Here is an 86,391-nt window from a genome sequence, read left to right on the forward strand (position 1 = left end):
TGGCCGGTATGAAAGACTCCAAAGTGATCGTTGCGATCAACAAGGACGAAGAAGCACCGATCTTCCAGGTGGCCGATTACGGCCTGGTCGCGGACTTGTTCGAAGCCGTACCGGCGCTGCAGCAATTTCTGTAAGAACTCATCGGCAGGCGAGCGCAGCGCTCGCCTGCCGCAGGTTCAGTCGTACGATCCTTTGCCTGGCATTTTGATGCCATGCAAGTTCACTTTGCGGTACAGCGTCGCACGGGAGATCCCCAGTTCTCGCGCGGCCAACAGGGGTTTCCAGCGGTTGCGCACAAGCGTGTCGATCAACGCCTGGCGTTCCGGGCTGCCGCTGACGTTCTCCTGGCCTTTCACTGGTGCACTTGCGCCGAGTGTCACTGGCAGATCATCTACGCCGATCACTTGGCTTTTACACACAGCGCAGGCGTATCGCAGCACGTGATGCAGTTGCCGCATGTTGCCCGGCCAGCTGTAATTCAACAGCATTTCCAGCGCAGATTCGCTCAGTTCCACACGCTCGCCCGAGCGCTCGCACTCGTCGTCCAGCAGTGAGTTGATCAACGCCAGCTTGTCTTTGCGTTCGCGTAGTGGCGGTATATCGAAGCGTGCGCCGCTCAGGCGAAAAAACAGATCTTCACGAAAGCTGCCGGCTTCCACCAGCGTGGCAATGTCGCGGTGGCTGGCACAAATCACCTGAATATCGATGGCCTGGGTGCGCGCGCCGCCCAGGGGGGCCACTTCACCTTCGCTGAGTACGCGCAACAAGCGCGTTTGCAAAGCCAGGGGCATGTCGCCGATTTCGTCGAGAAACAACGTGCCGCCGTCGGCCTGCTGCAACAGGCCTCGCATGCCTTTGGTTGAGGCGCCCGTAAAGGCGCCTGCGGCATAACCGAACAATTCACTCTCTATCAGGCTCTCGGGGATCGCCGCACAATTCACTGCGACAAAGGGCTTATCCCGACGTTCGCTGGCGGCATGCAATTGCAGCGCAAAAAACTCCTTGCCCGCACCGGTTTCACCATGGATCAGCACGGGGAGACCACGATCCTTGACCCGTACCGCCAGCTCCATTGCCTGTGCAACCTTGGGGTCCGGCGCTGATGCCGGGTGGCCGGCTACCGCGGCGCCGATGGGGCGACGGGGTGACTTGAGGCGCACATGCAACCCTATCGACGGCAGAAAGTGGAGGCTGTCATCCCCAGCGGCGGGCAACTTTGCTGAGGTGAAGGCTTCGTCAATATGCGCGGGGATTCGACCACAGCTCTGTAACAGCAGGCGCCGCGCGGCGGGGTTGAGCGCCTCTATGCGGCCATCCCGGTCCCAGGCGAACAGGCATTGCGGCTGGCTGTCGACATAGCCGGGCAGGGGGTGTGCCCGTAATACCCACAGGTCTTGGGTGCTGTACATGAAGTAGGCATTTTCGAGTTCCGTGGCGCTTTGAATGACCATTTGCCGAATCAGATGCTGGCTGCGGCGGTCATCCGGAGCACGCACTGAAGACACGTCCAGTACTGCCAGGATCTCGCCGCTGGGGGAAAAAATCGGCGCCGCAGAGCAGGTATTGCCGATAAACGCAGCACGAAAATGATCGAGTTTGTGCACGGTGACCGGCAGCTTGTCGATCAGCACCGCGCTGACGGCGGTCGTGCCTTCCTCCTTCTCCGACCAGCATGTGCCGACGTCCATGCCGGAGCGCCGGTACTCGCCACGCAGGGCTGAGTCGATCCGGTAATCGACGGTACATCCCAGGGTATCGGTGAGCATCACACAGTAGTCGGCGTCGCGTACGCGGCTGTGCAGACGTGACATTTCATCACCTGCCAGGTGCAGGAAATCGTCGACACGCTGGCGATGCTCATTGATCTGGTGAGCCTCCAGCACCCTCGGTCCCTGTAAGGACCCCGGGTCGAGCTTGTAGTGCTGTACCGAGCGACGCCAGGAATCGAGGATGGCATTCGGCACCGGCAGGGTCGGGGCATTCTGGGCAGTGCGCAATACGCGACTCACGTGTTCCACATGAGTCTTCGAAAAACCAGAGGACATGGTACCTCCGAAGGTTGGATCTTATTTTTCTGTTGATGGCCATTAAAGGCGGCTTGGCCAATCCCTTCAAGCTGAATCCGTCAGCCGGTGTCGGTGAGACATAACCGCTCAGTATTCGCAACGTCCCACGTGAGACTGGAGCGGTTATGTCTTACGACAGGCAGTGGGGCGATTGCGATTAATCAAGCATTGAGCCTTCTATTCCGGGCTTTGTGGCTGGATATAAAGGTGTTGGCATCCCACTTGCTCTGTCTGTCTCAGCAGACCGCATCGAACGGTCGCATCTCAACAACAATAATGACAGAGGCACTACATGAGTGAATTCAACGCTGTGAATTTCTCCCTGAACGGCAAGGTTGCCCTGGTGACCGGCGCTGGCCGTGGCATTGGCCAGGGTATTGCGCTGAGCCTTGCCCAGGCGGGCGCTGACCTGGTGCTGGCCGATTACGACTTGGGGATCGCGCAAGAGGCTGCCGCCTTGGTCCAGGCCCTGGGGCGTCGGGCTGTGGCCCTGCAAGTTGACGTCAGCAAACCCGAGAGTGTCGCCAGTTTGATTGAGCAGGTCAGGGTGCACTTTGGCCGCCTGGATGTGGCGATCAACAACGCGGGCGTTGTCAGCCTCGGTCGGGTCGATGAGTTGGCCGTCAGCGAGTGGGACCGCATCATGAACATCAACGCCCGTGGCGTATTCCTCTGCTGCCAGGCCGAACTCAAGCTGATGCGCGAGCATAACTTCGGACGCATCATCAATCTGGCCTCGATTGCCGGCAAAGTCGGTTTCCCGGACCTCTCCCATTACAGCGCCTCCAAGTTCGCTGTGATCGGTTTTACCAATGCCTTTGCCAAGGAAGTTGCCCGCGAAGGCATCACGGTTAACGCCCTCTGCCCAGGCGTGGTGGGCACCGGGATGTGGCGCGGTGATGAGGGGCTTTCCGCGCGCTGGGCGCAACCCGGCGAAACCGAAGTGCAATCCTGGGAGCGGCATCAGTCCAGCCTGCTGCCTCAAGGGCAAGCGCAAACAGTGGAAGACATGGGCCAATTGGCCGTTTACCTGGCGTGCGCGCCACACGTTACCGGGCAGGCGATTGCTGTTGATGGCGGCTTCTCGCTCTAACTGACCCCGTTCACTTATCAAGTTTACGTCCGCTGAATTCTTATTCAGGGGAGCGGATACGGCTTGCCTGCAACTTTGTTATTGCGTTGAAGCCTGCAGGCGCTCTGATCGAAACAGGAGAACATAATGACAACTACAGTTCTGGCCAAACGTTCCGTTGGAACCGACGTTATCAACTACGACGCTATTGTGATTGGTGCAGGTTTCGGCGGCATTTACATGCTCAAGAAATTGCGCGATGAACTTGGCTTAAAGGTGCGCGCCTTCGACAAGGCCGGTGGCATCGGAGGTACCTGGTTCTGGAACCGCTACCCCGGCGCGTTATCCGACAGTGAATCGTTCGTCTATTGCTTCTCCTGGGACCGCGAACTGTGCCAGGAATGGGACATCACCACGCGCTACCTGACCCAGCCACAGATCCTGTCCTACCTGAACCACGCCGTGGATCGCCACGACCTGCGCCGCGATATCCAGCTTGAAACAGGCATCACCGCCGCCGTGTTCGATGAGCAGAGCAGCCGCTGGCTGGTCACGGCCGATGATGGTCATCAATACAGCGCAAAATACCTGGTGACGGCGCTGGGCCTGTTGTCCGCGACGAATGTGCCCAAGATCAAAGGCCTCGATCAGTTCAAGGGGAGCATGTATCACACTGCCAACTGGCCGGCCGACGCTGTGCTGGAAGGCAAGCGCGTAGGTGTGATCGGCACGGGTTCGACAGGGTGCCAGGTCATCACCGCGATCGCACCGACGGTCGGCCACCTCACCGTGTTCCAGCGCTCTGCCCAGTACACCGTGCCGGTGGGCAACGGCCCGGTCAGTCGTGATTACGTCGACGACATTAAACGCAACTACGACGCGATCTGGCAGGAGGTGCGGTCCTCGCGCCTGGCGTTCGGCTTCCCCGAAAGCGACATTCCCACCATGAGTGTGGATGCTGCTGAACGCAAAGCCATCTTCCAGCGCGCCTGGGACGGCGGCGGCGGTTTCCGCTACATGTTCCAGACCTTTAACGATATCGCCACCAGTGAAGAGGCCAACATCGAGGCGCAAAACTTCGTTCGCGAGAAAATCGCCGAGATCGTCAAGGATCCGGAAACAGCCCGCAAGTTGATGCCCCGCGATCTCTACGCCAAGCGCCCGCTGTGTGACAGCGGTTACTACGCTACCTTCAACCGCGCCAACGTGTCGCTGGTGGACGTCAAGGCCAACCCGATCGAAGAAATCACTGCCAAGGGCATTCGTACGGCAGATGGGGTTGAGCACGAACTGGATGTGTTGGTGTTTGCCACCGGTTTTGATGCCGTGGACGGTAACTACAAGCGCATCGATATCCGTGGGCGCGACAACACCTCGATGAAAGATCACTGGGCGGACGGCCCGTCCAGCTACCTGTCGGTGGCCACCGCCAAATTCCCGAATATGTTCATGATCCTGGGGCCTAACGGTCCGTTTACCAATCTTCCGCCGACGATTGAGACCGAAGTGGAGTGGGTCTGCGACCTAGTTGGTTTCATGGAGCAGAACGAGCTCGCCTGTGTGGAGCCGTCTGCGCGAAGCGAGCAGGAATGGGGCAAGACTTGCCAGGACATTGCTGATCAAACGCTTTTTGCCAAGACTGATTCGTGGATCTTCGGTGCCAATATCCCCGGCAAAAGCAACAAGGTGTATTTCTACATGGGGGGATTGGGAGCCTTCAACGAACATTTGGCAGCGGTCAAGAACGATGACTACCGGGGCTTCAAGTTCAAGGCCGTCAGTCTCGAAGGCGCGACCAAGCGTCGCGTAACGGAGAACCTGCAATGAACTTGAACAACCCCGAACTCATGCGTCATCAAGCCTTTATCGACGGTGAATGGCTGGCGGCAGACAGCGAAGCCACGATCACGGTGAGCAACCCATCGACGGGCGCCACTATCGGCCAGGTGCCGCGCATGGGCAAGGCTGAGACACGCCGGGCCATCGAAGCGGCTGAGCACGCGTTGCCGGCCTGGCGTGAGCTGTCGGCCAAGGCGCGTGCCAATGCGCTGCGCCGTTGGTACGACTTGATTATCGAAAACCAGCATGACCTAGCGCACATCATGACGCTGGAGCAGGGTAAGCCGCTGCCTGAAGCGCTGGGTGAAATCGTCTTCGCCGCGTCCTATATCGAGTGGTATGCGGAGGAAGCGAAGCGGGTCTACGGCGATATCATCCCAGGCGCAACGAACAAGCGTCTGCTGGTCATCAAGCAGCCCGTGGGTGTTTGCGCCGCCATTACGCCGTGGAACTTTCCCAGCGCAATGATCACCCGCAAAGCCGGTCCGGCGCTGGCCGCGGGTTGCACAATGGTCATCAAGCCGGCCTCCCAGACGCCGTTCTCGGCACTGGCGCTGGTGTACCTCGCCGAACAGGCAGGCATTCCCAAAGGTGTGCTGTCGGTGGTCACGGGTGCTGCGGCAGAGATTGCCGAGGAGCTGACTAGCAACCCGGTCGTACGCAAGATTTCCTTCACGGGGTCCACTGAGATCGGGCGCCAGATCATGGGAAAATGCGCTGAAGACATCAAAAAAGTCTCTCTGGAACTGGGCGGCAACGCGCCCTTTATTGTATTCGACGATGCCGACCTGGACGCTGCCGTTGAGGGTGCGCTCGCTTCGAAGTTTCGCAATGCAGGGCAGACCTGCGTCTGCGCCAATCGCTTGTACGTGCATGACAAGGTGTATGACGCTTTCGTCGACAAACTGGCTTGCGCGGTGGGCGCTCTGAAGATTGGCGATGGTTTTAGCGAGGGCGTCACGCTTGGGCCGCTGATTGATGGCAAGGCCGTCGCCAAGGTACGCGAGCATATTGAGGATGCCTTGGCCAAAGGCGCCAAGGTAGTCCAGGGCGGTGGTGCACATACCCAGGGCGCCAATTTCTTTGAGCCCACGATCCTGGTGGATGTGCCGGACACCGCGCGCGTCGCCAAAGAGGAGACTTTCGGCCCGCTTGCACCGGTCTTTCGCTTCTTCGATGACGCCGAGGTCATCGCTAAAGCCAACGACACCGAGTTCGGCCTGGCGGCGTATTTCTACACCGCAAACCTGAGCCGGGTGTTTCGTTTGGGCGAGGCGCTGGAGTACGGAATCGTCGGAGTCAACACCGGCATTATCAGCTCCGAAGCCGCGCCGTTTGGTGGGGTCAAGGCGTCGGGTGTTGGCCGCGAAGGCTCCAAATACGGGCTGGAGGATTACCTGGAGATCAAATACCTGTGCCTGGCCGGCATTTGATCTGTAGCGCCCCATTTTTCAACTGATTGCTTTCTTGAATGACCGCCAGGGCGCTGCCCTGCGGTCCGGTCAACGCTGTGTCGTAAAACATAAAAACAATAGGATAAATCGACATGAACATCGCTTGGAAATTGCCGCTGGGGCTCGGGCTCCTGTCATGCATCGCTGTGCCGGCCTCGGCGGACGACGCCGCCTCGAGATGGGGGACCGGAGATTGGGGCGGGGTACGCAGTGAGCTACTGGAACAGGGCGTTGACGTGATCGTCGGTTACGTCGGCGAAGCTGCCACCAATGTCCACGGAGGCTATAACCATGACCGTACGGCGCGCTACACCGCGCAATGGGCACTGGGCACTCACCTGGACTTGCAAAAATTACTCGGCTGGAATGACGCAGAGTTCCAGTTGCTGGTGACGGAACGCAACGGTAACAACCTCTCCAACGAGCGCGTTTCTGATCCCCGCGCGCCACAACTCAGTTCGGTGCAGGAGGTGTGGGGCAGGGGACAGACCTGGCGCCTGACCCAGATGTGGTACCGCCAGAAATTTTTCAACAGCGCCCTGGATCTCAAGTTCGGCCGCGTGGGCGTCAACGAAGACTTCGCCAGTTTTCCCTGCGACTTCCAGAGTCTGTCGTTTTGCAGTGCCCCCATCGGCAACGTCGCCGGTGATGTCTGGTACAGCGGACCAGTGAGCCAGTGGGGCGGGCGCGTGCGCTATAACCTCGATGATCGCTGGGCGGTGCAGGTCGGGGTGTATGAGCAAAATCCGTCGTACCTGGAGACAGGCAACGGTTTCAAGCTCAGGGGCAGTGGCACCAAAGGCGCGTTGGTGCCGGTGGAGGTCATCTGGAAGCCAACCGTCGGTAAAGATGCCTTACCCGGTGAATACCGCTTGGGTTACTACCACAGCAGTGCCAGCGCCAACGATCTGTACGACGACGTCAACGGTAACCCGCAGGTGTTGACCGGCCAGGCGCCAAAGTCACGCAGTAGCAAACACGGCGCATGGATAATCGGCCAACAGCAGCTCACAACCCGTAACGGCGATGCTTCGCGCGGTCTGAGTGTTTTTGCCAGCCTGACCGTGCATGACAAAGCCACCAGCGGTATCGAAAGCTTCCAGAATATCGGCGCGGTCTACAAAGGCCCGTTTGATGCGCGGCCCCAAGATGACCTCGGCGTGGGTATCGCACGTCTCAAGGTGAATGACGACGTGACCAAGCGCCAGCGCCTTATCAACGACACCACGGGCATCAGTGATTACGACGACCCACAGTACGTTCCTGTGCAGCACAGCGAATACAACATCGAACTTAATTACGGCGTACACGTGACCAACTGGCTGACCGTGCGCCCGAACGTGCAGTACGTGCGCAATCCAGGTGGCGTATACGAGGTGGACAATGCCTGGGTCGCCGGTATGAAGCTGCAGGCAAGCTTCTGAGCTTGGGCAGGTGTGTGAGCAGTCTGTAACCCCCATCACGAATAAGAAGGAACACCAGCATGACTAAGTCCTTGGGAAAAGTCGCTTTTGTAACCGGTGCCGGTCAAGGGATCGGAGAGGCCATTGCCTTGCGCATGGCGGCCGATGGTTTCGCCGTAGCCTGTGCCGATATGAACCTTGAAACAGCCTGTCAGGTGGCCGAAAACATCAGGAGAACCGGCGGCAAAGCCCTGGCGATTAAGGTCGATGTGGCCGACCGCGAGGATGTTTTCAAGGCCGTGCAGGCAGCGGTGGATGGTTTGGGTGACCTGCATGTGGTCATCAATAACGCAGGCATTGCGCCCATTGCGCCCATCGAATCGATTACGCCAGAGATCTATCGCCGCACGTTCGACATCAACGTGGGCGGTGTGCTCTGGGGCATACAGGCAGCAGTAAAGGCGTTCAAGGCGTTAGGTCACGGCGGCAAAATCATCAGCGCTTCTTCGCAGGCGGGTCATATCGGCAACCCTGACCTGGCTGTGTACGGCGGGACCAAGTTTGCCGTGCGTGGTATCACCCAGACCGCAGCTCGGGAATTGGCTCATCTGGGTATTACGGTAAACGCCTACTGCCCTGGCATCGTAAATACACCGATGATGCGCAAGGTTGCCCAGGACGTGGCTGATAACGCCAATCAAAGCATTGAATGGGGGATGGAACAATTTGCCCAGCACATCACCTTGAAACGGCTTTCCCAGCCCGAGGACGTGGCAGCCTGTGTTTCGTTTCTGTCTGGCCCTGACTCTGACTACATGACAGGGCAGGCCGTGATCATTGATGGCGGAATGGTATTTAACTGATTCGTCATTCTTGCAGAGGAGCGCTCAAGCGTGCACCCGTTGAGCGTTTCACGCATGCGACGTGAGGGAAAGAGATGACTATCACCAAATGTATTGCATCGCCGGGCAAATTTCTGGTCCAGGCCGATGCGTTGGTAAATTTAGCGGTCCATGGTAAGGCCTTCGGGGCCAATGCGTATCTGATCTGCGATCAATTTATCGTTGGCCGGGTTCATGAGAAAGCGATGCCAGGGTTCAACAACGAACAACGCGCAGAGTTGGCGGTGTTTGGAGGGCAGTGTTGCGACAGTGAAATCAACCGGCACGTGGAAGCGGCGCGTGGTGCTGATTATGTCGTCGGGATAGGGGGCGGGAAAACACTGGATACCGCTAAGGCGGCGGCACACTTCCTGGAAAAACCCGTGCTGATCCTGCCTACCCTAGCCTCTACGGACGCGCCCTGTACTGCGATTTCGGTGATTTACAACGAAGACGATACGTTTAATCGCTATTTGTTTTTATCCAAAAACCCGGACGTTGTTTTAGCCGATACACGCATTCTGGCCGAGCAACCCCCGCGTTTTTTTGCTGCGGGCGTGGGTGACGGTCTGGCCACATATTTCGAGGCGCGGGCGTGTTTTTCCGCGCATCGCGACAATCTGATCCTGGGCAATGACGGCAAGATGCTCAAACCCACATTGATCGGGTTTGCGATTGCGCAAAAGTGCTACGAGACCATCAAAAAGTATTCGGCCCAAGCGGCATTCGCAGTGCAGAAGAAAGCCATTACCGCCGCCCTGGAGAATACGATTGAGGCCACCATCTACATGTCGGCGGTCGGGGCTGAGTCGGGTGGTTGCGCCGCTGCGCATGCGATCCATAACGGGATGACCAACGTGCATGATCTGCACGGCGCGCAGCACGGAGAAAAGGTTGTGTTCGGCCTGTTCACCCAGCTCGTGATGGAAGCTGCACCTATGGCGGAGATTGAGGAGGTGGTGGACATTGCCATGGCCGTGGGTTTGCCTCTGACGCTCGAAGACTTGGGGCTCAAACACTTCAAAGAAGCGGAGTGGAGAAAAGTCGCCGAGTTGGCCTGCGATAAAAACGACACGATGCACAACATGCCTTTCACGGTGACGCCGGACCTTGTGTATGACGCGATCGTGGCGACTGACGCATTGCTGCGTGGTTTCAAGCGACAAAAGGCTGTGCACTAGCCACTTGATTGGGTGCCCGTGTTGAGGCGTTTACAGCGCTCGAAAACGGTTTGGCGCCGTCAATTGTTCAAATCGATTGGAGGCGCCTTTTTTAGTGCAGAACTGACGGTTACCCGTATCAGTGAGTCTGCGCGATGCCTTTGAGCTTGGCGACTTGGGTTGCCAATACATCCATCAAGTCCGGGGATAGGCAGTCGTAGGTCTCCAGTCCGATTGAGCGCAGACGTGTACGGATGCCCTTCATCTGCTCAGGAGGGGTGCCGGTTTCAATGATCGAAGAAACGAACGCCGCGAACCCCGGTGCAGACCAGCCCGTTTGCGGGGACAATTCGGTATGAACGAAGTCCAGACCATAAAACGCGTGATCCTTGTTCTCGATACGTCCGTACAGGTGTGCATGACACGCCTTGCAGGCATGGCGCTGAATAACCGCCGTATCGTCAACGATAGCGAGCTTCTGCGCGTTTGCGGTGACGCTGACATTCGCCCGTGGCACGACCGCGATCACGGCGAATTTGGCACCCTCCGGTTTCCAGCATTTACTGCAACCACAAGCGTGGTTATGAAGTGTCTGAGCATCGATGGCAATTTCGACTTTATCGGTGGGGCACAGGCATTGCAGCGTGCCTCCGGCAAAGTTCGTGGCGGCAGGGGATAGACCGCTATCCAGGGAAGGATGAAGTTTTATCTCGGTCACAAGGTATCTCCAGATCGATAACGAGCGTGGGAAGGCGACAGGGCCTTGCGGCCCTGAGCCTAACTTCAGTACTTGATGACAGTGCGGATCGACTTGCCTTCATGCATCAGGTCGAACGCTTCATTGATGCGCTCCAATGGCATGGTGTGCGTCACGAAAGGCGCGAGCTCGATTTCACCTTTCATCGCGTCCTCAACCATTTTTGGCAGCTGAGTGCGACCTTTGACGCCGCCGAAAGCGGAGCCTTTCCAGGTACGCCCGGTGACGAGCTGGAACGGACGGGTCGAAATTTCCTGCCCGGCACCTGCTACACCGATGACGATCGATTGGCCCCAGCCACGGTGTGCACTTTCCAGCGCGGCGCGCATGACATGAACGTTACCGATGCATTCGAACGAGTGGTCGACACCCCATCCGGTCGCTTCGATGATGACTTGCTGGATAGGCTTATCATGATCCTTCGGGTTGATGCAGTCAGTGGCGCCGAAAGACCGGGCGAGCTCAAATTTGCCAGGGTTGGTGTCGACGGCAATAATGCGTCCGGCTTTGGCCTGACGCGCGCCTTGAATCACGGCGAGCCCGATACCACCGAGTCCGAATACCGCGACGGTGTCTCCCGGTTGCACCTTGGCCGTGTTGTGCACTGCACCAATGCCGGTGGTGACGCCGCAGCCAAGCAGGCATACATGCTCATGGTTGGCCTGCGGATTGATCTTTGCGACGGATACTTCAGCCACCACGGTGTACTCGCTGAACGTCGAGCAACCCATGTAGTGGTATAGCGGTTGACCATTGTAGGAAAACCGAGTGGTGCCATCCGGCATCACGCCTTTGCCTTGTGTTTCACGGACGGCGACGCACAGGTTGGTTTTGCCAGACTTGCAGAACAGGCACTCGCCACATTCGGCGGTATAAAGCGGAATGACATGATCACCGGGCTTGAGGCTGGTAACGCCTTCACCGACCTCAACGACCACGCCTGCACCTTCGTGCCCTAATACAACAGGAAACAGACCCTCGGGATCATCGCCCGACAGCGTGAAGGCATCGGTATGGCACACACCGGTGTCGGTAATCTTGATCAGCACCTCGCCAGCGCGTGGCGGCGCAACGTCGATCTCGACAATCTGAAGTGGCTTGCCGGGTTCAAATGCAACTGCAGCACGGGATTTCATAAAGCTTTATCTCCAAGTGGTAATACTTTCAGGCCGAGGCGTTGGTCTGGATCGAAGAGGCTTGCAGGCGATGGCATGAGCTCAGTACCCACCACTGACCCTATTCATCGATGAGTTTTTGCCAAGCGGGGCGAAAGCAGCCGGAACGTCTCCATCAGCACTATTTGTAGTGCAACGGAGTATCCGGACAAGGGCGTCAATCGCGGGAATCGGGTTACCGGAAAGCTTAGGCGTTCATCAGAAAAACAAACATGCCCGTTCTGTTTGGTGACTACGGTCGGTTTGTTTCTAATCAACTGAGCGCTAACGGCTCACGCAGGTAGACGCTCAATCGGTCTGGTGATTTGCCGCTCTCAGCGGGTGGGCCAACAGGTCAGCCAGTTGATGAGTAAAGCGCTGAAGCGTGACCTCGTTTCGCGTAAAAAAATGTACAGAACCGACTCTGTGTTCCTCGATCAATTCGGCCTTCTTGAGCAATGACAAGTGCTGGGACACCGTCGATTGTGCCAGCCCGCAACGCAGGGCAATCTGGCCAGCGCACACGCCGAATTCGCGACCGTAGGCTTGCTGAGGGAAATACCGAATCGCGTCTTTCAGCCAGCCAAGTATCTTTCGTCTCAGCGGGTGTGCGATCGCATGCAGGATCAATTGAGGGGAAGGCGAAGGCGAAGCGAGCATCGCTTGCTGATCAGTATTGGACATGTCTGATCCTCGATTTCATAGCGCTGGCAAGCCTCATGTCGAGGCCTGCACAGACAGTGCACACGACATCCGACTGGCATCAGTCGAGCAGGTCGGCAATGGATTCGGCGGCAATCTGATACGAGCGGCAACGTGCCGCGGGGTCATAAATCCTCGCATCGATGATCACTTCATCCACCTGAGTGGTAGCGATGAACTGGCGCAGCCAACTGCCGACATCGTCCACGTCACCCACTGCAGTGCAAGACATGGCTTGGGCCAGGCTCTGTCGATCATAGGCGGAGATCCGCTCCATATAGCCTTCTTCCGGACGCGGTAATGGGCCTGCCTTACCAGCGTACAAATGGCTGACCCACTGTCGATGTGAGCTGGCGATGTAGTCAGCCTCGGCCCGGGAAGGGGCCGCGAAGACATTTGCACCAGCGATAACATAGGGGCTGCTTAAAACGGTCGAGGGTCGGAACGTACTGCGGTAGTGGTTAATCGCTTCCATCAAAAAACGCGGGGCAAAATGCGAAGCGAATGCATAGGGCAATCCCATTTTTGCCGCAAGGTCAGCACTGTTGATACTGGAACCCAGCAACCAGAGCGGGATGTCGTGGTGCCCCGGGATTGCCCGCACCGGCTGTTTGCCGTTGTCCGTCAGATAGTCCTGCACTTGTCGCAGGTCTTGCGTGAAGTCGCGTTCGGAGGCGTCGCCGCGCAAGGCGCGGATTGCTGGCCCGGCTGATCCAGGCGCTCTGCCAATGCCCAGATCGATACGCCCCGCAAATAACGTTTCCAACGTTCCGAACTGCTCCGCGACTACGAGGGGCGAGTGGTTAGGCAGCATGATCCCGCCAGAGCCTACGCGCAGGGTGCGTGTTGCTGCCGCCAGATGCTGAATCAGCAGGGTGGTCGCCGAGGATGCGATACCCGGCAGGTCGTGATGCTCGGCGATCCAGTAGCGTTTATAACCGTGAGCTTCCACGTGTTGCGCCAGCGCAACCGCATCATCAAGGGTGTCAGCGAAGGTTTTGTCTTCGCCAATCATCATCAGATCCAGTACAGAGAGGGCTGTCATTACAGGCTCCATTTCAAATCGGGTTCACAAGGCAATGCGGTCTTACTTCAATGGGAAGTTCGCCCATTGCGGATGGGCTTCAAGGCGTCGATCAATATCGCGCAGCGTTGCGAGGCATCGCTGGAGTTTCAGGTAGATGTCGCCACCATAATCCCAGCCGAGCACGCCAATGCTGCCGGTGTAGCCAACGCGATTCAGCGCGGCAATCAACGCGAAGTTGTCCATCTCGCCACGATCAACCGGCTCCATCGTGGCCACGCCGCCCCAGCCCAGTTGCGAAAGCGCGCTACCGGACGTCACCACTTGCATCAGCCATGGCTTCATTGCCAAGAGGCGTGCTTCAAGCGCTCCTTCCTGGCTGGCGTACCAGTGATAACCATTGAACGAGGCACCCAGGCACGGGTGAGCAAACAGTTCGCAGATCTGCACGACTTGTTCGGTAGTCTGGGTCACATGATGCAGATGGGGATACAGCGCGATTCGCAGTCCACGCTGCTCGGCAATGGGCAGCAGCGACTCGATGAATCCAAGAATGGCTTGAGCACCATTGACGCTGGTTTGTATCGCCAGCTCGATAAGCTCGACACCTTCGACGGTTTCAACGATGCGTTGTATCAGACTGTCGTTACGCCCCTCGTGTAGCACCAGATAAAGCCCCTCGACGTGCAAGCCGTGGGTTTCCCTGACACGGGGCAATAAAGTGAGATCGGTCAGCGGTGTACCACCCCAGGCCGCGACAGTGATGCCGTCATAACCCAGTTCGGCCAACATTTCGCACTGCGTTTGAAAGGCGTAAACGCCCATCGATGAGTAGAAAAATGAATCGAGTGCATGGATACGATGAGCCATGATTTATCTCCTGGGCTCAGCGCGGTGAGTCGGTCAGAACGGACCATTCGGGATGAACCGCCAACCGGTGCTCCATGGAGCGAAACGCAGTGACCGAACGGCGCAGGTTGCCATAGACGTCACCGCCCATACTCTCCCAGCCAAGAACGCCAAAGCGTCCGTCGAAACCACGACGTTCGAGGGCGCCCAACAACACGAAGTTGTCCATTTCCCCTTCATCGAGCGGTTCGATTGTCGCCAGGCCGCCCCATCCCAGTGGCGAGCGCCGGGTGCCGGCGATATTGACCTGTTTCAGCCAGGGCCAAACCGCATCAAGACGCTGTTCAAGAGCCTGCTCCTGCATCGCATACCAGTGATAACCGTTGAAAACGATATTGAGTAGCGGGTGGTTGAACTCTTCGCACAGTGCCACGGCTTCGGCGGTTGTCTGCATGCCGTAGCGCGCGTGGGGATAAAGATTGATCTCAAGGCCTCGACGCTCGCAGATCGGCAGCAGGTGCTCAAGCATTCTGCGGTCAGCGTCGGTGACTTCGTCGCCTGAATGCAGGGCCAGCTCAATCGTGGTGCAGCCCTCAATGGTTTCGAAGATGTTGGTTACAAACGATTCCAGACCTTGGCGATAGATCAGGTAGACGGCACCTACGTCCAGGCCCCAAGTGGGTTTGACCTGGGCAATCGACTGCAAGTCTTTACTCCAGGCAGATATCGTCATCCCTTGGTAGCCGAGTTCGGCGAGCATTTCGCACTGTGCTGCCAACGGGTAAGTGCCCAATGCGGTCTGAAAGATGAAATCCATGTGATGAAGAGGGCGATTCATGAGCGGGCCTGCATGGGTGAGGGTTCGACCGGAAGTGATGCACTGGGGAAGTGTGGGAGGAGGTATTCGCCCAGCTCATCGATGACTTCCGAGGCGTGACGTCGCTGAGGTTTGAAGTGCAGGGCAACGTGACCGACGCCCTGATCCTGTTGACGCTTCCAATGCTCGATCAATGCGTTGCGACCGGCACGCAGCACCCGACCCGCCTGCAGTGGAAAGTTCGGGTCGCGGTCCAGATCAAACAGGGTGCCGTAGCCGTAGGGCTTGTAAATCCCCTGGCCATAGACCGTGCGCCAGCGTTCGATGATTTGCGGAATCAGGATCGGATTGGAGATATACGAGAGAATGCCGTCGGTGTTTTCGCCAATCCACTCCAGCGACTGGCCGGCCTGACCCACAATAATGGTCGGCAGGCGTGAACCCACAGGCTTGGGGATAAGGTCGATATCACCATTCAACTGGCCATAAAACTTAGAGGCATGCACTGGCCAGTGGGTTTCGGTTGCAGCGCGGATGATCGCCAGCGCATCACGGAAACGCTCGGCGCGATTATTGAAATCAAACCCGAAAGCAGGGTATTCCACCGGACGGTCGCCGGTGGCCAGCCCGAGGATAAATCGTCCCCCTAGCAACTGATCGATGCTCGCGGCCTGTTTGGCAACGATCAATGGATCGCGTAAAGGGAGAACGATGCCCGCGGTACCGATGGCGATATTACGGGTCACGCCAGCCAGAAATCCGGCGTACACCAGAGGGTCAAGAATCTGCCCCACATCACCGAAGTTCGGGTCATAGAACGGTACATCGCGAAGCCAGATGGCGGAAAAACCAGCCTCATCAACCCGGCGAGCCAACTGCGCATGATCCTGCAGAGTCGGACCCGGACTGTCGGGGTAACTTTCCAAGGGGGCGATGAAGCCAAACGTCAGATGACCGGGCTGAAAAACCCGCGCATAACCGCGGTGCTGTTGCAGTTCCGGCGCACTCGTATAGCGAGAGGACATGATTTTCGAGGGCTCTTCTGTAATCCAGGATGGCAGAGGCTTCGCGAGGCGATACGCCTTGGGGTGAAGCCACGATTTCGGTGACTATAGGTTGTATGATGTGAAAGAAAAACAGGATGCAGTTCCGAACATTTATGAATAAAACGCTCAAATAGATCGGAGTCGTCATGGACCATTTTGGAGCGCTCGGCGCGTTCGTTCAGGCCGCGCAAACGCGCAGCTTTACCGAGGCTGGACGAAGAACTGGCGTATCTTCATCGGCTGTCAGCAAGGCCGTGGCACGTTTGGAGGAAGAACTCGGCGTCAGGTTGTTTCACCGCTCCACACGCGCGATAACGCTGACCTCCGAGGGCAGTGTGTTCCTTGAGCGCTGTCACCGTATTTTTGCGGAGTATGAGGTCGCCAAACGGGAGATCACCGAGGCTGCTGGTAAACCCCAGGGCAAATTGCGTCTGGGCTTGCCCCAGTTGGGCATGCGTTTGATGCCTCACTTGATTGCGTTTCAGCAGGCCTATCCCGACGTGGAGCTGGAGCTTGAATTCAGTGATCGGCTGGTCAACGTCATCGAGGAGGGTTTTGATGCGGTGATGCGTATCGGTGAGGTCGAAGACTCGCGCCTGACAATGCGCAAGCTCAATGGCTACAGCCATCGGCTCGTTGCATCGCCTGACTACCTTGCAACCCGTGGTACGCCTGCACGGCCGTCAGATCTCGCCGGCCATTCCTGCCTCCGTTACCGGTATCCAACCAGTGGCAAACTCGACCCTTGGCCACTGCTGACAAAAAAGGGTCAGGACAGCTATGAACCCGGGCAGTCGGCAACCGCCAATGCGATAGAGCCGCTCATGGCGATGGCTGAGGCTGGATTGGGAATCGCGTGCCTGCCGGATTTTTTTGTCGAAGATGCCATCACCGATGGAAGATTGGTTGCGCTTCTGGATCGCTACATGAGCGATCACCGTACGTTCAGCATTCTTTGGCCATCCAGTCGCCACCCTTTGCCGAAAATAAAAGCGTTCGTCAGCTTCATGACTGAGCGACTGGCGTGATGTGCCACCGTTGACCACAACGCAAAACGCCGATGCACTGGATTGCTCCAGTGCATCGGCATTCAAGTACTACGCAGAGAGTTACGCTGTGCGGGATGCCTTCGCGGCAAAGGCGCCGTCACCCAGCAGTGCAACAACCAATGCCGTCACGGACAAATAGATCGGGTATTCCCAGCCGCCGTTGGCATTGGTGAAACTCCAGCCGTTGCCGAAGTGGACGGTTGCGGCGACGAACAGCTGAACCACCGCCAAGGCGGCCACCCAGCGTGCGTAAACACCCAATACCAACATCAAGCCGCCGATCACTTCAAATGCCATGACCGGGTAAGCGAGGAAGCCCGGAAAACCGATGGATTCAAAAAAACCTGCGGTACCTGCGGGCGTGAAAACAAACACTTTGGTCAGGCCGTGAGCGATAAACATGATGCCCAGGGCGAGGCGCATCACAAATGCAGCGTAGGGGGCGGTGCGAGAGTCAATCATGGTGTAGCTCCTTTTTGTTTAATGAGTCAGTGACAGCGTTTGGGTCAGCCATGTCGAGAAGTCAGCCAGTTCTTCAGCGATGATCTCGTGGGCCATTTCGTAGAAATGGGTTTCGTGGACGACGCCGATTCGATCCAGCCAAGCGTCCGCTTCCTTTGCCCAGTCCACTGGCAATACGCCGTCGTGGTGACCGTGAGCGATGAATGCCGACACTGACTTGAGACGCTCAGGCGAGGCGACCTTCGGAGCAATCTCGCGCAGCATTCGGCCGCTGAGAATCGCAAAACCTTGCACCAGTTCAGGCTCGGTCACGCCCAGACTCGCGCTCATGATGCCGCCCTGACTGAAGCCTGCGATGACCGTCGGCAACTGGGGCAGTGCGTCTATAAAGGTGTGCAGCAGATGCCGGCTGGCTTCTGCTTGTTCTTGATTGAACGAAGGGCCATTACTGGTGAAGTTCACCTGATACCAGGCGAAGCCCTGAGGCCCGACCTGCAGGGGAGCACGCAGCAAAATCACTTCCAGACCTTCGGGTAGCGATTGAGCCATAGACGCAAGGTTGGCTTCATTCGACCCCACGCCGTGCAGCAGAATCAGTCGGCCCTTGGGCGCTGCAACGCTGCAGCCCTTGCGGAAAAAGAGGCCCGATTGCGGCTCGCGGGCCGCTTCGGAAAAAGTCGTATCACGCATGGTTGGTAACGCCTTGATTGAGAGGAGTGGATTCAGATCCATCTTCGTTTTTCGAGGAAAACAGGTAACTGTCCATCGCCAGCACGCCGTAGGACACGCCGCCTTCCAGCACGCGGGTGTCATAACGTTCGCCGGCGGCACCCAGAGCGATCAGCAACGGCAAAAAGTGCTCATCTGTCGGGTGAGCGCGCTCGGCAGAGGGCGCCTGTTGCCGGTAATCCAGGAGTTGATCGGTTTGCCCGGCACGCAGTGTTTGCGCGGTCCAGGCCGCGAAGGCCTTCACGTAATCCGCACCCTCGCGGGTCGCTCCGCGAAACTCATACAAGTTATGAGTCAGGCTGCCGGACGCTACGATCAGCACGTTCATGTCACGCAGTGGTTTAAGCGCTTCACCGAGTTTCCAGGCCTGATGGGTATCGAGCCGCGCGGGCATCGACACCTGAACCACGGGTATGTCGGCTTCGGGCGCCAAGTACATCAGTGGCACCCACGCCCCATGGTCCAGCCCGCGCTGGTGATCGAGTCGGGATGTCCAGCCTGCTGCCTGCAGCAGTTTGACGATGTGGGCAGCCAGGATCGGGGCACCCGGTGCCGGGTAGCGCAATTGGTACAACTCGTCGGGAAAACCGCCGAAGTCGTGAATGGTTTGCGGGGCGGTGCTCGCCGTGACATTGACTTCACCACGGGTCATCCAGTGCGGAGACAGGATGACAATGGCATCAGGTCGCGGCAGTTCGCGACCGAGCTCGGCCAGACGCGGACCAGCCAGACCGGGCTCGATGGCAAACAGCGGAGCACCATGAGACACAAACAGCAGGGGGAACGAGGTGTTCATGGTGAAAGCTCCAATGTGATTACTTGTTCAGCCAGACCGGGGCGATCGAGGTGCCCAGACCGGCGCCGTAGCCGAGGTAGATATTCAGGCCGGCGAGTGGCTCCAGGTAACGTGCGTTGATCAGTCCACCGGTGTTCACCGCATTCCAGCCCAGGCTGTAGGCGAGGGTGATAGCGGTTTGTTTGGCACGCTCACTGTCGCTGGCGACGAACACACTGCCTTTCTGGTTATCCGCGAACGTCGGACCATCGGCGAGTACTTGAGCGAACAAGGTGTTAAAGGCTTTGACGACGTGCGCTTGAGGCACTGCTTTGGCGATTTCTTCGCCGGCGCTGGTCTCGTGACCGATGGTCAGCGACATGTAGTCGGCGCTCAGCGGGTTAGTGATGTCGATGATCACCTTGCCAATCAGATCGCCCAGGCTTTGCAGCGCAGCTACGGCATCGGGGTAGGCGGTGGCAATTACTACGACATCGCTGTCGCCCAGAGCCTCTGCTGCCGGGTAAGCCTGTGCATTTTCAAACTGAGCAGCCAGTGCCTTGGCCTTTTCCATGTCACGGCCAGTGACTCGAACGATGTGTCCGGCGGCGGACAATTGCTTGGTGAACGCCGAACCCATGTTGCCGGTACCCACGACTGTAATTTTCATAGTGACTTCATCTCCGTTGATGTTCGTTTCGATGGGCTCAGTTTATAGGTTGTAAAAATGAGATAAATAAGGCGAAATGTGATTAATAGTTCCACTTAGTGAGACAGTTATGGACAGGGCGTTAGAGATGCAGGTGTTCTGCACGGTGGTGGATAAAGGCAGCTTCGTCGGCGCAGCCGAGCCGTTGGAGATGTCGAAGGCGGCTATTTCGCGTTACGTCAGTGGGCTTGAAGAACGCCTGGGCGTGCGACTGCTGCATCGCACCACACGCAAGCTTTCAATGACGGAGGAAGGGCGTCAGTTCTATCACCAGGCACGCGATGTACTGACGCTCATGGATCAAGCGGAAGAGGCGGTTTCGTCGTCGGCGCCCGAGCCGAGCGGTGTACTGCGGATCAATGCGCCGGTCAGTTTCGGGGTGCTGCACTTGGCTCCGGTGTGGGCAGACTTCATGAAGGTGTACCCCAACGTTGAACTGGATATCAGCCTGAATGACCGGTTGGTGGATCTGGTGGAGGAGGGCTTTGATGCCGCCGTTCGCATTGCGCGGATGGAAAGTTCTTCTCTGGTGGGGCGACGTCTGGCGGGTACGCGAATGTGCTTGTGCGCCTCGCCCGAGTACCTGGCCAATCACCCTGAGATTCGCTCGCTGTCTGACCTGAATGAGCATGGCGTGATCGCCTACACCAACTTTGCCAGCGGCAACGAGTGGCAGTTCGAAGGGCCTCATGGAAGCGAGACTGTGCGTACCCGCTCGAGTGTGCGCTGCAACAATGGTGATACCTGTCGAAGCATCGTGCTGGCAGGTGGTGGCATTGCCTTGCAGCCCAGTTTCATGGTGGCCGAAGACCTGCGCAAAGGGGATCTGGTTGAGATTCTGCCAGCGTATCAATCGGTGGAATTGGGCATCTATGTGGTCTATCCCACGCGCAAGCATCTGGCAACCAAAGTCCGCGTGTTGATCAACTTTCTGGCTGAGCGTTTCGCTCTCCCGCAATGGGAGCGCTAGAACAGGTTCAGCAAAAAATCCCGGCTGACAACAAGGGGGAGCATTCAGCCGGGCAAAAGGAGCCTGTATCAATTACGACCGTTGCAAGAAGCTGTGCAAATCTGCCGCAAACTTTTCCGGGTGCTTGAATGCCAGGAAGTGATCGCCCTGTTCCGCCTTGCTGTAGACATGCAGAACCGAGTCCGGGATCACGGCGTGCATCCATCGCTGGCTTTCCAGCCAGTCACTGTATTCGCCGGTAAAGATCGCCGTAGGAACATCAATTTTGGTTTCAATGACATCGCGCCAATCGTTGGTAGCGTGATCGAAAAGCACCAGGCCAGTGAACGCCATGTCGTCCTTCACCACAACCTGTACCAGGCTAATCACATTGTGAAAATAAGGGGAGTCGAGCGCCATCGCCCGCTCGACAACCCGACTGCCAGAAATCAACTGGTTGGTGGGCGTCATGTTGACGTAGGACGCGATCATGCGTTCCGGCGATGTGGTGAATGCGCCGGCCTCCAGTCGCTGCTGTTCCGTCCAGTCAGCGTGGCAGTAGATTGAGGGGGCCTGGTCAATGATGCTAAGGGTGCGAATACCTTGTGTGCCGAAAAGATCAATATAAGCCCACATGATCGAGGCCCCCATCGACCAGCCACAATAGTGCGCTTGGGGCAGATCCAGATGCTGCGCAAATTCCTTCACGTCCATGGCGTAACGCGAGATGCGATTACCCTTTACGGTTTTCTCCGAAAGCCCCTGGTTGCGAACATCAAGCACGTAGACGTGATAGTGCTTGCTGAGGATTTGCATAAGGTGGAAATACATCGCGCCGTTCGCCGACCAGCCGGGAATGAAGATCAACGGCTGACCGCTACCAGCTTCCCAGTACGCCAGGCTCACGCCGTCGCCCGTAGTGAAGCTGCTGATTTTCAGCTCTTCAAAGTCCGAAGCGCGGAACGCCTGGCCAATGATTTCGTGCGGAAAGTAAAAGTCTTCGCCGAGCAATTCGGAGATCGATTGATTTTTCAGCGGGTATTTCACAGTCCTTCCCATGCCTTTAAAAGTCGTGTCTGAACAGGCGAATGCCTCGCCAGGTGCAGTGATTCGCTGCAACACCACGATAGGCCTTGGACAGTAGGGGAATAAATACTCAAAATGCCCGAACATTAGAAACGGATTGTTGGGAATGGATCGTCTGAGCAGCATGGCGGCATTTGTTAAAGCCGTGGAGATGGGGTCTTTCAGCGCCGCCGGTGACGCGTTGCAAATGTCGGCGCAACTGATTGGCAAACATGTCCATCATTTAGAGCAACACTTGGGCGTACGCTTGCTCAATCGCACGACTCGACGACAGAGCCTGACTGACTTCGGGCGTGAATTCTATGAGCGTTCCAAATTCATCCTTGCGGAAGTAGAGTCGGCTGAGAACCTGGCCGCGCACACTCAGGCTTTGCCCAGTGGGCGCTTGAGGATCAATGCTCCCGTCAGCTTCGGCATGCAGTCTCTTGCGCCGCGACTGCCTGAGTTCATGGAAGCCAATCCGTTGGTGAGCATCGAGCTGAGCCTCGCCAACCGTGCAATCGACCTCATCGATGAAGGTTTCGACGTGGTATTCAGGGTCGGGCAATTGGCTGACAGCGGCCTGGTTGCCCGAGAATTGGCGCCCTATAAACTCGTGCTCTGCGCTGCACCTTCCTATCTGCAAGGCAAGCCTGCGATCGAAACACCCTGGAACCTTCAGGACCATGAATGCTTGGGTTTCTCGCATACGGAATTGCGCACACACTGGACATTCAATGGCCCGGAAGGGACGGTGGTTGTTCCGGTTGGCAGCCGCTTCATGGCGGATCACGGCGAACCGCTGTTGTGTGCCGCATTGGCCGGCCAGGGCATATTGCTGCAGCCGGAGGAACTGGTTCGCCAATCACTTGAGAACGGTGAGCTGGTTTCTTTATTGCCCGACTATCCACCGCCTAGTCGCCCACTGCATGTCTTGTACGCGCCGGATCGCAGGCTGACGCCAAAATTGCGCAGTTTTCTCGACTTCGCTATAGCGGCGTTTGGAGCCGACTCGATCGCGCCCGAGCGCTTTTGAAACAAACTGTTGTAGATCCCCATTCCGAATCGATATTTATCCAGCCGAGGGCAGCCCATACAGTGGCAGCTTTGTTTTCTACGCTGACAGTAGAAACAGATGACGGGTAGAAATACCCGCTCATTCTTGACGGAGAAATGATGAATATTCAACTCGATAGCAAACACGCACTGGTCACCGCTTCTACCGGAGGTATTGGTTTCGCCATTGCCAAGGGGCTTGCACAGGCCGGCGCAGCGGTTGTTATAAACGGTCGCAGTGAACGCTCGGTCAACGACGCGATCGCTCGGTTGCACGCGGCAGTGCCCGGCGCGACCGTCAGTGGTGTGGCTGCGGATCTGAGTTCTGCCGAAGGCGTGGAGGTCTTGCTCGCTGGTGTCAGTGGCATCGACATCCTGGTGAACAATGCAGGCATTTATGAGCCACAGGATTTCTTTGAAACAGACGATGAGGTCTGGAACAACTACTGGCAAACCAACGTGATGTCCGGCGTTCGCCTCAGTCGTGCATTGCTGCCTGCCATGGTTGAGAACGGTTGGGGCCGGGTGGTGTTTGTCGCCTCCGAGTCGGCCCGAAATATTCCCGCGGACATGATCCATTACGGTGTGTCAAAAACGGCTCAGTTGGCTTTGGCTCGAGGCCTCGCAAAACGCGTGGCTGGCAGCGGTGTGACCGTCAACAGCGTCCTGCCTGGGCCGACGCTATCCGATGGTGTGGCAGACATGATGAAGGGTGAAGTCGAGCGCACCGGCAAATCGCTGGAGACGGTCGTCGCTGATTTTGTGATGCAGCATCGCCCGAGCTCGATCATCCAGCGTGCAGCCACTGTGGAGGAGGTGGCCAACATGATCGTTTATGTGTGCTCACCGCAAGCATCGGCCACCACGGGGGCTTCACTCAGAGTCGATGGTGGCGTAGTCGACGACATCGTCTGATTCGAAACAATCGGAGACCCATGCCGGCCTGCGTCATGGGTCTTTTTTGTTCTTAGCCTGGAGCCTTTGCGATGATGCTGCATTCAATCGCTGTCGCGGCGACTCTTTTAGTAGGAGTGGTGATGGCAAGTGATCAAAAGGCCCGCGCGTATACAGCGCCCGCTGAATATCAGCTTTCGGGCGTTTCGCTGGTCGAGACGCTTTATCAAGGGCAGCACACCTTAGCGCTGCAAATGCCCGGTTCTTCCTATCAGGACCCTACCCGGGAACGATTGCTCGATAGAAATTTCATGGCGTGGCTGCCCATGGATTTCGGCGATGGCTCCATCGAAGTCGACGTCGCCAGTGACTTGGCGAAAGACGCACCTGAATACGCGCGTGGATTTGTCGGTGTTGCCTTTCGAATAGACGGGGCAGGGCACTTCGAAAGCATTTACCTGCGACCGACCAACAGTTCGGCGGATGACCAGATACGACGCAATCATTCTGTGCAATACGCCGGTTATCCAGACTTCAGATTTGATCAGCTTCGCAAAGAATCGCCGGAAAAGTACGAGACCTACGCCGACCTCGAGTTGGGTCGATGGATTCATATGAAGTTGGTGATCAAAGGCTCAAACGTTGATCTGTTCCTGGATCACAACGAGAAACCAGCGTTTATCGTACGGGATCTGAAGTACGGGGCGGCGCAGCGCGGGGGAGTGGGTATCTGGATCGAGTCCGGGACAGTCGCGCACTTCAGAAATCTGCGGATTTCCAGCGACGACAAGGGTTGAACTTCAAAGGCTTGTAATGCCTTTGAATAGATCAATACCCCGGCGAAGTAAGGGATCAATCTGACTTCGCCGGGGGGCGTGTGCTTACACGAACTGCAGAACGTCGTTGACGGCCTTGCGTGGCTTCTGCGGCCAGTTGGTCGCACCCGGGTAGCCAACGGTGACCAGCATGACCGGAATTTCCAGGTCAGACAGACCAAACTCCTTGGCCACCGCCGACTGATCGAAGCCGATCATTGGCGTAGAAACCAAGCCTTGGCCCTTCGCGGCCAGCATCAGTGTCATGGCTGCCAGTGAGCCGGAACGAATCGCCTCATCACGCTGCAGTTGTGGGTTTTCCTTGTACATGCCTTCAGCTGCACCTACCCACATGTCGTAGATGGCCTGATCAATGATGCCGGCGTCCAAGGTAGGTTTAAGCGCCGATGGCAATGTCTCGTGCGGATTGAGTGTGCCGCAGACGATAAATGTCACGGCAGCGTCGACGATCTTCTGCTGCCCCCACGCCAGTGGCAGGAGACGAGCTTTTGCTTCGGCGCTGCGTACGGCGAGGAATTTCCAGTTTTGCAGATTGAACGCGGAAGGCGCGTGGGTAGCCAACTCGATCAGCTCGGCAACCTGTTGATCGCTCAGGCTGCGCTCATTGTCATAGCTGTTGGCGGAAATTCGCGATTTGATAATGTTTGCGATATCGGACATGAGGGTCTCTGTGCGGGAAGACAGTGCGCAGACCCAGTCATTGAAGTGGAGCCTGCGCCGTCTGAAAATTAGCGGCTGAAACCGTCGAATGGGGTCATGTACACAGCCCCGAACGGATCCAGACGTTTACGGATTTCGGCGTCAGGCGTGCCATACACAACCAGGCTGGTGACGGTGCACAGTTCTAGAAAACGCTGACCGAATGGTGCAAACGTGGTGTCGACGTGGCTGACCACAGCACCGACGTTGTAGCGCTCGAGAATGTGAACGACGCTGTTGTCTTCGTTGACACTGTATTCGTAAACCAGTGTGCCCGGCTCAGCGCTGGTGGCTTCGACAATGTTGGCGATCAGCGCTTTGAATTCGGGGAAGTCAGCGGGTTTGACCGCGAGGGAGAACAGGCAGGAGATATGTGGATGCATGGCGGGTTTTTCCTTAGACGCTAGTGAGAATGCATCGCTGACCTAGCCGATGCAGGCGTTAACGATCGGGTCAGGATTTCTCCGGTGCCTCTCCAAACAATTTGCCGGCACCGGCCCAGTCGGAGGCGGCGACGTCTTCAAAAATGACGTAGATGTAGTTCGCATCAGTACCGGTGTGCTTGACGATGCTCGCGGTGATGTCTGCGGCAACAGCGGCTTTCTGCTCGTGTTCTTTACCTTCAAACCAGCTGACTCGTACGACAGGCATGGCAAATTCCTCTTTAGACATTGATCTGGATAATCGGTGTGCTTGCACGCTTGAAGCGCGTTGCACCGATGTTTTTCGAGGCTCAATGCTAATGTCGAATCATCTGGCGATAAATAGCCTGAAACTATAATCTGGGTAGATCCAAACTCTACAATCAGTTGATTCGCATGATTCCTGTCGATTCGTTTCAGGGTGTTATCACCTTCGTGGTCGCCGCCCGATCAACCAGTTTCACTCAGGCCGCAGATCGCCTCGGACTATCCAAATCGGCCGTGGGCAAATCAATTGCGCGGCTTGAGGATCGACTGGGCACACAGCTGTTCCACCGCACCACACGACGAATCTCTCTGACGGCCGACGGCGAAGCGTATTTCACCGCGTGCTCCACAGCGCTCGAGGAAATCGGCGCAGCGGAAAGTGGCCTCGGGCCGGGGGCAGGGGAGCCATCCGGTCGCTTGCGAGTGGACATTCCTGTGGCGTTTGGACGCCGGGTCGTCGCGCCATTGCTGTTCGAGATCGCCAACAAATACCCCGCACTGCAACTGAACATGACGTTTTCCGACCACATTGTTGATCCGTTTGAGGAAGGCATTGATCTCTTGGTGCGCTTCGGTGAGCTGAAGGACACCAGCGGCTTGGTAGCACGCCGGCTTACTCGCCAACGCTGGGCGATTTGTGCGGCGCCCGGGTATCTGCAGCGCTTTGGAGTTCCACAAACACTGGAGGACTTAAGCCATCACCATTGCATCGTCGGGCATCGTCGCGGCCAGCCGTTGTCGTGGCGCGTCAGGCAAGGCGCGGAAACTGTCCGTTATGCGCCACCGTCCACGCATCAAATAGGCGACGGCGAAGCGATGATTCTTGCCGCCGTCGCCGGGACAGGCTTGTGCCAGATGCCGCGCTGCCTGTTCAGAGAAGACCTGGAGGCGGGGAGGCTGGTCGAAGTCCTGAAAGATTACGAGCCTGATCCGGTTGATGTACATGCTGTCTGGCCAAAGGTCTCGCATCTGCGGCCGAAAGTCAGGTACGTGGTCGATGAGTTGGTAAAACTTTGTGAGCATTGGCAGTGACCTGCTGCCATGGCGCCCTTAGCGTCTGAAACTCAATCGCTGAAGAGATCAAACATCAGTTGCCGGAACCATTTGTTGGCCGGATCGCGGTTGTATTTGGTGTGCCAGAACATATTGATCGCAATCTCCGGCAGCGGTAATGGCAACGGCAGGATGGTCAAACCGAACGGTCCGCTACAACTGCTGGCGAAGCGCTCAGGCACGGTCGCGACAAGATCGGTGTTCTGCAAGATATGCCCTACCGCCACAAAGTGCGGCACCTCCAGGCGTATCTGGCGTTGCAGGCCAGCCCGCTGCATGTGCGTGTCGATCTCACCATGTCCGGTACTGGCCGCAACGATTCTCACGTGCCCATATTCACAAAAACGTTCTCGCGTCATGGGTTGTTGTGTCAGCGGATGATCCTGGCGGCACAGGCACACGTATCGATGATGGAACAAACGCCGTTGATAGAAGCCTGCCTGCAAATCGGGCAGTAATCCGACCGCCAGATCCACTTCGCCGCTGGCAAGACTTTCAGACAGTCCCGCATTGCTGCGCAGCGTGCTGACCGAAATTCCGGGGGCCTGCTTGAGCAGGGCCTCAATCAATCGCGGCATGAAGTAAATCTCACCGATGTCGGTCATCGCTACGACAAAGCGTTTCTGGCTGGTGGCCGGATCGAACTCGTCTTGGCGATTGATCGCGCCGTGCAGTAGGTTGATTGCCTGAGACACCGGCTCGGCCATTTGCAACGCGTAGGGCGTTGGTTGCATGCCTTGATGGGTGCGTACAAACAATTCGTCATTGAGTGAGGTACGCAGACGCTTGAGTGCGTTGCTCACGGCCGGCTGAGTGAGGCCAAGCGTTTCAGCCGCACCGGAAACACTGTGGTCGATCAATAGTTGATGAAAGATCACCAGCAGGTTCAGGTCGAGTTCGCGTAGGTGCATTGCAGGCAGCTCGGGAGGAGTGACGAGGCTGCAAGCATACCAGTATTCAGGTTAGTGATAGGTAGTATGGGAGTGAGGCCATTTATCAATGTTTTGTGAATAGTCATGATCGAGCTATTCCAAAAACAACATAAAGGTTTCCCCATGAATAGCCCTAAATCTGTCTTGCAAGTCGCTATCGTTGGCGGTGGTATCGCAGGTGTCGCCCTCGCACTGGATCTGTGCCGTCATCAACATCTGGACGTTCAACTGTTTGAAGCTGCACCGGCATTCGGCGAAGTCGGTGCAGGTGTTTCATTTGGCGCGAACGCGGTAAGGGCCATCGAAGGTCTCGGCATCGGCAAGCCCTACGAGCAAATCGCCGACCGGACTGCTCAGCCCTGGCAGGACATCTGGTTTGAATGGCGTCGGGGTGTCGATGCCGGCTACCTCGGTGCAAGCATTGCTGAAGGTGTCGGTCAGTCTTCAGTACACCGCGCAGACTTTCTCGATGCGCTGGCCAGTCAATTGCCAGAGGGCATCGCCGTTTTCGGTAAACGCGCAGTCAGCGTAGATGAGACGGGTGATCGCGTCAGTGTCCAATTCACCGACGGTACGCACCATCAGTGCGATCTCTTGATTGCAGCAGATGGAATCAAATCCTCCATTCGTGATTACGTACTTCAGGGCTTGGGCCAGCCTTTGGTCGCCCCGCGCTTCAGTGGCACCTGCGCCTACCGCGGAATGATCGACAGCTCGCAACTGCGCGATGCCTATCGTGCGGCGGGCGTCGATGAGCATTTGATCAACGTTCCGCAAATGTATTTGGGCCTCGATGCCCACATCCTGACTTTCCCGGTCAAACAGGGCCGACTGATCAACGTCGTGGCATTTGTTTCGGATCGGACTGACGCCAACCCGGTATGGCCCGCCGACAAACCCTGGGTGAAAAACACCACCCAGGCCGAGATGCTCGAAGCCTTCAGCGAATGGGGAGATGCCGTTCGCGTATTGCTTGAATGCATTCCCAATCCCACCCTTTGGGCACTGCACGAACTGGACGAATTGTCGGGTTACGTCCACGGCCGTGTCGGGCTGATCGGCGACGCGGCGCACGCGATGCTGCCGCATCAAGGCGCCGGAGCCGGACAGGGGCTGGAAGATGCCTGGTTACTGGCACGCCTGCTGGCCGATCCGCGGGTTTTGCAACGTGACGCGAAGCAGGTGCTTGAGGTGTATGACGCCATACGCCGTCCGCGTGCTTGCCGTGTTCAACGCACATCCTGGGAAGCGGGCGAACTTTACGAGTTCCGCGACGCCAAGGTAGCGGACCAGGAGCCACTGCTCTCGACAACGCTGGCCAGTCGCTTTGACTGGTTGTGGAACCACGACATGCAAGCCGACCTGGCTGAGGCGCACACCCGGCTCGGATGGGCACAAGCCGTCTGACTCCCTGCCGGCCGCTCGCCAGTCCGTAGCGACTGGCGTCGTCCGCGTCCAAGAACAAAAGGTGAATCATCATGACCGTCAGCATTTCCCAAACCGCTGAAATCCGCGAATTTTTTCAAGACGCAGCCGGGATGAAAAACCAGGCTGGAGACCCGCGCAGCAAACAGATTGTGCTGCGAATTCTGCAGGAAACTGCGCGACTCATTGAGGAGCTTGAGATCAGCGAAGATGAGTTCTGGGCAGGGGTCGAGTACATCAATCGACTGGGTAAAAACAACGAGGCTGGGCTCTTGATGGCTGGGTTGGGGATCGAGCATTTCCTTGATCTTCTCAACGATGCCAAAGAGGCGGAAGCAGGGCGCAGCGGCGGAACACCGCGCACGATCGAGGGGCCGCTGTATGTGGCCGGCGCGCCGCTTTCTCAGGGATATGCGCGGATGGACGATGGCAGCGAAGACGCTATCGCCACACCGATGTTTCTAGACGGCCAGGTCCTGGACACTCTCGGACAACCGATTGCCGGTGCGCTGGTAGATCTTTGGCAAGCCGACAGTAAGGGCAACTACTCCCACTTCGACAAAAGCCAATCGCCGTTCAATCTGCGTCGGCGCATCGTGACCGACGCGCAAGGGCGTTATCGCGTCAAAAGCATCGTGCCGTCAGGTTATGGCTGTAACCCTCAAGGACCGACTCAAGAGTGCCTCAACCATCTGGGCCGGCATGGCCAGCGCCCGGCGCATATTCATTTCTTCGTCTCGGCTCCGGGTTATGAGCATTTGACCACCCAGATCAACCTTTCCAACGATAAGTATCTCTGGGACGACTTCGCCTATGCCACCCGGGATGGCTTGATTGGCGAGGTGCATTTCGTTGATGACGAAAACCAATCCATCGCTCACGAAGTGTCGGGGCGTTTTGCACAAATGACCTTTGATTTCCAGTTGCGTCACGCTGCCAGCGCTCAGGCGCAACAACGCAGCAATCGCCAGCGTGCTCTGCAAGACGCGTAGGTCGCTGCCGGATAACCCATTCATTATTCAAGAGGATAAGTTCATGTCCCACACCGCGCTCATGCCTATCGAAGTCAAAGTCGCCGTCTTGCGTGAGGCAGGCGGCAAACTTCAGTTTGAACGTGCCGAGTTGGCCGTTCCGCGTCCCGATGAAGTTCGTGTACGCATCGTTGCCACGGGGGTTTGCCACACCGATATGGTCGTACGCGACCAACTTTTTCCGACACCGCTGCCCATCGTTCTGGGCCACGAAGGTGCTGGGATTGTTGAGGCCGTAGGCAATGCTGTGACAACCATCGTTCCTGGCGATCACGTTGTCATGACGTACATGTCCTGCGGCCTTTGTCTGCCATGCGAGACCGGACATCCGGCGCATTGCTCCCATATGCACCCCCTGAATTTCGGTGGCGGTCGCCTCGACGGCAGCACCTCCACCTGCAGTTGCGACAACGCGGCCCCGATACACGATCACTTCTTCGGCCAGTCGTCCTTTTCTACTTACGTGATTGCCAGCGAACGCAACGTGGTCAAAGTATCGAAAAAAGCACCGCTGGAACTGCTTGGCCCTTTGGGGTGCGGCATACAAACAGGCGCTGGTTCTGTGCTCAAGGCCCTACGAGTTGAAGCGGGTAGCAGCTTCGTTGCATTCGGTGCCGGCGCAGTCGGTCTGGCAGCGGTGATGGCCGCCCGGGTTGCCGGCGCGACGACCATTATCGCCGTGGACGTGACGCCGAGTCGCTTGGAACTGGCGCTTGAGGTCGGCGCCACACACGTCATCAACAGCCGGGAAGAAGACCCGGTTGAGCGCATTCGCGAGATTACTGGAGGCGGGGCGAATTACAGCCTGGAATGCTCCGGACGCGCGGAAGTTCTACGTCAGGCCATCGATGCACTCACGACGCTGGGCACCTGTGGCATCGTCGGCGCGACCAAGATGGGCACCGAAGTCGCTTTCAACATCAACGACGTGATGATCCCGGGCAAACGCATCATGGGCATCGTCCAGGGTGACGTGGTCGCCAACGCCTTTATTCCCACGCTTGTCGATCTGCACCTGCAAGGGCGTTTCCCCTTTGACAAGTTGTGCCGGTTCTACACCTTTGAGCAGGTCAACGAAGCGATGGCCGATAGCGAGAGCGGTATCACCATCAAACCGATACTTCGTATGCCGGCAGCTGCCGACCGAGCCTGATTTTTTTTCAAACTCATCAAAGGATTTCAAGATGACTGTTCAACTCGTAATCGACAATATCGCGCAAGCCGCCTCGGACGGTAAAACCTACCAGCGCATCGATCCGGTCAGTGGCAACGTTGTCAGCACCGGCGCGGCGTGCAGTGTGGAAGATGCGCGACGCGTCGCTGCATCGTCCCAGCAAGCATTTAAAACGTGGTCGAAAGTGGGCCCGACCGAGCGTCGTCGGCTACTGCTGGCAGCGGCTGATGCGCTGGAAAGCAAGATGGAGCTTTTCTGCAGTGTCATGGCTGAAGAAATCGGCGCTTCTCGACTCTGGTCGCAGTTCAACGTCGGGGCTTCGGCCAACCTGCTTCGTGAAGCGGCATCGCTGACCACCCAAATCAAGGGTGAAACCCTTGCTACCGATAAGCCCGGAACGTTGTCAGTCACCTTGCGTCAACCCGCCGGCACGGTGTTGAGCATTGCACCTTGGAACGGTCCGGTCATTCTCGGTACGCGATCCATTGCTTACCCATTGGCCTGCGGTAACACGGTTATTTTCAAAGGTTCAGAAAACAGCCCGCGCACTCATGAGCTGCTGGCCCAGGCGTTCTATGACGCAGGGTTCCCGGCTGGCGTGGTGAACTTTATTATTTCGGCGCCAGAAGATGCCGGCGCTGTAACTGAAGTACTGATCGCTCACGATACGGTACGCCGGGTCAATTTCACCGGGTCGACCAACGTCGGCCGGATGATTGCCCAGACCAGCGCGAAGTACCTCAAGCGCTGTTTGCTCGAGCTGGGCGGGAAGGCACCGTTTATTGTGTTAGAGGACGCCGACCTCGAAGGCGCGGTCAACGCTGCCGTGTTTGGCGCATTTCTGTACCAAGGGCAAATCTGTATGTCGACCGAGCGCTTCGTGGTCGATGAGTCTGTCGCTGATGCTTTCGTGGCAAAGTTTGCTCAACGTATTCGAGACCTCGAACAGGGGAACCCGGTGCTTAATCCTGGCAGCGTAATCGGCCCGATGATTTCCCAAGGCTCGGTACAGCGCATCAATCAGTTGCTGGATGACGCCGTAGGGAAGGGGGCCACGATTGTGGTGGGAGGTCTGGCAGAGGAGGCGCAGATGGCGCCGACGCTGGTGGATCGAGTGTCATCGAAAATGGATATCTACGATGAAGAAACCTTTGGGCCCGTCACCACCGTGGTTCGGGTCAAAGGCGCGGAGCAGGCATTGGCAGTCGCTAACGATACGGCGTTCGGTCTGTCGTCAGCCATCTTCAGTCGCAATGTCAGCCTGGCCCTTGATCTGGCTGGCCGACTGGATGCCGGTTGCGTACACATCAACGGGGCAACGGTGCAAAACGAGCCTCAAGCCCCTTACGGTGGTATGAAGAACAGTGGCTACGGTCGATTCGACGGCAGCGCGGTGATAGAGGAATTCACTGAAGTGAAATGGGTCACGGTCGAACCTTCCGACCAGCCTTATCCATTCTGATATCCAGATACGGGAACCGGCTCTGAGGAGCCGGTCTACCCAGAGTATGGGTTAATGCCCTGCGGCCTCCGCAAATTTTTTCGGCGCTACAAACGCCGGCGCCAAGGTGGCTGACAGGCGATACTCGATGGTCGTCGCCAGCCACATTGAATAGGCCAACAACTCTACTCCTTCCTCGACCGTCGTCTTGGCCAAGCGCTCGTAACCTTCGCCCAACACAAGATGCCAAAAGCTCCCCATGCCGAAAACGCGTGAAAACAGCAGCACGCCAAAGCCTGTAGCGAATGCGCCAAATGCGCGGGATTGTGTGAACGCAGCGAGGTCGGCCAATGTCTGTTGGCGGTTGGCTTTGCCCAAGGCCACCGTTACGCAGACGGTCGCGATGGCCAGGAACGGCACGCACCAGGCGCTATGACTGATGGGGTCGAACAAGCCATCCAGCTCTCGCATCAACAGGCAGGCAAAGAAACCGCCGGCCAGTGATTTGAATCCCGCATGACCTTTGCTCGTCGGCAGCGTCCAGAACAGTACGGCAGTAATGAACAGCATCAACTCCTGGCTGATTTCGGTGAACGATATCTCGAGAATCTGAGTGTGAAAAACGGCGATGTCCAGCCAGAGCATCGCCAGTGAAAAGAAAACAAATCCGAATCTCAGCAACAATGAGAAAGATGCCAGTTTCAACTCATGAAGAATAGGGTGCAAAACAGCTCCAAAGGGTTATGTATTTGAAATGGAAAGGTATTTGACGACAAATCGACGTCCTGTATGTATGGCATTTATGGATGAAGATTATCGATATATTCGATTTAACAGCATTAAGAGCTGCCCGCGATGCCGACGCATTGAGCACCGCAGAGCCTGTATCACTTGAAGGTTTTCTGAATCACGGAAACACCCAGCGCGATGCTGGCGATCACGATAATCACCCAGAAATACTCCATGCACGCGACCAGAGTTGCCTGCTGATGCAGGTTTTGACCCAGCGCCATCACCGATAATTGATTGGCAGGACCAGCGCCCATAGCGGGCGTGAGCGACTGTGCCAGCAACTGCGTGTTGGCCTGGTAAATCGGATCAGATGAATTGAAGTGCCCGTTGAGGTTGCTGTATTGCAGCGTCGTGCGCCATTGCAGAAACAAGGTGGCAACAGTTGTGCCGAGCGCCATGGCGATCTGTCCGAGCATGCTTTTAATCTGATAGGCATGGGCAAACAAAGTGTCGTGATGCGTCACGTCGCGAAATGTCTGCATGGCGGCGGTCGCAAGCACCAACATCACAAAGCAGCCATTGAGTATCAGCGCGGGCAATATGTTCGCCCACATGTTTGCATCAGGGGTGAGCGATGACAAAAGCAGACCAAAGCTGATAAGCGCCGCAAACCCGGCCACAAAGAACTTTTTCGGCCCCGGATGCTTCGGTATGACAAAGGCCATTACGATCCAGGTCAACAATGCACCGGCGAGACCAAACGCCTGGAACGTCCCGATCGTGTCCCACGAGTAGCCGAGGGCGGTTTGCAGGAAGTACGGCAAAATGTAGTTATTACTGCCCAGAACGATATACGTGAAGCAGAACAAAGCAACGCCGAGGATGTAGCGCGACTGCATTAGGTCTCTGACTTTGAGAAACGGTGTGTGCTTGGCATGCTCGGCATGGAAGAAGATGTAAACACCCAAAGCCGCCAGCAAAGCGAATGCCAGCAGAATCACTGTCTCGTTATAAAAGTCGTAGTAGGAACGCTGCAGCACATACAGCAGGAAGAAGGTGCTGACAGACAGCAGCAAGATGTTTCCTGGACTGGACGGCGAGCGTTCATCCTCTTCGATTGCCGTGTCAGGCAAGAACCTTGTACATAGAAAACCCGCTACCACGGCCCCCGCCATCAGCAGCCAGAAGATGGCGTGCCAGGTATCTTCGACCACCACCAGCGATGACAGAAAAGGGGCCGCAGCCGTGCCACTGGCGAGCCCCGTGGCAAATACTTTGACGCCTACGAATCTCCCTGGTCCGGGAGGTAGAAGATTGACCATCAAGCGAGCGGACGTCATGAAGGACGCCCCTCCCAACGCCATGATCACGCGGCCAACGGTGAACGAAGTCAGATCATCGCTGACGCCGCACACAAAGGCGCCCACCACATAAATGCTGATCGAGCCCAACATGAAATTGCGCCAGCCGAGTCGCTCAACCAACCAGCGCTGCTTTGAAATAACCACGACTGCGATACACGCATAAAGCGCGGCAACCAACGTGAACTCTTCAGGGCTGGCGTCTATTTCGCCGCGAATAGGCGCTGAGGCGAAAGCAATCATGCCGGCCTGAAGATATTCGAGCGCGCATAAAAGGCCGACGGCGACCAGCAAAGCGGCGTTTTTCCGATACATGAGCTGACTCGTCAAGGTTTCAACAGTTGGGAGGAGGGGCCGCGGTCTTCGTTGGCGCTGATTATTTGTTCGACGATGTCATTTGCATCCTTGAGTTCGTTCTCAAAAATATCGGTGCTGTAAGCAGGTTGCGCAGGTGTCTTTTTATTGAGTCGCTCGCCGCAGGTATCGGTGGTATCAACCGACACACGCATTGAGAGCCCCAAGCGCAATGGATTTGCGGCGATTTCGTCAGGACGTAGAGCGATACGGACCGGCACGCGCTGAGTGACTTTGATCCAGTTGCCCGTAGCGTTCTGTGCCGGCATCAACGAAAAAGCGCTGCCAGTCCCGGCATCCAGCCCTACGATGGTTCCGTGAAACATCACCTTGCGTGCATAGGCATCGGCGTGCAGTTCCACAGGTTGGCCGATCCGCAAGTCCTCAATCTGCGACTCCTTGAAGTTGGCGTTCACCCACACCTGATCGATCGGAACGACAGACATCAGAGCAACGCCCGGACTGATACGCTGGCCGACCTGCACACTGCGCTTGGTGATCAGGCCACTGACCGGCGAGTTGATCTGCGTGCGGTGCAGGGAAATAAACGCATCACGCAAATTGGCCGCGGCCACCAGCACGTCGGGGTGCGTTCTTAGCGTGGTGTTGTCGACCATGGCCAGACGCACTGCCAGGGCATGCCGCGTGCCGTCGAGTCCGGCGAGGGCGTTTTTGAGCACTTCCTCGGCGTGGCTGATCTCTTCCCGAGACACAGCGCCACTTGCGGCGAGTTGACTGCGACGGCGAACGTCATCCCGAGCCTTGCGCACGTCGTTCTGCCGCTGACTGACCTCAGCTTCCAGTTGTTGCACCTGGTAATACTGGGTACGCGCCTGTCGCACGGTTCGGGCCAGGTTCGATTGAGTGCGTTGATACTGGATTTCGGCATCGACTGCATTGAGCGTGACCAACGGAGCGTGGGCATCGATATGGTCGGTGTTATCGGCGCTGATGACGGTCACCGTTCCGCCGACCTGAGAGGTCACCTGCACGATATTACCGTCCACGTAGGCATCATCGGTGGACTCACTGCCAAGCCCCAGAAAATACCAGCTCGCCAGGACGGCCAAGAGCAGCGCGATCGCGACCATCAGCAGCAGTTGCGGACGAAATGACTTGGATGGACGGGAGGCGTCAGAAGAAGAGGGTGTTGGGGAGGTCATGATTTATCAACTACGGTGGAATTTGCAGGGGAGGTGACAGGGAGTTCCGGGCGATAGCCACCGCCCAGTGCTCGGCTCAGGTTCGCTTGCAGCGACAGTGCGCGAGACTCCAGCGTCACCAGTTGGCGCTTCTGGGCCAGGGTCGCATTCTCCGTGGCCAGCACTTGCAGATAGGTTGCCAATCCTGCGCCGTAACGAAGGTTGACCAGATCGGAAGCGGCTTGCGCGGTATTGACCGCGTCCACTTGCTGCGCCATTCGCTCTTTCAGCCAACGAAGCGAAGACAACTGATCGGCAATATCGCGAAGCGCATCGACAACGGTCTGGTTGTAATTTTCAACGGCGAGGTCGTAAGCCGCGTTCTGTGCACTCAAATTGCCGCGCAAACGCCCACCCTCAAAGATGGGCAGACTGATAGCGGGCGACACGCCCAGAATTCGGCTGCTGTGATCGTTGAAAGTGCTGAACGCAAGGCTTTGCAAACCCACGAAGGCTGTCAGATTCACATTGGGATAAAACCGAGCTTTGGCGACTTCAATCTCATGCCCCGACGCCTCTACACGCCAGCGCTGAGCGACAACGTCGGGGCGGTGTCCCACCAGTTCGGCTGGAATGTTGCTGGGCATCACCACGTGATTGCTGGCTAGCATGCGAGGGCGGGTGATCGAGCGACCTCGATCAGGCCCTTGGCCCAACAAAGAGGCAAGCTTGTTCTGGTTCAACTCGATCATTTCCTTCAAGGCCGCGATATTGGCGCGACTGGCGGGAAGCGATGCCTGTGATTGCTTGATATCGATCTGACTACCCAACTCAGCAGTGAATCGTTGTTGAGTGAGTTTTTCGATATCGATTTGCTGGTTCAACAAAGCCTGGGCTACGTCCAACTGCTCGTACGTATCCTGCAGGGCGATATAGGTCTGTACAACGGCCGATGACAAAATCAATGATGCCGCGCGACTATCGACTTCAAGCGCCTTTCTGCGTCCAACAGCGGCTTCAACCGCTTCGCGGTTCTTTCCCCAGAAATCCAATTCGTAACCGACATTCAGCGTTGCCTGATCGACATTTTGCCAGGTGCCTTTAACCGGGGCAGGGGTGGTGCCATTTGAACTGAATCGCTCACGGGTGGTGCTCGCTGATGCGTCGATATGCGGCAACAGCGACGCGCCCTCTATTGCTTCCAGCGCGCTCGCCTGGCGCACGCGAGCGGCAGCGGAGCGCAGCGTCGGGCTGTGTGCCAGCGCCTCCTCAACCAGATTATCCAGTTGCTTGTCGTTGAAGCTGCTCCACCAGGTTTGAGTTGGCCAGGCAGATGACGAGAGAGTTACCCCACTATCAGCTAAGGTTTCACTGGCGTTTCCGGGTTCTTGCAGGCTTGAGACTGGCTTCAAATCATTGAAGGCGCATCCGCTTAGCAGGACCACCAACGCCGCTACCGAGAATCGAGCGGCAAGGGGAAGCCCATCACGTGGGTGCGCTGACGCCTCGTTTTTACAACTGTTCATTACGTTTGTTCTCTTACGGCAAATAGAAATCAGGCCAAAGATGGGGCAGGATTCAATAAAAACTGTCAGTGTCGTTATGGGCAAAAAAAGGCGACTTAACGGGCTCTTAGTCCTTTAACAATTACGGAGACTGAATGGTCGATGTCATCCAGATTATCGAGGTTCGCCGTTACCAAATGAAGCCACGACATACCGGTAAGTAGCGAGACTGCGCTTTCGACGGCTGGACCTTCATCGATGTCGCCCGACTCTACAGCGCGTGCAAAAATCTTTCTTAACGTACGCTCGCGACGTGGCAAAAACTCTTTTCTGAACTCCTCTAGAGCCTGCGGTTCGTGCTGTATCTCGGCAATCAGGCTACGTAATGTTTCGCCCGCACTTGAGGTCCGCCACCAACTCCAAAGTGAGCGTAGGTGAACGATCAAGTCTTTATTCAAATCTCCAGTGTCCGGCTGCGTCACGAAGGTCAGGGCGGTACGTTCATAAACATCCCTGAGCAACGCGCCCTTGTTTTTCCACCACCGGTAGATCGTAGGCTTGCTCGAACCGGCCCGTTCCACCAACGCATCCATTGTGAATGCTCGATACCCACGCTCCTCGAGAATCGCTGCAGCAGCCTCAAGAATGGCCTCTGTGCTCTGAGGACTGCGAACAGCCCCTATGGAGGATCTGCTACGCAGCTTGGCGGATTTCAGGTGGTCGGGCTTGAATTTCATACAGTGCTCTGATTATTTTTGAGCGTGAAAACGCCAATAGAAACTGTGGGTATTTATAATTCCAAAGACGTTGCCGGTCAACAAAAGAGGTTTGAATCAGGCATTCAGAACATGAATAGTGACTATGGCTTTTTGTAATAACTCATTGAGCCTGTGACTGTTAGAGTGGCTGACTTATTGCTGTCGACATGTCATTTTTAGTAATTTTTATAAATCGTCGGTTACTGCTAGTGAATAGCAAACGATGTGTGGCCTTTTAGTTTTATTGTAGTTGCAGTGCTTAGGAGGCAGGAGTGCATACTCATTTAATTGACACGTTTAATATTCTTGAGAGCGTAAACAAAGCGATGGGGCAATGGATAGAGGAGGCCGTGGCCAACCAAAACATAACACTCATGGACTTTCGAATTCTTGATAGCTTGGCGCAGGGTACTGCGCTGACAACGGAGCAATGTAGTCAGCATTTGAATATCATTTCATCCAAAATCGCACAAAGTATCGATAAACTCGAAAAGTCAGGCTTTGTGCAGCGCCGACGGGAGAAGCCAGATCGTCGGAAAGTTATGCTCCAGTTAACTGATCAAGGTCTTGAAATTTATGAGCTTGCGCTAGGCGCTCTATACGGTCGCTGGCAAAATTCATTAAATAATATCGGTGCGGACGTACTACACATCACCGCACTTTTCGCAGGCTCGGACCTCGCACCTATTGCCAAGTTAGGTAAAAAATTACTCCAAAAAATAGTTGAGCATCGATTGTAGAAAAATCTGGCAGTAATCTGATATTTCATGCGCACCAGCAAAAAAGGATTTATAACTCAAGCAAATGGATGCTTTCGCATGGGCCGATATCAGCCTCAGGATTTAGTCCCGGCATTGCGGATTGGTTTGAGCACTACCAATCCTTCAACCAACTCGATGCTCAGCAGATCACTGAGGCCGACATTCATCGCCGTAAGGATATCGGATGGAAGTTCGATAACTACGTCTCCACTGCCGTCGCCCGGGTCTTGGCATTTAACTTCCCCCTGAACTAAATCACTCATTAGATATTCGCTCCTATCTTGGACATTGTGCAGAATTGATATCCAACGATAATGCAAATAGCACTGGCAGATATCGGCTAAAAGCAGTCGATCAAGACCTTGCGCTCGGTGGTTCTATAGGCGAACTTCATCACGAAATCTGTTCACTCCAGCGAGTTTGCCCACGGGTTCATCATGCGCGCTTGAAGCTTCAGCTTTTAAGAGAAATCGTCCCTTGTGTTTTGAGTGTACTTCGGACGTCAAAATTGCATTGGACTCCCGAATTAATTTTGCTTTTAAAGCCCATTTGGCCGTTTTGGCCTTTCGCCGCCCTTTCATGCCGTCACCGCTGTTGTTGGCCTGTTTAAACGATTATTGCATGCTCCCATATCAGTCTTGTCTGATCGGGAAGACGTTACTCGCGTCCAGGAACCTTCGGGCTTCGAAGATCACGCTCATCTGAAAATAAGATTCTGAACGGCGTCAAACCTGCATCGGCATCGTCCCTTAATGAGTAGGTAACGCCGCCGGCGACTTGGTAAACGATAAAGTGCGACCCGTCCCGGGGATCCATAACTATCCCAGCCATCGTCAGAGGCTCCATTAGCCAAATAGATTGACCGTTCATGTGGGGAGGTGTGACCAATTGAACCTGCTCGACCCACACCCGGTTCGACTGCGCGTCGATAAACTGCCTGAGCTCGTGCGCGTGGTACATCATGAGCATACTGGCGTAATTCTCCTGTCCTGACCTGCGCACCACTTGGAGGTAAAGCCAAGGTAGCAGCAGCTCCTGCTCAACGAAGCTCCAAACCCTCTGTCCCTCATGCGAGTCGAGAGAATGGGGCGGATCGAAGGTGATTTCTGCCCGCGGATAGGTGGTAAACATGGCAAACCTCGAAAATGAATACTATAGATTGTAGTCCTATAAGATTCGATAGCGCTTCATCGTTCCTTTTGCGGAATCAGCAAATTGGAACTCAACATCGCGTTTGGCCTTGCGCTGAAAAAGGTCCGAAGCAGTAGAAGCCTTACCCAAGAGGATTTTGCTAATGTAAGCAGTCGTACATACCTCAGCACACTGGAGCGAGGCCTCAAAAGCCCAACGTTAGAGAAAGTGGACCAGCTAGCGGGAGCTTTAGATGTGCATCCTCTCACCATTCTTTTCGCTACATACGCCGGTAAAGAAAGCCTCCAGGACGTGGAGCTTCTGTTTCAGAGAATTAAGGTCGAGCTGGACTCAGTAGCCGCCGCTGAGAGGCAGCGGCTTTCGCCACCTACGTGTACGTGAGAGCGTATCTAGTAGTAGCACTACGTTAGGGCAAGGGCATCCGTGGCACACAGCGCAATGTGCCTTCAGGTGAGTAGGGTTTCTAGCTGCTAACGCTCGCGACTTCATGGCAGCCAATCGCTTGGCTAGCCAATAAGAGAAGCGGAAGGGAGGGTCGATAGCTTGCCCCTCTTCGTAACCTGTTCAGGCATCTAGACCAAACGGTAGGTTATTGATAGACCCCCAGCTCGAGCCGTTCTAGGTAATTTTCGACGACTTGAAACCCAAGCGGGTTACTTACCAGATCAAGAGGAATATTGCCGGCCAAATGCCTGCAGGGTTTGGCAAGCCATTCCTCGGCAAGTCTCAGAGTGCCAAAAACACTCATTGCGTCTTCGAGAACCTTGGCGTATTGAAATGCTATCGCGCTCTGGAGCACACTAAGTCGATCGGTGTCAAATTCGCCGCCTTTGCCTTTCTTCCGTCGGCCTGGCTTGCCAACGATCCGTTCAATTACCCTCAATGACAAATAAAGCTCGGAAAGCGAGACCATTGCTTCGGCGTCTTTCACTGCAAAGCCTTCCTTCGCGAGCAAGAAAATATTGAGTTCGTTAAGCTCCTGGATTCCTACATGAGTAAGATATTCCGTAGGTTTACGAACCAGAGGCGTCGAGACAGCTGTATGGGCAATACGATAAGCCATGTAACTCACTTTGGCGGTGACGGATCAGCCTAGCCTAGCTCGATTTTATCCAAATGGCATGGTCGCCATCCCTGAATGTGTAATTTGAAGGGTGTAGGGCGACTAGAACGAGCGCTGGTGCGCTCAGCGGCAGCCTTTTGGCCTCGCTGAGAGTCAGATATCGCTGAAATCCTGACGTGGCTATGTTTGTGAGCAGTATCGGGAAGGAGAGGGCGGAGCAGCGTCCGTCCCTCCGCGCAGGGTATCGATATAGCCGCGATTCAAAAAATAGCGAGCAAGGGTAGAGGCGCGTGACGACACGGTCTTGTTGAGCATCAAGTACGAACAATCCGTCGGATTATCGATAGCAGCCATCATATGTCCGAGGAGGGATCTAGTTGTGGACGCGCATCACACAACAGTACCGTCCGGAATGCAAAAGCCTTACTACGCAACGGATGAAGGCTATAGATACTCCTGTCGGAGGTAACACCCAGATAATCCCGGATGTCCAGGTCGGTCCACCCATTTTCGTTAGCCCAATCTGCAAATCCCCGCGGTAAAGACCTCGATGAAAGCGGTGCGCGAGCCCCGGCGCTTGAATCAGCGCGTTGCAATGTAAAATTAATACCTGATTGGGATAGCCTGTTCTCGCTAATCCCCCCCCATCTATTGATAGAGCGAAATACCGGCCCTCGTGATATTTGTGAAACATGTAACCAATTTTTCAATGCTTCAACAGGACAAAGCTTTCTCAATGCTTGCAGGTGATGAATCAAGTAATCCTTTCTCTGTTCACCTTTAACGTCAGTTATTGCTAGAACTATATCAAGTCCTCCCTCATCAGGAAAACTGATGTTATCCAAGGTCAGTGTCTCAAGATCGCGACCTATTAAGCCTCCCCAGTAACCCAGAAGGTAGATCGCGACATCACGATGGGCGCTGAGAAAATCATAGCTGTGTGCATCGAGAGCATTGTTACGACGACTTTCGAGATCATGACAAATTTTGCTTAGCTCTTCGAAAGTCAGCGCTCGGGTCTCTTGGGTGGGTATATCATCATAGCGATGAGCCTTAACCACACCACGTAGCATCTCGCGCAGGAAAATATCAGCGCTTGGATCGGGAAATAAATTGTCGCGATGCCATTTGCCAATCGCGTACACGCGAGACTGAATCAATTTGACGTCTACCTGACCAGCCATCGACAAGATGTATCTCTTCAATGTCAACGTCGACGCTGGCAATTCTCCATGCCAGTGTTCACAGTAATGCGTGAGCGTCTGCCTCATGATCGCTTCCCAAGAGCTGTACGAGTATCACTGATTCTAGGCGCTCGGACCTATTGTGTATCTAGCGCAATGCACATCACAAAAGTTTTGGAATTATCGAATCTCAACCGCAAAGTTCGAAACTGTGCGATTTTTTGGGTTTCAAGGCAGCTGCAATCGCGAATAGTTTTGAAATTGCAGAGTCGCAAGGCGGGACTTACTGTCGTTGTATGGGTCAATTGATATGATTTAACATAATATACATTACACGTAACAAAATATTTCGAGATTGGCCTCGTTGCCCACGAGATTTCATTCTCCTGAAAGCCTCAAAACGTCTTTCCCTTCAATCTGATAATCCTTTGAATCTGCGTCGCTCAATCCTCATCCCGCGTCAGCTTTTCAATCAACGCTCGATGCTGTGGAAACGCTGTCGTGAGCTTCTGGCGATTCCCCATCTCCATGTCGGCAAAATCAAACCCTGGCGAGACCGCTTCACTGATCAATCCAAATCCGTTTGCGCCATCCAGCAATCGTGATGCTTTCCAGATGCCACCGGGTACGTGCAATTGCAGATGCTGTCCTGCCAGAACATCGTTGCCCATGACGACTGTCAGCAATGAACCGTCCGCATGGATCAGGCTGTATTCGATCGCGTCGCCCAAATGGAAATAATGCAGGATGTCGGACTGGTTGAAATGAAACTGGCCCACCGGTGATTGCTCGGTCAGCAGATAGTAGATCGACGTCATCAGGTAACGCGGTCCTGCAGCGGTTTCAAGCCAGTCACGATGGTCCGCCTGATAGGTTCTGCGAAAATAGCCGCCTTCGAGATGAGGTTCGAGATTCAACGCATTGATCACGTCTTGTGCGCTTGCTTTACGTTGAATCATCGCCTGCTCCGTTGATTTGATCTTTTTTGATAGCTCAACTAAACGACCATTTAGTGTAGTTAGGCGCATATCAAAGACGAACGACGAATTTACCAGCTATATCTCGGTCGCGTGCTGACTCACTCCTCACTCGGGTCGTAACTGTTCACATTGGGCACTTGCAGATGCAGGCGCCCAAGCAAGTCAATCAACGTGTCGACCTCAGCTGGGGTCAGTCCGCTGAGCAGGCGCGACTCTCGCTCCAATGCAACTTTGAGTACACGGTCATGCAGTTCTTTGCCGCTGGCCGTCAATCGCACGGTGTAACGCCGTGCATCCTTGGGATCCAGCTGACTGGTGATACGCCCCGCTGCTTCCAGCGTTTGCAACGAACGACTGACAGCGCTTTTGTCGAGACCGATCGCCTGGCAGATTCGATTGGCGGTGATGTCGGATTCAACGGCGAGCATTGAAAGCATCCGCCATTCAACCACGCCAATCCCGAAGTGTTTGCGATAGCACTGGGAAGCCCCGGTGGCGAGTTTGTTCGCCAGGAACGTCACCAGGCCAGGTACATAACGCGACAGGTTCAGTTGTGTATCGGTAGGCATCAAGAAACACCGTAGATCGAAGATCTTGCAATTTGGTTGACACCGCAACTAAATTATCTGAGGATTCACTCAGCCTGGCATTGCGGACGATGCGCCGCATGATACGCCCTAGCACAACCTCAAAAAAATAATTAACAGGTCTTGCTTATGAACCCTCGCCAACCGTGCCCTTCCCTGGCGCCCATGATTAGCCACTCCTCCTGCTTCTTCGCGCCCGGCTGATTCGTCACCCGCTCGCCCCTTTTTTTGCCGTTCGTTTTTCAGCAGCCACTTCAATGTGGAGGGAGAAGTCATGCTTCAAGTCAACGTCACCCGCAAGGTCGTCGAGGCCGAGGGTATTTGCAGTTTCGAGCTGTGCGCAGCGGACGGTCGCCCGTTACCACCATTCAACGCCGGCGCTCACATCGACATCCACATTGCCGGCGGCCTCACTCGGCAATACTCGCTGTGCAATGACTCCAAAGAACGTCACCGTTACGTCATCAGTGTGCTGAAGGATCCCGCCTCCCGCGGCGGTTCCACTGCTATGCACAACACGATCAGCCAGGGACAGATTCTCAGCATCAGCGAACCCCGCAACCTATTCCCACTCGCCGATGCAGCGAAGCGTCACCTGCTGTTTGGCGGCGGTATCGGCATTACGCCGATGTTGGCAATGGCTCATGAACTTCATCATCAAGGCGCGGATTTCGAGCTGCATTACAGCTTTCGATCCAGCGCACTTGCCGCGTTTATCCAATACCTGCGGCAAGCGCCGTTCGCCAGCCACGTGCATTTGCATGACGACAGCGGATCGCCCGAACAGAAACTCGATGCAACCGCCCTCCTCGCCGCGCCAGATACCACGACTCACCTTTACGTGTGCGGCCCCGCCGGTTTCATGAATTTCATCCTCGACACCGCGCAGGCCGCTGGCTGGCCCGAAGATCGTGTGCACAGAGAGTTTTTCGCCGCCGCACCTGTCGATGCAAGCGCTGATTCGCCTTTCGAAGTTCAGCTTGCGAGCACAGGGCAGATTTTTTACATCCCCGCCGATCGCACCGTTTTCGAAGTGCTCGATGAGGCCGGGATTGCCATCGAGTCATCGTGCGAGCAAGGCGTTTGCGGCACCTGTGTCACGGGCTTGCTCGAAGGCATTGGCGATCATCGTGATCAGTTCATGACGTCTGCAGAACACGCTGCCAACGACCGTTTCACCCCGTGCTGCTCACGCGCCAAATCGCCCCGCCTGGTATTGGATCTTTGACCTGAACCGAGCCTCGACCGCTCGCCGGAGAACATCATGACTACCGCTGCCCAACCCCTCGCCCATGAAATTGCCCCGGCCACTGCGCCAAGTTTCCCGCTCGATCAATGGTACGTCGCAGCCTTGAGCCGCGAGCTGAAAGACCAGCCCCTTGGCCGTACGTTGCTGAACAAACCGGTGGTGCTTTTTCGCACGGCAGATAACCAGGTCGCCGCGCTGGAAGACCGCTGCTGCCACCGAGCGCTGCCGCTGTCCAACGGCACGGTGGAAGCACGTGGCTTGCGCTGCGGCTATCACGGCTTGTTGTTTGACGACGGCGGTAAATGCATCGAAATTCCGGGCCAGGACAAGATCCCGAGCAAAGCCAAAGTCCCTGCCTACCCTGTTCGTGAGCAGGATCAGATCATCTGGATCTGGTTCGGCAGCGCTGAGCATCCGCAGCCGACATTCGCGCCACCGGTCTATGACGTGCACAGCAGCGGTAAGTATCTGTTCGACGGTGATGTCTATCACTACGACGCGCCCTATCAACTCATCCACGACAACCTTATGGATCTCAGCCACTTGGGCTACGTCCATCTGCATACCATTGGTGGCAACGCCAGTATTCACATGAACGCGCAGATGAGTGTGGACGGCGACGACTCAATGGTTCGCGTGGTTCGTCACATGCCCGACTCCGCTCCGCCGCCGACCTACACCGCGGCCTACCCGTTCAAAGGCAACATCGACCGCTGGCAGGAAATCGAATTCCACTTCAATCACCTGCGCATCTGGACCGGCGCGATAGACGCGGGCACGGACGATCTGAACAACCCGGATCGAGGCGGTTTTCATATGCGCGGTTTTCACGGCGTAACGCCGGAAACAGACACCTCAAGCCACTATTTCTGGACCATGGCCACCAACCCTGAACATGATCCCGAGGCCGTCACAGCCAAAGTTCTGCATCAGACGCGATTGACGTTCGACGAAGACAAAGTGGTGATCGAAGCGCAGTACCAGAACATGTGCCGGTTCGGTACACGTCCGATGATTGATATTCACGTCGACGTCGGGGCCAATCGTGCTCGTAGAATCATCGAGCGACTGCGCAATCCGACAAGTTGATGGCCGCAACACAGTGGCGGCGGCAAATGCCGTCCACTGTGTTCAAAGCCTCTGCCGTACTAACGCGGCGGAAAAGCTACGCCGACCCGCTCGGCATACTTGAGCCATGCGGCTTTGAGCCGTTCGACCGTCTGCGGTTGAGCCGCCGCCAGGTCACGGGTTTCACCACGATCCTGGGCAACATCAAACAACTGCCATTGCGGCGGCTGCGTGTTATCGCCGAACCCTGCTTGCGGGCGCATGCCCAACAATTTGAGGTTGCCCTCGCGATAATAAGCATTGCCGAACAACTCTCCGGCCAGACTTTCAGCGTCGTGAGGGCTGCCCTTGCCTTCTAGCATGGGCAGGATGGATCGGCCAGTAATCGGGTGTTTGTCCGCTTCGCTCGGCAAGGCGATGCCCGCCAAATCAAGGAATGTCGGCGCCAGATCATCCACCCGCGCCACGCCCCTTTCCACACCCTGACGACGCAGTGTCTTGGGCAGTTGAATGATCGCCGGCACACTGATTCCGCCTTCGGCCGTGGTGCCCTTGAACAAGTGAAAAGGCGCGGCACTGACTTCCGCCCAGCGCAAACCATAGTCGATCTGCGAGCCTCGCTGGCCCAGGTTGGCCAGGCTGTTATCGGTGTTCGCGCCGGGTGGATAGAACTGCGCATGATTTTCGGCCGCCGCGCCGTTGTCGGACATGAACACGATCACCGTGTTGTCGTACTGGCCGCTTTGGCGCAGGTAGTCGATAACCCGGCCAATGTTGTGATCGAGGTTGTCGACCATTGCCGCGTAGATTTCCATTTTCCGCGCTTCGACTTTCTGCTGCTCAGCCGTGAGCTGCTGCCAACCGGGCAGTCTCGGGTTCACGGGCAACGGTTGCGCCGGCTGAAAGTCCTTGTCCAGCAGGCCGAGCTTTTTCAGCCGATCAATGCGCGACGAGCGCACGGTGTCGTAGCCCTGATCGAAGCGGCCGCGGTATTTGTCCAGATATTCCTTGGGCGCTTGCAACGGCCAGTGCGGTGACGTGTAGGCGGCATAGGCAAAAAACGGTTTGCCTTCACGTTGGGTGTTTTGTAGATAGCCAATCAGCTTGTCGGTGTAAAAGTCTGTGGAGTAGAACGTCTCGGGAACCTCTACCGACTGGCCGTTTTCACGGTAATGCACTTGCTCCAATGGCGTCGGTGCAACACTGGCGGGTTTGAAGTGCGTCGCCCCGCCTTCCAGCAGCGCGAACGACTGCTCGAAACCGCGCCGATCCGGGCCTTGATCGGCTGCCAGACCCAGATGCCATTTGCCGACCATCAGCGTGTTGTAGCCGCCCGCTTGGAGCAGTTCGGCAACCGAGTAGGCGCGCCCGTTCAGGAACCCTTCATACCCCGGTTTACCCTGTTGAAACGGTTGCAGTGCTTCGGCCATGGTGCCCAGCCCGACAAGGTGATTGTCAGTGCCGGACAGCAACATCGAGCGGGTGATGGAACAGGTAGGCGCCGCGTACATACTGGTGAATTGCACGCCCTGTTGCGCCAGTTCATCCAGCCTGGGGGTGTGAATCTCGCCGCCATAGCTGCCCAGATCCGAGTACCCGAGATCGTCCGCCACGATCAGTAGAATATTCGGTTGGCTGGCCGCCATGGCCATGCCGCTGCCCATAGTCAGGGCGCAAAAAAGTGCTGTCAGCGGTAATCGCGATAGAGCCATCGGTTTTCTCTTATTGTCGTTAAAGGAATGCCTCGAACAGCCCGATCACTCTTCGAAAATAGCCACCGCGCGCACAAAACCTGCAGACGCATGCCGGATCTTGCAGGGAAAGCACGACACCGTGAAGCCGCTCGCAGGCAGGGATTCGAGGTTGGCCAGTTTTTCCATTTGCCCGTAGCCGATATCGCGCCCGGCCTTGTGCCCTTCCCAGATGATCGAGGCATCGCCGCTGGCAGCAAAACGCTCACGGGTGTATTTGAACGGCGCGTCCCAGCTCCAGGCGTCAGTGCCGACCACGCGCACGCCGCGTTCCAGCAGATACATCGTCGCTTCGCGTCCCATGCCAATGCCGGCGTCGAGATACCCGGGCTGACCGAACAGTGCACCGGCGCGTGTGTTGATCAGCACGATATCCAGTGGTTGCAGCGTGTGCTCGATACGCGCCAACTCCGCTTCGACCTCTTCTGCCGTGACCACGTGACCGTCGGGCAAATGGCGAAAATCCAGTTTGACCCCCGGCTGCAAGCACCAGTCCAGCGGCAACTCATCAATGCCAAACGCCGGCTCGCCGCCATCGGTGGTCGAGGCGTAATGCCACGGCGCATCCATGTGGGTGCCGCTGTGGGTGGTGATCTGCAAGCGCTCGGCGGCCCATGATTCATTGCCGGGCATCTGTTCAAGCTGCAACCCCGGGAACATCGCCGCCATCTCCGGCCAGCCTTGCTGGTGATCCATGTAATCGATTTTCGGCAACAGCGGTGGCGGGTCTGTGTAAGGGTTGTTATCGAGGGTCACCGAAAGGTCGACCAGACGACGTTTACGCTGGATGGGCTGTGACATGAGGCGTATCTCCGTTCAACGGCAGAGGCCGATAAGGGGCTGGATTGAGGGCGTTGCGAATAAGCGTGGCGACGTTGCCGTCATGGCAGAAACCGGCAGCGCGGGCCTGCGGGGTTTTCAAGGGCGGCATGCGTCCGAACAGGGTTTCGAGCTCAAGGTCAGCGGCGAAACTGATCAGCGCACGGCGTTGCTCGCCGTAAGTTGCCACCAGTGCATCAATGACCTGGGCGATGGACAAATGCAGCACAGGCAGTTGCCAGACCCGCTGTTGCGCGGCGGCGTCATCCAGTTCAGCGGCGTGGATCAGGTTGTTCACGCAACAGCGCACCGACATCCACCACGCCGTCGCTTGCGGCGACACCGGGCAGCAATACTCAGCGCCCTCAGCAAAGGCACGCATCAAGTCGCTCATGAAGGCCGAGCGCAAACCGTTGGGTTCACGCGGGCGCGCGACAATGCCCGGCAGGCGCACCGCGCGGCTGTCGACTTCACCGCGCCGGCCCAGATCGATCAGCGCGCGCTCGACCATCAACTTGTGTGTGCCGTACGACAGTTGCGGGTGCAGTTCAGCCTGCTCGTTCATCTTCGCCGGCAGATCGGCGCCGTACACCGCGACGCTGCTGGCATACACCAACACCGGAGGGCGCGCCTTGTTACGCAGTTGATCGAGCAGTTCGAGGCTGGCCAGCAGGTTGACCTGATAACCCAGTTCGTAATGCGCCTCCGCCGCCCCACCGGGGACGCTGACCAAGTGAAACACCACATCGATGCCATCGGCCAGGACCCGGCGCATCAACGCTGCATCCGTCACGCTGCCGCTGTGCCGACGCAGGCGAGGGTCGTCAGGCAGGCCTCGGACGTCGGTGTCCAGCACCAGTAACGAACGAATGACTTGCCCGCGCAAACTGCCGCGTGCGAGCAGACAACGCAGCAGTTCGCGACCGACAAAGCCATTGGCTCCGGTAATCAGTACACGCATGGGCGTTCCTTAGCCGTGGGCCTTAACGACGCGTTGATCGATCGCACCAAACAGTGACTGGCCATCGCTGCCGGTGACGTCCATGCGCACGCGATCACCGAAACGCATAAAGCCTGTCACCGGCGCGCCCTGCTCGATCATCTCAATGGCCCGACGTTCGGCGATGCACGCCGAGCCGACGTCGCGCTCGACATTCGACACCGTGCCGGAACCGATCAGGGTGCCGGCGCGCAAGCGACGGGTTAAGGCCGCGTGGGCGATCAGTTGGCCAAAGTGAAAGTTCATCTGCGCGCCGTGCGGCTGGCCAAACCACTCGCCGTTCCATTGCACTTGCAGGGGCAGATTGACGCGCCCATCACGCCAGGCTTCGCCGAGTTCATCCGGGGTAATCGCCAACGGGGCAAAACTGGAGGACGGTTTGGCTTGCAGGAAACCGAACCCGGTGCGCATTTCCCGCGGTGCCAGCGCACGCAGGCTGACATCGTTGATCTGCAGGATCAGTTTGACGTGCTGTAACGCGCTTTCGGCCGAACAACCCATCGGCACATCATCGACCAGCACGACAAATTCGCCTTCGAAATCGATGCCCTGGCTTTCGCTCGGCAGTTCGATGTCATCGTGTGCGCCGATGAAGTCATCACCGGCGCCCTGGTACATCAACGGCGTGCGGTCAGCGCCTTCGATCGGCTCAAGATTGAACGCTTTCTGCATCAGTGCACCGTGACTGAGAAACGCCGAGCCATCGCACCATTGATAAGCGCGCGGCAACGGTGCCATCGCCTGCGCGGGGTCGAAGGCAAAGGCCTCGCGGCAATCGTGGTTTTCAAGCTCACGCGCCAGGGCTTGCAAACGCGGCTCGGCTTCAGCCCAGTTTTCGATGGCTTGCTGCAAGGTCGGCGCTACCGAACGTGCGTCAATAGCCCGGGAAAGGTCACGGGAAACCACCACCAATTGGCCGTCACGGGTACCGTTTTTCAGGGTTGCGAGCTTCATGCTTTTTCTCCCGGGCAGTCTTGCAGTTCAGCGGCAAAGCGCCCGTCCAGCAGGATAAACACCATGCGCGCCATGGCCTCGGTGCGGTTGCTCCACGCGTGATTGGTGCCACGCTGAACCACCACATCGCCGCGCTTGAGGTGGACTTCCGTATCGTCGAGCACCAGCCAGACTTCGCCTTCGGTGACGATGCCGTAATCGAGAGTTTCGGTGCGGTGCATCAGTTTGTGCCGCGAGTTCGCCTGACCGGTGCTGGCATGCGCCTGGCCAATTTCGGCAAATGCGGCCGCAGCAGCGGCATCGCTGACCTGGTTCTGCACGCTGTCTGGCGGAATGTCGACGACGCGAATCACACTGCCCTGCGGGCCGGGGCTCAGTTGTAAGGGCTTGCTGGTTGGGTCATCGGCATTGTCGAGCAGTGCCGGACTGCCGCTGCTGTTCCATATCTCATGAAACACCGTGCCTGGCACCGCTTGCAGTGCGAAGACGTTAGCGGTTGCTCCGAGACTGGCGACGACCGCACGGCCGTGGGCGTCATGCCCGGTGACCACGCGTTTGAAGGGGGGAAGCGCTTGCATGGAAACTCCTCGTTCAATGGCCATTACTGATGGAGTCGTGCCCGCCGACATTCGTGCGGGTCAACAGTCCACCGAGCCTCGGCACGGACAGACAAAACAGCGCCACGACCAATTGCAGCCAACCGATCATGGCGAGTGCTTGAGGCAACGCCGTGGAAGCCCCGGAAGTGATGGCGAGTACCACCAGCGGGCTGATGAACTCGCCGGCAAAAATTGCGGCGGTGAAACACCCCGCCGCTCGCCCACGCTGAGCAAAGCCGACTTGCGCCATGATCCAGGTGATCAACGTCGGCAACATCAGGCCGATGCCCAGCCCGTTCACCAAGACCGCGACCACCACCTGTGCGTGGCTGCCGGCAGCAGCCATCAACAAGCCGCCAATGCCGGCCAGGCCATAGGCAATCAGCAACACATGCTGGCTGCGCAGACTGCTCAACAAACGAAAACTCAAGGCCCCGACAAGCACACCGAGTTGATTGGCGCCCATGGTCATGCCGATCTGCTGCGGCGCATCCACGTGCAACAAGTTGAGCAAGTAACCGGCCTGCACCGGCACGATGAACAGGCTCAGCCCCGCGAGCAGCGACAACGCATACAGGGGCGTCAATGCGCGCCACGGAAACAGGCGCGGGACTGGCGTCGGCAGCGTTGCTGCCGGTTGCACGCGGGGTTGCGGTTCCCAGAGTTTCCACGCCATCAGCGGCAGGAAAATCAGCCCGACTGCGTACAACGCAAACGGCGTGCGCCAGTCGTCCTGTCCGAGAAAACCACCCAGCGCGATAAACACCGCAGCGGACAGCGACGTCGCGACCATTTGCAGTGCAAACAGGCGTTCACGGCGTGCGCCGCTGTAGTAGTCGCCCATCAGCGTGGTGCAGCAGGTCATGATCCCCGCCTCTGCCAGACCGATGCCGGCGCGGCTGGCGACAATGGCCGGCAGCGAATCCAGCCAAAGTGGAAGCACACCGCAGAGCGTGTACAGGGCCATGCTCGCCAACAACAGCGGTTTGCGCCCGAGCCGATCGGCGATGACCCCGGCAAACGGCGCCAGTACTGCAATCATCAATGCCGGCAAGGTCAGCACGATCGGCACCAGCACGGTGCTGCCCGCGACCTCGGCAAAATGTGCCTGCATGCGCGGCAATACCGGTGCGAGCAATACCGCGCCAAGCACTGGCAGACAGCTGCCGATCAGCAACAGCAACGATTGCGTCAAACCGGCGCGGCGGCCGCTGTTTTCCAATGAAGACTCAACGGCCATGACAGGTCTCCCGATGACGCGATTGATGAACATCTAGCGCGACGGATCGCGACGGCACGGCCAGATTGATGGCCTCCGCCGGCGTTTCTGCGTCGGTGTTCGTGCGCCGCGCAGGCAGCAGAAAGTACGCCAGCGCTGGCAACAGCAGCAGCGCGCCGACCATGTTCCAGACGAACATGAACGCCAGCAGCACGCCCATGTCAGCCTGGAATTTGATCGGCGAGAAGATCCACGTGGCCACACCAATGGCGAGCGTGATGCCGGTGAGCATCACCACTTTGCCGGTGGACACCAGGGCGCGGTAATAGGCTTCTGACAGGCTCGCGCCCTGACGCAGATGACCGAGCAGGATGCTCATCACGTACAACGCATAGTCGACGCCGATGCCGACACCCAACGCGATCACCGGCAACGTCGCGACCTTCACGCCGATGTTCAGCCAGACCATCAATGCTTCGCAGAGGATCGAGGTGACCATCAGTGGAATCACCGCGCACAGCGTGGCGCGCCACGAACGGAAGGTGATCAGGCACAGCACGATCACTGCCCCGTAGACCCAGAACAGCATCTCGCGATTGGCCTGTTTGACCACGATATTGGTCGCCGCTTCGATGCCGGCATTGCCCGCTGCCAGCAGAAACTGCACATCATCGTTGTTATTGGCCGCGGCGAATTGCTCGACGTGCTCGACCAGCCGCGTCAGCGTTTCAGCCTTGTGGTCGGTGAGGTAGGCGTACAGCGTGAGCAGGCTGCAATCCTCGTTGTACAAGCCGCGTGGCGCACTGGCGGTGATCATGTTGAGCATCGCCTGATTGTTCTGCAGCTCGTACCACTTGGCGCTGCCTTCGCTGAGGCCGACCAGCATGCGCCGGTTGAGCAAGGCCAGCGAGTTGGTCGAATCCACCCCCGGCAATGCACGCAGTTGCCAGTCCAGCGCATCGACTTTGGCGAGGATGTCGTAACGCGCACATTGCCCGGCCGGGGTCTTGACCATCACCGCGAACAAATCACTGCTGGCGCCGTAGTGCCGGGTCAGAAAAGCATCGTCCTGGTTGTAGCGTGAGTCGGCGCGCAGCTCCGGTGCGCCGGCATCCAGATCACCGATCTTCAATTGCAGGCTGACCACAAAGCCCAATGCCGCCAACGCCAGGCTGATGGCAATGCACAGGCTGGCCCAGCGACGTCGGGTAAACAGATCGAGAAAACGCCAGAAGCCATGACGCCGCGCACCGGCCTGGTCGTTCTGCTCGCTCTTCAGGCTCAATTGCGCCGCGCGCGGCGTTACGCCGACATAGGACAGCAACACCGGCAGCAGAATCAGGTTGGTGAAAATCAGCACCGCCACACCGATGCTGGCGATCACCGCCAGATCCTGAATCACCTGGATCTTGATCAGCATCAGCACGGCAAAACCCACTGCGTCGCAGAGCAATGCCGTCAGCCCGGCCAGAAACAGCCGTCGAAAGGTGAAGCGCGCGGCCACCACCCGGTGCATGCCGCGACCGATGTCCTGCATGATGCCGTTCATTTTCTGCGCGCCGTGGCTCATGCCGATGGCGAACACCAGAAACGGTACCAGCACCGAATACGGATCCAGTTGATAGTCGAGCAACGGCAACAGACCCAGTTGCCAGACCACCGCTACCAATGAGCAGAACACCACCAGCACCGTGCTGCGCAGGCAGCGTGTGTACCAGAACAGCACAGCGGTGGTGATCAGGATCGCGACGGCGAAGAACAGCAGGATCTGCTTGAGCCCGGCAATCAGGTCGCCGACCTTTTTCGCGAAACCGGTGATGTGAATGTCGATCCTGTCGTTCTGGTACTGGCTGCGCAACGCTTCCAGTTGCTCCGACAGCACCGAGTAATTCAGCGCTTGGCCGTCAGCGGTCGTCGCCAGTAACGGCACGTAAATGATGCTCGAGGTTTGATCGAACGCTACCAGTTGGCCGAGCTCGTTGGAGCGCTGCACGTTGCGGCGCAAGGCCTCGAGACTGGCCGGGGTGCCAGCGTAATCGTCCGGGATCACCGGGCCGCCATCCAGTCCGTCTTCCGTCACTGCGACCCAACGCGTTGCGGGCGTCCACAGCGACTTCATGTAGGCGCGATCGACGCCGGGCAGCAGGTAAAGCTTGTCGCTCAAGGCCTGTAAGGTTTTCAGATACTCAGCGTCGTAGATATCGCCCTGGCGATTGGCGACGACGATGCGCAAGGAGTTGCCGAGACCACTGAGCTGCTTTTGATGCTGCAGATAATTGGCGATGTAAGGTTGTTGCGTGGGAATCATCTTTTCGAAACTGGCGTTCAGCTCGACACGCGTGGCCTGATAGCCCAGGAAAAGCGTGGTCACCAGGCACACCAGCAACACCCACAACCGGTGATTGAACAAAGTGCGTTCCACGACCGAGCCGGAGCGCGGGTCGAAACTCGCCAGGCTGGCCGTGGCGTTGTCGAATGGTTTCATAACCTCACTCCGAAGCTGTAGCAGTGGGCGATGCCAGGCGCGTCACCCCGGTGAAACCGGCCAGCACCAGGCTGCCATCGGCGGCCTGCACGACACTGGAAATCGGTTTGCCCAGCGGTTTGCCGAAAGGCTGCAGGGTGGGTGCGTCGCCCGTGGTGCGAAACATTGCGCCCGCCTGATTGACCAACAACAGCTGGCCGTCAGCGCTGCGGATCGCTTCACTGAAGGACACCGGCATCGGTACGGGCGCGGGCACGAAGCTGTTGCCGTCGTCGGTGGAAATGAACGCGTTGCCTTTCAGGCCTGCCGCCAGCAGCGCGCCGTCATCGCGTACTTGCAGGGCGAAAAAGCTGCCGCTGTACGGGCTGTCGAGCGCGACGAAAGATTGTCCACCGTCCTCGGAACGCGCCACATAGCCTTGCTCGCCGGCGATGAACCAACGCGCGCCGTGTTGCGCGATGGCATACAGATGCGCGCCCATCGGATTGTCGATTTGGCCCATCAGCGACTGCCAGCTTACGCCGCCGTCCTCGGTGGTAAACGCGAGGCCATAGGCGCCGACGATCAGGCCGTGACGCGCATCGGTGAACTTGAGGTTCAGAAACGGTTTGTCCGCGCCTTCGCTGACCATCCGTTCGGCAGTTTGCACGCGCGCCGCCGCTGCGTCGGGGTCAGTCGCTGTGGGCAGTTGCTCGCGTGCGCCGTGCAATTCCAGTTGCGCCGCGCGATTGCCGTCCAGTTGCAACGCCCAGTTTTCACCGCCGTCGTGGGAGACCAGCACCGCACCGGCGTGACCGACCGCCCAGCCCGTATTGGCATCGACAAATTGCACCGCCGTAAGGCTGACGGAGACCGGCACCTGCGCCTGCCGCCAATTGATACCGTTGTCATCGGAGAGCAAGACGATGCCGCGTTCGCCGACCGCCACTAACCGCGCACCTGCCCGCGCCAGATCAAGCAAAACCGCTTGCCGGGCCTGCGGCGCACGCATTGCCGGGGTGTGCAATACATCACCGACAACAGCAGCCTGAGCCTGGCTCACGGGTAATACGCAAGGCAGCGCCAGCAGCGCTAACAACCGCCCGAGCACCTGACAGATTCTGTTCATACCGACCTCGAAACCACCTGTGAAACCGGATCGCCGCACCGTGTGGCGATCCGGCCCGATTCAACGAACCCCGGCACCCGCCATCGCCGCCGGCGAGAATTCCGACGCCTTGTAGCGATCGACCACGCCGTACTGCTCAGGCAGGCCGGTGTAGACGTTCTGGATAAACCAGGCGCCGGAGGTCAGGTCGTAGAAACCCGAAGACAGCTGCGCCTGCGCTGGCAGATCCGGCAGCACTGCCGGGAGCGACCACAAGGTTTTGGCGAGTTGGCCGTTGGCGTCCCAGCGATCGCCGAGCATCGCTTGCCAAGTGTCTTCGTCGAGGTAGTAGCGGCCCTTCGGCAGTTGGTGACGCTTGCCCGGCGCGAGTTCGGCGTCCACCACCCATACGCGGTGCAGTTCCCAGCGCACGTAATCAGGATTCATGTGGTGAGCCAGAAACAGGTCTTCCGGTTTGCCGGCGGTCAGGACCTTGTTGGTGTTGTAGGGGATATACATTTCCTGCTTGCCGACCAGCTTCCAGTCGAAGCGATCGATGCGCCCCTGGAACACGCTCAACTCATCGAACGACATCACCCCGGCGGTTGCCGGCGTCGGTGTGTCGCAGCAGGCATTCGGCAACTTGCGCACGCGGCGCTGGCCGGTCAGATAGACGTGGGCCTGGGACTTGTCGCCGTTGATATTGGTGCGCCCCATGATTTGCTCACCGGCACGCAACGGCGGGCCGACGTTCAGCAGGCGGAACAGCCAGTAATCACCGGCGAAGCTTTCCGGCGTGCCGTCCTGGTAGTAATACGGCATGTCCTGGATCGCCTGGCCGTCGGTGGTCATCACCTGTTTGCCGTCTGCGGTCATCAGGTAATGGCGAAAGTGCATGGCCAGTGACGTGCCGCGCCAGTTCAGGATGTGGTTCCACATGACTTCGGCGCCGTTATGCGGAATCGGGAATGGAATACCGCCAAACGCCCCTTCGGGCACCGGTCCAGCGCTGCTGTCGACCAGTTTGGCGCGGGTCGCGTTTTTCAGAGTGTTGTCGTACACCCATTGCGGTGCGGCGGCCGAGCGACGGGTCGGATAGACATCGATGCGATAGGTGTCGGGAAAACGCTTGAACATTTCCTTGGTGCCATCGCTGAGCTTGCCAGCGTATTGCGCCAGGTTTTTCGAGGTGATGCTGAACAGCGGCTTGTCGGCCGCAAACGGATCGCTGCGTTTGCCGCCCGGTTTGTACGCCGGGTCGACCTTGGTGTAACCGCCCTGCCAGGCTGGAATGCTGCCGTCGGCATTGCCTGCGCGCTCGGCACCCATTGGCGTGAGACTGCTCGACAGTTTGGCCGCCTCTTCTGCGGTGGCCGCAGTTGCAACCTGACTCAGGACGGTCAGCGTTCCGAGCAAGGCAAAGCACAGGGCCTTCAGCCGTGGGAAGCGATTGTGGTGGTGAGAAGTCATGCGCAAGTCCTCTTAAAACGTGGTCTTGACGGAGAAGGCGAGGTAATCCCGATCCTTCAGCGATTGCTTGTAATTGAACTGGCTGAGGCCGTTGAGATTGGTGTCCTCGGCGCCGTAGTAATGCGTGTAGGTCAGGCCGGCCGTGACGCGATCGAGGTAAGTGGCGGTGATGCCGATGTTGATGTCGCCACCGTTGTCCGGGCCGAACGAGCTGACCACCGCTGATTTGCCCAGCGGGAAATAACTGACGCCAACCGGAATGCTGATATCGATGCCGGAGAAGAACTGGCGGTACGTCGGCGTGTAGACGACTTTGAAACCGAGGCCATCATCGGTGGCGTTCGGGTCCAGCGCGGCGCGATTTTTGGTGACGCTGAGCAGGCGGTTCCACGCCACTTCGCCAACCAGTCCGGACTCGCGGGCGATGAAGTTGGGGCCAAACGATGCCAACACGTTCAAGTTGACGTGAGTGGTGCGACCCACGGCGTAGAGCGCGTCATCATCGTTGTCGGCAATGACGCCGGGCAGCACGGTCTGACCGTTCGAAACCAGCGGCATGTTCCAGCGCATCGACGCTTCACCGGCGAAGCTGTACTCGTCCACGGTGGTGGAAAAGCTCGCGCCCAGCGCGCGAATATCTTCGGGGTAAACCCAGTAGTACTCGCCGATCTGGCCGGTGCTGAAGTTCGGCGCCGCCGTCGACGGTTTCAGATACAGCTTCGGCGTCTTGTCGTGGTACTGGATGGCGTAGAGGCCGTACTCGACGGTCTCAGCGCTGTATTTCAGTTGCAGACCGCCCTGCCCCGAACTGCGCGCTTCCTTGTCATTACCGTGAAAAAACGCGGCGGGACTGGCCGGGTTGCCGCCGAGGAATGCCGGAAACGGCGCACCGACGATCAAGCGCTCATTGCCTTCGCCAATGGTGTCGCTGGTGGAGAAATAACTGCCGGCGGCGGGCAGTCGGGTTTCTTCCCATTCGAGTTGGTAGTAGGCCCCGAGCGATACGTCGTCAGTCAGTTGAAACGTGCCCGACAGTTGATTGACCGGACGGGTGATTTCCTTGAACTGCGTGTTCGGCACCGACTGCGCCTTGACCACGTCAACCGGGGCCATGCCACCGGCAATGCCGTTGGCGCCGAAGAACAGGCTTTCGCCCCAGATCAGGCCATGACGGCCGGCGCGCACTGACGTTGCGCGGTCGGCCAGTTCACCGTTCCAGTAGACGAACGCGTCGAGGATTTCGCCGTCACCACCGTGCAAATGACGAGTGTCATCGGTGAACTCGTCGTAGCCGACCGACCGTGCGTTGGCACGGGACGGATCGTTATTGTCGTTGTTGCCCTGGTACTCGCTGTCGTACCACGCTGCACCGCTCAAACGTGCGCCGAAATCCTGAAACGACAGATCCAGCTCCGAGAGGATGTCGGTGCGATTGGAGATCAGGCCTTTTTTGAACGCACGATCGCCGTCGTCCTGATTGAGCGCTACCTGACCCTCGGTCAATTTGCTGCTCGGATTCTGCGTGCGCCAGGCAGCGCTGTACTTGATCGTGTTGTCCCAGCGTAGCTTGAAATCCGGGTTGCCGGTATCGATGTCGAAAGCGTGAGCGGCCTGGCTGCACAGCACCAGCAGCGCAGCAACGCTCAAACCAAAGGGTGCAGACGAGCAGACCGGGCGACGCGCGAGCGCCGCAGTCGTAGAACTAACCATCGCGTTAACCTCTTGTTTTTATAGTGGTAACTGCTGTGGATGCGTCGCAGGTGGGGCTTAAATCGGCTCGGCAGTGCGCGCGAGCATTTGCTTGACCAGGCCAATGCGATCGAAGGCGCGGTCGTGTTGCATTTCCTTGTCGCCGGCCAGCACCGAGCTTTCGCTGATGTATTTGCAACGCTCGAAGCGCCGCGCCATGAAACGCTGCAGCTGCTGTTCGACGCTGGTGGCGGCGGACTGCTCGCGAGTCAGTTCTTCGCTGAGCACAATCGCGTCTTCGATGGCCATGCCGGCGCCTTGACCGAGATGCGGCGTGGTGGCGTGGGCCGCATCGCCAATCAGCAGGACGCGTCCGCGATGCCACGGCTCATCGACGAACACCACTTCCATCGGCTTGTAGACGACCTGGCTGTTGTCGGTGATTTGCTCGCGCAGCTCGCCGATCAGCCCGGTAAAACCTTGCAGGCGCTGGCGCATCTGCGCAGCCAGATCGGCAGGATCCATCCACGGATTGGACGGCTCGTGGGACGTCAGAAACAGGTACATCAAGTTACCGGCCAGCGGCACCAGCCCGGCGTTGCCGTCAGCGCTTTGATAGTTGGCCAAATGATCGATCTGTGGCGCGCGGGGAAAGTTGTAGCGCCACACCGACTGACCAGTGAAACGCGGGGTGTAGGCATCGCCGAAGACCAGGCTGCGCACTTTCGAGAACAGTCCGTCGGCACCGACCACCAGGTCGTAGTGGCCGCGATTGCCGTCGGTAAACAACACGTCGACCTCTGTGCCGTTGTCGTCCAGCGCTTCCACACTCAGGCCCAAACGCACGTTGGCGCCGAGTTGCAGGGCGGTTTCGCTGAGAACTTTATGCAGCGCCAAGCGAGAAATGCCGACGTTGGCAGGGTATTGCGGGCCGGCCAGTCGCTGACCCGGAATGCGCGCCAGTTGTTGCCCGCCCGGGCCGTAGATAGCGACGTCTTCGAAGGCATAAGCGGCATCGAGATAACCGTCGAGAACGCCCAGCTTGGCCATTTCACGGACGACGTTGCTCTGTTGAATAATCCCGACGCCATAGACTGTCCATTCGGACTTGAGCTCGATCAAATCGACCTCGATACCTTTACGCCGCAAGGCGATGGCCGCACACAAGCCGCCGATACCACCGCCCACGATCAGAACGTTGTTCACTGCACTCATGGTGTTCTCTCTTTTTATTCTTGTGATCGATGCTGCGTCGGGCACGGCATCGTTGGATGAAGCTTCCCGGCAAAGCAGGGATTTGACTAATCGCGAGTAAGGATGCGATGTATCGCCGTACGCGATACCTCGATTTATCCCGGCAGCGGCAACTCTTCAGGCATTTGCACCAGCAGCCAGCCATCCTTCTCGCTGAACGGCAGCGCCTCCAGCCTCTGGCCCAGGCACGGGCCGTAGATGCACTCGCCGGTCGCCGGCAGAAATTGCGCACCGTGGGCGTAACAGACGATCAACTGGCCATCGGCGGACAGGAAGCGGTCCTTGCGATACTCCAGGCGCACGTCCAGATGCGGACAACGGTTGCGATAGACCCGCACCTGATTGTCATGACGCAGGGCAAACACGCTGTCGCGCCCCTGCGCCAACGGATCGAATCCGCGCGCCCGGCCCTCCTCCAGTTCGTCCAGTCGACACAATGGCCGCGCAATAGCGCTCATGATCAGCGCCGCCCTCAACCGAGTTTTGGCGGCGGGCCACCGGGGGCCCATTTTTCTTTGGCGCTGAACAGGAACAGCTGCGAGTTATCCGCCGACAGCGGTGCGCGACGGGCCTCCCAGGCGTCATCGTGCTTGTCCATGTCGGCGTCGTATTCGATGTGGCAGCCCAGCGGACTGTTGAAGTACCAGAACCAGTTGGAGCCAAACAGGTGACGGCCCGGCCCCCAGAAACTGGTCCAGCCTTTTTGCTCGAAACGCGTCCCGGCCAGCAGCACTTCGGTGCCACTGCCCATGTGGAAGGTGAAGTGTTCGCAGCCTTTCATGTGCGGCGGGGTCTGGATCATGAACAGGCAATGGTGATCGTCAGAGCCTGCCGGACGCATGAACGGCCCGGCGCCAATGAAGGTGTCGGTGGTGCGAAAACCCAGACGCTCGGCGTAGAAAGCTTCTGCTTTTGCTGCGTCGGGTACGAAATACACCACGTGCGACAAAGTGCGCGGAACAGCGCCCATATCGAGGGTAATGCCCGGCTGGTTGAGCGGCCGCTGTGGCGCATGGCCGGCGGCGTTGGTCAGGTCATCCGGTGCGCTGTACGGCTTGCGCACGCTGACCTGAAAAGCGATGGCGAAACCCATGTCGTCAACGCTGTGCAGCACGCCGTGTTGATCACGACGGACGATGCGATCTCGGGCCAGCTCATCTTCGATGGCATCCAGATCGCTGATCGCGCCGACCCCGTAGACCGTCTCGCGAATCGACGGCGCCGGGCCGATTGCCGCCGGCAAATCAGGATCGGCGGCTCGACGGATAATCACGGCGGTGCCGTCCAGCGCTTCGAAACGCCCGCCGTTGCTGTCAACGCCGACCGGCGCAAGGCCGTAGTCGCGCAGGCAATCGGTGCAGGCTTGAATGTCATCGACGCCAAAAATCAGGGCATCAAGGCCAATGATGTTCATGGCTTACCACTCCATTGAAATTATGATCCGGTGACTGTCGCCATGGACGCCTTGCAGCGCGCCGGGCCTGACTGGAAACCGGTGGTGGTGTCGGCTGCAGGGCCGACTGCGGCGAAGATTGGCGTACGGGCTGAGCGCTGACTAATCGCGAGTCGGGATGCGACCTATCGGCAAACGCGATACCTGCGACGAAGGTTGACGCGCCGATGGATTCGTTCGAATGTATTGCGAAAATAAATACAAGAACGGACCTGCCCATGCGTTTCAACCATCTGGATCTGAACCTGCTGGTCGCGCTCGATGTATTGCTCGAAGAGCAGAACATCACCCGCGCTGCCGAACGCCTGCACATGACCCAATCCGCCACCAGCGGCGTGCTCGCGCGTTTGCGTACCTACTTTGAGGATGAGTTGCTGGTCCAGGTCGGACGCAAGATGCAGCCCACGCCCTACGCCACGGAATTGGCCAAACCGGTGCGTGAAGTGCTGCTGACGATCCAATCCTCGATTACCGCCAAACCGGTGTTCGACCCGGCCACCAGCAAGCGACATTTTCGCTTGGTGACCTCGGACTATCTGATCAGCGTGCTGTTCGCCCAAGTGATCCAGAACATTCATCAGCAAGCGCCCAACATCACTTTCGAAATGCTTGGCCCCAGCGACAATTCCGGCGAGTTGCTGGTACGCGGCGAGGTCGACCTGATGATTGTTCCCGAGCGCTACATCATTGAAGGCCACCCTTCGCGCCTGCTGTTCGAGGAAGAACACGTGTGCGTGGTGTGGCAAGGCAATACGCAAGTCGGCGACACCCTGACCCTTGAGCAGTACATGGAGATGGGCCATGTCTCGGTGGGCTTTGGCCGTACCCGACACATGAGCATCGAAGAGTGGTTCATGAATCAATACGGCTTCAATCGGCGCATTGAAGTGATCACCAGCGACTTCAATACCCTGCCGCAACTGATTGTCGGCACGCAGCGCATCGCCACGATGCACCAGCGTCTGGCGAACCTCTACGCGCACTATCTGCCGCTGCGCATCCTGCCGCCACCGGTGAAAATCCCGGTCATGCGCGAGTACATGCTGTGGCACCGCAGCGTTGACGGCGACCCGATGCACCGCTGGCTGCGCGAACGCATCAGCGAATCCATCCAGCATCTGCAACACGTGCCCATCGTATCTCGCGATACCTCGTATCCGCCGTCACGATTGGCCAATTAGTCGGGTGATCCTTAACGTGCCTTGGGAATGCCAAGGCAACCATAAGGACAACAATAATCATGTTTCGCTATTTCCCGACCAACTACGTTTGGAATCTCTCTGTCGACCTGGCCATTGAAATGGGCGCCCGCATGGGCGAAATCGAAGAGATGTGCGCCCCGCTGCAAGAGGCAGCCAAGCAGCCGGACGCGGCCGGCACCCGTGCCTTTCGCGAAACCTGGGCGAAAATGGCTGACAAGCTCTGCGGTTTGGCCGAAGAAGACGAAGGCAATGGCCGGATGCTCTCGGCTGGCGAAAAATACAACCGCGCCGCCACCTATTATCTGACCTGCGAGCGCCTGCAAGCGCACGGCGCACCGGGGCGTACCGAGCTCTATCAACGCTTCCTGCAAACCTTCAAGCGCGGCGTCGAACTGTCGCGTGAAAACTGTGAACGGGTGGAAATCCCGTACGAGGGCAAACATCTTTCCGGCTTGCTGGTGCGCGCCGAAGGCGTCGAGGGGCCGGCACCGATTCTGGTGCAGGTCAACGGTCTGGACTCGACCAAAGAAATGAAATACCGCGTGGGCCTGCCAGCGTGGCTGGCGAAACGCGGTATCTCTTCACTGATCATCGACCAGCCCGGTACCGGCGAAGCGCTGCGCCTGCATGGCCTGACCGCACGATTCGACAGTGAACACTGGGCCAGTCGCGTGGTGGATTGGCTGGAAACCCGAAGCGATGTTGATGCCAAACGTATCGGCCTCGAAGGTGTCTCGTTGGGCGGCTATTACTGCCCGCGAGCGGTTGCCTTCGAACCGCGCTTCGCCTGCGGCGTCGTGTGGGGCGCCAACCATGACTGGCGTGATGTGCAAAAACGTCGACTGGAAAAGGAAGGCAGCTTCCCGGTGCCGCATTATTGGGCGCATGTCTGCTGGGTCTGGGGCGCGAAGGACGTCGAAGAGTTCATGGCCATCGCCGAGAACGTCCACCTCGATGGCGTGCTCGACCGGATCAAGGTGCCGTTCCTCGTGACCCATGGTGAACAGGATTCGCAGATTCCGTTGAAGTGGGCGCATCGTACCTACGAACAACTGGTCAACAGTCATAAGTGTGAACTGAAAATCTTCACCGAACGTGAAGGTGGTGTGCAGCATTCGAGCTTCGACAACAGCATCAATGCCGGGCAATACATTGCCGACTGGGTTGCCGAAACTCTGGGTGGCCACACCGCTTGATCCACTGAAAAAACACGCCATGAAAAACGCCGGTTAATCTTTCGATTTTCCGGCGTTTTGCATTAACGGATTCAAGCGCTGGCGCACCTATTGACGCCGTCAATACGCAGCCATCGATGCAATCTGCTGGTCGTCCCCTCGCCTGCTCTCTAGCCTCTCTTTGCATAACAATCACACAGTGAAGACGCCATGACTGCCCTGCACCTGAAATGCCAGACCCTGTTTGACGGCAGCGGACGGCAAACCCGCCAGCAACAGACATTGATCGTCGAAAACGGCCTGCTCAGTTACGTCGGCGCTACCGCGTTGGCACCCGCTCCCCAGCCAGGCGATACACAGGTGGATGCGGGGGATGATTTCGTCATGCCGGGGCTGGTGGATGTGCACACGCATCTGGCCTTCGGCAACGCGCAAAGCGAAGAAGACATTGATCTATGGACCAGCGACGAATTTCGCGCGTTGCGCGGGATGTTCTTCGCGCAACACGTGCTGGCCGCCGGCGTCACCAGCATGGTCTGCCCCGGCGACAGCGGCCAGCTCAGCATCGCCGTGCGCAATGCGGTGACCGCTGGTTTGTTCGAAGGCCCGAGGATCGCAGCCAGCAGCCGCGTCATCACCAATCGCCAGAGTCTCAATGACTGGTTCCCGAGCCGGGTTGGCGCCCCGGAATACTTCACCGCGCAGTTGGTCACCAGCCGTAGCGACGCCCTCGCGGAGATCCGCAAGCAGGCCAAGGACGGCGTCGACCTGATCAAGATCGCCATGGACGGCACGCACCGCCGTCCCAACGGCGAAATCATTGCGGCCTTTACCGCTGACGAAACCTTCGAAATGGTTGAGGAAGCGCATCGTCTGGGCTGCAGAGTCGCCACGCATGCCTACGGTCGCGAAGCTGTGATGTACGCGGCGCGCGCAGGCGTTGATCTGGTTTTCCATGCCTTTTACATGGACGACGCGTGCATCGAAGCGTTGCTCGAGGCCGGCAGCATCCTGGCCCCGACCATGACATTCCCGCAGAACACCGTGGATTTCTGTCAGCCCCATGACCCGGCGATCAGCACGGGTTATGCCGGTTATTGTGCACGCACACTGGAGGTCGGTTCGGCGGTACTCAAACGGGCAAAAGCGGCTGGCGTACCCTTTGCCTGCGGCAGTGACAGCGGCTTCGCGGTGACGCCTTACGGAGAGTGGCATGCTCGTGAGCTGGAGTTGCTGGTGACTCGGCTTGGATTCACACCGGCCGAAGCGTTATACGCCGCGACCGCTGTTGGTGCGCGCTGTATGCCGCGCGGGGAAACACTCGGCTCGCTGCAAGTGGGCAAGCAGGCGGATTTTCTGCTGCTCGACGGTTCACCGCTGGACGACATTCGCATCCTCCAAGATCGTTCGCGCCTCAAAGCGGTGTACAAGGCCGGCCAACCGGTACGCATGGATCGCAGCCCCTACAACCCCAAGCAAGTGTCCGATTTCAACTCGCTGAAATGGACCGATCTTTACACCCGCGACCGCGTGGCCCAACTGGGCAAGTGGGCCGTATGAGGACTGAGATCATGCAACGACTCGACTTGCTGACCGCCACGAACATGGCGAGCGATGCCATCCGCATCGCTCGGGAAACCGGGATCAAGCCCTTGGGCGTCGCAGTACTGGATGCCGCCGCCCATCCCTTGGCGATTTTGCGCGACGAACACGCCACTTTCCTGCGCACGCAAATCGCCACCGGCAAGGCGCGTGGCTGCCTGGGCATGGGTTTTGGCGGACGTGAGCTGGCGCGGCGCGCGCAAGCCATGCCGGCGTTTTTCGACGCGATCAATAGTTTGACCGGCGGCGAGGTGATTCCCGTAGCGGGCGGCGTGCTGATTCGAAATGCCGAGGGCATGGTGCTCGGGGCCATCGGCATCAGCGGCGATACCTCGGACAACGACGAGCGCTGCGCATTGCTGGCCATCGCCAAGGCCGGATTGGTCGCCGACAGCGGCGATCAGGCAGAGGGTTGATCGAGTAACGCGGCCTGTTCCAGCAGCAGGCCGCGAAACCATTGCATTGCCGGGTCATGCTCTTGATAGGGATGCCATTGCAAGACTTGAACGGCCTCGGGAAAAGCCAACGGCGCCGGGTGGACGCGCAACGGATAACGCTGAGCGAAGCGTTGCGCCTGTCGTCGAAACACCGTGGCAATGCGTGCGGTACCGACAATGAATTGCGGCATCAGCACAAAGCTTTCAACGGTCACGGCCACTTGTCGCTCAATGCCGAGTTCATGCAGGTGCATGGCATCCATCGCCAGGTTGTGCCCGTCGGCAAACTCGCGCACCACATGCGCTGCGGCGCGATAGTCGGCCATGCTCAGTTGCTCGGTAAACTCTGGCTGCTGGGCGCAGACGATACAACAGAGCTGGTCCGTCATGAGCGGCACATGGGGATAGGCCGGGTTCAACCGTCGCTGAGGCACGATTACGCAATCACTGCGCCGATAATCGAGCGCTTCGCTGACGACATCACCGTCGCGCGGGACAGGCATGTCGCGCAGGCTCAAGCGAATACCCGGAGCGATACGCGCCAATGCATGGCTGACCGCAGGGAGCAGCACATCGGCGACGTAATCGGAGGCTACTAGAGTGATGTGTCGGTCGCAGTTCGCCGGGTCAAAATTCAGCGGTGCATCGACGATCTCCCGGGTCAGTGCCAGCGCAGCACGTACCTTTGGCAGCAATTCCAGACCCAGCGCTGTGGGTTCCAGGCGGCGCCCGACTTGCACCAGTAACGGGTCATTGAAATGTTCACGCAAGCGGCCCAGTGCCGAACTGGCAGCTGACTGTCCCAGGCACAGACGCTCGGCCGCCCTGCTGACGCTGCATTCGCTCAGCAAAGCGTCCAGCGCAACCAAGAGATTAAGGTCGAGGCGTCGATATCGCATGTCGGTTCCGCTGAAGGTGATAGTGACGTCTTTGCGCCCGCCCGGTTTGCGGGCAGGATCAAAAACGAATCATGACCTTAGCGAGCTGTGTACCCATGCGCCAATCGCGTGTTGGGTTGGGAGGTATCGTTAACGAAGATACCAAGCGCCACTGCGCGTGAATTAGTTGCTCAAGGGAAGCCACTAACAGAAAGGTCAACACGCACCATCGAGGATCCAGCAGGTAAGCAAATGCCCTGCGATCACTTTTGATCGAGGGTAACTTATAGGTTGCTCGAAATTGATGCTCGTGGACTGCAATCGGCCAAAAGCGGACATTGGCTTCGGCAGGTATTGGCCTAGACTGGGTCGACTCAATAATCGAAGGACATAGAATGCTTATTGTCTTCAGCGGCCTTCCAGGTACTGGAAAAACGACTATAGCAAGTGACCTTGCCACCAGAACAAGGGCGGTGTATCTGCGGATCGATACGATTGAGCAGGCTATCCGAAACTCCGGTGCTCTGGCACAAGACGTGGGGCGGAGCGGTTATATGGTCGCTAATGAGCTTGCTCTGAGCAATCTTCGCTTTGGCAGTACTGTCATAGTCGACTGTGTTAACCCAGTAATCGAAAGCCGAAACGCGTGGAGCGAGATCGCTATTCGCTCTGGTACTCCATTAGTGAATATCCAGGTGGTTTGCTCTGATAAATATGAACACCAGCGACGGGTAGATACCAGGAAGATTGATATTCCTGGCCTGTCGCCCCCGACCTGGCAATCTGTATTGGATCATGAGTATGAGCCGTGGGATGACGCTCCCTTTGATATAGACACAGCCTTGACGTCCCCGGCGGAGGCAGTGGCAATGATCACTAAACGATTTTTATCCGAGGAGTAGCACCAGCTAAAAGCTCTACTTAGCAAGGTGCGATCAGCAGACGCTTGCCGCTTTTGGCCGAACGCTGGTGGTCGAGAACGGCTGCTTTACGCCTCCACTCTCAGCAAACGGCCGACACCCTGATGAACTCACTCACTGAGCATGTCGCCAGTTTGACGTCTTTTTCTCACACAACTGATCGTCAAAAGTACGCCGGCTGCAATGCCTTGTGTACCGCACATAAGCCAGATTAGGCCTATGTGAAAAAGGACCCAGGCACTCAAACCTAAAATCAGTGTTAACAATACCCCAAGTAAAAGTAGTGGCAGGTGTTGCACAGAGGGGCTGTCCTCCAGCGAGTCGGAAAAAATGCTCCAGCATGCCCATTGCGAGAACAGCGACAGCAGAAGCCACAACATGATCACCCCCCAACCAGAAAAGGATTGTGAGGTGAAGAGGTTGATCGTCGAGGTGATGGTGAACCAAAGAGTGAAGGCGAATGTAGTGCTTGAAGGTACGGTATAGGCTGGAAGGGCAATGGCTATCTGAATCAACTTGAGTGTTTGCAATCGAGTCATTCATACGCTCCCTGCAAGTTGAATTTCACCGCGTCCTATGGATTCTTCAGTGACTATAGATCAGGAGTCCTTCGAGGGGGAGCATGCGGGCGGTCAGCTATTGGCCTATTGCTGCCGGTCACCAAGGCCGCAATCGCCCATAGCTGCCGGTGAGGAACGGTAGATTTTGGCCATAACCGGACACTCGACAGCCCCCGAACGTTTGTTGAGATCCGTCTGATCGTCTATGAAAGAAGCGCTCGCAGCGGAGCTGGAATGGGTACAACTTCTTTACTTTCCGGTGAGACACAAACGTGTGTGACATTCGCGGTAAATGCCAGCACGCCTTCGTCTATAAACCCCTCAACCAAAAAAGTAAAAGAGTGCTCGTCCAACCTGGCCACGCTGACGTTAATAGTCAATTCGTCATCCCACGTCACCGGAGCCAGCAACTCGATCGACATCGCACGCACCGGCGGCAATATATTAAAACTCATCACCGCTCTAAGCCCCGGCCCCCCTACCCATCTGTCGAGTGCTACACCAATGGCCTCTACAGCAAAATGTGAGAATCGCGGGGTGTAAACCACCCCTGCGGGATCACAATCTCCGAACAAAATAGTTCTGCTTACAAAAACCGCATCAGGCATTTAATCCCCCCTACTCGCCAGCGTCAGGCCGATATCGATGAGTTCTTCTCGCTCGGCCATCAAGGGCTTCTGCCTTTGATGGCGGCGATTTTCCCTATATCAGCGACTCAAGGGCTTTCCTCTGGAACCTAAACACTCAGCTGCTTGATCCAGTCAAGACTCGCAACGGTAGATACAGAAGGACGGTACTCACACCCGATCCATCCTGCGTAGCCGCGCTGCTCCAGCGCCGCGAACAAGGCAGCAAAGTCGATACTCCCCGTTCCCGGCTCGTGACGACCCGGGCAATCGGCTATTTGCACATGCACGGTTCTGTCATAGAAACGCGCCAGCACATCGGCTGCATCTCCGGTCAAAAGCTGCGCATGGTAAAGATCAAGAATCAGCCCGACACTCGGGAAGGTCTCCAGTACCTGTTGTGCCTTGCTGAAGTCAGACATGTAATAGCCCGGCATCGCCTCCGCGCTGATCACTTCGATCAGCGGCCGCAGCCCCTGGTCTTCCAAGTACTTGACCGCATATTCCAGGTTGCCCGCGTAGGTTCGCTCAGCGTCATTCTGCGTGGTAACGCCCGACATGATGTGGACATCCGCACACGCCAAGGTCTTTGCGTAGCGGGCGGCCTGGAGCAACCCGTCACGAAACTCCTCTCCCCTGCCCTGTAACGCAGCGATGCCTTTGGTCACGCCAGCCGGGGCGGCGAACTGAATCAACGGCAAACTGTATTGGGCTAGATGGTCGGCAAGCAGACTGGCGTCGAATTCGTACGGTGACGGGAACTCCACTGCCCGGAAACCGGCGGCTGCGGCGGCTTCGATGCGTTGTAGAAAAGGCAATTCATTGAATTGGAAGCCGAGATGAGCATTGAACTTGAGCATTGGGTAATCATCCATCCTGGGAAGAAACGACATCATTAGCCTGGAGCATCCTTTGCCGCTCCAGCACTGCACTATCGCAAGTGTGTTCAACAATTAAAACCAGGTTTCCATCTGGATACCGTATTGCCACACCCCTCCCGCCTGGAAGTCGGACATGCCAAAGGAGTCGTTAGTACTGAACCTGTCCAGATCCGAAGACCAGTTCATGTAGCTGGCGAACACTCGCAACTCCGGACGCGAGAGTAGATCGCCGACGTCGAGTTTGAATGTCGGGGCGACCGTGAATTTCCAGAAGTTACCATCGACCGCATTACGTTGGAGATAGCCTTTGGGGTCGAGGTTCATGGTTTGCCAGCTCATTTCGTAGGCCATTTCGAAGTTGCTGTTGATTTTGTTGGCCAAGCGCACGTTGAGGGTGAGCCAGCGGTAGTCGTCACCTTTGACGTATCTATCCTTGCTCTGTTCAGCCAGCAAGCTGGGCCCGATGCGCCAGTCAGAGGTCAGCGGGGTCTCACCGTAAAGTGCCAGACGCAGCGCGCGGGCGTCGTCGATCAGTTCACCGTCCGAGCCAACGTTCTTGACCTCTGCCCCCAGGCCTTGCCCATAGAGCAGCGCCGTTTTGAAGAAGCCTTCCCTGCCGAAAAAGGTTTTCTGGTGATTGGCCAGCATGCTGTGCAAACCGGAATCCGCAGGCGTCAAACCGGCTTTATTGGTGCGGGTGCCAAAATCGTTTTTCTTGGCGCCGATGGCGTTGTACATCCACTGCCACTGGCCATCCTCGAAGAACTGGTTGGAGGTCAGGATGTAGCTTTCCACATCGGCATTGATACCGCCCTGACTGAAATCCCCGTAGCTACGCCCAATCAACGAGTAATTCGAGCGCCAATGCTTGTTCATCTGCACATCGTAAATTCCACCGCCGGTGCCGGCCAGGTAAACGACGTCCGAGTCCAGCCAGTGGATATCGAAATTATCTCTATCGAATCGCTTGCCTGCCCACAGCGTAGCGTTCTCGAAGACTGAATTGCCTTTGAATGCAGCGACATGGTCGAGCGTGGCGAACACCTGGCGTACGTTGAGTTTGCTTTCGTCGGCCGTCCAGTCATTGGAGCTTTCCACACCGTCGGCGATGGAGACGGTGAATTTGGAACGGGTACCGTTTTGCGCATAGACCTCTTTCGACAGGTCGATACGCATGTAGGTGTCGTCCTCGTTACCGAGTCGCCCGACTGCCCCGCCCACCGAACCGGCCGGCGTTGTATAAGGGCCGCCACGCCCGCCACCCAGCCCCTCGTCAACCAGCAATCCGGAGCGCGCATAGCCGTTGAAGCTGAATCCATCGGTGAGGTTCCCGGTACTGCCCTCCTTGTCCAGGCTTTGCTGACGGGCTTCGAGTTTTGCCAGTCGGGTGTCCAGAGCAGGTGCCGAAATGGCTGTTGCGTTAGCCGCGACGGACTGCGAGGGAGGCGTCGCGAATTTGATCTGCTGCAATTCCCGGGCAAGTGCCTGGGTCTGCTGTTCGGCCGTGGCTGCACGCTTTTCCGCTGCGCTGGCACGCGCTTCAAGCGCGGCCATGCGCTCTTCCAGCGTCGCGGCCTGAGAAGCCGCTGCCGATGTGCCGAGCACGCCGACCAGTAGCCAGCTTGATCCTTTCTGCATGTTGACTCCCTGTTTTGTTTTTATTTTTTGGTTGCCGCAGTTGCCTTTTTTGCGTGGGTCGCGAGTTGTCACAAACGACAAAAAAAGGATGCCTCCTCGCAAATACGCTGCTACATTTGGCGATGTTAACGTTAACTTTTCTAAAAACAAAAATAAAGGACGCTCGATGAAACACCTGAAATCGCTCCTGCCAGTTGCATTGATCACCCTGTCTGCCGCACTGCCATCCGTGTCGAACGCAACCGATCTGACGATCTCTTGCGGTGCGGTGGGTGCGGAGTTGCAGCTGTGCAAGGAAGCCGTCGATACATGGTCGAAACAGACTGGCAACAACGTCGAGGTGGTCTCCACGCCTAACTCGGCAACCGAGAGGTTGTCGTTCTACCAGCAGATCCTTAGTGCGCAGTCCGCCGACATCGACATCATTCAAATCGACATGGTCTGGCCGGGGATGCTGGCCAAACACTTGATGGATCTGCGTGAGGCGCTTCCCGCCAACGCGACCCAAGGCTACTTCCAGGCGCAGATCGATAACGCCACGGTCAACGGACGGCTGGTGACGATGCCGTGGTTCACCGACTCGGGGCTGCTGTATTACCGCAAAGACTTGCTTGAGAAATACAACAAACAGGTTCCTCAGACGTGGGAGGAAATGACCGCTACTGCCAGGGATGTGCAACAGGCTGAACGCAACGCCGGGAACGCCAATGCCTGGGGTTACATCTTTCAGGGGCGCGCCTACGAAGGGCTGACGTGTAATGCGCTGGAGTGGATCAGCAGCCAGCCGCAAGGCGGACTGATCAATCAACGCGGCGACATCGTGGTCAACAGTCAGGCCTCAAGAGCCGCGTTGACCCTGGCGAAAAGCTGGGTCGGAGATATCTCACCGCGTGGCGTGCTCAATTACACCGAGGAAGAAGGACGTGGCGTATTCCAGTCGGGCAATGCGCTGTTCATGCGTAACTGGCCTTATGTCTGGGCCCTGGTGCAAAGCCAGGACAGTGCCGTAAAAGACAAGGTCGGCGTCGCTCCCCTGCCCCGCGGCGGCGAGACCGGCGAGCATGCCTCCACCCTCGGTGGCTGGGGCCTGGCGGTCTCGCGTTACAGCGCCCATCCCAAACTTGCCGCCGAACTGGTGAGCTACCTGAGCAGTGCCCAAGAGCAAAAACGTCGAGCGCTGAAAGGCGCCTACAACCCGGTGATCGAATCGCTGTATCAAGATCCCGAGTTGCTCGCGGCCATGCCTTATTACGCTCAGTTGCACAGCATTCTCAACGCTGGGGTCATGCGCCCCGCCGCCATTACTGCCGATCGCTATCCACGGGTCTCCAATGCGTTCTTCGATCGGGTGCATGGCGTGCTGGCCGGCGAGTTGCCGGTCGATCAGGCACTCGCCGAACTGGAAAGCGAACTCACGCGCATCAAACGCCGGAACTGGTAAGCCACAAGGAAGGAAATCACCATGTCTGTCTCTACGACCCATGCCCCCTTTGACGAGCTGCTGCTCACGAGGGAAACGCCTGTACAACGTCGCCGGGTGCGCGCTGCCTGGCTGTTTCTGACGCCAATGCTGGTCTGCCTGGCCTTGGTGGCAGCCTGGCCGCTGCTGCGCACATTCTGGTTCAGCCTGACCGACGCCAGCCTGGCGGACACCGGTGGCGCAACCTTCATCGGCTTGAGCAATTATCTGCTGTTCAGCGGTTCCGGCTGGTCGGGCATCCTCGTCGATCCACAGTGGTGGAATGCGGTGCGCAACACGTTGTATTTCACGGTGGTCTCGGTGGGACTGGAAGTCATCCTGGGGCTGTTGGTGGCGTTGCTGCTGAACATCAAGTTCACCGGCCGTTCTCTGGTGCGGGCGTTGATTCTGATTCCGTGGGCGATTCCGACGATTGTCTCGGCGAAGATCTGGTCATGGATGCTCAACGACCAGTTCGGCATCATCAATCACCTGATGCTCAGCCTCGGTCTGATTGACGCACCTCTGGCCTGGACGGCAGATGCCGACCTGTCGATGTGGGCGGTGATCATTGTTGACGTCTGGAAGACCGTGCCCTTCGTCACGCTGCTGATGCTGGCGGCTTTGCAGATGTTGCCGAGCGATTGCTACGAAGCGGCCCGGGTCGATGGCATTCATCCGCTGAAAGTGTTCTGGCGCGTCACGCTGCCACTGTTGATGCCTGCACTGCTGGTGGCGGCGATCTTCCGCATCCTCGATTCCCTGCGGGTATTCGACGTCATCTATGTGCTGACCTCGAACTCGTCGAGCACCATGAGCATGTCGGTGTATGCCCGCCAGCACTTGGTGGAGTTCCAGGACGTCGGTTACGGCAGCGCGGCGTCGACGCTGTTGTTTCTGGTGGTCGCGGTGATCGCCATGCTTTATCTCTACCTCGGACGCCGTCAACTGGAGGTCCGCGCATGAGCCCGCGCCTGCTGAAAAAAGCGCTGTTGCGCCTCGGCTTCTGGTGCCTGATCGGTGTTTTGCTGCTGTATGCGGTTTTCCCGTTCTACTACGCCATCGTAACGTCGCTGAAGCCCTCCAGCGCCTTGTTCGAAGTGAGTTACTGGATCGAAAATCCTGACTTCTCCAATTACGCGGCGGTCCTCCACCAGGCCTCATTCCTGCGAGCGATCGGTAATTCGCTGGTGGTTGCGCTGTGCGTGGTGACACTGGCGCTGTTCCTCAGCCTGACCGCTGCCTATGCCTTGGGCCGAGTGAAATTCCGTGGGCGTGGCACGGTGTTGATGATGGTGCTTGGCGTGTCGATGTTTCCTCAGGTCGCGGTGCTGTCGGGACTGTTCGAAGTGATCCGCGCCTTGGGTCTGTACAACACATCGTGGGCGTTGATCCTCAGCTACACGATTTTCACCCTGCCCTTCACCGTCTGGGTGCTGACCACGTTCATGGGGCAACTCCCCCATGAACTGGAGGAAGCGGCAATCATGGATGGTGCGTCCCCGTGGGTGACGCTGACCCGCGTGCTGTTGCCGCTACTCTGGCCCGCCCTGGTCACCACCGGTTTGCTGGCCTTCATCGCGGCGTGGAACGAGTTTCTGTTTGCCCTGACGTTCACCCTCACCGACAGCCAACGCACGGTGCCGGTGGCCATCGCCTTGATTTCCGGCGGCAGCCCCCATGAGTTGCCTTGGGGCTTGTTGATGGCTGCCTCGGTGCTGGTCACCGTCCCACTGGTGATTCTGGTGCTGATCTTCCAGCGCCGAATCGTTTCCGGTCTCACTGCCGGCGCGTTAAAGGGTTGATGCCCAATAAAGACAAGGAACCGCATCGTGATGAAATTGAAACTGGACAACGTCAACAAACAATTGGGCGGCGCGCGGATTCTTCGCGACATCAACCTGGAGATCGCTGCGGGTGAATTCGTGGTGTTCGTCGGTCCTTCGGGCTGCGGAAAGTCGACGCTGCTGCGACTGATCGCCGGATTGGATTCGATCTGCGCCGGTGATTTGCTGATCGACGGGCGCCGGGTCAACGACCTGGAGCCGCGCGAACGTGGCGTCGGCATGGTCTTTCAGTCTTATGCGCTGTACCCGCACATGAGCGTCTACGACAACATCAGTTTCGGTCTCAAACTGGCCAAGACTGAAAAGAGCAGCCTGCGCGAGCGGGTGCTGAAAACTGCGCAAATCCTGCAATTGGACAAACTGCTGCAACGCAAGCCAAAAGAACTGTCTGGAGGGCAGCGTCAACGTGTGGCCATGGGCAGGGCCATGGCGCGCGAGCCGGACATTCTGTTGTTCGATGAGCCGCTGTCCAACCTGGATGCCTCCTTGCGGGTGCAGATGCGCAACGAAATCGCCCGACTGCATGACCGATTGCGCTCGACCATGATCTACGTCACTCACGATCAGGTGGAAGCGATGACCCTCGCCGACAAAATTGTCGTGCTCAATGGCGGCCATATAGAGCAGGTCGGCTCACCACGCGAACTCTATGAGCGCCCGGCCAGCCGCTTTGTCGCCGGTTTTCTCGGTTCGCCGAGAATGAATTTCCTGTCGGCACGCTTGCAGGCGCCGGGAGAAACCAGCCTGGTTGATACTCCGGTTTTGGGGATGACCACCCTGCCCTTCGACAGTTCGAACCTGGCGGCAGACGCCTCGCTGAGCCTGGGCGTTCGCCCGGAACACCTGTCACTCAAAGCGGCGGCGGGAAGCGCTGGCGTCGTCGTGACTGGGGTCGAATACCTAGGCAGTGAAACCTATGTGCACCTCGATACTGGGCAGGACGAGCCATTGATCTGTCGTTGTGAAGTCAACGCCGGATGGCAGGCAGGCGATCGGGTCGAACTGCAACTGGACATCGACAAGATCCACCTGTTCGACGCCGACGGCACGGCATTGAAGCGCCACCCGCACGCCATTCAATCCGTGGCGGATGACCTCTCTCTGCGCTCAATCCGAGCACACGCCCTATGACCTTGTCTTTGAATACCCAGAGCGATCCAATGTTTTCGACCCTTGACCTTGCGCAGCGCGCCTTGGCTGACAGCCAGTCCCGCGTCATTGAGGATTATCGACCCGGTTACCATATTGCCCCGCCGGCAGGCTGGATGAACGACCCGAACGGGGTCGTGTACTTCCGTGGCGAGTATCACGTTTTCTATCAGCATCACCCCTTCGACGCGAAATGGGGGCCGATGTATTGGGGCCACGCCAAGAGTGCCGATCTGGTGCACTGGCAGCACCTGCCCATTGCACTGGCACCCGGCGATGACTGCGACCGCGACGGCTGTTTTTCCGGTAGCGCCGTGGTCTGTGGCGATACCCTGGCCCTGATCTACACCGGGCACACCTGGCTGGGCGAAGTGGGTGACGAGCGCCTGATCAAACAGGTCCAGTGCCTGGCCACCAGCAACGACGGCATCCGCTTCGTCAAGCATGGCGCGGTGATCGACAGCGCGCCGCAAGACAGCATCATGCACTTTCGTGACCCCAAGGTCTGGCAGGCGGATGGCTATTGGTACCTGATTGCCGGCGCACGTCTGGGCGACAGGCCGTTGCTGCCGTTGTACCGCTCCACGGATCTGCACGTCTGGGAATTCCTCGACTATGTGTCCGCCGGCAGCGAGGGCGATGGCTATATGTGGGAATGCCCGGACCTGTTTCGCCTGAATGGACGCGATGTGCTGCTGTACTCCCCACAAGGCATGCAAGCCGACGGTTACGACCGGCTCAACAAGTACCAGACCGGTTATCGAGTGGGCCAGCTCGATAACCAATGGCACTTCACGGGCGGGCCTTTTATCGAGCTGGATAACGGCCACGATTTCTATGCGGCGCAAACGCTGTTGGCCGCCGATGGTCGGCGCCTCGTATGGGCATGGCTGGACATGTGGGAAAGCCCGATGCCGAGCCAGGCCCATCACTGGTGCGGCATGCTCGGATTGCCACGCGAACTGGAACTGTGCGCCGATCGCCTTTGCGTGTATCCGGCACGCGAGCTCAGCGCGCTGCGAATGGCGCAATTGCCGGGGACGCCGTGGTGGGAAGCGTCGGGAACCCGCTGGGTGCCGGAGGTAAACGGCGACATGCTCGAAATCCATGTGCATCTGGATCTGCTCGGCTGCACTGACGGCCACTTGGGAGTCGCTTTGCGCTGCAGCGACGATGGCCGTGAAGAAACCCTGCTCTATTACGATGCACCACTGCAGCGTCTGGTGCTTGATCGCAGCCGCTCGGGTGCGCAAGTCACAGGCCAGCGCAGCGTGGCGATAGACCCGACACAAGAGCGCTTGGAACTGCGCGTGTTTCTTGATCGCTCATCCATCGAGGTATTCGACGAAAACGGCCGCTTCAGCCTCAGCAGTCGCCTCTATCCGCGCTCCGACAGTCTGGGTGTGAAGCTGGTGGCAAGCGGGAGTGGCGGGCGCGTCTCGATTCCCAAGGCATGGCCGCTCGGTTCTGCATGGTCATGAGCGGCGTCATTCGGGTCGCGAGAAGCCCGGGCCCTGTGTCATGATTCTGCGTCAACCTGACCGGCCGCACTTCGCATGACTTCAGTGAAAGACGTTGCACAGCTGGCCGGCGTGTCCCTGATGACGGTGTCTCGAGCGCTCAATACTCCGGAAAAACTGAGCCCCGAAACCCTTCTACGGGTGCGTCGTGCCATTGATGAACTGCAATTCGTACCCAGCCTGTCAGCGCGCAAGATGCGCGGTGACAACCTGCAGTCGCGCACCATCGGTGTGTTCGCGCTGGACACCGCGACCACACCCTTCGCGGTCGAGCTGCTGCTGTCCATTGAACAGACCGCGCAGCAGGCCGGCTGGAATGTCTTTATCCTCAACCTGCTGAGCAACCCGCCCACCGACCAGAACATTGACCTGATGCTGTCGCACCGTCCGGACGGTTTGATTTTCAGCGCCATGGGATTTCGCCAGGTCAGCATTCCCGAGCGATTGAAGAGCAAACCTCTGGTGCTCGCCAATTGTCTGGCCGATGACAGCCGCCTCGTCAGCTATGTACCCGACGACGAAATGGGCCAGTATCGCGCCGTACACCACGCGTTGAGCCTCGGCTACAAGCGTCCTCTGTGTATCAATCTGCCGAAACAGAGTCTGGCATGGGGGCTGCGACAGAAAGGCCTGCAGCGTGCCTGTCAGGCATTCGGTCTGGCGCCTGACACGCTCCTGCAATACGACCTATCCGATCATGATGCCTACAGTGAAACAGCCGCTATCCTCGACCGGCATGTCATTGATGGTCGTCCCCAATTCGATATTTTGATCTGTGGCAACGACCGCATTGCCTTTTGTGCCTATCAGCTGTTGTTGGGGCGTGGCCTGAAAATTCCCGACGATGTCGCCGTGCTCGGCTACGACAACATGATCGGGATTGCCGAGTTGTTCATCCCGCCGCTGACTACCGTGCAACTGCCCTACTACGAGATTGGTCGCCAGGCTGCACGGCATCTGATCGAAACCCTTGAGCTATCGGGAACTCAGCGCGTTGACTGTCCATTGGTGGTCAGGACATCACTATAAGAGTTGGACCGTTCGCTGATAGCACTCCCGATTGCTTACGATTTGCCGATTGGAATCAAAAATCGACCGTCGCTGAAAGCAGATAGGTTCTCGGTGTCGACAACGTCAATCCCGGTTCACTGTCATCGGACGCCCCTGCCGAACTCCAATAACGCTTGTCCAGCACGTTCTCGATATTCCCGCGCAAGGTGATGGTTTTGTCGTCAACCTTGAACGCATAGCGCGTGCCCACATCGAAGCGCTCCCAGGAATCGATTTCCTTCTCGTTGGACTGATCCAGGTACTGCGAACTCGAATAGATGCCACGGGTTGTCAGCGTCAGCCCCTGCACCGTCGGCACGTCCCACTCGGCGCCCAGGTTGACGTTGTATTTCGGCGTCGCCGGCGCACGGTTGCCGTCGAAGGTGCCGTTGGTGGTGTGAGTCAGCTCGCTGTCGATGTACATCACACCGCCAAGCAAGCGGAAGCCTTTGAGCGGTTCGCCGAACACGCTCAGCTCCACGCCATTGTTCTCGCGCTTGCCATTGGGTCCGAAGACTCGCGTGGTGGCGTTGGTTTCGTACGCCGGTTGCTTGATGCGAAATACCGCAGCGGTCAGCGCGTAGGCGCCGGCATCGTACTTGGCACCGACTTCAACCTGACGGCTGATAAACGGCGGGAAGATTTCGTCTTCGTTGATGGAAGTCGACGGCGCGATTTTGCCCTGGCTCAGGCCTTCCATGTAGTTGGCGTACAGCGACAGCTTGTCAGTCGCCTTGAACAGAATGCCGCCCGATGGCGAAATCTTTTCCTCGTCGTAAGCGGTGTCGCCTTTGATGTCATCGCTCCAGTCATCGACTTTTACCCGCTGCCAGCGAGCGCCGAGGGTCAGCAACAGTCGATCGTCGAAAAAGCCCAGGGTGTCGGACAGTGCTAAGCCGCTGAAGCGGTTTTCCGTGTAGACCTTGGCGTCATTGCGTGTCGGCGTACCGGGTTTGGCGATTTCCACCGGGTCATACAGATTGCTGCGCCCGGCCGCGTAGCGGGCGCCGCCGTTCTCGAAATCCATGTAGAAGTAGCTGGCCGCGAGATTGACCTCATGGCTCACAGGCCCGGTATGGAACCAGTTGCGCACGCCTGCCGTGGCGGTCCGGACATTCTCGTCGCGGGTAAAATCACGCGGTTGCACGCTGAAATCACCGGCATCGTTGGTCACGGAAACGGCGTGGCGCAAGAAGTCATGATTACTTTTGCGCGCGCCGACGCCGCCGTACAGCATCACCGAGTCATTGACGTCGAACTCGGCGTTGAGCGTGCCGAAGGTGTCCTCGGTTTTCGCCTGAGTCCACGGTTGCGCGTAATTGCGATGCACGCTATTCGCGCTCGGAACCTTGGCATTGGCCGCGACCTGCACGCGCTCCTGCGGCGCGTCGGTATCGCGCTCGGTATGGCCTATATCGGTCGAAAGTCGCAAGCGCTCACCGCGAAAATCCAGGCCGAGCACGGCCATGTCACGGTCGACACTTTGATGATCCCACTCGGTATCACCGGACTGTTTGACGCCGTTGAAACGCAGGCCGAACTGATTGTCCTCGCCAAACCGCCGGCCGACATCCACTGCGCCGCCGACCTGATTGTTCGACGCGTAATTGGCCGTCAGCGAAGTGATCGGTTTGTCGGTGGCACGCTTAGGCACCACATTGATGCCTCCGCCCACGCTACCCCGTGGCGAGATGCCGTTAATGAGTTGGCTCGGGCCTTTGAGGATGTCGACGCGATCGGCCATTTCCATGTCAATGGTGTACGTCGGCAGCACGCCATAGAGCCCGTTGTACGCCACGTCGCTGTTGAACAGGCTGAAACCACGGATGGTGAACTGCTCGTAGCGGCCACCGGCCGGGTTGGTTGCACGCACCGAAGGGTCGCTGGCGATCAGATCGCCCAGCGTGCGTGCCTGCTGGTTTTTCACGGCTTCGCTGGTGTAGGTGGTCATGCTGAATGGGGTTTCCATGAAGTCTTTCGACCCCAGCAAACCCTGCGAGCCACGCCGCGCGACTTGGCCGCCGGCAAACACATCGGCATCGCTGGAACCGGTGGCACCGAGAATCGACGTCGGCGCCAGTTGCAGGCTGCTGCCCTCGGCGGCTGGAATCAGTGTGTAGGCCTGCTCGCCCAGCGGTTGCAGTTGCAGTTGCAGACCGGAACCCAGCAACAAGCGAGCGAACCCCTCCTCCACGCCAAATTCGCCGGACAAACCATTGCTGTTGCGCCCGCTGACCAACGCCGGATCGACCGACAGATTGACCCCGGCCAAACCGGCAAATCTTGTCAACGCGGCACTGAGGCTGCCGGCCGGCACCTGATAACTGCGCCGAGCGGCGTCTTCGGCCCAACTGGACTGGATCAACACAGGGCTGGCACTCAGGCTCAGCAGGAGGCTCAACTGCAACAACGGACGCAAACGACTTGGGAATACTGCGGGCATTGGAAGAAGCTCTCGATTTTGTTCACTTACCTGCAATGACCGGTGAGGCGAAAAAAAGGGACAGGCTTCAGACGATATTTTTTCGCGGCGCCAGCGTTACCCAGAAACGCGTGCGCGAATGGACCTCCAACGGCAGGCTCGCCGCCAGCAGGGCCAGCACTTTATCGGTGTCGTCGAGACGGAAACTGCCGGTGACACGCAGACTTTCAAGTGCTGGCTCCCAGCGCAGAAGCCCCGAGCGATATCGGCTCAACTCGCGCAGGAAATCCCCCAACGGCTGGTTTTGCGCCATCAACACACCGTCACGCCAACCGGGCATTTTGGCGTCGAACAACGTGACCGGTCCGGCGCCGGAGGTCTGCAAATTGACCAGTTGCCCGGCGTTCAACTGCAGCGCCGGCCCGTGCAACGGCTGCAATTGCACCGAACCACTGACCACCGACACGGTGCAATCACGTTCGTTGAGGCGCACGCAGACTTCGCTGCGGCTGACAATGATCCGACCGTACGGCGCGTTGACCGTCAATGCCGTGCTACCCGGAACGTTGAGCGCCATTTCGCCGCGCACCAACGTCAACTGACGGCTGGCCAGAACGACGTTCACCGCACTGGCGGTGTTCAGCTGCAAGGTGCTGCCGTCGGCCAGCCGTGTTCGCGTGTGCTCTCCGGTGGAAGTCTGCAAATCCGCGCGCCAGACGTCGAGCGGCAACTGGCGACTGATCAGCCACGCCGCAGGCACCAAAGCCGCCAACCCCAGCGCCCTTTTCAATGCTGCACGCCGCGCCAGATCCAGCCGATCGAGTGTGGCCATGGCCAATTCTGTCGGCAGACTGGAAAAGCGCTGGCGCAGCAATTGAATCTTCTGCCAGGCGTTTTCATGGCGGCTATCGCTGTCACGCCAGTGCTTCAATCGCACGTGATCGGCTTCACTGGCCTCGCCGGATTCGAGCAATGCCAACCACTGTGCGGCGGCTCGCGCCACTTCACGCGCTTCGGTGTTGGGTGCGACGCGCATCATAGATCCAACATCAAACAATGCTCGTAAGCCATTGCCATGTAACGTTTTATACTGCGTTCAGAAACCTGCAAACGTTCGGCGATTTCACGGTAACCGAGGCCTTCGAGCTGACTCAGGAGAAAGGCCCGACGCACCGCTCGCGGCAAACCATCGAGTAACTCGTCCAGCGCTTGCAAGGTTTCCAGCAGCAGCCAACGTTGCTCGGGCGACGGCACGCATTCTTCGGGCAACTGCGCGAGGGCTTCGAGATAGGCCTTTTCCAGACTGCGGCGGGTGTAGAAATTGCTCAGCAGGCGTTTGCCCACCGCCAGCAAATACGCGCGCGGCTCGCGCATGTCGGCGATCGGTTGCGCACTGCAGAGTACGCGCAGGAAGGTGTCCTGACTCAGGTCCGCCGCATCCCACGCGTTGCCCATGCGCCGCCGCAGCCAGGTTTCCAGCCAGCCTCGATGGTCGCGATACAGTTCGTGCAGGTGCTGCGGCGATGGCGTCGCTGCTTCAGTCATCTCAAGAGTCCTGCGCGAAGTCAGTTTCAAATGAGAGTGATTCTATTTAACTTGCGCACCGAGACAAAGCCTTTTTATCCAAGACGGCTTTCATGAGCGCTTCAAGGTCTCGCTCGGCAACTCCTTGAACAACGCCCGGTAACTGCTGGAAAACCTTCCCAAATGCCAGAACGACCACTGCATCGCCACCTCGGCAACTGTAGTTTCCGTGGGCCGGCGCTTGAGCAATTCACGGTGTGCGCTGTTCAACCGGCGCAGGCGCAGCCAGTGACTTGGCGTCATGCCGGTGTAGGCCTTGAACGCCTGCTGCAATTGCCGCAACGGCACTCCGGCCACATGGGAAAGTTCGAGCAGATTGACGGTGTCTTCCGGCGAATCCGCCGCCCACTCTCCCACCCGTTTCATGATCATTCGCTCTTCGGTGCGCCGCTGTAACCCACCGCGATCAAGACTTGTATGAGCGTTGTCGAGGATGAACAGACAATCTTCCAGCAGCTGCTGTGTCAGCGCATCTTTATCAAGCGGATCAATAGCTTGCGACAACTTTGTGAGAATCGAGCTTAACCAGCGACTGAACAAGGCGTTCTGCCCGCAATTGAGTTGCGTCATGAACAAGCCTTCGAGTTTCGCCACATTCAGACCGTGCTGACGGACAAACTCCGGGCCGAACACGACGGCGATTTCCTGATAGTTCTCCGGGGTGATCCAGATGTTGCGGCTGTCTTCATTGAGCAGGTACAGCGCGTTGTCACTGCGATCAAAACAGAACGCCAGAGCACCCGATGGCGCGCTGAAATTCTGCTCGACCCGGGTGTTCATCTGCTCTTCGTAGACCTCGACGCCCTGCAGATCCAGATAGCGGATCTGCCCGGCGAAATGACCCGGCGACATCTGTTGGTAATGCTGGACCCAGCCCGGTGTGGCGCGGACTTGCTCAGCCACATCGGCGGTGTTGAATGCTTGAACCTGGAGCGGATTGCACGTTGTCATGGGGTGACCTTGCGCACTCTTTTGGTGCGCTTTGGTGCTGCTTAAAGTGGATAGATGGAACTGCAAGGCTCGCCCAAGATAGTCGTCAACGCGCCACAGGGGAAGGGGCGGAAGATGAAACCCGCCCTCCCCGGCGTCTATAAAACCAATAACGAGGTCTTTATGAATGCCCCTTTCGATCAGCTGTTCACGTGGCTGAAAGATCACAAGATTACCGAAGTCGAATGTGTGGTCAGCGACTTGACCGGCATTGCCCGCGGCAAGATCGCACCGACCAACAAGTTCCTGCATGAGCGAGGCATGCGCCTGCCGGAAAGTGTGCTGCTGCAAACGGTAACCGGGGATTTTGTCGACGACGACATCTACTACGACCTGCTCGATCCTGCCGATATCGATATGGTCTGCAAGCCCGTGGCTGACGCGGTCTACGTGATTCCATGGGCGATCGAGCCGACCGCCATCGTCATTCACGATACCTTCGACAAGTTCGGCAACCCGATCGAACTGTCGCCGCGCAACGTGCTGAAAAAAGTCCTGCAGCTGTACACCGATAAAGGCTGGAAGCCCATTGTTGCGCCGGAAATGGAGTTCTACCTGACCCAACGCTGCGAAGACCCGGACTTGCCGCTCAAGGCACCATTGGGCCGCTCGGGCCGTGCAGAAAGCGGTCGGCAGTCGTTCTCCATTGATGCTGCCAACGAATTCGATCCGTTGTTCGAAGACGTCTATGACTGGTGCGAACTGCAAGGACTGGATCTGGACACGCTGATCCACGAAGACGGCCCGGCGCAGATGGAAATCAACTTCCGTCACGGCGACGCCCTCGATCTGGCCGACCAGATCACCGTGTTCAAACGCACCATGCGAGAGGCCGCGCTCAAGCACAACGTCGCCGCGACCTTCATGGCCAAGCCGATCGGCGATGAGCCGGGCAGCGCCATGCACATCCACCAGAGCGTGGTGGACATCGCCACTGGCAAACCGATTTTCGCCAATGAAGACGGGCAGATGAGCGAGCTGTTCCTGCATTACATCGGCGGTTTGCAGAAATACATCCCGAAAGTGCTGCCGATGTTCGCGCCCAACGTCAACTCGTTCCGCCGCTTCCTGCCGGACACTTCTGCACCGGTCAACGTCGAATGGGGCGAAGAAAACCGCACCGTCGGTTTGCGTGTGCCGACCTCCAGTCCGGAAGCCATGCGCGTGGAAAACCGCTTGCCGGGCGCCGATGCCAACCCGTACCTGGCGATTGCCGCGAGCCTGCTCTGCGGTTACATCGGCATGGTCGAAGGCATCGCGCCGAGCGCTGCGGTCCAGGGCCGCGCTTACGAACGCCGCAATCTGCGCCTGCCGATCACCATCGAAGAAGCGCTGACGCAGATGGAAGAATGCGAAGCCGTAGCGCAATACCTTGGCGACAAGTTCGTCCGTGGCTATGTCGCGGTGAAACGTGCCGAGCATGAAAACTTCAAGCGCGTGATCAGCTCGTGGGAGCGTGAGTTCCTGATGCTCAGCGTTTAACCCAAACCAAAATATCCCCTGTGTCGATCGTTCCCACGCTCTGCGTGGGAATGCAGCCCGGGACGCTCCGCGTCCCATCCAAAGCCGAACGCGGAGCGTCC

At 57.7% G+C, this 86,391-nt stretch carries 82 protein-coding genes and 1 pseudogene; 33 read left to right on the forward strand and 50 right to left on the reverse strand.

The window, feature by feature from the left end; translation table 11 throughout:
• Positions 1–134, forward strand: a pseudogene (locus PMI23_RS29725) (electron transfer flavoprotein subunit alpha/FixB family protein); the annotation flags it as partial.
• 42 nt (positions 135–176) lie between these two features.
• Here PMI23_RS29725 and PMI23_RS04170 read toward each other — a convergent pair.
• On the reverse strand, positions 177–2,045 hold the full coding sequence (locus tag PMI23_RS04170) for a sigma-54-dependent Fis family transcriptional regulator (protein ID WP_007910349.1): 1,869 nt from the start codon (positions 2,043–2,045) through the stop codon (positions 177–179).
• 313 nt (positions 2,046–2,358) lie between these two features.
• Here PMI23_RS04170 and PMI23_RS04175 point away from each other — a divergent pair, with 313 nt between their 5' ends.
• The 6 genes from PMI23_RS04175 to PMI23_RS04200 all read left to right on the forward strand — a co-directional run bounded on the left by PMI23_RS04175 (position 2,359) and on the right by PMI23_RS04200 (position 9,896).
• Complete coding sequence (locus PMI23_RS04175) at positions 2,359–3,159, forward strand: SDR family NAD(P)-dependent oxidoreductase (protein WP_007910348.1); 801 nt, start codon at positions 2,359–2,361, stop codon at positions 3,157–3,159.
• A 126-nt stretch (positions 3,160–3,285) separates the two neighbouring features.
• Positions 3,286–4,965 (forward strand): flavin-containing monooxygenase, encoded by a 1,680-nt coding sequence (locus PMI23_RS04180; protein WP_007910345.1) that lies wholly within the window; start codon positions 3,286–3,288, stop codon positions 4,963–4,965.
• A complete protein-coding gene (gene gabD / locus PMI23_RS04185) occupies positions 4,962–6,410 on the forward strand; it encodes an NADP-dependent succinate-semialdehyde dehydrogenase (RefSeq protein ID WP_007910343.1) in 1,449 nt (482 codons plus the stop codon). The genes PMI23_RS04180 and gabD overlap by 4 nt, the downstream gene beginning before the upstream one ends.
• Positions 6,411–6,523: 113 nt before the next feature.
• Positions 6,524–7,855 carry a carbohydrate porin gene (locus PMI23_RS04190; protein WP_007910341.1) on the forward strand — a complete coding sequence of 444 codons (1,332 nt, stop codon included), beginning with the start codon at positions 6,524–6,526 and terminating at the stop codon, positions 7,853–7,855.
• A 59-nt stretch (positions 7,856–7,914) separates the two neighbouring features.
• A complete protein-coding gene (locus PMI23_RS04195) occupies positions 7,915–8,697 on the forward strand; it encodes a (S)-acetoin forming diacetyl reductase (RefSeq protein ID WP_007910339.1) in 783 nt (260 codons plus the stop codon).
• Between the two features lie 74 nt (positions 8,698–8,771).
• Positions 8,772–9,896 carry a glycerol dehydrogenase gene (locus tag PMI23_RS04200; RefSeq protein ID WP_007910337.1) on the forward strand — a complete coding sequence of 375 codons (1,125 nt, stop codon included), beginning with the start codon at positions 8,772–8,774 and terminating at the stop codon, positions 9,894–9,896.
• 118 nt (positions 9,897–10,014) lie between these two features.
• Here the strand turns inward: PMI23_RS04200 and gfa are convergent, their stop codons facing one another.
• The 7 genes from gfa to PMI23_RS04235 form a co-directional block, all read right to left on the reverse strand.
• Positions 10,015–10,593: an S-(hydroxymethyl)glutathione synthase gene (gene gfa / locus PMI23_RS04205; RefSeq protein ID WP_007910336.1), complete on the reverse strand. Its 579-nt coding sequence runs from the start codon at positions 10,591–10,593 to the stop codon at positions 10,015–10,017.
• A gap of 65 nt (positions 10,594–10,658) precedes the next feature.
• Positions 10,659–11,768, reverse strand: coding sequence for an S-(hydroxymethyl)glutathione dehydrogenase/class III alcohol dehydrogenase (locus tag PMI23_RS04210; protein WP_007910335.1), 1,110 nt, complete (start codon positions 11,766–11,768; stop codon positions 10,659–10,661).
• Positions 11,769–12,095: 327 nt separating this feature from the next.
• The gene (locus tag PMI23_RS04215) at positions 12,096–12,470 is read right to left on the reverse strand and encodes an ArsR/SmtB family transcription factor (protein ID WP_007910334.1); all 375 of its coding nucleotides are present in this window, start codon (positions 12,468–12,470) and stop codon (positions 12,096–12,098) included.
• Between the two features lie 79 nt (positions 12,471–12,549).
• Entirely contained in the window at positions 12,550–13,533 is a 984-nt protein-coding gene (locus PMI23_RS04220; protein ID WP_007910326.1) for an LLM class flavin-dependent oxidoreductase, read from the reverse strand.
• A gap of 42 nt (positions 13,534–13,575) precedes the next feature.
• Positions 13,576–14,382 carry a sugar phosphate isomerase/epimerase family protein gene (locus tag PMI23_RS04225; RefSeq protein WP_007910324.1) on the reverse strand — a complete coding sequence of 269 codons (807 nt, stop codon included), beginning with the start codon at positions 14,380–14,382 and terminating at the stop codon, positions 13,576–13,578.
• Between the two features lie 16 nt (positions 14,383–14,398).
• Positions 14,399–15,199: a sugar phosphate isomerase/epimerase family protein gene (locus PMI23_RS04230; protein ID WP_007910322.1), complete on the reverse strand. Its 801-nt coding sequence runs from the start codon at positions 15,197–15,199 to the stop codon at positions 14,399–14,401.
• Positions 15,196–16,203, reverse strand: coding sequence for an LLM class oxidoreductase (locus PMI23_RS04235; protein WP_007910321.1), 1,008 nt, complete (start codon positions 16,201–16,203; stop codon positions 15,196–15,198). The genes PMI23_RS04230 and PMI23_RS04235 overlap by 4 nt, the downstream gene beginning before the upstream one ends.
• Positions 16,204–16,370: 167 nt before the next feature.
• Between PMI23_RS04235 and PMI23_RS04240 the strand changes: the two genes are divergently transcribed.
• On the forward strand, positions 16,371–17,252 hold the full coding sequence (locus tag PMI23_RS04240; protein WP_007910320.1) for a LysR family transcriptional regulator: 882 nt from the start codon (positions 16,371–16,373) through the stop codon (positions 17,250–17,252).
• A gap of 81 nt (positions 17,253–17,333) precedes the next feature.
• Here PMI23_RS04240 and PMI23_RS04245 read toward each other — a convergent pair whose 3' ends face one another.
• The 4 genes from PMI23_RS04245 to PMI23_RS04260 are packed head-to-tail and all read right to left on the reverse strand — an operon-like array spanning position 17,334 to position 19,909.
• A complete protein-coding gene (locus PMI23_RS04245) occupies positions 17,334–17,735 on the reverse strand; it encodes a DoxX family protein (RefSeq protein ID WP_007910319.1) in 402 nt (133 codons plus the stop codon).
• A gap of 18 nt (positions 17,736–17,753) precedes the next feature.
• Positions 17,754–18,425 (reverse strand): alpha/beta hydrolase, encoded by a 672-nt coding sequence (locus PMI23_RS04250; RefSeq protein WP_007910318.1) that lies wholly within the window; start codon positions 18,423–18,425, stop codon positions 17,754–17,756.
• Entirely contained in the window at positions 18,418–19,260 is an 843-nt protein-coding gene (locus PMI23_RS04255; RefSeq protein WP_007910317.1) for a DODA-type extradiol aromatic ring-opening family dioxygenase, read from the reverse strand. The genes PMI23_RS04250 and PMI23_RS04255 overlap by 8 nt, the downstream gene beginning before the upstream one ends.
• 19 nt (positions 19,261–19,279) lie before the next feature.
• The gene (locus tag PMI23_RS04260; protein ID WP_007910316.1) at positions 19,280–19,909 is read right to left on the reverse strand and encodes an NADPH-dependent F420 reductase; all 630 of its coding nucleotides are present in this window, start codon (positions 19,907–19,909) and stop codon (positions 19,280–19,282) included.
• A gap of 109 nt (positions 19,910–20,018) precedes the next feature.
• Between PMI23_RS04260 and PMI23_RS04265 the strand changes: the two genes are divergently transcribed.
• Positions 20,019–20,918: a LysR family transcriptional regulator gene (locus PMI23_RS04265; RefSeq protein ID WP_007910315.1), complete on the forward strand. Its 900-nt coding sequence runs from the start codon at positions 20,019–20,021 to the stop codon at positions 20,916–20,918.
• Positions 20,919–20,990: 72 nt separating this feature from the next.
• Here the strand turns inward: PMI23_RS04265 and PMI23_RS04270 are convergent, their stop codons facing one another.
• Entirely contained in the window at positions 20,991–21,944 is a 954-nt protein-coding gene (locus PMI23_RS04270; RefSeq protein WP_086935978.1) for an alpha/beta fold hydrolase, read from the reverse strand.
• Between the two features lie 145 nt (positions 21,945–22,089).
• Here PMI23_RS04270 and PMI23_RS04275 point away from each other — a divergent pair, with 145 nt between their 5' ends.
• The 3 genes from PMI23_RS04275 (at position 22,090) to PMI23_RS04285 (ending at position 24,709) form a co-directional block, all read left to right on the forward strand.
• Positions 22,090–22,998, forward strand: a complete 909-nt coding sequence (locus PMI23_RS04275) for a LysR family transcriptional regulator (protein ID WP_007910312.1) — start codon at positions 22,090–22,092, stop codon at positions 22,996–22,998.
• A gap of 140 nt (positions 22,999–23,138) precedes the next feature.
• Complete coding sequence (locus PMI23_RS04280) at positions 23,139–23,933, forward strand: SDR family NAD(P)-dependent oxidoreductase (protein WP_007910309.1); 795 nt, start codon at positions 23,139–23,141, stop codon at positions 23,931–23,933.
• A 71-nt stretch (positions 23,934–24,004) separates the two neighbouring features.
• Positions 24,005–24,709, forward strand: a complete 705-nt coding sequence (locus PMI23_RS04285) for a hypothetical protein (protein ID WP_238539511.1) — start codon at positions 24,005–24,007, stop codon at positions 24,707–24,709.
• Positions 24,710–24,793: 84 nt separating this feature from the next.
• Here PMI23_RS04285 and PMI23_RS04290 read toward each other — a convergent pair whose 3' ends face one another.
• The 3 genes from PMI23_RS04290 to PMI23_RS04300 form a co-directional block, all read right to left on the reverse strand.
• Positions 24,794–25,408: a nitroreductase family protein gene (locus PMI23_RS04290; RefSeq protein ID WP_007910305.1), complete on the reverse strand. Its 615-nt coding sequence runs from the start codon at positions 25,406–25,408 to the stop codon at positions 24,794–24,796.
• Between the two features lie 68 nt (positions 25,409–25,476).
• Positions 25,477–25,830 carry a putative quinol monooxygenase gene (locus PMI23_RS04295; protein WP_007910304.1) on the reverse strand — a complete coding sequence of 118 codons (354 nt, stop codon included), beginning with the start codon at positions 25,828–25,830 and terminating at the stop codon, positions 25,477–25,479.
• 70 nt (positions 25,831–25,900) lie between these two features.
• Positions 25,901–26,098, reverse strand: coding sequence for a tautomerase family protein (locus tag PMI23_RS04300; protein WP_007910302.1), 198 nt, complete (start codon positions 26,096–26,098; stop codon positions 25,901–25,903).
• 167 nt (positions 26,099–26,265) lie between these two features.
• Here PMI23_RS04300 and PMI23_RS04305 point away from each other — a divergent pair, with 167 nt between their 5' ends.
• The gene (locus PMI23_RS04305) at positions 26,266–27,168 is read left to right on the forward strand and encodes a LysR family transcriptional regulator (RefSeq protein ID WP_007910300.1); all 903 of its coding nucleotides are present in this window, start codon (positions 26,266–26,268) and stop codon (positions 27,166–27,168) included.
• Between the two features lie 32 nt (positions 27,169–27,200).
• On the opposite strand, the gene PMI23_RS04310 is transcribed toward PMI23_RS04305, so the two are convergent.
• The gene (locus PMI23_RS04310; protein WP_007910298.1) at positions 27,201–28,100 is read right to left on the reverse strand and encodes a LysR family transcriptional regulator; all 900 of its coding nucleotides are present in this window, start codon (positions 28,098–28,100) and stop codon (positions 27,201–27,203) included.
• Between the two features lie 144 nt (positions 28,101–28,244).
• Between PMI23_RS04310 and salA the strand changes: the two genes are divergently transcribed.
• The 4 genes from salA (at position 28,245) to PMI23_RS04330 (ending at position 33,213) form a co-directional block, all read left to right on the forward strand.
• Positions 28,245–29,528, forward strand: a complete 1,284-nt coding sequence (salA, locus tag PMI23_RS04315) for a salicylate 1-monooxygenase (protein WP_007910297.1) — start codon at positions 28,245–28,247, stop codon at positions 29,526–29,528.
• Between the two features lie 71 nt (positions 29,529–29,599).
• A complete protein-coding gene (catA, locus tag PMI23_RS04320) occupies positions 29,600–30,538 on the forward strand; it encodes a catechol 1,2-dioxygenase (protein ID WP_007910295.1) in 939 nt (312 codons plus the stop codon).
• Between the two features lie 43 nt (positions 30,539–30,581).
• On the forward strand, positions 30,582–31,730 hold the full coding sequence (locus PMI23_RS04325; protein ID WP_007910293.1) for an NAD(P)-dependent alcohol dehydrogenase: 1,149 nt from the start codon (positions 30,582–30,584) through the stop codon (positions 31,728–31,730).
• A gap of 31 nt (positions 31,731–31,761) precedes the next feature.
• A complete protein-coding gene (locus PMI23_RS04330) occupies positions 31,762–33,213 on the forward strand; it encodes an aldehyde dehydrogenase (protein ID WP_007910291.1) in 1,452 nt (483 codons plus the stop codon).
• 51 nt (positions 33,214–33,264) lie between these two features.
• On the opposite strand, the gene PMI23_RS04335 is transcribed toward PMI23_RS04330, so the two are convergent.
• From PMI23_RS04335 to PMI23_RS04355, 5 genes are all read right to left on the reverse strand, one after another.
• A complete protein-coding gene (locus tag PMI23_RS04335; protein WP_007910290.1) occupies positions 33,265–33,918 on the reverse strand; it encodes a hypothetical protein in 654 nt (217 codons plus the stop codon).
• Between the two features lie 161 nt (positions 33,919–34,079).
• Positions 34,080–35,600 carry an MFS transporter gene (locus tag PMI23_RS04340; RefSeq protein WP_007910287.1) on the reverse strand — a complete coding sequence of 507 codons (1,521 nt, stop codon included), beginning with the start codon at positions 35,598–35,600 and terminating at the stop codon, positions 34,080–34,082.
• 11 nt (positions 35,601–35,611) lie between these two features.
• Positions 35,612–36,802, reverse strand: a complete 1,191-nt coding sequence (locus PMI23_RS04345; protein ID WP_007910280.1) for an HlyD family secretion protein — start codon at positions 36,800–36,802, stop codon at positions 35,612–35,614.
• On the reverse strand, positions 36,799–38,307 hold the full coding sequence (locus tag PMI23_RS04350) for an efflux transporter outer membrane subunit (protein ID WP_007910278.1): 1,509 nt from the start codon (positions 38,305–38,307) through the stop codon (positions 36,799–36,801). Before PMI23_RS04350 ends, PMI23_RS04345 begins: the two co-directional genes overlap by 4 nt.
• A 95-nt stretch (positions 38,308–38,402) precedes the next feature.
• Entirely contained in the window at positions 38,403–39,023 is a 621-nt protein-coding gene (locus tag PMI23_RS04355) for a TetR/AcrR family transcriptional regulator (protein WP_007910277.1), read from the reverse strand.
• Between the two features lie 293 nt (positions 39,024–39,316).
• Here PMI23_RS04355 and PMI23_RS04360 point away from each other — a divergent pair, with 293 nt between their 5' ends.
• On the forward strand, positions 39,317–39,784 hold the full coding sequence (locus tag PMI23_RS04360) for a MarR family winged helix-turn-helix transcriptional regulator (protein ID WP_007910276.1): 468 nt from the start codon (positions 39,317–39,319) through the stop codon (positions 39,782–39,784).
• A gap of 95 nt (positions 39,785–39,879) precedes the next feature.
• Here PMI23_RS04360 and PMI23_RS29170 read toward each other — a convergent pair whose 3' ends face one another.
• On the reverse strand, positions 39,880–40,068 hold the full coding sequence (locus PMI23_RS29170; protein WP_007910275.1) for a hypothetical protein: 189 nt from the start codon (positions 40,066–40,068) through the stop codon (positions 39,880–39,882).
• A 394-nt stretch (positions 40,069–40,462) separates the two neighbouring features.
• Positions 40,463–40,936 (reverse strand): hypothetical protein, encoded by a 474-nt coding sequence (locus PMI23_RS04370; RefSeq protein WP_007910274.1) that lies wholly within the window; start codon positions 40,934–40,936, stop codon positions 40,463–40,465.
• Positions 40,937–41,020: 84 nt separating this feature from the next.
• On the opposite strand from PMI23_RS04370, the gene PMI23_RS04375 reads away from it, so the two are divergent.
• On the forward strand, positions 41,021–41,338 hold the full coding sequence (locus PMI23_RS04375; RefSeq protein WP_042704896.1) for a helix-turn-helix domain-containing protein: 318 nt from the start codon (positions 41,021–41,023) through the stop codon (positions 41,336–41,338).
• A gap of 208 nt (positions 41,339–41,546) precedes the next feature.
• Here the strand turns inward: PMI23_RS04375 and PMI23_RS04380 are convergent, their stop codons facing one another.
• From PMI23_RS04380 to PMI23_RS04390, 4 genes are all read right to left on the reverse strand, one after another.
• On the reverse strand, positions 41,547–42,020 hold the full coding sequence (locus PMI23_RS04380; protein ID WP_007910268.1) for an MbcA/ParS/Xre antitoxin family protein: 474 nt from the start codon (positions 42,018–42,020) through the stop codon (positions 41,547–41,549).
• A gap of 353 nt (positions 42,021–42,373) precedes the next feature.
• A complete protein-coding gene (locus tag PMI23_RS29175; RefSeq protein WP_007910267.1) occupies positions 42,374–43,291 on the reverse strand; it encodes a hypothetical protein in 918 nt (305 codons plus the stop codon).
• Positions 43,292–43,647: 356 nt separating this feature from the next.
• Positions 43,648–44,163: a cupin domain-containing protein gene (locus tag PMI23_RS04385; protein ID WP_007910266.1), complete on the reverse strand. Its 516-nt coding sequence runs from the start codon at positions 44,161–44,163 to the stop codon at positions 43,648–43,650.
• Between the two features lie 119 nt (positions 44,164–44,282).
• Positions 44,283–44,753, reverse strand: a complete 471-nt coding sequence (locus PMI23_RS04390; protein WP_007910265.1) for a MarR family winged helix-turn-helix transcriptional regulator — start codon at positions 44,751–44,753, stop codon at positions 44,283–44,285.
• A 292-nt stretch (positions 44,754–45,045) separates the two neighbouring features.
• On the opposite strand from PMI23_RS04390, the gene PMI23_RS04395 reads away from it, so the two are divergent.
• Together PMI23_RS04395 and PMI23_RS04400 are read left to right on the forward strand one after the other, a co-directional pair.
• Positions 45,046–45,999 (forward strand): PDR/VanB family oxidoreductase, encoded by a 954-nt coding sequence (locus PMI23_RS04395; protein WP_007910261.1) that lies wholly within the window; start codon positions 45,046–45,048, stop codon positions 45,997–45,999.
• Between the two features lie 36 nt (positions 46,000–46,035).
• The gene (locus PMI23_RS04400) at positions 46,036–47,109 is read left to right on the forward strand and encodes an aromatic ring-hydroxylating dioxygenase subunit alpha (protein WP_007910260.1); all 1,074 of its coding nucleotides are present in this window, start codon (positions 46,036–46,038) and stop codon (positions 47,107–47,109) included.
• Positions 47,110–47,168: 59 nt separating this feature from the next.
• Here PMI23_RS04400 and PMI23_RS04405 read toward each other — a convergent pair whose 3' ends face one another.
• From PMI23_RS04405 to PMI23_RS04465, 13 genes are all read right to left on the reverse strand, one after another.
• Positions 47,169–48,800 carry an arylsulfatase gene (locus PMI23_RS04405; RefSeq protein WP_007910259.1) on the reverse strand — a complete coding sequence of 544 codons (1,632 nt, stop codon included), beginning with the start codon at positions 48,798–48,800 and terminating at the stop codon, positions 47,169–47,171.
• A 45-nt stretch (positions 48,801–48,845) separates the two neighbouring features.
• The gene (locus PMI23_RS04410) at positions 48,846–49,640 is read right to left on the reverse strand and encodes a cyclase family protein (protein ID WP_007910258.1); all 795 of its coding nucleotides are present in this window, start codon (positions 49,638–49,640) and stop codon (positions 48,846–48,848) included.
• A complete protein-coding gene (locus PMI23_RS04415; RefSeq protein ID WP_007910256.1) occupies positions 49,618–50,619 on the reverse strand; it encodes an NAD-dependent epimerase/dehydratase family protein in 1,002 nt (333 codons plus the stop codon). Before PMI23_RS04415 ends, PMI23_RS04410 begins: the two co-directional genes overlap by 23 nt.
• A gap of 9 nt (positions 50,620–50,628) precedes the next feature.
• Complete coding sequence (locus PMI23_RS04420) at positions 50,629–51,612, reverse strand: fumarylacetoacetate hydrolase family protein (RefSeq protein ID WP_007910255.1); 984 nt, start codon at positions 51,610–51,612, stop codon at positions 50,629–50,631.
• Positions 51,609–52,190 carry a cupin domain-containing protein gene (locus tag PMI23_RS04425; protein ID WP_007910252.1) on the reverse strand — a complete coding sequence of 194 codons (582 nt, stop codon included), beginning with the start codon at positions 52,188–52,190 and terminating at the stop codon, positions 51,609–51,611. Before PMI23_RS04425 ends, PMI23_RS04420 begins: the two co-directional genes overlap by 4 nt.
• 13 nt (positions 52,191–52,203) lie before the next feature.
• Complete coding sequence (locus PMI23_RS04430; protein WP_007910250.1) at positions 52,204–53,451, reverse strand: MFS transporter; 1,248 nt, start codon at positions 53,449–53,451, stop codon at positions 52,204–52,206.
• On the reverse strand, positions 53,441–55,915 hold the full coding sequence (locus PMI23_RS04435; RefSeq protein WP_007910249.1) for an efflux RND transporter permease subunit: 2,475 nt from the start codon (positions 55,913–55,915) through the stop codon (positions 53,441–53,443). Before PMI23_RS04435 ends, PMI23_RS04430 begins: the two co-directional genes overlap by 11 nt.
• Positions 55,916–55,919: 4 nt before the next feature.
• Positions 55,920–57,023: a WD40/YVTN/BNR-like repeat-containing protein gene (locus PMI23_RS04440; protein WP_007910248.1), complete on the reverse strand. Its 1,104-nt coding sequence runs from the start codon at positions 57,021–57,023 to the stop codon at positions 55,920–55,922.
• Positions 57,024–57,083: 60 nt separating this feature from the next.
• Entirely contained in the window at positions 57,084–58,472 is a 1,389-nt protein-coding gene (locus PMI23_RS04445) for a DUF1329 domain-containing protein (protein WP_007910247.1), read from the reverse strand.
• Between the two features lie 12 nt (positions 58,473–58,484).
• Positions 58,485–60,182 (reverse strand): DUF1302 domain-containing protein, encoded by a 1,698-nt coding sequence (locus tag PMI23_RS04450; protein ID WP_007910246.1) that lies wholly within the window; start codon positions 60,180–60,182, stop codon positions 58,485–58,487.
• A gap of 57 nt (positions 60,183–60,239) precedes the next feature.
• Positions 60,240–61,376: an FAD-dependent oxidoreductase gene (locus PMI23_RS04455; protein WP_007910244.1), complete on the reverse strand. Its 1,137-nt coding sequence runs from the start codon at positions 61,374–61,376 to the stop codon at positions 60,240–60,242.
• Between the two features lie 134 nt (positions 61,377–61,510).
• Positions 61,511–61,873, reverse strand: a complete 363-nt coding sequence (locus tag PMI23_RS04460; RefSeq protein WP_007910242.1) for a Rieske (2Fe-2S) protein — start codon at positions 61,871–61,873, stop codon at positions 61,511–61,513.
• A 14-nt stretch (positions 61,874–61,887) separates the two neighbouring features.
• Positions 61,888–62,829 carry a VOC family protein gene (locus PMI23_RS04465; protein ID WP_007910240.1) on the reverse strand — a complete coding sequence of 314 codons (942 nt, stop codon included), beginning with the start codon at positions 62,827–62,829 and terminating at the stop codon, positions 61,888–61,890.
• 257 nt (positions 62,830–63,086) lie between these two features.
• Here PMI23_RS04465 and PMI23_RS04470 point away from each other — a divergent pair, with 257 nt between their 5' ends.
• From PMI23_RS04470 to PMI23_RS04485, 4 genes are all read left to right on the forward strand, one after another.
• Positions 63,087–64,049 carry a LysR family transcriptional regulator gene (locus tag PMI23_RS04470; RefSeq protein ID WP_007910238.1) on the forward strand — a complete coding sequence of 321 codons (963 nt, stop codon included), beginning with the start codon at positions 63,087–63,089 and terminating at the stop codon, positions 64,047–64,049.
• Between the two features lie 59 nt (positions 64,050–64,108).
• Complete coding sequence (locus tag PMI23_RS04475; RefSeq protein ID WP_007910236.1) at positions 64,109–65,266, forward strand: alpha/beta hydrolase family protein; 1,158 nt, start codon at positions 64,109–64,111, stop codon at positions 65,264–65,266.
• Positions 65,267–65,455: 189 nt separating this feature from the next.
• Positions 65,456–66,805, forward strand: a complete 1,350-nt coding sequence (locus PMI23_RS04480; protein ID WP_007910235.1) for a metal-dependent hydrolase family protein — start codon at positions 65,456–65,458, stop codon at positions 66,803–66,805.
• Positions 66,806–66,816: 11 nt separating this feature from the next.
• Complete coding sequence (locus tag PMI23_RS04485; RefSeq protein WP_007910234.1) at positions 66,817–67,263, forward strand: GlcG/HbpS family heme-binding protein; 447 nt, start codon at positions 66,817–66,819, stop codon at positions 67,261–67,263.
• Here the strand turns inward: PMI23_RS04485 and PMI23_RS04490 are convergent.
• Complete coding sequence (locus PMI23_RS04490) at positions 67,248–68,183, reverse strand: LysR family transcriptional regulator (protein WP_007910232.1); 936 nt, start codon at positions 68,181–68,183, stop codon at positions 67,248–67,250. The two genes, PMI23_RS04485 and PMI23_RS04490, sit on opposite strands and share 16 nt — an antisense overlap.
• 374 nt (positions 68,184–68,557) lie before the next feature.
• Here PMI23_RS04490 and PMI23_RS04495 point away from each other — a divergent pair, with 374 nt between their 5' ends.
• Entirely contained in the window at positions 68,558–69,064 is a 507-nt protein-coding gene (locus PMI23_RS04495) for an AAA family ATPase (protein ID WP_042704897.1), read from the forward strand.
• Positions 69,065–69,192: 128 nt separating this feature from the next.
• On the opposite strand, the gene PMI23_RS04500 is transcribed toward PMI23_RS04495, so the two are convergent.
• From PMI23_RS04500 to PMI23_RS04515, 4 genes are all read right to left on the reverse strand, one after another.
• Positions 69,193–69,621 (reverse strand): hypothetical protein, encoded by a 429-nt coding sequence (locus PMI23_RS04500; protein ID WP_007910226.1) that lies wholly within the window; start codon positions 69,619–69,621, stop codon positions 69,193–69,195.
• Positions 69,622–69,845: 224 nt separating this feature from the next.
• The gene (locus PMI23_RS04505) at positions 69,846–70,250 is read right to left on the reverse strand and encodes an acyl-CoA thioesterase (RefSeq protein WP_042704898.1); all 405 of its coding nucleotides are present in this window, start codon (positions 70,248–70,250) and stop codon (positions 69,846–69,848) included.
• Between the two features lie 128 nt (positions 70,251–70,378).
• Complete coding sequence (locus PMI23_RS04510) at positions 70,379–71,128, reverse strand: hydroxypyruvate isomerase family protein (RefSeq protein WP_007910222.1); 750 nt, start codon at positions 71,126–71,128, stop codon at positions 70,379–70,381.
• Between the two features lie 93 nt (positions 71,129–71,221).
• Positions 71,222–72,787, reverse strand: a complete 1,566-nt coding sequence (locus PMI23_RS04515; protein ID WP_007910221.1) for a carbohydrate porin — start codon at positions 72,785–72,787, stop codon at positions 71,222–71,224.
• Between the two features lie 166 nt (positions 72,788–72,953).
• Between PMI23_RS04515 and PMI23_RS04520 the strand changes: the two genes are divergently transcribed.
• The 6 genes from PMI23_RS04520 (at position 72,954) to PMI23_RS04545 (ending at position 79,791) form a co-directional block, all read left to right on the forward strand.
• Positions 72,954–74,228 carry an ABC transporter substrate-binding protein gene (locus PMI23_RS04520; RefSeq protein ID WP_007910219.1) on the forward strand — a complete coding sequence of 425 codons (1,275 nt, stop codon included), beginning with the start codon at positions 72,954–72,956 and terminating at the stop codon, positions 74,226–74,228.
• Between the two features lie 21 nt (positions 74,229–74,249).
• Complete coding sequence (locus PMI23_RS04525) at positions 74,250–75,212, forward strand: carbohydrate ABC transporter permease (protein WP_007910218.1); 963 nt, start codon at positions 74,250–74,252, stop codon at positions 75,210–75,212.
• Positions 75,209–76,051, forward strand: coding sequence for a carbohydrate ABC transporter permease (locus PMI23_RS04530; protein WP_007910217.1), 843 nt, complete (start codon positions 75,209–75,211; stop codon positions 76,049–76,051). The genes PMI23_RS04525 and PMI23_RS04530 overlap by 4 nt, the downstream gene beginning before the upstream one ends.
• Before the next feature lie 27 nt (positions 76,052–76,078).
• Positions 76,079–77,224 (forward strand): ABC transporter ATP-binding protein, encoded by a 1,146-nt coding sequence (locus PMI23_RS04535; protein ID WP_177321040.1) that lies wholly within the window; start codon positions 76,079–76,081, stop codon positions 77,222–77,224.
• A complete protein-coding gene (locus PMI23_RS04540; protein WP_007910213.1) occupies positions 77,221–78,723 on the forward strand; it encodes a glycoside hydrolase family 32 protein in 1,503 nt (500 codons plus the stop codon). The genes PMI23_RS04535 and PMI23_RS04540 overlap by 4 nt, the downstream gene beginning before the upstream one ends.
• A 75-nt stretch (positions 78,724–78,798) precedes the next feature.
• The gene (locus PMI23_RS04545) at positions 78,799–79,791 is read left to right on the forward strand and encodes a LacI family DNA-binding transcriptional regulator (protein WP_007910211.1); all 993 of its coding nucleotides are present in this window, start codon (positions 78,799–78,801) and stop codon (positions 79,789–79,791) included.
• A 55-nt stretch (positions 79,792–79,846) separates the two neighbouring features.
• On the opposite strand, the gene PMI23_RS04550 is transcribed toward PMI23_RS04545, so the two are convergent.
• The 4 genes from PMI23_RS04550 to PMI23_RS04565 all read right to left on the reverse strand — a co-directional run bounded on the left by PMI23_RS04550 (position 79,847) and on the right by PMI23_RS04565 (position 84,769).
• Positions 79,847–82,255, reverse strand: coding sequence for a TonB-dependent receptor (locus tag PMI23_RS04550; RefSeq protein ID WP_007910208.1), 2,409 nt, complete (start codon positions 82,253–82,255; stop codon positions 79,847–79,849).
• A gap of 67 nt (positions 82,256–82,322) precedes the next feature.
• Positions 82,323–83,270, reverse strand: a complete 948-nt coding sequence (locus tag PMI23_RS04555) for a FecR domain-containing protein (protein WP_007910206.1) — start codon at positions 83,268–83,270, stop codon at positions 82,323–82,325.
• Positions 83,270–83,779: a sigma-70 family RNA polymerase sigma factor gene (locus tag PMI23_RS04560; RefSeq protein WP_007910203.1), complete on the reverse strand. Its 510-nt coding sequence runs from the start codon at positions 83,777–83,779 to the stop codon at positions 83,270–83,272. Before PMI23_RS04560 ends, PMI23_RS04555 begins: the two co-directional genes overlap by 1 nt.
• Positions 83,780–83,869: 90 nt before the next feature.
• Positions 83,870–84,769 carry a helix-turn-helix domain-containing protein gene (locus PMI23_RS04565; RefSeq protein WP_007910202.1) on the reverse strand — a complete coding sequence of 300 codons (900 nt, stop codon included), beginning with the start codon at positions 84,767–84,769 and terminating at the stop codon, positions 83,870–83,872.
• A 162-nt stretch (positions 84,770–84,931) separates the two neighbouring features.
• On the opposite strand from PMI23_RS04565, the gene PMI23_RS04570 reads away from it, so the two are divergent.
• Positions 84,932–86,290 carry a glutamine synthetase family protein gene (locus tag PMI23_RS04570; RefSeq protein ID WP_042704900.1) on the forward strand — a complete coding sequence of 453 codons (1,359 nt, stop codon included), beginning with the start codon at positions 84,932–84,934 and terminating at the stop codon, positions 86,288–86,290.
• Positions 86,291–86,391: the final 101 nt, after the last annotated feature.

The sequence above is a fragment of the Pseudomonas sp. GM24 genome, from assembly GCF_000282235.1.
Lineage (GTDB): Bacteria > Pseudomonadota > Gammaproteobacteria > Pseudomonadales > Pseudomonadaceae > Aquipseudomonas.

What these genes read in the sequence shown, in the direction of transcription:
- PMI23_RS04345 (WP_007910280.1), bottom strand. Translation starts at nt 36,802, where the DNA reads ATGACCTCCCCAACACCCTCTTCTTCTGACGCCTCCCGTCCATCCAAG.
- PMI23_RS04380 (WP_007910268.1), bottom strand. Translation starts at nt 42,020, where the DNA reads ATGGCTTATCGTATTGCCCATACAGCTGTCTCGACGCCTCTGGTTCGT.
- PMI23_RS04420 (WP_007910255.1), bottom strand. Translation starts at nt 51,612, where the DNA reads ATGAAGCTCGCAACCCTGAAAAACGGTACCCGTGACGGCCAATTGGTG.
- PMI23_RS04215 (WP_007910334.1), bottom strand. Translation starts at nt 12,470, where the DNA reads ATGTCCAATACTGATCAGCAAGCGATGCTCGCTTCGCCTTCGCCTTCC.
- PMI23_RS04440 (WP_007910248.1), bottom strand. Translation starts at nt 57,023, where the DNA reads ATGAACAGAATCTGTCAGGTGCTCGGGCGGTTGTTAGCGCTGCTGGCG.
- PMI23_RS04450 (WP_007910246.1), bottom strand. Translation starts at nt 60,182, where the DNA reads ATGGTTAGTTCTACGACTGCGGCGCTCGCGCGTCGCCCGGTCTGCTCG.
- PMI23_RS29175 (WP_007910267.1), bottom strand. Translation starts at nt 43,291, where the DNA reads ATGAGGCAGACGCTCACGCATTACTGTGAACACTGGCATGGAGAATTG.
- PMI23_RS04400 (WP_007910260.1), top strand. Translation starts at nt 46,036, where the DNA reads ATGACTACCGCTGCCCAACCCCTCGCCCATGAAATTGCCCCGGCCACT.
- PMI23_RS04395 (WP_007910261.1), top strand. Translation starts at nt 45,046, where the DNA reads ATGCTTCAAGTCAACGTCACCCGCAAGGTCGTCGAGGCCGAGGGTATT.
- PMI23_RS04545 (WP_007910211.1), top strand. Translation starts at nt 78,799, where the DNA reads ATGACTTCAGTGAAAGACGTTGCACAGCTGGCCGGCGTGTCCCTGATG.
- PMI23_RS04295 (WP_007910304.1), bottom strand. Translation starts at nt 25,830, where the DNA reads ATGCATCCACATATCTCCTGCCTGTTCTCCCTCGCGGTCAAACCCGCT.
- PMI23_RS04405 (WP_007910259.1), bottom strand. Translation starts at nt 48,800, where the DNA reads ATGGCTCTATCGCGATTACCGCTGACAGCACTTTTTTGCGCCCTGACT.
- PMI23_RS04255 (WP_007910317.1), bottom strand. Translation starts at nt 19,260, where the DNA reads ATGAACACCTCGTTCCCCCTGCTGTTTGTGTCTCATGGTGCTCCGCTG.
- PMI23_RS04530 (WP_007910217.1), top strand. Translation starts at nt 75,209, where the DNA reads ATGAGCCCGCGCCTGCTGAAAAAAGCGCTGTTGCGCCTCGGCTTCTGG.
- PMI23_RS04200 (WP_007910337.1), top strand. Translation starts at nt 8,772, where the DNA reads ATGACTATCACCAAATGTATTGCATCGCCGGGCAAATTTCTGGTCCAG.
- PMI23_RS04275 (WP_007910312.1), top strand. Translation starts at nt 22,090, where the DNA reads ATGGATCGTCTGAGCAGCATGGCGGCATTTGTTAAAGCCGTGGAGATG.
- PMI23_RS04330 (WP_007910291.1), top strand. Translation starts at nt 31,762, where the DNA reads ATGACTGTTCAACTCGTAATCGACAATATCGCGCAAGCCGCCTCGGAC.
- PMI23_RS04505 (WP_042704898.1), bottom strand. Translation starts at nt 70,250, where the DNA reads ATGCCTGATGCGGTTTTTGTAAGCAGAACTATTTTGTTCGGAGATTGT.
- PMI23_RS04210 (WP_007910335.1), bottom strand. Translation starts at nt 11,768, where the DNA reads ATGAAATCCCGTGCTGCAGTTGCATTTGAACCCGGCAAGCCACTTCAG.
- PMI23_RS04540 (WP_007910213.1), top strand. Translation starts at nt 77,221, where the DNA reads ATGACCTTGTCTTTGAATACCCAGAGCGATCCAATGTTTTCGACCCTT.
- PMI23_RS04560 (WP_007910203.1), bottom strand. Translation starts at nt 83,779, where the DNA reads ATGACTGAAGCAGCGACGCCATCGCCGCAGCACCTGCACGAACTGTAT.
- PMI23_RS04190 (WP_007910341.1), top strand. Translation starts at nt 6,524, where the DNA reads ATGAACATCGCTTGGAAATTGCCGCTGGGGCTCGGGCTCCTGTCATGC.
- PMI23_RS04180 (WP_007910345.1), top strand. Translation starts at nt 3,286, where the DNA reads ATGACAACTACAGTTCTGGCCAAACGTTCCGTTGGAACCGACGTTATC.
- PMI23_RS04350 (WP_007910278.1), bottom strand. Translation starts at nt 38,307, where the DNA reads ATGAACAGTTGTAAAAACGAGGCGTCAGCGCACCCACGTGATGGGCTT.
- PMI23_RS04325 (WP_007910293.1), top strand. Translation starts at nt 30,582, where the DNA reads ATGTCCCACACCGCGCTCATGCCTATCGAAGTCAAAGTCGCCGTCTTG.
- PMI23_RS04555 (WP_007910206.1), bottom strand. Translation starts at nt 83,270, where the DNA reads ATGCGCGTCGCACCCAACACCGAAGCGCGTGAAGTGGCGCGAGCCGCC.
- PMI23_RS04480 (WP_007910235.1), top strand. Translation starts at nt 65,456, where the DNA reads ATGACTGCCCTGCACCTGAAATGCCAGACCCTGTTTGACGGCAGCGGA.
- PMI23_RS04425 (WP_007910252.1), bottom strand. Translation starts at nt 52,190, where the DNA reads ATGCAAGCGCTTCCCCCCTTCAAACGCGTGGTCACCGGGCATGACGCC.
- PMI23_RS04435 (WP_007910249.1), bottom strand. Translation starts at nt 55,915, where the DNA reads ATGAAACCATTCGACAACGCCACGGCCAGCCTGGCGAGTTTCGACCCG.
- PMI23_RS04225 (WP_007910324.1), bottom strand. Translation starts at nt 14,382, where the DNA reads ATGGCTCATCGTATCCATGCACTCGATTCATTTTTCTACTCATCGATG.
- PMI23_RS04235 (WP_007910321.1), bottom strand. Translation starts at nt 16,203, where the DNA reads ATGTCCTCTCGCTATACGAGTGCGCCGGAACTGCAACAGCACCGCGGT.
- PMI23_RS04495 (WP_042704897.1), top strand. Translation starts at nt 68,558, where the DNA reads ATGCTTATTGTCTTCAGCGGCCTTCCAGGTACTGGAAAAACGACTATA.
- PMI23_RS04310 (WP_007910298.1), bottom strand. Translation starts at nt 28,100, where the DNA reads ATGCACCTACGCGAACTCGACCTGAACCTGCTGGTGATCTTTCATCAA.
- PMI23_RS04390 (WP_007910265.1), bottom strand. Translation starts at nt 44,753, where the DNA reads ATGCCTACCGATACACAACTGAACCTGTCGCGTTATGTACCTGGCCTG.
- PMI23_RS04570 (WP_042704900.1), top strand. Translation starts at nt 84,932, where the DNA reads ATGAATGCCCCTTTCGATCAGCTGTTCACGTGGCTGAAAGATCACAAG.
- PMI23_RS04410 (WP_007910258.1), bottom strand. Translation starts at nt 49,640, where the DNA reads ATGTCACAGCCCATCCAGCGTAAACGTCGTCTGGTCGACCTTTCGGTG.
- PMI23_RS04285 (WP_238539511.1), top strand. Translation starts at nt 24,005, where the DNA reads ATGATGCTGCATTCAATCGCTGTCGCGGCGACTCTTTTAGTAGGAGTG.
- PMI23_RS04510 (WP_007910222.1), bottom strand. Translation starts at nt 71,128, where the DNA reads ATGCTCAAGTTCAATGCTCATCTCGGCTTCCAATTCAATGAATTGCCT.
- PMI23_RS04500 (WP_007910226.1), bottom strand. Translation starts at nt 69,621, where the DNA reads ATGACTCGATTGCAAACACTCAAGTTGATTCAGATAGCCATTGCCCTT.
- PMI23_RS04170 (WP_007910349.1), bottom strand. Translation starts at nt 2,045, where the DNA reads ATGTCCTCTGGTTTTTCGAAGACTCATGTGGAACACGTGAGTCGCGTA.
- PMI23_RS04280 (WP_007910309.1), top strand. Translation starts at nt 23,139, where the DNA reads ATGAATATTCAACTCGATAGCAAACACGCACTGGTCACCGCTTCTACC.
- PMI23_RS04265 (WP_007910315.1), top strand. Translation starts at nt 20,019, where the DNA reads ATGGACAGGGCGTTAGAGATGCAGGTGTTCTGCACGGTGGTGGATAAA.
- PMI23_RS04220 (WP_007910326.1), bottom strand. Translation starts at nt 13,533, where the DNA reads ATGACAGCCCTCTCTGTACTGGATCTGATGATGATTGGCGAAGACAAA.
- PMI23_RS04370 (WP_007910274.1), bottom strand. Translation starts at nt 40,936, where the DNA reads ATGTTTACCACCTATCCGCGGGCAGAAATCACCTTCGATCCGCCCCAT.
- gabD (WP_007910343.1), top strand. Translation starts at nt 4,962, where the DNA reads ATGAACTTGAACAACCCCGAACTCATGCGTCATCAAGCCTTTATCGAC.
- PMI23_RS04465 (WP_007910240.1), bottom strand. Translation starts at nt 62,829, where the DNA reads ATGAACATCATTGGCCTTGATGCCCTGATTTTTGGCGTCGATGACATT.
- PMI23_RS04245 (WP_007910319.1), bottom strand. Translation starts at nt 17,735, where the DNA reads ATGATTGACTCTCGCACCGCCCCCTACGCTGCATTTGTGATGCGCCTC.
- PMI23_RS04290 (WP_007910305.1), bottom strand. Translation starts at nt 25,408, where the DNA reads ATGTCCGATATCGCAAACATTATCAAATCGCGAATTTCCGCCAACAGC.
- PMI23_RS04445 (WP_007910247.1), bottom strand. Translation starts at nt 58,472, where the DNA reads ATGACTTCTCACCACCACAATCGCTTCCCACGGCTGAAGGCCCTGTGC.
- PMI23_RS04455 (WP_007910244.1), bottom strand. Translation starts at nt 61,376, where the DNA reads ATGAGTGCAGTGAACAACGTTCTGATCGTGGGCGGTGGTATCGGCGGC.
- PMI23_RS04195 (WP_007910339.1), top strand. Translation starts at nt 7,915, where the DNA reads ATGACTAAGTCCTTGGGAAAAGTCGCTTTTGTAACCGGTGCCGGTCAA.
- salA (WP_007910297.1), top strand. Translation starts at nt 28,245, where the DNA reads ATGAATAGCCCTAAATCTGTCTTGCAAGTCGCTATCGTTGGCGGTGGT.
- PMI23_RS04550 (WP_007910208.1), bottom strand. Translation starts at nt 82,255, where the DNA reads ATGCCCGCAGTATTCCCAAGTCGTTTGCGTCCGTTGTTGCAGTTGAGC.
- PMI23_RS04520 (WP_007910219.1), top strand. Translation starts at nt 72,954, where the DNA reads ATGAAACACCTGAAATCGCTCCTGCCAGTTGCATTGATCACCCTGTCT.
- PMI23_RS04175 (WP_007910348.1), top strand. Translation starts at nt 2,359, where the DNA reads ATGAGTGAATTCAACGCTGTGAATTTCTCCCTGAACGGCAAGGTTGCC.
- PMI23_RS04260 (WP_007910316.1), bottom strand. Translation starts at nt 19,909, where the DNA reads ATGAAAATTACAGTCGTGGGTACCGGCAACATGGGTTCGGCGTTCACC.
- PMI23_RS04460 (WP_007910242.1), bottom strand. Translation starts at nt 61,873, where the DNA reads ATGAGCGCTATTGCGCGGCCATTGTGTCGACTGGACGAACTGGAGGAG.
- PMI23_RS04240 (WP_007910320.1), top strand. Translation starts at nt 16,371, where the DNA reads ATGGACCATTTTGGAGCGCTCGGCGCGTTCGTTCAGGCCGCGCAAACG.
- PMI23_RS04565 (WP_007910202.1), bottom strand. Translation starts at nt 84,769, where the DNA reads ATGACAACGTGCAATCCGCTCCAGGTTCAAGCATTCAACACCGCCGAT.
- PMI23_RS04470 (WP_007910238.1), top strand. Translation starts at nt 63,087, where the DNA reads ATGCGTTTCAACCATCTGGATCTGAACCTGCTGGTCGCGCTCGATGTA.
- PMI23_RS04230 (WP_007910322.1), bottom strand. Translation starts at nt 15,199, where the DNA reads ATGAATCGCCCTCTTCATCACATGGATTTCATCTTTCAGACCGCATTG.
- PMI23_RS04515 (WP_007910221.1), bottom strand. Translation starts at nt 72,787, where the DNA reads ATGCAGAAAGGATCAAGCTGGCTACTGGTCGGCGTGCTCGGCACATCG.
- PMI23_RS04475 (WP_007910236.1), top strand. Translation starts at nt 64,109, where the DNA reads ATGTTTCGCTATTTCCCGACCAACTACGTTTGGAATCTCTCTGTCGAC.
- PMI23_RS04300 (WP_007910302.1), bottom strand. Translation starts at nt 26,098, where the DNA reads ATGCCTGTCGTACGAGTCAGCTGGTTTGAAGGTAAAGAACACGAGCAG.
- PMI23_RS04355 (WP_007910277.1), bottom strand. Translation starts at nt 39,023, where the DNA reads ATGAAATTCAAGCCCGACCACCTGAAATCCGCCAAGCTGCGTAGCAGA.
- PMI23_RS04340 (WP_007910287.1), bottom strand. Translation starts at nt 35,600, where the DNA reads ATGTATCGGAAAAACGCCGCTTTGCTGGTCGCCGTCGGCCTTTTATGC.
- PMI23_RS04415 (WP_007910256.1), bottom strand. Translation starts at nt 50,619, where the DNA reads ATGCGTGTACTGATTACCGGAGCCAATGGCTTTGTCGGTCGCGAACTG.
- PMI23_RS04485 (WP_007910234.1), top strand. Translation starts at nt 66,817, where the DNA reads ATGCAACGACTCGACTTGCTGACCGCCACGAACATGGCGAGCGATGCC.
- PMI23_RS04385 (WP_007910266.1), bottom strand. Translation starts at nt 44,163, where the DNA reads ATGATTCAACGTAAAGCAAGCGCACAAGACGTGATCAATGCGTTGAAT.
- PMI23_RS04250 (WP_007910318.1), bottom strand. Translation starts at nt 18,425, where the DNA reads ATGCGTGATACGACTTTTTCCGAAGCGGCCCGCGAGCCGCAATCGGGC.
- catA (WP_007910295.1), top strand. Translation starts at nt 29,600, where the DNA reads ATGACCGTCAGCATTTCCCAAACCGCTGAAATCCGCGAATTTTTTCAA.
- PMI23_RS04525 (WP_007910218.1), top strand. Translation starts at nt 74,250, where the DNA reads ATGTCTGTCTCTACGACCCATGCCCCCTTTGACGAGCTGCTGCTCACG.
- PMI23_RS04430 (WP_007910250.1), bottom strand. Translation starts at nt 53,451, where the DNA reads ATGGCCGTTGAGTCTTCATTGGAAAACAGCGGCCGCCGCGCCGGTTTG.
- PMI23_RS04490 (WP_007910232.1), bottom strand. Translation starts at nt 68,183, where the DNA reads ATGCGATATCGACGCCTCGACCTTAATCTCTTGGTTGCGCTGGACGCT.
- PMI23_RS04305 (WP_007910300.1), top strand. Translation starts at nt 26,266, where the DNA reads ATGATTCCTGTCGATTCGTTTCAGGGTGTTATCACCTTCGTGGTCGCC.
- PMI23_RS29170 (WP_007910275.1), bottom strand. Translation starts at nt 40,068, where the DNA reads ATGAGTGATTTAGTTCAGGGGGAAGTTAAATGCCAAGACCCGGGCGAC.